This window comes from Citricoccus sp. NPDC055426 (genome assembly GCF_040677445.1).
Lineage (GTDB): Bacteria > Actinomycetota > Actinomycetes > Actinomycetales > Micrococcaceae > Citricoccus.
This window is the reverse complement of record NZ_JBFARZ010000012.1, coordinates 1-84997: the sequence shown is the minus strand read 5'-3', so window position 1 is coordinate 84997 and position 84997 is coordinate 1. Positions and strand designations below refer to the sequence as shown.

Here is an 84997-nt window from a genome sequence, read left to right as displayed (position 1 = left end):
CCGCCAGGTGCACCGCTGATTAGCTACGTTCGGGAAGGATAACCGCTGAAAGCATCTAAGCGGGAAGCCAGCTTCGAGATGAGATTTCCACGACCTTCGGGTCGGGAGGCCCCCAGCAGACCACTGGGTTGATAGGCCGGACGTGGAAGCAAGGACTAACGACTTGTGAAGCCGACCGGTACTAATAGGCCGATAACTTACACACACAAACCACCCACACCAACGTCAAAAGGGGTGTGGGGATGGCCAGATGCGTAGCGTCCACTATGCGGTTGCGAAACAACAACCCGAGATCCCTTCAGACACCAGGGGGTGTCTGAAGACAACTGAACAGTGCAACATGTAGTGTTGTAACCACAAGACTACCCACCACGACCACCCTGGGCCCGCCCCTCACCTCGTGAGGCGTGGCAGGACAGGAGTCGAACGGTTGGGTGACAGGGTTACGGCGGTCATAGCGTGGGGGAAACGCCCGGTCCCATTCCGAACCCGGAAGCTAAGGCCCACTGCGCCGATGGTACTGCATCCGGGAGGATGTGGGAGAGTAGGACGCCGCCGGACAACCATTACCAGAAGCCCTGGACCTCACGGTCCAGGGCTTCTGTGCTTTAAGAACTGTGATGTGATGGACGGTATGTCCAGCAGCCTGTTCCTCGATCCCTTCCAGGACCCCCACGCGGCACCGGGCCCCGGCGCCGTCAGCGCCGGGGGCGAGCCCCCCGGGGTGCCGCCGACCGCGGCGGAGACCGTGCCCGGGACGGTGGTGGACAGCGGAGCCGCAGCCGACCGCGCGGATCGGGCCGTGGCCGTGCTCACCCCGCTGGATATCGTTGACGCCGCCGGCGCCTTCCTGGATGACGCCCACCTGTGGTGGCCCCGGGCCGTCAAGGCCACCGACCCAGAGGGCCACGTCTACTTCGGGCAGGGGCAGCTCCTCGAGGAGGGCACCGAGGGAGAGATCCATCGCTGGGCTACCGTGGTCGGCGCCTCAGAGACAACCCTGGAACTGGACTGGCTGGGCCGCGCCCCGGCCGTCGCCGGTGCCTCGTCGGTGCCTGCGGAGGGAGGCCGGGTCTTCCTGAGCTGGACCGCCGGTGAGTCGGCAGGGACGGAGCTGCGCGTGCGGGGGAGTGAGGCGGCCCGGTGGCTGGGGGAGTGGACGGCCATCCTGACGGCCTACGGCCGGTTCACCGGGGGCCGGATGCTGGATGAGGCAGGCGGGTCCCCCGACGGCACCGGCCGCGAGGGCAACGGTGGGCGGTCCTAGAGTCCGTTCTCCCGGAACATCTTCAGGTCCCCGTCCTCGAACCGCTGCTCGAGTAGTCGCCCGTTGCTGCGCATCGCCTCGAGATCGTGCTTCAGGACGGCGTCGCGGCTGCGCGCGACCTCAGAGCTGAGGACCTGTAGTTGCCGGGTCCACTCGGGAGCCGCCGCCGGCTTCGCGGAATCGGGGATCCGCAGGAACACCTCGAGGGTGTTGGGCAGGTACTGGTAGACCACCGACTCCAGCACCATGCGCTGCTCGGGAGCCCGGGTCACATCCTCCCAGCGGGCGATCACCTCGCGCAGGTAGGCGCCCAGGGCAGCCAGCTCCCGGTTACCGCTGGGCGGCAGCTGGGAGCGATGCCTGCGGACGGTCTGCTGGAACTCGTCCAGTCGCTCGGTCATGTCCTGGCGCGTGGCCCCGTGGACGGGGATCCCCGAGGCATAGGTCTTCGTCGAGGCCGGGGTCAGGAAGTATCCGGCACCGTAGCCGAGCAGCCCGGCCAGTACGGCGGCCGCGGGGGACTGGGACGCGAGGACCGTGGCCAGGAAGACCACCAGGAACACGAGGAGGCCCGCCAGGTTCGGCCGCGAGCTGATGAAGGCCATGACGCCGTGGGGACCTGGGGGGCCGTCATCGCTGGTAGCCACAGAACTCCTTGATTACTCCGGACGGTGCTGCATCCCGGGCATCGGCGGATGCTCTCCCCAGTGTAGTGACGTGACGTTCCGGGCGCGTGACATCGTTTTGCTCATCGGGCTTCCGCGGTCTAGGATGGATCACTGTGGTTCCCGGCCGGTGACGGCGTGGAACCACGCTCAACGGGGTGTGGCGCAGCTTGGTAGCGCGCGTCGTTCGGGACGACGAGGCCGCAGGTTCAAATCCTGTCACCCCGACCAGAGTGAGTACAGACCGCAGGCCGCTTCCGGTGTTCCGGAGGCGGCCTGCGGTGTCTCCGGCTGTCAGCGGCTCTGCAGCGCCTGCAGGTGCTCCGGCGTGGTGGGGTCCACGTGCTCCTGGTACTCGGGGTGCTTCTCCACCCAGCCCTTCACATACGGGCACACCGTCACGATCCGGTAGCCCTCGTCCACGGAGGCGTCCAGGGCGGCCCGCACGAGCTTCGAGGCCAGCCCGTGGCCCCCGAACTCCTCGCCCACCTCCGTGTGCGGGAAGATCCGCTGGCGTACCCCGGCCACGGACTCGCGGTCCGTGAAGTAGGTCTTCCCGGCGGGCTCGCCGGAGTCGTCCACGAAGATCTCATAGCGTGGCTTGGTGCCCCGGACGACTTTCGGGTGGTCCAGGCTCGGGGTCTGCTCGGTCATGGTGTCTGCCTCTCGGTCGGGTCGGGTCGGGGTGGGGGGTGGGGCGAGTCAGCGGGCCGGCGGATTCACGCGCGGCTTCATCCGGATGGTCGGCAGGGCCGGCGCCGGGATCGGCGCAGGGGTCCCGGTCGGGAAGTCGCCGTACTGCGGGAAGGCGAGCCCGTCCCGGTAGGTGGACCCGATGGAGCCGTCCAGCAGCGCTCCGGAGACCGGCGCGCCCAGGGGCTCACCGGAGGGCACGGCGCCGGCCAGCGGGGATCGCTCGTCCGGCACCTCGAAGCCCATCTCGGCCTGATAGGCGGCGCGCCAGGCCACGATCTCCTCGTGCGTACGGCCCACGAAGTTCCACCACATGATGATCTGCTCGTTCAGCGGCTCCCCGCCGATCAGCAGGGCGGTCACGGGCTCGTCACCGGCGGTGACGGTGATCTGGGTCCGGCCGGGACCCACGAATCCGAGGTGGTCCTCGGGGACCTGGACGCCGTCCAGCCAGATCGCTCCGCTGACCTGGAGTAGGCCGTGCTCATGGTCCGACGGCACGTCGACCTCCAGCGAGGCACCCGGCTCCAGCAAGAGTTCCACCCCGGTCAGCGGGAGGTGGGTCTTCACGGGGGAGGTGGAGCCCAGCAACGAGCCGAGGAAGACGCGAGCCGTGTAGCCCGGCCCGGTCACGGGTTCCGGACGGTGTGCCTCGAGGGAGGGCGGGCCGAACCGCGCATGGTCCGGGAAGGCGTACCAGAGCTGGGCCCCGTGCAGCACGGTGGTGTCCGCGGTGGAGAACTCGGAGTGGGTGATCCCGGACCCGGCGTTCATGAGGTTGACCTCGCCCGGGCGCACGGTGGCCCAGTTGCCGGCGGAGTCGATGTGGTCCACGCGGCCGGTGAACAACCAGGAGACGGTGGCCAGGCCCGTGTGCGGGTGGCGGGGCACGGCCATGCCACCCGTGGAGGAGACGTCGTCCGGGCCGTAGAAGTCCAGGAAGCACCAGGCGCCGATCAGCGAGCGGGCCCGCTGCGGCAGGGTGCGCTTGACCGTCATGGCGCGCGGGCCGCCGAGGGGGACCGCACGGGGTTCGAGCAGCTCCACCGTCCCGGCGGTGCCCGCGCGGGGGTCCACCCCGTCGGAGAGGCCCTCGGTGAACCGCGGGCCGGAGAGGGGGCCTGGCCCGGGCTCATTCGTGCAGATCGTCTCCTGCGGGTCCCTCTCGGTGTTGCTCATGGTGACTACCTCAGCCTTTCGACTCCCGGCGCCTGACCGGGTGGTGGGACAGGATCGAGATGCGGTTGGTGACGTTCATGGTGATGGCCAGCCACTGGACCGCGGAGTACTGCTCATCCGTCAGGACGTGGTGGCTCGTCAGCTGGCTGACGTGCTGGTCCTCCTGACCCGGCAACAGGGTCACGGTCTCGGCGAGGTCCAGGGCGGCCCGTTCGGTCTCGCTGTACAGCGCCTCGGCCTCCCGCCACGCGGCCAGCAGGCCCATGCGCTGGGCGTCCAGGCCGGCGTCGATCCCCTTGCGGGTGTGCACCTCGAGGCAGTACGCGCAGCCGTTGATCTGGGAGATCCGCAGGTTCACCAGTTCCACCAGCTGGTCGTCCAGTCCGGCGGCTGCTGCGGCGTTCTTCGACGCGACGGACAACCCGCCCACGGCCTTCCAGGCGGCCGGATCGGACTTGTCCAGGAAGAAGGACAGCGGATCCTGCCGTGCGGTCCGGTCAGCGCCTGAGGCGGCGGTGCGTTCTGCGGTGCTCATGTCCGTGCCAACCCCCGGGCCCGTGCGGTCATTCCCGGCTCAGAAGCTCGAGGAGGAACCGGCGCCGGAGAAGCTGCCCCCGGAGCTGCCGTAGCCGGTGGTGGATCCGGAGGAGGCGGAGGCCGCCTGCTCACGCGCATGGGTGACGGAGGACATCCCGGAGCTGTACCCGATGTTGTACGCGGTGGCCGTCCAGAACCAGCCGGGCTGGTGGACGGTGTCCAGGATGGAACCGGGCCGGCGGGAGGCCCGGGTCCGTTCCCGGCGCATCTGCTGCTCCAGCGTGGAGCGCTCCGCGTCGGACTCGGCGAAGGCCTCGATCTGGGCGGTGGAGAACTGCTCCAGCAGTTCGGTCAGCCGGGCGCGCAGCGCCGCGAGGCCGTCCAGGGCGTCGTCGGGGGAGAGGTCCCCGGTCTGCAGTCCGGCGCCCAGTCGCTCCAGCTCCCGTTCGGCCTCCGGCTTGAAGGAGCGCAACGGCGTCAGCTGGGCCGCCGTGAGCTTGCTCTGCCCGGAGACGAGGCCGTCGATCTGGCCGAGGTCCTCCCGCATCGGCGCGGTCTGCAGGTCCCAGGCCTCGGGCCATCCCGGATACCTGTTCAGCAGGGTGTTGGTGCTGGCCACCGTGTCATCGAGCTGGTCGAGCTCCTCGGTGGTCTCGCGGTACGCCGTGATGGCCTGGCGGTGTTCCTTGCGGTGCAACTTCCTCTCGGCGATGCCGGAGAGCCGGTCGTTCTCCCGCGCCGCCACCAGGTAGCGCTCGTGGAAGGTCCGGTACCGCTCCAGCACCTGGGCCCCGTAACGGGAGTCCTCCGGCACGGTGTGGGCGTTGAGCTCGGTGGCCTCGAGGTCCGTGCTGACATTGGCGAAGGCCCGGTCGCCGCGGTCCAGGTCCGCCCGGGCCTTCTGCCGCTGCTTCTTCCGGCTGGCCACCATGGCGCCGCCGAAGATGCCGCCCATGATCACCACGATGATCCCGCCGACCCAGATCCCGGGATGCTGATACCAGGGACGGTTCATCACGGTGGCGGCGGACCGCGTGGCGTCGAGGGCGGCCTGGGTCCAGTTCGCCTCCTGCAGCGAGTCGACCGCGTCCTCCTGGATGTCCTCCTGGGTGCTGAGGCCGACCTTGCGGTCCTCGCCGAAGTAGACCCCCTGCTGCCGGCCCTGCGGGTCGATCGCGTAGATGAACAGCCCGTCCGCCCACTTCTGCCCGTCGTCGCTGATCCACTCGGGGTGGTTCTCGCGGGCATCGGCGAGCAGCCGCTCGTTGAGGTTCGACTCGGCCTCGCCGCGCTGGGTCCAGACGACCACGGTGGTGGGTTCATGGAAGTCGACGTCCGCCAGCCCCTCCCGGAGGGTGGGCTCGTGGATCACCCCGGCCTCGTCCGCGAGCTCGATGCCCTCCGGCGCCGCCTGGGCCGGGCCCGCCCCGGCCAGCAGGGCGGCGGGGGCCGCGGCGAGCAGGCCGAGGAACAGGCCCAGCGCCAACAACCAGCCGGTGACCGGTCGGGAGGGTCGGTGGACGGTGTCGGTGGTCATCAAGGGCCCCCTGCGGTGGTGGTCGGGTCAGTCCCGACCTACAGTACCGCCGGTCAGCCGGGCCAGCTCGGGACCGGACACGGGCCGGTTGAAGACCGGCCCCTCCGGTTCCAGGACCCGTCCGGCGGCGAGGTCGGGAAGGAACACCGGGGCGAAGCCGAGCCCCAGGACCAGCTGCCCGACGGCGGCCGCGGCCTGGGCGCTGTCAGCGGCCACTCCCAGCCCGCGCCGGTCGGGGTCTGCCGGGTCGAGGCGCCGGCCGGCGGTGTCCAGGTCCCAGTGGCTGACGTGGTTCAGGGCCTTCACCACCGTGGAGCCGGCGAAGCGGGTGGCCAGGACCGAGGAACTGGAGAGGCCGGCGTCGAGCCCGGACTCCAGCCAGGCGGGCACCGGCTCGCCGTCCCACCGGTTGGTCGCGTCCACCAGGACCGCGCCGCGCAACCAGGCAGGGTCCACGGAGTCGAGGTCCTCCTGCGGGACCATCAGGACCACCAGGGGCGCCGCCACGTCTGCCGCAGCTACGTCTGCCGCCGCCACGGCGGTCGCCCGGGGTGCGTATTGCGCCAGGTGCAGACGCAGGGCCGCCGGGGGCCGGCTGGCGGCGATCCGCACGTCCATCCCGGCGGAGGCAGCGGCGCGGGCCAGCGCGGTGCCGGCACGCCCTGCCCCGAGGATGGTCAGCACCGGTGCATCGCTCACGGGGTGACGAGGATCCCGTCCTCATCCGCCCACAGGGTGGCGCCCGGGGTGAACCTCACCCCGCCGAACTCCACGGCCACGTCCAGCTCACCGGCGCCGTCCTTGGCGGACTTGCGTGGGTTGGAACCCAAGGCCTTCACCCCCAGGTCCAGGGTGGCCACCAGGGCACGGTCCCGGATGGCGCCGTGGATGACCACCCCGGCCCAGCCGTTGCGCACGGCGGCCGCGGCGATCAGGTCACCCATGAGCGCGGACTCGAGTGAGCCGCCGCCGTCCACCACCAGCACCGCCCCGTGGCCGGGGGAGTTCAGGACCTGCTTGACCAGGCCGTTGTCCCGGTGGCAGCGGATGGTCCGCACCGGACCGGTGAACCGACTCCGCGCACCGAGGTCCTGGAACTGCACCGAGCAGGACTGCAGGGACTCGTCCGCGTCGTACAGGTCGCAGGTGGTGAAGTCCGTGGTCTCCGCGGCCGGCCGGGCGCTCACCGGATCTCGTTCCGCTGTGCACCGAGGCCTTCGATCTCGGTCTCCAGGACGTCGCCGGCCTTCAGCCAGGGCCGCCGGCCGTCGTCGTTCTTCCGGGCCAGGGCCACGCCCGCGGGCGTGCCGGTGAGGATGAGGTCCCCGGGCAGGAGGGTGACCAGGTCCGAGAGGTAGGAGACCAGCTTCTCCGCGCCGAACACCAGGTCCCCGGTGGAGTCCTCCTGCATCACCTCGCCGTTGACGCGGGTGGTGATCCTGGCACCGGGGGTGAACTCGTCGCCGGTGACCAGCCACGGGCCGATCGGCGTGGTCTCCTCCCAGACCTTGCCCTGGGTCCACTCGGTGGTGCGGCCCTGGTAGCCACGGACGGAGACGTCGTTGGACACCGCATAGCCGGCGATGTGGGCGGCGGCCTGGTCCTCGGGGATCCGCCGTCCGGGCTCGCCGATGACCACGCACAGCTCGCCCTCCCAGTCGAGCCGGTGGTCCTCGGCCGGGACCTCGATCGGGTCGGTGGCGCCGGTCAGGGTCTGCGCGAACTTCGTGAAGACCGCCGGGTGCTCCGGGAGCTCCAGCCCGGTCTCGAGGATGTGGTTGCGGTAGTTCAGGCCGATGCAGAACACCTTGGTGGGGAACGGGATGAGCGTGGCCGGCTCCAGCTGCGTGGCGTCCAGGACACGGCTCTCGTCCTCCGCGGCGGCGGCCAGCGCGGCGTCGACCATCTCGGTGCGCTGCGGCTCGGGCAGCGAGAGGAAGTCGCCGACGTCGATGACCCCCTCCAGCTCGACGGCGGCGGTGGCGCGGGAGCCGTCCGTCCGGGTGACGAGGGCGGCGAACGTGGCGCCCGGGGTCTGGGGGTCCGAGCCGGGCAGTCGATAGGTGCAGAGCTTCATGCGCCTATCCCACCACATCCGGCACCGGCCATGAACGGTTGTGGCCGCCGTCACCGTGTGGAAACCTAGTTCGGTTATCATGCAAACGGTCGCAGGAGGAGGGAATACTCCTGCACCCATCACTCCACCGACGAAGGGCGACCCCTGTGTCCCGTTCCATCCCCCGCCGCCGCACCGCGCGCTGGCGCCTTCTCGCCACCGCCCTCACCGCGGGCCTGTTGATCCCGGGGGCGGTGGTGGCGACTCCGGCGTACGCCGACTCCGAGACGCTCAACCCCCTGGACCAGTCCACCCAGTTCGATGAGGACCAGCCCGTCCTGCAGGACTCCGTGCTGGAGGGGCTCCGGCGCGACGCCGGCGGGACCGCCGGGACCGATGCCTCCGGCAGCCGATCGGCCGCGGCGGCGCAGAAGCACCTCGGGCCGTGCAAGCAGGACTTCATCGATGTGGCCCCGGGGAGCACCTTCTACCCGCACGTCACGTGGATGGCCTGCGACGGCCTGACCAACGGCTACCAGGATCACAGCTTCGGGGTGAAGAAGGAGATCAACCGCGGCGAGGCCGCGCTGATGATCTACCGGATGTCCGGTGAGAAGCACGACGCGGGCACCACGCGGGACTTCGCGGACGTCGCTCCGGTCCGGGGCGATGAGGAGTTCACCGCCATCTCCTGGATGGCCGAGCAGGAGATCGTCCACGGCTATGAGGACGGCACATTCCGTCCGGACCGGTCGATCTCCCGCGGGGAACTGGCCTCGTACCTGTTCCGGTACGCCGGAGACGAGGACTACCAGCCCCCGGCCGAGCCCGACTTCTCCGACGTCCCGGCCAGCCTGGGCACCTACCCGGAGATCTCCTGGATGTACCAGCACAAGATGGTGAAGGGCTACGTGGACGGCACCTTCCGTCCGACCAGGGACGTCACCCGTGGCGAGACCTCCAAGTACCTCTACGGCCTGGAGACCCTCCTGCACGGCACGCCGGCCCCGCCGGCCACCGCCCCGAAGCCGGCGCCCAAGCCCGAGCCGAAGCCGGAGCCGCAGCCCGATCCGGAGCCCGAGATCCCCCTGGCCTACCGCTACGTGGTCATCGCCGATGACGGCCTCAACGTGCGCAGCGGCGCCGGGGTGAACTACCGCAAGGTCGCCTCCCTGGCCCGGAACACCAAGGTGGTCTGGACCGGCCGGAGCAAGTCCGTCAGCGGCGCCACCTGGCGGGAGATCACCGTGCGCTCGGTGAAGGGCTGGGTCCACGGCGGCTACCTGATGCGGGACTTCGAGGCGGGCAACGCCAAGTCCGCCCTGTCCAAGACGGGCACGGTCCGGGTGCCGAAGGAGAAGTGGCCGGGCATCACCGAGCTGAACGCCACGTGGGAGGCGCAGCCCAATGGCTACTGGTGTGGTCCGGCCTCCGTGGTGATCGCCCTGGACGCCTTCGGCATCAACACCAATCAGGCGGCCATGGCAAAGGAGGCCCAGACCGACCGGGACGGGACCTGGCTGCACCAGGTGGCGCGGCTGATGGACTACCACGCCCCCGCCTCAGTCCGCTACGAGGTGACCACCATCCCGGGCAGCTCCCAGAAGGCGAGCTACGACCAGCGGATCCGGTTCCGGGACGACATGGTGCGTTCCATCAAGGCCGGCGTCCCCGGACTGGTGAACATCGCCGCCACCCCGGGCGAGCAGGCGCCCCTGCACCGGGCGAAGACCGGCGGGCGCTTCACCCTGCGCCACCACATGCCGGTGACCGGCTATGACGCCAACACGAACCGCCTGCTGGTGCTGGATCCGTGGACCCGTCCCTTCTGGGTGGACGCCTACCAGCTGGCGGACATGACCGTCACGCGCGGCTACGCCTCGCTGAAGTAGGCGCGGTGCCCGGTGGCGCGCCCTATGGGGCCGTGGACTTCCAGTCGCCCGTGACCACCCTGTGGGTGGTCGGGGTGCTGGTGGTGATCGCGGCGGGCGTCATCGGCCACGCCGCGTGGCGGCGCCACCGGCACCTGCGCTTCACGGGCCGGACCGGGCGCAACCGGGACCCGCAGCTGCTGCGGGACATCCGGAGGGAACGGTGGACCGGTTACGCCTGCCTGGGTCTGGCGGTGGTGCTGGCCGGGTTCTCCGCCGTGGGCGCCTGGCAGACGCACCAGAACGTCCGAGCGAACCTGGCCGCCAAGTACGGTGTGACGGCGGTGGAGGACGCCCGGTGGAACGGGGCGTTCCTGGTGGCGGACCTGACCCTGGCGGACGGCAGCGTGCAGGAGGGCGCCGAGGTCTACTTCGAGCGCGATGGGGAACCCCTGATGGGCGATGACCTGTTCACCCCCGGCGGAGGCGTCTGAGGAACCGCCGCTTCCGGGGGAGAATGGAGGCATGTATGAGCCGATCGACCTCCAGACCTCACTCGTGGCCCAGGGGATGGGCGTCCTGCTGGCGATCATCGGACTGGCGGTGGTGGCCCACGGCATGTGGCGGCGCAAGCGCTACCGGGCCCACCTGGACGACCAGGATGCCCGGTACGCCGGCCCGGACCGCCTCAAGGACGCCACCCGGGAGATCGTGGCCGGCGCCGTGGTGCTGTTCCTCGGCGCCGCGGCGCTGGTGTTCGCCGTCTTCGAGACCCAGGCCTCGAACCAGGCGGTCCAGGACAACGTGGCCGCCAAGTACGGCGTCGAGTCGGTGGTGGGCAAGGAGTGGATCGGCAACGCGCTCAGGTCCGACGTCACCATGCCGGACGGCTCCGTCCACCATGACGTGCTGATCACGTTCGAGGAGTCGGGGGAACCGCAGATCAGCCGGGACCTGACGCAGACACCCGAGTAGCGCCGCCGGGGCAGGGGCTCAGGCCGCCCGGGTGTTTGCTACCGTGCACCACGTGACCAGTCCGCAGCCAGTCCCCGCGTCCACCTACCGCCTGCAGCTCACGGCCGACTTCACCCTGGACCGGGCGCGGCAGACGCTGCCCTACCTGCGGGACCTGGGCGTCGACTGGCTCTACCTGTCCCCGATGCTGGGTTCGGAGGAGGGCTCCACCCACGGCTACGACGTGGTGGACCCCACCCAGGTGGACGACGCCCGCGGCGGCGAGTCCGGGCTGCGCGAACTGGCCGAGGCGGTGCACTCCGCCGGCGGCGGGATCCTGGCGGACATCGTGCCCAACCACGTGGGCGTGGCCACCCCCAAGGACAACGCCTGGTGGTGGGACCTGCTCAAGCACGGCCGGGCCTCCAAGTACGCCACGGCCTTCGACATCGACTGGGAGGCCGGCGACTCGCGCATCTGGTTGCCCGTCCTGGGCGACGGCACCGAGGAGGACCCGGAGGCCGAGCTCTCCCGGCTGCGGATCGTGGAAGGCGAACTGCACTACTACGAGAACGTGTACCCCCTGGCCCCCGGCACCGAGGACGCGGCGCGGTCCGCCGCCGGCCCGGGGGCGGGCGAGGAGCAGCTGGCCCGGGCGGTCCACGAGCTGCAGAACTACCGGCTCATGCCGTGGCGGGAGGCGGACGAGAACCTGAACTACCGCCGCTTCTTCGCGGTCAACTCCCTGGCCGGGGTGCGCGTGGAGATCCCCCGGGTCTTCTCCGAGACCCACCGGGAGATCCTGTCCTGGATCCGGGACGGCCTGGTGGATGGGCTGCGGGTGGACCACCCGGACGGGCTGGCGGACCCCGGCGGCTACTTCGAGAACCTCCGCCAGGCCACCGGCGGGGTCTACCTGCTGGGGGAGAAGATCCTCGAGGGCGGCGAGCGGATGCCGGCCGCGTGGGCCGTGGACGGCACCACCGGCTATGACGCCCTGGGCGAGATCGAGCGGGTGCTCACCGATCCGGCCGGTGCCGCCGAGCTGGACGAGGTGGCCGGGCGGCTCGGCGGGTGGGCCGGGACGGACGCCGAGGCGGTGTGGGCCGAGATGATCCACGGCACCAAGCGCGCCGTGGCGGACGGCATGCTGCGCTCCGAGGTCGAGCGGCTGGCGCGGCTGGTCCCCGGGCTGCTGCCGGAGGACGCCGAGGGCGAACGCCTCCAGGACGCCCTGGCCGAGCTGCTCGCCTGCTTCCCCGTCTACCGTTCCTACCTGCCCACCGGGCGGCACCACCTGGACGACGCCGCCACGGACGCGGTACGCCGCCGCCCCGACCTGTCCGAGGCCGTCGAGGCCCTGCTGCCCCTGCTGGCGGACCCGGACCACCCGATCGGCGAGCGATTCCAGCAGACCTCGGGCATGGTCATGGCCAAGGGCGTGGAGGACACCGCGTTCTACCGGTACACCCGGCTGGCCTCCCTGAACGAGGTCGGCGGCGACCCGTCCTCCTTCGCCCTGGACCTGGCCCGCTTCCACGCCCTGCAGGGCGACCGGCAGGCCCGCATGCCGCGGACCATGACCACCCTGTCCACGCATGACACCAAGCGCAGCGAGGATGTGCGCGCCCGGATCGATGTGCTCTCCGAGATCCCGGGTCAGTGGGCCGCCACGCTGGACCGGCTCATGGAGCTCGCCCCGCTGGGGGACGGGCCCTTCGAGAAGCTGCTGTGGGAGACCATCATCGGCGCCTGGCCCGTGGACGGCACCGCGCTTCAGACCGGGCGGCTGGCCGAGTACGCGCTGAAGGCCGCGCGGGAGGCCGCCACGCGGACCACGTGGACCGAGCAGGACCCGGAGTTCGAGGCCGCGATCGCAGACCTCGCCGAGCGGGCCACCGGCACCGGCGAGCTGCGGGCCGAGATCCAGGCCCTGGCAGACCGCATCGCCGCGGCGGGGGTCGTGAACCAGGTGTCCATGAAGCTCATCCAGCTGACCCTGCCCGGAGTCCCGGACGTCTACCAGGGCACCGAGATCCCCTTCCCCACGCTCGTGGACCCGGACAACCGCCGCCCCGTGGACTTCGCGGAGCGCGCGGCGCTGCTGGGGAGGCTCGACGGCGGCTGGGCGCCGGAGTTCCCCGCGGCGGTGGAAACCGAGGACGGGGCGGACGCCGGGGCCCCCGAGTACGACGGCGGCGCGCTCGCCGAGTACGCCGCCGGCCTCAAGCTGCTGGTCACCTCACGGGCCCTGCGGGCCCGCCGCGAGCACCCCGAGTGGTTCAACCGCTACCAGGAGCTCGACGTCATCGGCGAGGCCGCAGACCACGCCATCGCCTTCACCCGCGGCGGTTCCATCACGGTGGCCACCCGGTGGCCGCTGGGACTGGACGATGAGGGCGGCTGGGGCGAGGCCGCCGTCGTGCTGCCCCGCCAGGCGATGGTGGACCTGCTGACCGGCCGCCGCTTCGGCGGGGCCCACACGGACGGCACCACGCGGCTGGCCGAGCTCTTCGAACACCACCCGGTGGCACTGCTGGTCCCCGAGGACGGGAACACCCTGCGATGAACCGGAACAGCTACGGCGACTACACGGTCTGGGCGCCGCACGCCACCAGCGTGGAGCTGGTGTTCACCTCCGGCGAGCCCGGCGGGGTCCACGGCGCGCAGGACCGCTGGGACGTGGTGGCCTCCACCGGGCTGTCGCCGGCCGGCGGCGGCTGGTGGGAGCCGGCGCGCCCCGTGGAGGACATCCTCCCCGCCGCGGACTCCCACGGGTACGGCTACCGCGTGGACGGTCAGGGGCCGTTCCCGGACCCGCGCTCGCGGTGGCAGCCGGACACCGTCCACGGGCCGTCGCGGCTGATCGACCCCACCGCCCACGACTGGCAGGACGCCGGGTGGGCCGGCCGGGAGCTGCGCGGCGCGGTGGTCTACGAGCTGCACGTGGGGACCTTCACGGACGAGGGCACCCTGGGGGCGGCCGCCGGGCGGCTGGACCATCTGCTCTCCCTCGGCATCACCCACGTCCAGCTGCTGCCCGTGAACTCCTTCGGCGGCGCGCACAACTGGGGCTATGACGGCGTGGGCTGGTACGCCGTGGACGCCTCCTACGGCGGCCCGCGGGACTACCGGCGCTTCGTGGACGACTGCCACGCGGCCGGGCTGGCCGTGATCCAGGACGTGGTCTACAACCACCTGGGGCCCTCCGGGAACTACCTGCCGAGGTTCGGGCCCTACCTGACGGAGCAGTCCACCGGCTGGGGCAGCGGGCTCAACCTGGACGGGCCGGACTCGGACGAGGTGCGCCGGTACATCCTGGACAACGCCCGGATGTGGTTCGAGGAGTACCACGTGGACGGGCTCCGGCTGGACGCCGTCCACGCCCTGCAGGACTCCCGGGCCGTCCACGTGTTGGAGGAGCTGGCCGCCGAGACGGACGCCTTCGCCTCCTCCTGCGGCCGGCCGCTCGTGCTGGTGGCCGAGTCCGATCTCAACGACCCGCGGCTCATCACGGCGCGGGCGGATCCGGGGCAGGACGGCGCCGGGGGCTACGGCCTGTCGGGGCAGTGGTCGGACGACTTCCACCACGCCGTGCACGTGGCGCTGACCGGGGAGACGGACGGCTACTACGCCGACTTCGAGCCGCTCTCCGCCCTGGCGAAGGTCCTGGACTCCGGGTTCTTCCACGACGGCAGCTACTCCTCGTTCCGGGGGCGCCACCACGGCCGGCCACTGGGGGACCGGATCCCGGCCGAGGCCCTCGTGGTCTTCACCCAGAACCATGACCAGGTCGGCAACCGGGCCACCGGGGACCGGCTCGCGGCCTCGCTGGACGAGGGGCTGCTGGCGATCGGGGCGGCCCTGCTGCTGGCCGGCCCCTACACCCCGATGCTGTTCATGGGCGAGGAGTGGGCGGCCTCCACGCCGTGGCAGTTCTTCACGGCGCACCGGGAAGCCGACCTGGCGCAGGCGGTGACCGAGGGGCGCCGCCGGGAGTTCGCGCGGATGGCCTGGGGGGAGCACGTGCCGGACCCGCAGGCGGCCGAGACCCTCGCCTCCTCCACCCTGCGTTGGGAGGAGGCCGGGACGGGCCGGCACGCCCGGCTGCTGCAGCTGCACCGCACCCTGATCGGGATCCGCGCCGAGCGGCCCGAACTGACGGACCCGGACCGCGCCACCACCCGGGCCGCCGTGGACGAGGGGCGCCGCTGGGTCCGGATGGACCGCGGAGTGCGGGCCGGGGGAGATGCCGGGGAGATGTCAGGGCGGGACGGCCGGGGAGGTGCCGGGGCCGACGTCGGGCCCGGGCCTGGTGCCGGTGCGGGCACCGTGGTGCTGCTGGCGGCCCTGGGGTCCGAGCCGATGCCGGTGCCGGAGGACCTGCGGGACTACCGGCTGCTGGCCGGCCACGGACTGGAGGGTCCGTTGACGGAGCCCACGCGGTCCCGGGAGGTCCCCGCCCACGGCTTCCTGCTCCTGGCCCGCGACTGACGACTCCGGACCCCACCGGGAGGTCATCCGATTCCGCGCAGCGGGGCCCGGATGCCGCGGCCGGAATGCGTGGAATCGGATGAGGTCCCGAACCCATCAGGTCCCGCCCACGGCTTCCGCCTGCTCAGTTTCCGCCTGCTCAGTGTCCGCCTGCTCGGTGTCCGCCTGCTCAGTCGTGCGTGACGGACTCGGGCTCGTGCCGCGCGATGTCCCAGGTCTCGATCTGGAAGGTCGAGTGGTGGACCTGGACCTCGAAGTGCTCGGCCACGCACCGCCGGACGTCCTGAAGGATCGCGGCGGCGTGGCCGGTGGTGAAGCACTGGTCCGCCACCACGATGTGCGCCGTGAGCGTGGGCAGCCCGCTGGCCACGGTGGTGGCGTGGAGGTCGTGGACGTCCTCCACATGCTCCAGTGCCATCAGGTGGCGCCGGACCGCGTCCAGGTCCAGGCCGGCGGGGGTGAACTCCATCAGCACGCTGGTGGTCTCCCGGAGCAGGATGAACGCACGGGGGACGATCAGGGCGGCGATGAACAGGCCGGCGAGGGCGTCGGCCTGTTGGAATCCCGTGGTGGCGATGACCACGGCCGCGGCGATGACGCCCACGGAGCCCAGGGCGTCGTTGAGCACCTCGAGGAACGCGGCCCGCATGTTGAAGTTCGCCCCGCGGCTGGAGGACAGCACGGCGATCGCCGTCAGGTTGGCCGCCAGGCCGATCAGCCCGAAGACCAACAGCTCCCCGGCGGGGACCTCGGGCGGCGCGAACAGGCGGCGGACGCCCTCGACCGCCGTGTAGACGCCCACCACGAGCAGCAGCGCCGCCTGGCCCAGCGCGGCGATCACCTCGATGCGGCGGAACCCCCAGGTGCGGGTGGAGGTGGCCGGGCGGAGCATCAGGGTGGCGGCGATCAGCGCGACGAGCAGTCCGGAGGCGTCCGTCAGGGCGTGCGCCGTGTCCGTCAGCAACGCGAGGCTGCCGGTGAGCACCGTGCCGACCGCCTGCGCCACCACGACCACGGCGGTGAGGCTGAAGGCGATCCACAGCCGGATCCGGTGGTCCCCGGGCCGCCCCTCCTGCCCCTCCTGCCCGGGCGACCCTGCCGACCCTGCCGGCCCTGCCGGCCCTGCCGGTCCGCCGGGGGCATGGACGTGTCCAGCGCCCATGACTACCTGTCCCCGGGCCCGTGCCGGTGGGGGCGGCGCAGGTGCGTGCACAGCACGGCGTCGGTCCCCGTGGCCCTCAACAGCTCCTCCGCGGCCGAGATCAGCAGGCGCAGCCGGGCCGGCTCGGCCAGCGAATACCAGGTCGACCGCCCCTCGGGGCGCAGGGTGACGAGCCCGCACTCCAGCAGGAAGCCGAGGTGCTTGCTGACCGTGGACTGGGCGAGCCCCAGGTGGTCCACGAGGTCCCGCACCCGGTGCTCCCCGGAGGCGAGGTGCTGCACGAGCGTCAGCCGGGTGGGCTCGGCCAGCGCCTGGAACAGGTGGGCGTACGCGGCCGTGGCCACCTCGTCGAGGGGTTCGGACTCCACCGTGCTCATCGCCATGAAGCGATCATATCGCTCCATGGCGATGCCATCAAGGGGCGCCTCAGTCGGGGTCCTCCGCAGGTCAGTCGGGATCCTCCGCGGGGGGCTCCACGGCCTTCAGCATGGTGGTGGTCGGATGCAGCACCACGGCGTCCTCGTCTCGGCGGTGGGGCAGCACGGTCTGCAGGTAGGACTGCAGCGCCTCCGGCAACGGGACGGAGCGTGACTGGTTCTCGGAGAGGTACCAGCGGTGCTCCAGCAGCTGGTGCATCACCTCGGCCGGCTCCAGCTTGCCGGAGAGCTCGGCCGGGATGGCGCGGGTCACGAGCTCGAAGACGTCGATCAGCCAGCGGTTGGCGGCCTCGTGCTCGTCCATGTCCGGGTGGTACACGGCCCGGTACTCGTCGATGTCCCGCAGCAGACGCCGGGCCTGGTTCTCCTGGACGTCCAGGCCGGTCAGGCCCAGCAGCCGGCGCTGGTGGTGTCCGGGGTCCACGACCTTGGGCTGCAGCACCAGCCGGGAACCGTCCTCGGTGGTGCGGATGGCGTACTCCTCCACATCGAAGCCCAGCGAGTTCAGGCGGCGGATCCGCTCCTCCACGCGCCAGCGCTCGCCGGGACGGAAGGACATGTCCCCGGTGAGCTCGTCCCAGAGCCGGCGGTAGGCGTCGATGATGAGCTGGGAGGTGGCCACCGGGTCCACGTCCTGGTCCACCAGGCCGCCGGACATCAGGTCCATCAGCTCCCCGGCGATGTTGACCCGGGCGAGCTCGAGGTCATGCTCGCGCTGCCCCCGGGAGAGGGAGGGGTGCAGCTCCCCGGTCTCGGCATCCACGAGGTAGGCGGCGAATGCCCCGGCGTCGCGGCGGAACAGGGTGTTGGACAGGGAGACGTCCCCCCAGTAGAAGCCCACCAGGTGCAGCTCCACGAGCAGCAGGGCCAGGGCGTCGATGAGCCGGGTGAGGGTGTCCCGGTGGAGCCGGCGGGAGAACACGGCGCGGTACGGCAGGGAGAAGCGCAGGTGCCGGGTGACGAGCACGGTCGGCAGGGGTTCGCCGTCCGGGTCGGAGCGCCCGGCCACCACCGCCACGGGTTCCACGCAGGGGATGTCCAGCCGCTCCAGCCGGCGCAGCAGCTGGTACTCCCGGCGCGCCGAGAACTCCGTGGTCTCCTTGACCGCCACCACGGACCCCTCGAGGTGGGCGAACCGGACCACGTGCCGGGACAGGCCCCGGGGCAGCGCGGCCAGCGCCGACTCGGGCCAGTCCACCAGCGGCACGTCCCAGGGCAGCCGCAGCAGCTCCGCGGCGGCCTTCGCGTCGCCCGCGCCCACGGACGTGGTGATGTCCAATCCGGATCGGGGTGTCATGTGACCGCAGTGTCCTCCCTGAGCCGGCCGGAGTCCAGCCGCAGCCGGCGGTCCGCCACCGAGGCCACCGGACCGGGCTCGGCCGTGGCGTACAGGGTGGTGACGGACAGCGTGCGCGCCAGGGAGCGGATCAGCCCGGCGGTGTGGTCCTTGAGGTTTGGGGGCAGGGCGGCCAGCGGGTCGTCCATGAGCAACACCGCGGGCCGGCGCACCACCGCGCGGGCCAGGGCCACCTGCTGGCGCTGCGGCCCCGTCAACTCCTCCGGGCCGTGGGAGAGCTGCGCCGTCAGGTCCAGCAGCCGCGCGGCCTCGTGGACCCGCTCGGCCCGCTCGGCCTCCGGCACGCCGGCCACGCGCAGTGCGAAGCTCATGTTCTCCTGGACGTCCATGTGCGGGTACAGGGCGTAGTTCTGGAACACCAGCACGGCGTCCCGGTCCTGCGGCGGCAGGCCCGTCACATCCACGCCGCCGATCAGCACGTGGCCGGCGGCCGGCGTCTCCTGGCCCGCCACCACCCTCAGCAGCGTGGACTTGCCGCTGCGCAAGGCCCCGGACACCACCACGAACTGGCCGTCCGCCGCCGTCAGGTCCAGGTCCGCCAGCGCCGGCCGGCGGGCGGCGGGGTACTGCACCGTGATGCCCTGCAGGTTCAGCCGCGCCACGCGGCCACCTCCCGCAGCACCGCGGCGAGCTGCTGTGGCCCCGCGATCCGGAACCGCGCCGCACTCTCACCGGCGCCGACCTTGACCGAGACGTCCCGCCCCGGGTCCATCCGGGCGAAACCGTGCTCGTCCGTCACGTCGTCCCCGGCGAACAGCACCGCCTCGGCCCCGGTGACCCGGCGCAGCAGGTCCAGCCCCTGGCCCTTGTCCGCACGCACCACGGACACCTCCAGCACGTCCTTGCCGTGGCCCACGTGGAAAGTGCTGAGTCCGTCCCGGTCCGCTGTCGCCGCCAGGCCGCGCAGCGCGGCCTCCGCCTCGGCCACCGCCCGGCGCTTGGCCTCCGGGCCGCGGGCCAGCCGCACCTGCAGTACCCGGCCGGCCGGCTTGTGCTCCACCCACGCGTCCGGGTACCGGTGCGCAATGGGCTCCAGCACCTGCCCGACGGCGGCCAGTGCCGCGAGCTGCCCCTCGTCCAGTTCCAGCGGGGGCGCGTCGGGGCCGAGGCGGCGCTCGGCGCCGTGCGAGCCGATCAGCAGCGTGGCCGGCGGGGGAGCGGCCACCTCGATCAGCGATTCCAGGGCGCGTCCGGACACCAGCGCCGTGTGCACGCCGGCCAAGCCCTCGAGGGCTGCCAGGGCGGCTGCGTTGCCGGGGACCGGGCGGGCGTCCTCGGCTCGGTCCACGAGTTCGGCCATGACCCCGTCGAAGTCCACGGCCACCAGGATCCGGGAATGTCCCGCGAACCGCCGCAGCGCGTCGGCCAGGTCCGTGGGGAGGCCATCGGACCGCTCCGCCGGCAGCGCCGGACCCGGCCCCGCGGAGTCCGGACCGGTCATCGCGAGGTTCCCGGGCCGGCGTCGTGCCACGGCTGGGCTGCTGCCTGTTCCCCGCCGGCCAGCCGGCCCAGGAAGTCCTGGGACCACTTGTTCACGTCATGCGTGATGATCTGCCGGTGCATGGCCTGCATGCGCTTGGTGGCCTCCTGCGGGTCCATGGACACGGCCTGGAGGATGGCGTCCTTCATCCCGTCGATGTCATGGGGGTTGATGAGCAGGGCCTTGCGCAGCTGGTCCGAGGCGCCCGCGAACTCCGAGAGCACCAGCACCCCGCCCCGGCCGCCACGGGCCGCCACGTACTCCTTGGCCACGAGGTTCATGCCGTCCCGCAGGGCGGTGACCAGCATGACGTCCGCCGCCAGGTACAGGGCCACCATCTCCTCCACCGGATAGGAGTGGTGCAGGTAGCGGATCGCGGTCTGGCCCATGGTGTCGTAGGTGCCGTTGACGCGGCCCACGGCCAGCTCGATGTCGTCCCGCAGCTCCTGGTAGGACCCCACGTTCTCCCGGGACGGGCTGGCCACCTGGACCAGGCAGGCGTCCTGGACGTCCAGGCTGCCGTCCTCGAGCAGCTCGGCGAAGGCCTTGATCCGGTGGCGGATGCCCTTGGTGTAGTCGAGCCGGTCCACGCCCAGCAGGATGGTGTGCGGATCGCCGAGTTCCTCCCGGATCTGCCGTGATCGGGCCTGCACCTCCGGGTCCCGGGACAGGGCCGTGATGGTGCCGACGTCGATGGAGATGGGGAAGGCCTCCGCCCGCACGGGGCGCTCGCCGCCGTGGCCGTCGTTCACGTTCAGGGCCCCGGACCGGAAGGAACCACCCAGCAGGCGGCGCACCGCCTCGGAGAAGTTCGTCACGTCCGAGCGGCGCTGGAAGCCGATGAGGTCCGCCCCCAGCAGGCCCTCGAGCAGGGAGCGCCGCCACGGCAGCTGGGAGTAGAGGTCCACCGCCGGGAAGGGGATGTGGTGGAAGTAGCCGATGCGCACATCCGGGCGCAGCCGCCGCAGCAGCCGGGGGACCAGCTGCAGCTGGTAGTCCTGCACCCACACCGTGGCGCCGGCGGCGGCCGTGGCGGCCGCGGCCCGGGCGAAGCGCACATTGACCGTCAGATAGGTGTCCCACCACTGACGGTGGAACTCGGGGCGGGCGATCACATCGTGGTACAGCGGCCACAGCGTGGAGTTGGAGAAGCCCTCGTAGTACTCGCTGAGCTCCTGCTCGGAGAGCAGCACCGGGACCAGGTGCATGCCGTCATGGGTGAAGGGCTCCAGCGCCTCCTCGGCCACGCCACCCCACCCGACCCAGGCACCCTCCCGGCTGGCCATGATGGGGGCCAGCGCCGTCACGAGCCCGCCGGGGGAGCGGCGCCAGGACGAGGTCCCGTCCGGGTCCACCACCCGGTCCACGGCCAGGCGGTTGGCCACCACCACCAGGTCATAGGCCCCGGGCTCGGGCGGCGCACCGACCCGGTGCTCGGCCCGTGCCAGGAAGGAGGGGGCTTCGATGGGGAGGTCAACGCGGTTCTTCACTTCTCGGAACTCCTTCTCTCGGCACCGGTCTCGGTCCGACTCCGACCTTATCGCCCCGTCCCCTCCCATGGGTGGCCGCGAGGTGCCCCGTTCGGGGACCGTGCCTGGGCTCCACGTTCAGCTTGGACCGGTACCCTAGCCCTTGGCCCGGGTCCGGCAGGGTGGGGGACCCCGGCACCCGAGACCGCTTACGACCCCGAGAGTCAGGACGACAGGCAGGCCCATGGCGACCAGCAACAAGCAGACGAAGGCCGAGAGGCAGCAGACCGCCCGCGAGAAGGCCCGGCAGATGCAGGAGGAGCAGCGCCGCCAGGAGAAGCGACGCTCCCTCATGGTCCGCTGGGGCGTGGTGGCCGCCGTGGTGGTGGTGATCGCCGTGGTGGTGGGCGTCATCTTCATGAACTCCTCCCGTTCGATCCCCGACGCCGGTCCCGCACCGAGCGCGGCCAACGACCAGGGCGGCATCACCCTGACCTCCACCACCGAGCTGGCCCCCGGGGACGAGGCCTTCACGGAGGTCGACAACGCGGACACCGCCCAGCCCGAGATGACCGGTGAGCCTCCGACGTCCGTCCCCGGCGGCGAGGCCCGTCCCGCCGGCGAGCCCGCCCAGATCATCGTCTACGCGGATGCGAACTGCGTGCACTGCGCCACCTTCGAGGAGCAGAACGCGGGCCAGCTGGCCGAATGGCTGGATGCCGGCGAGGCCACCGTGGAGTACCGGATGCTGGACTACCTCGACAACCCGGCCACCGGCAACTACTCGTCCCGGGCCGGCAACGCCCTGGCCTGCATGGCCGAGCAGTCCCCGGAGAACTACAACTCGTACCTGACCCAGATCTTCGCGAGCTACGCCACGAAGGAGGGCCAGGGCCTCAGCGATGACGAGCTGCAGGAGATGGCCTCCGGACTCGGCGCGGACCTCAACGGCTGCATCGACGGCAACGAGTACCGTCCCTTCGTCACGCACACCGGCTCGGCGGCCCGCGAAGCCCAGATCGCCGGCACCCCGTCCGTGTGGGTGCAGGGGGAGAACTGGGACCAGAGCGTCCCGTTCGCCGAGTACGTGGAGGGCAAGATCGCCGAACAGGGCTGATCGGCTGATCGGCTACCCTTGAAGGGCCGGATTCGGTTCCCGCCGCGTGCTCGCTGGTGTGGCCCGGAGCCGGCCCTTTCCGCCTCCTTAGCTCAGCTGGCCAGAGCACCTGTCTTGTAAACAGGGGGTCACCGGTTCGAATCCGGTAGGGGGCTCCATGGTGATCCTGCGGTGAACTCTCCGTCCGGTGGCCCCTCCCGCCGGCAGAACCTGCTGGCCGGCGGGTCCTGCGGCGCATACTAGAAGGTGGGGGCGCGGCCTTCGCCGAGGACGACGGACCCGGTGCCCCGATGACTTCCGGAGGACCCACGTGCCCGTCACCAGCACACCCCATCCCGCCCGCACGCCGGGCGCCGAACGCCACCCCGGCCTCAGGCACCGCGCACCCGTGCGCCGGCTGCTGGCCCTGATCCTGGCCGCGGCCCTGACCCTCGTGGCCGTGCCCGCCCAGGCCGACACCGCTGGGGTGGGGGACACCACCGCCGATATCACCAGCCAGACCGACACCGCCGCCCAGGCCGACGCCGCCGCCCCCGCGGAAGCGATGGCCCCGGCCGCGGCAGCCGGCACGGACGCCTTCCGTGACGTGCCGGTGGGTTCCGCCTACTACGTCCCCGTGACCTGGATGATCCAGAACGGCATCACCACGGGCCGCTCCGGCGGCTCGCTCTTCGGGGTACGGGACAACCTCAACCGGGCGGAGGCCGCCACCTTCCTCTACCGGCTCGTGGACCCGGCCTTTACGCCGCCGGCCGATAGCCCGTTCCCGGACCTCGAGGGCCCGGGCAACTGGGACTACGCACCGATCACCTGGCTGGCCCACGAAGGCGTCATCGCAGGCTACGCGGACGACACCTTCAAGCCGCTGCGGCACATCACCCGCGGGGAGCTGGCCAAGATCCTCTACGGGGTCGCCGATCCGGGCTACGCGGCACCGCCCTCCAAGCCCTTCGACGACGTCCCCGTCGGCTCCACCTACCACCGGCACATCTCGTGGCTGAAGTCGATCGGCGCCTCCCACGGCTATGAGAACGACACCTTCCAGCCGGGCCGGCACATCAACCGCGGTGAGACAGCCCAACTGATCCGGGCGGTGGCCGGGACGATGGGCTACGACACCACCGTGGTCCCCGAGAGCTTCTCGGTGGGCGGCTCCGGCTTCGGCCACGGGGTCGGGATGAGCCAGTACGGGGCCCGGGAGATGGCCGCGCAGGGGAACTCGGCCGGTCAGATCCTGCGCCACTACTACGCGGGCGTCACCGTCTCCGACTCCACGTCGATGGCCTCCCAGAACCTCCGCGTCCACGTGCTCTCCACCGCCTCGACCACGCTGAAGGCCACCAAGCTCAACGGTGCCGACGGCTACGTGCGGGTCCGCACCCAGGGCGCGGTCCTGCCGACCACCGGCGCCGTGCGGCTGGAGGCGAACGGCGGTGACGTGGTGACCACGATGCCGGACGGGTCCCGGAAGCGGGCCGCGTCCGCGATCCTCGAGTGGCCGGGGACCCGGTTCTGGAACCACGGTTCGCCGAACGCGGCGACCCTGCGGGTGCCGAACGCCGACGGCACCACCAGGCCCCTGGACCTGCGCCACGGCAAGCTCGTCGTCACCGTGATCGACGGCCAGCTGAACATCGTCACCGAGCTGCGGATGAACGACGAGTACCTCTACGGGCTGGACGAGATGCCCTCCTCCTGGCCGGCGGCCGCCCTGCAGGCCCAGGCCATCGCGGGACGGTCCTACGCCCTGCGGTACATGGGCACCCTGAACTCCGACTGCGGCTGCCACGTCTGGGACGAGGTGCGCTCCCAGAAGTTCAGGGGCTGGGCGAAGGAGTCCGAAGGCACCAACGCGGTCTACGGGAAGCGGTGGGTGGCGGCGGTGGACGCCACCGTCACCCGCAACTCCGCCGGCACCCCGTCGCGGGCGCTGAGCATCCGGTACGGGAATCGCGTGGCCGAGGCGACCTACTCCTCCTCCAGCGCCGGACGCACCAGGGCCGCCACGGAGATGGGCTGGTCCGCCGTGCCCTACCTGGTGAGCCGGCCGGATCCCTACAGCGTGACTTCGGCCAACCCGAACCGGGCCTGGACCGTCTCGGTCACGCAGGAGAGGATGGCCGCGGCATTCGGCCTGCCGAACGTGCGCACGGTGCGGGAGACCGCCCAGAACGGCACCTCCGGGTACACGGACTGGATGACGGCCACCTCCTCGGACGGCGCCACCAAGCGGCTCACCGGCAACCAGTTCCGCAACGCGCTCGGCCTCAAGAGCTCCTTCATCACCTCCGTCACGCCCCGCTGACCCGGGCCTGCCGGTGGGATGATGGACGCCATGATGCTGTGCGCCCTGGACATGATGGTCCCCACCCACCAGTCCACCGGGCTGTGGCGCCATCCGGAGGCGGACACCGAGCAGTACCGGGACCTCGGATTCTGGACCCGGCACGCTCAGCAGCTGGAGCGGGCCGGCTTCGACGCCCTCTTCCTCGCCGACGTGGCCGGGGTCTACGACGTGTACGACGGCTCGGGCCGCACCGCCATCCGTGCCGGGATGCAGTACCCGACACTGGACCCGCTGCTGGCCGTCAGCGCGCTGGCCGCCGCGACCACCACGCTCGGCTTCGGCGTGACCGCCTCCGTCAGCTACGCGCAGCCCTACCTGCTCGCCCGCACGTTCGCGACCCTCGACCACCTCACGGCCGGGCGGATCGCCTGGAACATCGTCACCGGCTACCAGGCCTCCGCCATGGCGAACCTCGGTGCCACCGGGCAGCTGGCGCATGACACCCGCTATGACCGGGCCGACGAGTTCATGGAGGTCGCCTACCGCCTCTGGGAGGGCACCTTCGAGGACGGCGCCCTCGTGGCGGACCCCGCCTCCAACACCTACCTGGACCCGGACCGGGTGCACGACGCCGGCCACACCGGTGAGTACTTCACGGTCCCGGGCCCGTCGCTCACCTTCCCGGGCCCCCAGCGCACCCCCTTCCTCTTCCAGGCCGGCTCCTCCCCGCGGGGCCTGGACTTCGCCGCCCAGCACGCCGAGGCGCTGTTCTTCTCCGGCACGAGCCCGGAGAACGTCCGCCCGCTCACGGACGGCGTCCGGTCCCGGCTCGGGGCCAGTGGCCGGCCCGCGAGCACCCTGAAGATGATCACTTCGGTGACCGTGATCGCCGGGGCCACCGATGACGAGGCCCGGGCCCGGCTGCGGGACTACACCCGCTACGTGGACGAGGACGCCGCCCTGTCCCTGCTGGCCGGGTGGACCGGGCTGGACCTGGCCCGTTACTCCCCGGACGACGTGCTGGAACACGTTCAGATCGAGGGCAACCGCTCGGCCCTGCAGTCCTTCACGACCCTGGACCCGGACCGGGACTGGACCATCCGGGACCTGGCCGCCTTCATGGCCATCGGGGCCCGCGGGCCGGTCATCGTGGGTTCCGGGGCCACGGTCGCCGATGAGCTAGAGCGCTGGCTGCTGCAGGCCGGTGTGGACGGCTTCAACGTGGACCACGCCCTGCGCGGACCGGACCTGGCGGCCTTCGCCGAACACGTCACCCCGGAGTTGCGCCGGCGGGGGCTGATCCCGGACGCGCCCCGCGGCGGGACCCTGCGGCAGCGGTTCCTGGGCACCGACACGCTGCCGGCCGGCCACCCCGGCGCCGTCTTCCGCCGGTGACTCCGATGAGCTCGTTCCTGGACCCGCTGGCGCCCTATATCCCGCTGTTCGGCAGGGACCACCTGCTGGCCCTGGGGACGGTGGTGGCGGCACTGACCCTGTTGCTGGTGTTCCGCCGGCAGGTCCGTCAGCGCGCCGCGGTGGTGCGGTGGGCCTTCCTGCTGCTGGCCCTGGCGCAGCAGGTGGCGCTCTACTGGTACCAGGCCGTGGTGGCCGGCTGGGACTGGGGCGACTCCGCACCCCTGCACATCTCCCGCGTCACCACGCTGCTGTTGATGGCCTACCTGATCACGGGGCGCCGGGCCGTGCTGGAGGTCGGGTTCTACTTCGGGCTCTACGCCTATGCCACGTTCGTCTACCCGCAGCGGATCCAGCCGATGGACCACCTGATGGGGTGGAGCTTTTTGGTCAGCCACGCCGTGATCATCCTGGTCCCCGTGTTCGCCGGCATCGCCTACGGCTGGCGGCCCACCGTCCGTGGACTGTGGCGGGCCTACGGCTGGTTCATCGCCTACTTCGGGGTGGTGCTGGCCGTCAACGCGGCCACGGACGGCAACTACTTCTACCTCAAGTACCGGCCGTTCCTGCGCGAGCTGCCCGAGCCGCTGTACTGGCTGGCGGCCTGCGCCGCCACCCTGGCGCTGATGTGGATCGGCTACGCCGTCTCGCGGCGGTTCCCGGTCAGCCGGGGTGCTGTCTACGCCACGGAGAGTCCGGCTACCGCGCCCCGGAACCTGTCAGCCAGACCTTGAGGTCCCCGTGCTCCTCGGGGTTGTACAGCGTGCCCTCTGCGGGGGAGTAGACCGAGGGGACCCCGCGCAGGCCGAAGTCGGTGAAGTCGGACATCGCGGACTCGATCCGGCCGGCGGTGCCGTCGGCGGTGATGCACTGGCCGATCTGATCGGCGGTGCCGGCGTCCGGCGCCATCTCACCGGCCTGGGCCACGAGGGCCTCGTCATCCGGCTGGGCCGGTGCCTGCTCGAACAGCCAGGTCTGGAATCCGTGGAGCGTTCCGGTGGCGGCGTCCGAGTCCCCGAGCGCCTCCTCCATGCAGTAGTAGGAGGTGGCGGCACGGGTGGACCAGGACTCGGGATCGCCCCGGCCCAGGAAGTCCACGATCCGGTAGTCGACCTCGGCCGCACCGCCGGAGACCAGGCCGTGCACCATCCCGCCGTAGTGGTCGTGGAACGCGGCGCAGTGGGGGCAGGCGAAGTCCTCGAAGATCTGGACCTCGCGGGCGGTCGTGGCCGCGGAGTCCGCGCCGGACCCGGACCCGGAGGAGCGGATGGCCTCCGCGCAGCCGGTCAGCGTCAGGGTGGCCACGGCGGCCAGGGTCAGGCAGGCTCCCAGGCGGGAGGGATCGGTGCGCATGGCCACCATCCTAGGGCGGGGCCGGGCCGGGCCCCGATTTTTCCGTTCGGCGACTGTTCTGCTAGGCTTTCATAGCTGTGGGGCCCTGCATCGGCAGGGATGCCCGGCACCGACGGATCTTTAGCTCAGTTGGTTAGAGCGTTCGCTTCACACGCGAGAGGTCGCTGGTTCGAGTCCAGTAAGATCCACACTTCCATGACCTGAGGGGCCCGCTCTGGGCCCTTCAGCGGTTAACGCACCAGTACAGTGATCGAGGGCACCTGACCGTGCCGTGACCTGCGTTGAAGGGAGCTGCGGTGGAGGAGAACCCCGACACCCGGCGGGCGCGTCGCCACGCCCAGGAGCCGCCGGTCGAGCTGACGGAGATCCCCATCATCAGATCCTCCCGGGCGGCCTCGGCACCGGTGGCCGGGGATCCTGAAGTCGGGGAGCCTGCAGCCGGGAAGCCGGAGATCCGTGAGTCGCCTGGGCCCGAGCCGGAGAGCGCCGTCCAGGCCTCGACCTCGGCCATCGACTTCCCGCTGGGTCCGGCCGCCGGACGGGCCGAGCCGGTCCGCACGGATTCCGGGACCACCGTGGTGGGTGGGCCGGACGCGCCCGGTGGGGACGCCGCCGTCGTGCCCCAGGGCACGGAGCCGGCGGCCGAGGTGCCGCTGACCGATACGCCGCTGACGGAGCCACCGGCCTCCGACCCCGTGCCGCAGTCCGTGCTGTCCCCTGCCGGGCCGGTCACGGGGGAGACCCCCGCCACGGCGCCGGTCGGCACGCTGGGTGTGCCGGCGGCCAAGAAGCCGCCCAAGGGTCGCCTGCGCTTCTCGGGCGGATCCGCGTTCAAGCGGATGATGTACTCCGAGCCGCTGCCCACCCAGACGCTCTCGATCGTCAACCGGATCGCGGACAGCCCGTACGCGAACCCGTATCTGCGCACCACCCGCAACGCGGATGCCGACGCCCGCACCACCCTGGACTTCGCGCTGAAGCTGGGGGAGACCATGTTCCGTTTCGGGGCCGGCGCCCTCGAGGTCGAGACCTCGATCATCGTGGTCACGCAGGCCTTCGGCGTGCACGAGACCGAGGTGGACATCACCAACCAGTCCATCGCCCTGAACTACGCCCCCAGCGGCAAGACCCCGTACTCGCTGCACCGGGTGGTGCGGTCCTGGTCCCAGAACTACGCCGGCCTGGCCCTGCTCCACCAGCTGGTCTCCGGCGTCTCCTCGGGGGAGATGGACCGTGACTCCGCCCAGCAGCGGCTGGCGGACATCCGGCACAAGCCCAAGCCGTTCGCCCCGTGGCTGACCATCCTCGCCTCCGGGATCTTCGCCGCGGCGTTCACGGCCTATATCGGCGCCGGGCTGATCGGGGCCGGGGTCGCCCTGCTGTCCACCATGCTGCTGATCGGGACCGTGAACCTGATGGGCAAGGCCCGGATCCCGGAGTTCTTCTCCATCATGGTCGGCGGATTCATCGCCACCGTGATCGCGCTGACGCTGTACACGCTGCACGTGCCCCTGGCACCCTCCCTCGTGGTGGCCGGCGGGATCATGCTGCTGCTGCCCTCCGGCCGCTTCGTCTCCGCCATGCAGGACGCCATCAACGGCTTCCCCGTCTCGGCGGCCGGCCGCTTCGTCTCCGCCGTGCTGGTCTTCGCCGGGCTGATGGCCGGCATCATCGCGGCCGTGGTGTTCTCCTCCATCCTCGGGGTGCCGGAGCTGGACCTGGCCGATGAGGCGGTGTCCAGCCACCCGATCTGGCTGCTGGGGATCCTGGTGGTCGTGGCCACCGCGGCGGACGGGATCTTCGACCAGTCCGCCTGGCGGCTGCTGATCCCCACCGCCCTGGTCTCCCTGGTCGGCTTCCTCGTCTTCGTGGGCGCCGAGGCCCTCGGCACCGGGCCCCGCCTGACCCCCGGGATCGCCGCCGTGGCGATCGGTGCCCTGGGCCGCTACGTGGCCCTGCGCATGGGCGCCCCGCAGCTCGTGGTCGCTGTGCCCGGCATCCTCTTCCTGCTGCCCGGGCTGAAGATCTTCCGGTCCATGTACAACATCGCCATGAACAGCGGCGCCATGCAGGAGGGACTGGTCGGGCTGTTCGACGCCTCGGCCGTCATCATGGCGATCGCCGCCGGCGTGGTCCTGGGCGACACCATCGCCAGGCCCCTGACCCGGGCGCTGCAGGCCAACGAGCGCCGGCGGATCGGACGCCGCTGACGCCCGTCTCAGTCCAGGCGCCAGTCCACCGGTGCCGCGCCGGCCTGCGCCAGCAGCTCGTTGGCGCGGCTGAACGGCCGCGAGCCGAAGAACCCCCGGTACGCGGACAGCGGCGAGGGGTGCGGTGACTCGATCAGGCCCACCCGGCCGGCGCCGTGGGCCCGGAGCACCGGGGCCATCTTCCGCGCCTCGGCGCCCCAGAGGATCGCCACCAGCGGGGGGCCCTGCGCGGCGCGCGCGGCCAGCGCCGCCACGGCGGCCTCGGTGATGGCCTCCCACCCCAGGTTCCGGTGGCTGCCCGCCTGACCCGCGCCCACGGTCAGCACCCGGTTGAGCAGCAGCACGCCCTGCTCCGTCCACGCCGAGAGGTCCCCGTGGGACGCCGGCGCCTGGCCGAGGTCCGTGGACAGCTCGCGGTAGATGTTCGCCAGGGAACGCGGCAGCGGGGCCACGTGACGGTCCACGGCGAAGCTCAGGCCGATCGGGTGGCCCGGCGTGGGATACGGGTCCTGCCCCAGGATCAGCACCCGCACCGCCTCGAAGGGCTGCCGGAAGGCCCGCAGGATGTCCTCCGGCGCCGGCAGCACCTGCTCGCCGCCCGCGCGCCGTGCCGTGATGGACTGCCCGACGGCGGCCAGGGCCTCGCGCTGCGGGGCCAGGGCGCGCTCCCAGCCGGGATCCAGGGGTGCGATCAGGTCGGTGTCCACGGCGGCAGACTACCCGGCCGGATCGGGGCGGGCGAACGCCGGGCGAACGCCGGGCGAATGCCGAGCGAGCGCCGGGCGAATGACACCGTTGTAGTTCCGGCCGGTAGACTGTGCAGGAGCAATCGCGTTGGAAGGACCACCCCATGTCAGCACAGCACGCCGCCGAGGCGGACGGACCGCAGAGCCCGTCCGAGGAGGCCGCACAGGCCGCCCAGCCCGCAGCGGCCGGACTGTCCGAGCGGGACCGGGACATCCTGGACTTCGAGAACCAGTGGTGGAAGTACGGTGGCGCCAAGGACCAGGCCATCCGGGACCGGTTCTCCCTCTCCGCGACCACGTACTACCAGGTGCTCAACGGGCTGCTGGACCGCGAGGAGGCCCTCGCGCACCAGCCCATGCTGGTCAAGCGGCTGCGTAGACTACGGACCACCCGCCACCGTGCGCGCAGCGCCCGCCGGCAGGAAGCCTGAGCACCGCGACCGCGACCGCGACCGAGACGAGTCCATGCCCATGACCCAGTATCCGCATGATCGCTTCGACGACGTGCCCGCCTACACCGACCGCAAGGGTGCCCACCGTGCGGCCCCGCCCGTGGCCTCCGGACCCTCGGGGCTCGTGGGGGTCTCCGTGGCGGCGGCCCTGGCCCTGGTGGTCGGCGCCTTCTGCTTCCTGATCCTGCCCTCCCTGCTGCCCTCCGGCGCCACCGTGGGGTCCTCCGCCAGCGCCTCGGCCTCGCCCGAAACCGCTGAGCCGACGGAACCCGCAGCGTCCGAGCCGGCTCCGTCCGCCTCGGAGACGCGCAGCCCGTCCGCGACGCCCAGCCCCTCGGAGACGCCCAGCGCCTCCGAGTCGGACGCCGCCTCCGAGTCCCCGGAGCCGAGCCCCTCGGAGTCGGAGACGGCGGCGGCGGACACGGGCGACGCCTCCGCGCCGGTGGAGGTCTACAACGCCTCCTCGATCGGCGGGCTGGCCGGTCGGGTCTCCGGCGCGCTGTCCTCGTCCGGATTCTCCGTGGCGGGCACCGGCAACTGGCAGGGCTTCCCCGTGCAGTCCTCCGCCGTGTACTACTCCCAGAACGAGACCACCGCGCAGGCCGTGGCCGCAGAACTGGGGCTGCCGCTGGTCCAGGACGCCCGCATCCCGGGCATCGCGGTGGTGCTGAACGCGGACTACTCCGGCTGAACCGACGATTCGGCCACACGCTGAACGGATGTCTGCAGGTGGAGACCGTTTGCACTCGGAGGGTGCGAGTGCTAAATATGGACTTAGCACTCCGAGGTTGTGACTGCCAAGCCCGCAGGCATGCGGGTGGTCGTGGCCGTCGGGGTAGACCTGAACGTGGTGAGGCCCTTCGCCGGGCCGTCCGTCGCGGGCACTGCACAGGTCAGTTGATCACTGCCAAGCAACGCCAAGGTCCAGAAAGGACAGTGCACACATGGCCAAGACCATTGCATTCGACGAAGAGGCCCGCCGCGGCCTGGAGCGGGGCCTGAACACCCTCGCCGACGCCGTGAAGGTCACCCTCGGCCCCCGCGGCCGCAACGTGGTGCTGGAGAAGAAGTGGGGCGCCCCCACCATCACCAACGACGGTGTCTCCATCGCCAAGGAGATCGAGCTCGAGGATCCGTACGAGAAGATCGGCGCCGAGCTCGTCAAGGAGGTCGCCAAGAAGACCGACGACGTCGCCGGTGACGGCACCACCACCGCCACCGTGCTGGCCCAGGCCCTCGTCAAGGAAGGCCTGCGCAACGTGGCCGCCGGTGCGGACCCGCTGTCCCTGAAGCGCGGCATCGAGAAGGCCGTCGCCGCCGTCATCGAGGAGCTCGTGGCCTCGGCCAAGCCGATCGAGACCAAGGAGCAGATCGCGGCCACCGCGTCCATCTCCGCCGCCGACAACCAGATCGGTTCCCTCATCGCCGAGGCCCTGGACAAGGTCGGCAAGGAGGGCGTCGTCACCGTCGAGGAGTCCCAGACCTTCGGCCTGGAGCTCGAGCTGACCGAGGGCATGCGCTTCGACAAGGGCTACCTCTCCGGTTACTTCGTGACCGACGCCGAGCGTCAGGAGACGGTGCTGGAGGATCCCTACATCCTCATCGTCAACTCCAAGATCTCCTCCGTGAAGGACATGGTCTCCCTCCTGGAGAAGATCATGCAGTCCGGCAAGTCCCTGCTGATCATCGCCGAGGACGTCGAGGGCGAGGCCCTGGCCACCCTCGTGGTCAACAAGCTCAAGGGCACCTTCAAGTCCGTGGCCGTCAAGGCCCCGGGCTTCGGTGACCGCCGCAAGGCCATGCTCGCTGACATCGCCATCCTCACCGGTGGCCAGGTCATCTCCGAGGAGGTCGGCCTCTCCCTGGAGAACGCCGGTCTGGAGACCTTGGGCACCGCCCGCAAGGTCGTCATCACCAAGGACGAGACCACCATCGTCGAGGGTGCCGGCGATGCCGAGCAGATCGCCGGCCGCGTGGCCCAGATCCGCGCCGAGATGGAGAACACCGACTCGGACTACGACCGCGAGAAGCTGCAGGAGCGCCTGGCCAAGCTGGCCGGCGGCGTGGCCGTCATCAAGGCCGGTGCCGCCACCGAGGTGGAGCTCAAGGAGCGCAAGCACCGCATCGAGGACGCCGTGCGCAACGCCAAGGCGGCCGTGGAGGAGGGCATCGTCGCCGGCGGCGGCGTGGCCCTGACCCAGGCCGGTGCCAAGGCCTTCGGCAAGCTCTCCCTGGAGGGTGACGAGGCCACCGGTGCCAACATCGTCAAGGTGGCCATCGAGGCGCCGATGAAGCAGATCGCGTTCAACGCCGGCATGGAGCCGGGCGTCGTGGCCGCCAAGGTCCGCTCCCTGCCCGACGGCCAGGGCCTCAACGCCGCCACCGGCGAGTACGAGGACCTGCTGGCCGCCGGCGTCAACGACCCGGTCAAGGTGACCCGCTCTGCACTGCAGAACGCCGCCTCGATCGCCGGGTTGTTCCTCACCACCGAGGCCGTCGTGGCCGACAAGCCCGAGCCGGCTGCGGCCATGCCGGGTGGCGACGACATGGGCGGCATGGGTGGCATGGGCGGCATGATGTGATCCTCTGGATCCACTGAGCGCCCCGCTCACACGGAAGGCCCGGTCCCCTGAAGGGGGCCGGGCCTTCCGGCATTAACCCGTCCGGCGATGGCGTTTTGAGGGCGATCCCACCGGTGGGATCGCCCTCACAGTGGGTTATCGGTTCCAGTGCGGGGAGGTCGGGTGGAGCTCGGCGGTCAGGTTCCGCCGGGCGGGGCGCTCCCACAGCCGGGCCCCGGTGGCGGTCCGGTACAGCGGGCGCAGATCCAGCAGGGACTGCACGACGGCGGCCCGGCCAGCCGCGAAGTCGGCGTCCGGCAGGTGCGCGAAGTCCGCCCGGACGGCGGCGAGGTAGCGGGCGTAGTCGCCGCGGGCGCGGCCCAGGACCTCGAGGTCGGCGTCCGAGAGGACGGCGGCGGCGCGGTCGGCCGGGTCCGGATCGTGGGTGGCGGTCATCCGCACCAGCCGGGCCGTCTGCTCGATCTCCGCGTCCGGCACCCCGAGCCCGTCCAGGGTGGACTCGGCCAGGACGGCGGAGTCCTCCTCGTCCTGGCCCGCCGGCCGTTGCGGATCCCCGCGGTAGACGGCGTCATGGAACCATGCGGCCAGCTTCACGCTGCGGGTCCACCGGCCGCAGTCCTCACCCTGGCGCACGAGCACGTCCACGGACTTGAGCACGGCCAGCAGGTGGGACCGGTCGTGGTAGTGGCGGTGCGGCTCGGACCACCGGGCCAGCAGGTCTGCGACCACGGGCTCCCGCTCCAGCGGGGAGGTGCCGGGGAAGAGCCGGTTGAAACGCTGGATCAGGATCTTGTCCAGCTTGCCGGGGCGCTGGGCGGCAGGGATCCTCAGCCCCGAGGCCGCCAATCGGCGGACCAACTCGGCCCCGCTGACCTCCTCGGCGCCGAGCGCCACGAGCTCGCGGTAGCGCTCCACCGGGACGTCGTAGTGGTCTCCGTCGAAGGCCCGCCGGGAGATCCCGGCGGCCGCGGCGAAAGCGTGCAACTCCTCGAGGGAGGTCTCCGAGACCAGGTGCGAGAACACGGTGCCGTGGGCCGGCCACCGCGCCGGATCGATCAGGACCGTCATGGCCCCAGACTAGCGACCCGATCACATCTGCAGGTCGATGGATGACCTGGCATGGCGGTTCCGGCCCGATCCGCGTCATCCATCGACCTCGAGTTGCAGGGGTCAGCCGCGGAACATCGAGGCGTTGGCCGTCTCGGCCTCCAGGTACTGCTGTGCCGCGTGGGTCATGGCGCCGCGGATGGACACGAGCGACTCCTCCACGCGGGCCTGGGTGGCCCGCCACTCCGTGAGGACGGTCTGGAAGTTGTTGGCGGCCTGGCCGCGCCAGGTGTCCTGCAGCTGGCGGAGGTTGGCCTCCATGGCGTTCACCTCGGTCTGCAGGCGGCCGATGGAGGACTCCACGGCCTGGCTCTTGGCCATGAGGTCTTCGGTGTCGATCTGGACGAGTGCCATGTTCTCTCCTGAGGGGCGTGGGGGTGCCGGTGGTCCCCGGCTGATCCCACGCTAGGCCGCTGACCGGAGCCCCACCGGGTCGGGGTTACCCCTCTGGGGAGGACGCGCCCGTGCCGGGCGGCTGTGGAGGACGTGGCGGAATGACCAGGGGCCCGGTCGAGGTGTCCTCCGCCTCGGCGCCGGCACCGGCGTCAGTGTCTGTGTCTGTGTCTGTGTCAGTATCCGTCTCGTTCTCGTCCTCCTCGGCCGCCTGCTCCACCCACGGCAGCCGCACGGACATGGTGGCCCCGCCCCCGGGCGTCTGGTCCAGACGCACGGTGCCGTCGTGCTGGGCCACGATCGCGGCCACGATAGCCAGCCCCAGCCCCGTCCCGCCGGTCTCGCGCTGGCGGGAGGAATCGGCCCGGTAGAAGCGCTCGAAGACGCGGTTGGCGTCCTCCTCGTCGATGCCCGGCCCGTGGTCCCGGATCTCGATGACCGAGTCCCGGGAGCCGTGGACCTGCCGGCCGTCTGCATGGACGGATCCGGGCAGCACATCCACCGTGCCCACGGCGACCTCCAGCGGTGCGCCCTCCGGGGTGTACCGCAGGGCGTTGGTGACCAGGTTGGCGATCACCTGCCGGATCTTGCCCTCGTCCCCGACCGTGGGCGCGGACCCGGCCCGGCCGCCGTCGAGCCCCTCGAGCCGGACCTCGCGGTCCGGGGCGTTCACGCGTGCGTCCAGCACCGCGTCGTGGGCCAGCATCATGAGGTCCACGGGCCGGTGCTCCAGCGGGCGCTGCTCGTCCAGCCGGGCGAGGGTCAGCAGGTCCTCCACGAGCTGGCCCATGCGCTTGGCCTCGCCCTCGATCCGGCCCATGGCGGCGCCGACGTCCTCCGGGTCGGAGATCCCGCCGTGGCGGTAGAGCTCGGAGAACCCGCGGATGGTGACCAGGGGGGTGCGCAGCTCGTGGGAGGCGTCCTGGATGAACCGGCGCATCTTCTCCTCGGACTGCTCCTTGGAACGGAACGCGATCTCGATGTGCGCCAGCATGGCGTTCAGCGACCGGGAGAGCCGCCCGACCTCGGTGTCCGGGGGACCGATCTCCACGCGCCGGGACAGGTCCCCGGCCGCGATCTGCGCCGCGGTGCGCTCCACCCGCAGCAGCGGCTTGAAGGCCCGCGTGGTCACGCCGTAGGCGATGACGGAGGCGCCGGCCGTGGCCAGCAGCCCGATGGTGGCCACGAGCGAGGTCACCCGGTCCACGGAGTCGTGGACGGGGTCCAGGGGCAGGGCGATCGCCAGGGAACCCTCGCCGGACTCGAGCCGGTACATCTGGACCCGCCAACCGCGCGATGACTCCAGTGTGCCGGGGACCTCGAAGGCGCGGTTGTTGCGCGCCACGACCTCCGCGGCATCCAGGGAGGGCACCCTCGGCTGGTCCACGTTGGCCCCCGTGAAGGAGGAGTTCGCCGTGGTCTCGCCCTCGTTGTCCTGCAACTCCCCGTAGAACCGCAGGATGGACTGCGGCGAGGAGAAGAAGTCGACGTTCGTGCCCAGGCTCGTCAGGTACCGGGAGACGTTGTTGCGGTTGGCGAGCAGGTCCTCATCCATCTGCCGCACCAGCTCCTGGCGGAACAGGGAGGCGGTGAGGGCGGCGGTGATGATCACGGCCAACAGCATCAGGCCGGTGGTCATCACCACCAGCTGAGTCCGCAGGGAGGAGGTCTTCCACAGGCGCTCGAGCTCACGGAAGGGCTGGAAGCGCCCGTGGTGGTTCGCGGAGGCAGTCATACGCAGACCAACATACGGTCTTCGGCCCCGGGTGCGTCAGCGCTTGTCCGCTGACCGCAACAGGTAACCGACTCCTCGCTTGGTCTGGATCATGTCCGGCAGGTCCGGCCGGTCGATCTTCCGGCGCAGGTAGGAGATGTAGGACTCCACGATCGAGGCGTCACCGTTGAAGTCGTACTCCCAGACGTGGTCCAGGATCTGCGACTTGGACAGCACCCGGTTGGGGTTCATCATGAGGTAGCGCAGCAGCTTGAACTCGGTGGGGGAGAGCTCCACCACCTCGCCGGCGCGGCGGACCTCGTGGGCGTCGTCATCCAGCTCGAGGTCGTCCACCCGCAGGATGGCCTCGTCCCCCTCGGCCGGGGCGGTGCGGCGCAGCACGGCGCGGATGCGGGCCACCACCTCGTCCAGGGAGAAGGGCTTCGTGACGTAGTCGTCCCCACCGACGGTCAGGCCCGTGACCTTGTCATCCGTGTCATCCCGGGCGGTGAGGAACAGCACGGGGAAGTGGCGGCCGGCGGCCCGCAGCTTGCGGGTCACGGTGAAGCCGTCCATGTCCGGGAGCATGACGTCCAGCACGGCGAGGTCAGGCTGGTCCTTCTCGACGGCGGCCAGCGCATCGCGGCCGTTGGCGGCGGCCACCACCTCGAAACCCGCGAACCGCAGGGAGGTGGACAGCAACTCGCGGATGTTCGGCTCATCGTCGACGACCAGCAGCTTGGCTTCGGGTTCCTTGGACTTCATGGTCTCCATCGTCCCCCCGCCCGCTGGACGTTTCCTGAACGTCAACTGGAAGGGGTCGTCAGGTCCCCGGCATCCATGATCGTGTAGGCGTACCCCTGCTCGGCGAGGAACCGCTGGCGGCGCTGGGCGTACTCCTGGTCCAGCGTGTCCCGGGCCACCACGGTGTAGAAGTGCGCCGACTTGCCGTCCTCCTTGGGCCGCAGCAGGCGGCCGAGCCGCTGGGCCTCCTCCTGCCGGGAGCCGTAGGAGCCGGAGACCTGGACCGCCACCGAGGCCTCCGGCAGGTCGATCGAGAAGTTCGCCACCTTGGACACCACCAGCACCTCGACCTGCCCCGCCCGGAACGCGTCGAAGAGCCGCTGCCGTTCGGTCACCGAGGTGGCCCCGGTCAGCACGGGGGCCCCGAGCAGCTCGCCGAGCTCGGCCAGCTGGTCCAGGTACTGCCCGATCACCAGCACCTGCTCACCCGGATGCCGGGCCACGAGCGAGCGCACCACGTCCAGCTTCACCTCGGAGGAGGAGCACAGCCGGTACTTGTCCGCGTCCTCGGCCATCGCGTAGGCCACCCGCTCGTCCCGCGGCAGCTGGACCCTGACCTCCACGCACTCGGCGGGGGCGATGTAGCCCTGGGCCTCGATGTCCTTCCAGGGGGCGTCGTAGCGCTTGGGCCCGATCAGGGAGAACACCTCGGACTCCCGCCCGTCCTCGCGCACCAGCGTGGCGGTCAACCCGAGCCGGCGCCGGGCCTGCAGGTCCGCCGTCAGCCGGAAGATGGGAGCCGGCAGCAGGTGCACCTCGTCGTAGATGATCAACCCCCAGTCGTGCCCGTTGACCAGCTCCAGGTGCGGGTAGATCCCGCCGCGCTTGAGGGTCAGCACCTGGTAGGTGGCGATCGTCACCGGGCGCACCTCCTTGACGGATCCGGAGTACTCGCCGATCTCCGCCTCCGTCAGCGTGGTGCGCTTCAGCAGCTCCGCCTTCCACTGCCGCGCCGAGACCGTGTTGGTCACCAGGATCAGCGTGGTCGCGTTCGCCGTGGACATGGCACCGGCACCCACCAGCGTCTTGCCCGCGCCGCACGGCAGCACCACCACCCCGGAGCCGCCGGCCCAGAAGTTCTCCACCGCCATGCGCTGGTAGGGGCGCAGCTGCCACGGTTCCGCCGGCTCGGAACCCGCCGGGCCGCCGTCGGGCACCTCACCGGTCTGGGGCACCTCGGTGAGCCCGATGGGGTAGGGGGTGCCATCCACATAGCCGGCGGCGTCCTCGGCCGGCCAGCCGAGCTTGAGCAGGGCCTGCTTGAGCTGGCCGCGGCTGGCGGCGTGGACCACCACCGTCTCGCCGTCGATGCGGGGGCCGAACATCTCCGCGGTCTTCTTCGCGTGCAGGACCTCCTCCAGGGCCGGGTAGTCGTCCGTGCGCAGCACCAGCCCGTGCACTTGGTCGTTCTCCAGGCGCAGCCGACCGTACCGGGACATGGTGTCGTCGATGTCCAGCAGCAGCGCGTGCGGCACCGGATAGCGGGAGTAGCTCAGCAGGACGTCCAGCACCTGCTCGGCGTCCACCCCGGCGGCCCGCGCGTTCCACAGCCCGAGGTGGGTGATCCGGTAGGTGTGCACGTGCTCCGGGGCGCGCTCCAGCTCGACGAAGGCGGCCAGTGCGTGGCGGGCCTCGGTGGCCTGCGGGTGATCCACCTCCAGCAGCACGGTCTTGTCCGACTGGACGATCAGGGGGCCATCGGCCACTTCAGGACTCCTCGGGAGTAGACGGGGTGCGCGGGTCCCCTCCATTCTCGTCCATTCTCGCCCCGAACCGCCGATCGATGAAAGACTGACGCTGACCGCCCTCGCAGGCCGACTCGCCAACCCAGGAGAGCCATGTCCTACATCCCCCCGGACCAGGTCGCCGCCTCGATGCTGGACTCCGGCCTCGCCAAGGCCCGTCACGGGACCGGGCAACTGGTCCTGAGGTCCGCCGTCGCGACCTTCCTCCTGGGAGCCGCCGTGCTGCTGGCCACCACCGCCACGGGCCAGACCGGAGTGGGCGTCTTCGGCGCGCTGCTCTTCCCGATGGGCCTGGTCATGGTCATCCTCCTGGGCCTGGAGCTGCTCACCGGCAACATGGCGCTGGTCCCGCTGGCCGTGATCGAACGGCGGGCCACCTCCGGCCAGATGCTGCGCAACTTCGGCTGGGTGCTGTTCGGTCACGTGCTCGGGGGGCTGCTCGCGGCCTTCCTGATCGCCGCCCTGCTGACGCAGTGGTGGACCGCCGAGGCCGAGCCCTTCGGGCTGGCCATCGCGGAGATGGCCGTGGAGAAGACCCTCGGCTACCAGCACCTGGGCTACGCGGGCGGGGCGGGGCTGGCACTGCTCAGCGGCATCCTGTGCAACGGGCTGGTCTCCCTGGGCGTCGTGATGGGCATGACCAGCAGTGACACCACCGGCAAGATCCTGGCCATCTGGTTCCCGATCGCCACGTTCTTCGCCCTGGGCCTGGAACACAGCGTGGTGAACCTCTTCGTCATCCCCGCCGGCATGATGATGGGCGCCCCGGTGGGCCTCGACGACTGGTGGCTGTGGAACCAGATCCCCGTGCTGATCGGCAACCTCATCGGCGCCCTGGCCCTGACCGCGCTGCCGCTCTACTTCGCCTTCGCCACGCGCGGCAGGGACTCCGAGGAATCGGCGGAGGCGGAGACCGGCAACTAGCCGGTCCCGGACGGCGTGGCCGGCGCGGCCGAGACCACGCGGTGCAGCGGCACCACCGTCTCGGCCTCTTGTGCGGGGACCAGACAGCGGACCCGCCCGCCGGCCACCGCCAGCGGCACCACGCGCCGCGACTGGCGCCGGCCCCGCTGGTCCACCGTGACGAGGTCCACCTCGGCGCGCACCCAGGTGGCCTGCCGCAGCACGGCCATGGCCTCCTCGGGGCCCGGCCCGGACGGTGCCGGCCGTGGCGCCGAGCGCAGCCGGGCGATCTGCGCGGCCAGCTCCTCCTCCGAGGGGCTCCAGCGCACGGAGCGGACGGGTTCGGGGAACGCGCTGGCCTCGGGGCTCTGGCGCCGGGTGCGCTGACGCGCCTCGTCGGGGCCATCCGGACCGTCGGCGGCCCGGAGCAGGGCGGCCCGGTGCCCGGCCGCGGCGAGGGCCCGGTGCAACTCTGATGGCCCGACGCCGGCCACCACCACGGTCGGCGCGAGCCGTTCCAGCCGGGCGCCGGACATCGCCGGGTCCGCGACGACCACGTCCAGCAGGTCCGTGTCCTCGCTCTGCAGCCACGCGCCCGCCGGCCCGACCGTGAGCAGGCCGTGCCGCCGGGCCACGTCCCGGATCAGGTACTGCAGCGACTGCGGGATCGCGTCCTCGGAATGCCCCGCCAGGAACGCCTCGATCTCCGCGGCGGTGGCCCCGCCGTCCAGGGCGCCGTGCAGGGAGGCATCGGTGAAGCGATAGATGCGGGCGGCGCCGTCACCCTCCACCTCGGCCAGGCCTGCCAGCCGCCGGGCCACCTGGGGGTCCAGATAGCCCGGGGCCACGGCGGTCAGGTCTCCCTGCAGGCGCACCGTGGTGAGCGGGGCCGGCAGGGCGGTCCCGACGGCGGCCGCGGCCTGATCGAGGTCGTCCGCGGCCACCAGAGCCCCGGTCTCGGTCAGGGCTCCCGCTCCGCTGAGGCCCAGCCGCTCGGCCTCGGCGAGCAGGGCGGGCGTGAAGGCCGCGGTGCGGGCGGAGGCTCGCGGGGACCGCCACCGTTGCCGCTCGGCGACGGCCGGGTCCAGGACGGTGCCCGGGCGCTCGCGGTCGACCTCGAGGGCCGCCTCGAGCAGGGACGCGCGCAACCGGGGTGCATCCGGACGGTTGCGGTCCGCGGCCAGGGCCCGGCCCGTGGACTCGGTGGGCGGGGTGCCGAGCATCGGGGCGCGACCGCTGCCGAGCCAGCCCGCCACGAGCACCTCCCATTGGGTGTGGCGATCGCTGCGACGCCAGGTGCGGGCCGCGGCGGCGGGTCGCCAGAGTGAGGTGTCCGGGTCCAGCACGCTCAGCCGCGCGGCCGCCAGCAACTCGAGCAGCCAGGCGGTGTCCTCGGGGGTGGATCCGGTGGCATCGGCCAGTCTCCTCAGCTCCCGCACCCCGACCCCGCCGGAGCGCAGCGTGCCCAGCCCGGCGGCGAGGGCCTCCAGCAGGTCGTCGGCACCGCGCAGCAGGTCGCCGATGGCGGCCAGTGCCGCGTTGCGACAGAGCGCGGCGGACACCGTGCGCCCGGCCGGCGGTGGGGCCACGGCGTCCAGCGGCCGGCCGGCGGGCCGGGGGTCGGGGTCCAGGGCGGCGGCCACGGGGGTGGGGAGCCGCCAGTCGCCGCGGTACCCGACCACCAGGGCGGCGCCGGCGAGGTCCTCGAGCAGGCCCTCCACCACGGCGGGGTCGGCGTCTTCGAAGAACGCGGCGAGGCGGGCTGCGGAACCGGTGGGGCCGGCGCCGTCCGCTCCGGGGGGAAGGTCCGTCACGGACACGGCCGCCAGGCCCTCCAGGACGTCCAGATGGGCGCGGTCCAGGCCGTCGAGGGCGCGCAGCACGGACATCTGCGTGCTGGCCCGGGCCGCCAGGGCCGCGAAATCGGGGACGGGCGGGTGGCAGAGGTCAGGACGGAGCACGAGCAACCGCTCCAGCCGGTCATCCGGCCATCCGGCCAGGTGGTCCGTCAGGGTGGCAGCCCTCACCGCGCGGGCCGGATCAGGCGCGGCGCCTCAGCACGGCCTTGGCCACCACATAGGCGAGCATCAGGGCGAAGCCGAGGGGCAGTCCGTAGAGGCCGAACCAGAAGAAGACCGGCCAGGCCGAGACGGACAGGAAGTAGGAGACGAGCAGGAGCACCGTGGCCGCGAAGGAGACCACGGTCAGCGCGACGCCGGCCACCAGGAGACCCCGCAACCAGGGGGAGGTCTCGAGGCTGTGCGGGGCGGGTGCGGCGAAAGGACGTGCGGACATGGCCTCCAGTCTACGCCGGGAACCGAGGGGGTATCCTTGGGGGGTTACAGACTTTCCCCGCCCCTCGAGGACGCCACGAGGCAGGGCCGCCCGGACCATGGGAGTCCGCGGACAGCGCCCGCCGTCCCGTCCAGCGGGGATGCCCCAGAAACAGAGAAGGACACAGGAATGCCGACCGGCAAAGTAAAGTTCTACGACTCGAGCAAGGGCTTCGGCTTCATCCACACAGATGAGGGCCAGGAGGTCCACCTGCCCTCCTCGGCCGTGCCCGCGGGCGTCACCGAGGTCCGCGCCGGCACCCGCATGGAGTTCGGGGTGGCCGAGGGTCGCCGCGGCCCCCAGGCGTTGAGCGCCCGCATCCTCGAGGACGGTCCCTCGGTGGTCCGCGCGACCCGCCGCAAGCCCCAGGACATGGCTGTGGTGGTGGAAGACCTCATCAAGTGGATGGACATGGCCTCCAACAGCCTGCGCAAGGGCAAGTACCCGCAGAAGGCCCAGGCCGAGAAGATCGCCATGGCCCTACGCAAGGTGGCCGACGAACTTGAGGCCTGAGACCGAGACTGCCGAGGCTGAGCAGCCGCAGCCCGCGACGGAGACGGCCCAGGCCGAGGGCCGGACGGTGCGGATCCCGCCGAAGCCGACGCGCGCGCCCCGCAAGCGGACGCCGAAACTGGACGAGCTGCTCGCCGCCGCCGTGGACCAGGCCCGGGCCGCCCTGCACGGTCTGGCCGGTCAGGACGAGATCGGCGACCACGTGGGCGTCGTGGCCGATGACGACCGGCTGGTCACCCACCGCTTCGCCGCCACCCTGGCCGGGTACGGTGGCTGGGAGTGGTTCGTCACGGTGGCCCGCGCCCCCCGCAGCAAGGTCGTCACCGTCTGCGAGACCGGGCTGCTGCCCGGCGCGGACGCGATCCTGGCCCCCGACTGGCTGCCGTGGTCCGAGCGCGTGAGCCAGGAGGAGAAGATCCGTCTGGACGCCATCGCTGCCGGTGAGGATCCGGAGGCGGCGGTCGCCCGCGCTCGCGGCGCGGCCGAGGAGGATGACCAGGACCGGGACCAGGGCCAGGACCAGGACGAGAGCGAGACTGAGGGCGGGGCGGCGGCCGAGCCGCAGGCCTGAGGGCCGGTCCCCTGCTGCCCAGCGCCTTCCCAACCGCGTTCCCAACCCCGTTCACGACGTCGGCCGCGCACCCTTCAGGTGCGCGGCCGACGTCGTTCTTCTGGCCCTTTCAGGCGAGGTGCTCAGGCGAGGTGCTCGACCACGTGGTCGATGCAGGCCAGCAGCGCCGTGATGTCATCCGGCTCGATCGCGGCGAAGGTGGCGATGCGCAGCTGGTTGCGGCCGAGCTTGCGGTAGGGCTCCACATCCACCACGCCGTGGGCGCGCAGGACCTTCGCCACGGCGGCGGCATCCACGGACTCGTCGAAGTCGACGGTCGTGATGACGGCGGAGCGGTCCTGGGGGCGGGTGACATAGGGAGTGGCGAAGGACGAGCCCTCGGCCCAGGAGTACACGCGGTTCGAGGAATCGGCGGTGCGGGCGGTGGCGAAGTCCAGGCCGCCGTTGGAGTTCATCCACCGGACCTGGTTGTCCAGCATCACCAGGGTGGCCAGGGCCGGGGTGTTGTAGGTCTGGTCCTTCAGCGAATTGTCCACCGCGGTCTTCAGGTCGAGGAAGTCCGGGATCCAGCGGCCGGAGGCCTTGACCTCCTCCACGCGGGCCAGTGCCGCGGGGGAGAACAGCGCCAGCCACAGGCCGCCGTCCGAGGCGAAGTTCTTCTGCGGGGCGAAGTAGTAGGCATCGGTCTGGGACACGTCCACCGGCAGGCCGCCGGCCGCCGAGGTCGCGTCCACCAGTACAAGGGCGTCGCCGGCGGCACCGGAGACGCGCTGCACGGGCGCGGCCACCCCGGTGGAGGTCTCGTTCTGCGGCCAGGCGTAGACGTCCACGCCGTCCTCGGCGACCGGCTCGGGGCGGGTGCCCGGCTCGGCGGAGAGGATGGAGGAGGCCTCGAGGAACGGCGCGTTGTCCGTGGCCTTGGCGAACTTCGAGCCGAACTCACCGAAGGACAGGTGCTGGGCCTTGGAGCGGACCAGGCCGAAACTGGCCGCGTCCCAGAAGGCGGTGGACCCGCCGACCCCGAGGATGACCTCATAGCCCTCCGGGGCGGAGAACAGCTGGCTCAGGCCCTCGCGGACGCTGCCGACCAGGTTCTTGACCGGCGCCTGGCGGTGAGAGGTCCCCAGCAGTCTCGGTCCGGCCTCCACGAGGGCCTGCACCTGTTCCGCGCGCACCTTGGACGGGCCGGCGCCGAACCGCCCGTCACGGGGCAGCAGGTTCTGGGGGATGGTCACCTCGGGTGAGCTCATGGGGTCTCCTGGTGTTGTGGGGTTCTCGGCCGGGCCGCAAAGGGCCATTCTCCCGCACCGCGGGCAGTGCCGGGGCAACATGTCGTTCCCCCTCAGGCCGCACCACTAGGATGGACGGTGGACTTCCCGTGTCTACACCACCCCTTGAGGGGCGGCGCTGGCGGAGACGGCGAACTGTTGGGGACCTGGAGAGGAACATCAGCCGTGACGGACCTGATCGACACCACCGAGATGTACTTGCGCACCATCCTCGAACTGGAGGAGGAGGGCATCGTCCCCTTGCGCGCCCGCATCGCCGAGCGCCTCGACCACTCCGGCCCCACCGTCTCCCAGACCGTGGCCCGCATGGAACGGGACGGCTTGGTGCACGTGCGCAACGACCGTCACCTGGAACTGACCATGGACGGGCGCGAGAAGGCCGTGAGCGTGATGCGCAAGCACCGCCTCGCCGAGCGGCTGCTGGCCGATGTGATCGGCCTGGACTGGGCCTACGTCCATGAGGAGGCCTGCCGCTGGGAACACGTGATGAGCGAGCAGGTCGAGCTGCGCCTGCTGGACCTGCTCCACAACCCCTCCGAATCGCCCTACGGCAACCCGATCCCCGGCCTCGGTGACCTGCGTCCCCCCGTGCCGGGCACGGGCTCCGCGTTCGACCGGGGTGAACGGCTCTCCGAGGTGTCCGGACAGCCGGGCCGCTACACGGTGGTCCGCCTGACGGAGGCCATCCAGACCGATCCAGAGCTGCTGGGCGAGCTGGCCCTGGCCGGGGTCCGCCCCGGCCAGGCCATCGAGATCGCGGACGGTGACGGATACGTCACGGTCCGTGCCGCCGAGCCGTCCGCCTCCGCCGACGGCGGCGTGGCGCTGGAGGTCAACGAGGAGACGGCGTCCCACATCATCGTGGAGCGCTAGACGCCCCGGCGAAATCGGTCCTGCATAACGGTGGATGCCCCGGTTCGTCATCTGGATGTGACCCTGAAAACCGCGGGAATCCGGTGATCTCGGGACCTCATCCCAGGTTATCCACCGGGTCCGTGACCTCAGCGTGACATTTATAAACTTTTGATATACCTTGGTTCACGGCGCTTCGGCAGACCAGCTCGAAGCCGCCGGCCGATGGTTTGCCACACCCCCCGTGACCACGGCGTTTCAAGCAGTCGTCCATCATGGCGGGGGCGGGCTTTGCCCGGCGGCACGTGAGAGAGGTTATTACGTGTCGAAGCGCAGCTCCGCAGCACGCCACCGCGCCGTTCCGGCGAACACCAACCCGCTGGAGGCCATCTCCAAGGCCGTCTCCTCGAACGCAGGCACCGTGGGCCGTCAGGCCGCCGTGGTGGCCGCCGCGTCCGGCCTCGTGCTGACGATCGGCATGCCGGCACAGGGTGCCGCCCCGGCCGTCCGTGAGACCACCAGCATCCCGGCCCCCGGCCTGGACATCGAGCGCGCCGCGCTCACCACCGTCAACGTGGCCGCCGCCAAGGACGTGAAGGTCGAGCTCGACCGCGCACCGGTCTCCTCGAAGCCGGCCCCCGAGCCGGAGCCCGAGCCCGCCCCGGCCCCGCGCGCCGAGCGCGCCGCCACCACGCAGGCGGAGTCCTCGCAGGACCAGCAGAGCCGGTCCCAGACCACGCGTCAGTCCAGCTCTTCCTCTTCTTCTTCTTCCTCTTCCTCGTCTTCTTCGGCCTCCACGCAGAGCGCCCCCGTGCAGGCGGCCGCCGCGGCCCCGGCCCCGCAGAGCTCTTCTGTGGGCGGCGTGGTGGGTGCGGCCTACGCCGGCGTGGGCGTGCCCTACGTCTACGGCGGCAAGACCACCTCCGGCTGGGACTGCTCCGGCTTCGTGTCCTGGGCCTACCGCCAGGCCGGGATCAGCATCCCGTCCTCCACCTCCGCGATCCGCGGCTCCGGTCTCTTCGTGCAGACCTCCAACCCGAAGCCGGGTGACCTGGTGTTCCAGAACGGCGGCGGCCACGTGGGCATCTACGTGGGCAACGGCCAGATGATCGGCGCCCAGAACCCCTCCGTGGGCACCTTCCAGCACTCCGTGACCCGGAACCCTCTGATGGGTTACTACACCTACGTCGGCTGACCACCGGCTTCACGGTCCGGCTTTGAGCCGGACCAGCGACGACTGCTACGAGGGCCCCTCCGCCACGGAGGGGCCCTCGGTCGTTCCCGGCGTGAACCGGGCGTGACGACTCCGTGAACACTCCCGCCGACACGCCCGGAACCGGGGGTGCATGGAAGCGGGTGCTGCCGGGCGGCGCGTATCCTGAACCTGATCGTCACCCGATTCATCCCCGCTGACGCCGGATGGCCGGGCCAACATCCCGTCCGGACGATCCGGCGCCCGCGGCACAGACAACGCCGCGAGGTATGTCCCATGCGCACCCTGGTCCTGAACGCCGGCTACGAGCCACTCTCCGTCGTCAGCTACCGGCGCGCCATCCTCCTGGTGGGTACCGGCAAGGCCAGCGTGCTCGCCGACGGCGGCGATCCGGTGGTCGGGCCCTCCACCACGGTGCGCCGCCCGGCGGTCATCCTGCTCACGCGGTACGTGCGCATCCCCCACGGCGATGCGGCGCCCGTGTCCCGGCGGGGCGTGCTGCGCCGGGACGCCCACCTGTGCGGATACTGCGGACGCCCGGCCAGTACGGTGGACCACATCCACCCCCGCTCCAGGGGCGGGGAGGACTCCTGGGAGAACCTGGTGGCCTGCTGCCTGACGTGCAACAACACCAAGGGGGACCGTTCGCTGGCGCAGATGGGCTGGCACCTGCGCGTCACGCCCCGCCGGCCGCGCGGGGTCGCCTGGCGGATCCGCGAACTGGAGCGGCCGGCCGAGCAGTGGACGGACTTCCTGGCGGCGGTGGCCTGAGCCGGGGGATCCGGCGGACCGGAGCACACCTAAACTGGGATGATGCCCGAGACCCTGACCGCTGAGCTGATGGCCGCCCTCGAACTCGGGGACGCCGCCGTGGACATCCCCCGCCTGGCCCGGATCGCGAGGATCGCGGCCGCCGCCTCGGGGCACGACGACGACGCCGCGGCCACCGCGTTCATCGCCGGCTACGCGGCGGGGCTGGCTGAGGGGACGGGGCAGGCCGGCTTCGAGCGGGCCCACCGCGCCTCGCTGCGGGGGATCGAGGCCTTCCTGGGCCGCGCCGTCACCGCGGATCGGAGCACGCCGTGAGCATGGAGCGCGCGGCGATGATGGCCATGCGCCGGGCCAGCCACGGTGACCCGGCGTCCCCGGGGGCCCTGCGTCCGGGCACCATCCGGCGCTCCCTGGACTTCGTGCGCCGCTACAAGGGCAAGCTCGTGTTCTACCTGGTGCTGTCCGTGGTGGGGGCCGTGCTGGGCGTGGCCTCACCCATCCTCGCGGGGGACGTGGTGGACGCGATCGTGGGGGACGGGGACGCCGACCGCATCATCCGGCTGGCCCTGCTCATCGCGGCCGTGGCCCTGGCGGACGCCCTGCTGGCCGTGGTGACCCGGTGGCTCTCCTCGGACCTCGGGGAACGGATCATCTACGACCTGCGCACGCTCGTGTTCGACCACGTGCAGAGAATGCCGATCGCCTTCTTCATGCGGACCCGCACCGGGGCGCTCGTCTCGCGCCTCAACAACGACGTGATCGGCGCCCAGACCGCGATCTCCCGGACCCTGTCCGGGGTGGTCATGAACCTGGTCTCCGTGGTCCTCACCCTGGCCGTCATGCTCTCCACCTCGTGGCAGATCACCCTCGTCTCCCTGGTGCTGCTGCCGCTGTTCTTCATCCCGGCCCGCCTGCTGGGCGGCACGATCGCCGGGCTCAGCCGCCGCCAGGCCCAGAACAACGCCGCCATGGGCGACCAGATGACCGAACGCTTCTCCGCCCCCGGGGCCACCCTCGTCAAGCTCTTCGGCAACCCGCGCCGGGAATCGGTGGAGTTCGCCGACCGCGCGGACCGGGTGCGTCAGACCGGCGTCGGGATCTCCGTGCGCCAGTCCGTGTTCATGACCGCGCTGACGCTGGTCTCCGCCCTGGCCCTGGCGGCCGTCTACGGGATCGGCGGGCTGCAGGCGCTGGCGGGGACCCTCAACGCCGGGGACGTGGTCACCCTGGCCCTGTTGCTGACCCGCCTCTACGCCCCGTTGACCTCCCTGGCCAGCGCGCGCGTGGAGATCATGGGGGCCCTGGTCTCCTTCGACCGGATCTTCGAGGTGCTGGACCTGGAGCCGCTGATCCGCCAGCGGCCGGACGCCGCGCCCATCCCGGCCGGCCCCGTGACCCTGGAGGTCTCCGACGTCCGCTTCGCCTACCCGAGCGCCGAACAGGTCTCCCTGGCCTCCCTCGAGGAGGTCGCGGTGCTGGACCGCCGGGGCGGCTCCGAGGTGCTGCACGGGATCTCCTTCACCGTGCGCCCCGGCCAGACCTATGCCCTGGTCGGCACCTCCGGCGCCGGCAAGTCCACCATCGCCTCCCTGCTGGCCCGCCTGTACGACGTCGGCTCCGGCACCATCCGCTACAACGGCACCGATGTGCGGGACACCACCTTCGCCTCCCTGCAGTCCACGGTCGGCATGGTGACCCAGGACGGTCACCTGTTCCATGACACGATCCGGGGCAACCTCACCCTGTCCCGGCCCGACGCCGGGGAGGACGAGGTCTGGGACGCGATCGACCGGGCCCGCCTGCGGGAGGTCGTGGAGTCCCTGCCGGACGGGCTGGACACCGTGGTGGGGGAGCGGGGCTACCGGCTCTCCGGCGGGGAGCGCCAGCGCATGACCATCGCCCGGCTGCTGCTGGCCGCCCCGCGCGTGGTGCTGCTGGACGAGGCCACCGCGGCGCTGGACTCCACCTCGGAGAAGGCCGTCCAGGCCGCCCTGGCCGAGGCGTTGACCGGCCGCACCGCCGTGGTGATCGCCCATCGACTCTCCACCGTCCGCTCCGCGGACCGGATCCTGGTGGTGGAGGGAGGCAGCATCGTGGAGGAGGGCCCGCACGAGGCCCTGCTGGCCGCGGGCGGGCGCTACGCGGAGCTGTACCGGACGCAGTTCGACGACCCCGACGCCGCCGGGGGGAAACCGTGACGACCACCGCCGTGGGCCGCCGTCCTGCCCGGGTGGCCCGCGCGCTTGCTGGTGCGCTGTGCGCGGGGGTCCTCCTGCTGTCCGGATGCGGCTCCCCGGATCCGGGCGAACCGCAGGACACCGGCCAGCAGGGCCCAGATCCTGCTGGGGGTGGCGTACAGCCCGCCAGCACGGCTCCGGCGGGGGAACTCATGGACACCGCCGTGGAGAACACCGACGCACTGATGGCCGAGCTCGGCGGTGACTGGAGTTTCCTGAGCGGGGACGGGCCATATGAGACCGAGCGGGTCCGTGCCGAGTCGAGCCCTCAGCCATGCGCCATCCGTTCCGGAGACAGCGGGACGACCGGCGGCGGAATGTACTCCGTGGTGGCCGTGACCGGAGCTCCGGACGAGAACGCCGGGCAGTCGCTGGAACGTTTCGAGGATGCCTTGGAATCGGCCGGATACCAACTCGTCGAGGGCAATGGCGTCGGTGCGGCCGGCAACGTCGTGGCCAATGGTGAATCGGCGCAGGGCCGTGTCACGCTGACCCGGAACCCCGAGGACCTGAGGATCCAGCTCAGGACCGCCTGCAGCACCGACCCCTCGATGCAGTAGCGTCCGTTGACCAGGGCGAACGGGGCCCTTCGGTCTTGGTGCCCCCGGCCGGAATCGAACCGACGACCTACCCTTTAGGAGAGGGTCGCTCTATCCTACTGAGCTACGGGGGCGGGGACCGAGTAGCCCGGTCCACCCGAACATCTTACGCAAAGATCGCGGCGACGTTGCGTCGTGGGCACGCGGCGGGCTTCGGGCAACAACTGGGGAGCAGCTGGGGATCGGACCGCGCGCGTTCATCATCCAGACGTTCGGCGTGTCCCGTCCAGAGCATCCCGACACACCGGATATCCGCATGATGAGACCAGGCGGGACCTGGAGGGACCCTTCTCAGCGCCTCCTCGGCAGCCCTGTGGCGATCGGTGCCCTCCGCTCAGGCCCTCCGCTCGGCGAGCAGCCGCCGGACCTTCCCGGCGATCATCAGCACCGCCCAGAGGGCAAGGGCCACCAGGAGTATCCACCGCGCCGAGGTGAACGCGGAGGCCAGCTCCGCACCCTCCCCGCCGGCATCCAGGGCGGCCTCGATGAGCAGGTTCTCCGTGATGTCCACCACCGCGAAGAGGGCGCCCGCCGCGTAGGACGCCCACCGCCCGGCACCCCGGGGCAGGGACCAGGCGGCCACCCCACTGACGCAGGCGAACACGAAGAGCGGGAAGATCACCCCGGCGGTCTTGTGCACCCAGTTCAGCTGCCCGTGGGCGGCGGCGTCCATGGCGGAGTCCAGTTCGGCGAGGTCGGCGGCGCCGTAGGAGAACCGGTGGTCCGGCATGGGCAGCCCGCCGGACAAGGCGGACATCTGCGGCAGGGCGATGACGTGCAGGTAGAAGAACATGAACAGCGTCACGCCGAGCAGCGCGATGATGAGCATGCCCGGGCTGCCCTGCTGCTGGCCGGAGGCCTGCAGATCCTGCCGCGCCTGGCCCACGGACAACCTGGGGCGCTTCGCGGGCGCGACGCCGGCCCCCGGCTCGGTCTCGCCGGTCACCTGGGGTGACCGGCCGGCGTCGGGCCGGGGCTTGTTCTTGGAATTCTTCGGGGAACGCCTGCGGTTCTTCTGGGACACGGAAACCTCCAGCGTCCATTGTCCCAGTTCTTCCCCCGCTGCAGCGCCGCGGGAGGACAACAGGATTATGAGGAATTTCACCGGGCGACCCATCCGCGCCGGCTGTGACTCCGAACACCCTGCATCGGAACAACCACGAGGAGATCATCATGCGCAAGAATATGCTCTTGGCCCCGGTCATCGCCCTGGGCGCCCTGACCCTCACCGCGTCCCCCGCCCTGGCCCACAGCGGTCACGGCGAAGGGAGCGGCACCGCCACCACCACTAGGACCCACGAGGGCGCGTGGTCGGGGCAGGCCACCCTGGACCCGCTGAACAACAGCGGCACCTCCGGCCAGGCCATGATCGAGCTGGACGGCAACGAGGCCACCGTCTCGGTGAACGTCACCGGCGCCGCGGAGACCTTCATGGACGGTCCCTTCCCGCACGCCCAGCACATCCACATCGCCGGCCAGGGGGTCTGCCCCGGGCCGGAGGCAGACACCGACGGTGACGGTGTCATCAGTGTTCCCGAGGGACATCCCTCCTACGGGGCGATCGGCACCTCGCTGACGACCGAGGGTGACACGAGTGCCGACTCGGCGCTCGCGGTCGAGCGGTTCCCGGGTGGCTCCGCCTACAACTATGAGCGGACCTTCGAGCTCAACGACGAGACCGCCGCCTCCCTGGCCGATGGCACCGCCGTGGTGGTGGTCCACGGCGTGGATCCGACCCTGCTGAGCGCGGAGGCGCAGGAGAAGCCGAGCGAGCTGGATCCGTCCCTGCCCCTGGCGGCCACCCTCCCGGCGGCCTGTGGCACCGTGACCGTCTCGCAGATGGACCAGATGCCGGAGGGTGGCGCTGACACCGGTTCGCCGGTCCAGCGCCAGGACACCTCCGGGATCTTCCTCGGTGTGGGTGCCCTCGCCGTGGCCGCCCTGGGCGGCGGGGCCTGGGCTGTCAGCCGTCGCTCGAGCCGGGCCTGAGAGTTCGGAGACCGACCACATCATGACGTCCCCCTCCGCTCTCCGCCGCGCAGGCCTGACGGTCTGCGCGGCGGGCGCGCTCCTGCTGGTTTCGGGTTGCTCCGCTGCCGTGGAGTCACCGCCGGGCCCATCCTCCTCCGCGACGTCCTCCGCGACGTCCTCCGCGACGTCCTCCGCGCCGGCGGAGCCCTCGAGGTCCACCCCCGAGGCCGCCCCCGACGCCACCACTGACGCCGCCGAGGCCACCACTGAGGAATCGCCGGCCGCCCTGCCGGCCTCCGAACCGGTGGGGATCTCGGTCCCCGGCATCGGGGTGGAGTCGGACCTCATGGACCTCGGTCTGCAGGACAACGGCATGATCGAGGTCCCGCCCTACAACCTCGGCTCGCCGGCGGGCTGGTACGTCCACTCGCCGACGCCGGGGGAGACCGGCCCCTCCGTGATCCTCGGCCACCGCAACGGGATCGAGGGTGGTCCCGGGATCTTCGCCGATCTCCCCCAGGTCGAGGTGGGCGATTCCATCGAGGTGTCCCGGCAGGACGGCTCCGAGGCATCCTTCACCGTCTACCGCACGGAGCTGTTCGGCAAGGACCGGGAGGGCTTTCCCACACTGGAGGTGTACGGCAACACCGCCGGTCCCGAGCTCCGGTTGATCACCTGCGACGGGTTGAACGAGGACACGGGCCTGCTCGAGGAGAACTTCATCGTCTACGCCACCCTCGATCCCTGACCGCACGCGAGTCCGCGGCGCACACCGGCGGGGACGGCCCCTGTGGACGGGGCCCTACGGCGTCCGCGTCAGTCGATAGACTTCTGGGCACCATGTCCCAGAATTTCCAGACCTCCCTGCCCGGCCTCTTCACCTCCCGCTCCATCGAACCGGTCGCCGCGGACCCGGAGGCCTTCCCCAGCTCCGTGACCATGCACCGCACCCCGGACGCGACCGAGCTGCTGGAGGGCCTGAACGAGCAGCAGCGGCTCGCCGTGGTGCACACGGGCGGGCCGCTGCTGATCGTGGCCGGCGCCGGCTCGGGCAAGACCCGCGTGCTGACCCACCGCATCGCCTACGCGCTGGGCACCGGGCGGGCCCGCCCGCACGAGATCCTGGCCATCACCTTCACCAACAAGGCTGCCGCCGAGATGCGCGAGCGGATCTCGGCGCTGATCGGCCCGGCCGCGGGGAAGATGTGGATCTCCACCTTCCACTCCTCCTGCGTGCGCATCCTGCGCCGCGAGGCCACCACGGTCGGGCTGAAGTCGAACTTCTCCATCTACGACTCCGCAGACTCACTGCGCCTGGTCACCTCGATCGCCAAGACCCATGACCTGGACCCCAAGAAGTTCGCCCCCAAGGCCCTGCTGAACAAGATCAGCGGCCTGAAGAACGAGCTCGTGGACGCCGAGGACCACTCCGCCACCGTCTCGGAGTCCGATCCCTTTGCACAGGCCGTGGCCGCCGTGTACCGGGACTACACGCAGCGCCTGCGCCAGGCCAACGCCATGGACTTCGACGACCTGATCGGCATGACCGTCAACATGTTCGAGGCCTTCCCCGCGGTCCTGGACAACTACCGCCGCCGCTTCCGGCACGTGCTGGTGGACGAGTACCAGGACACCAACCACGCCCAGTACCGGCTCGTGCGGCTCCTGACGGGCCCGGCCGGAGACCCCGAGGGTGTGGAGACCCCCGGGGGCGAGCTGACGGTGGTCGGCGACTCGGACCAGTCCATCTACGCCTTCCGCGGCGCGGACATCCGCAACATCGTGGAGTTCGAGCAGGACTACACGGACGCCACCACCATCAAGCTGGAGCAGAACTACCGCTCCACCCAGACCATCCTGGACGCCGCCAACGCGGTGATCTCCAGGAACCCGAAGCGCCGACCCAAGAATCTGTGGACGGCCGAGGGCGCCGGGCAGAAGATCACCGGCTACGCCGCTGAGAACGAGTCAGCCGAGGCCGAGTGGATCGCCACCACCATCGACCGCCTCCAGGACGAGGAGGACATCCGGCCGGCGGACGTGGCCGTCTTCTACCGCACCAACGCCCAGTCCCGCTCCCTCGAGGAACGCCTCGTGACCAAGGGCATCCCGTACCGGGTCATCGGCGGCACCCGGTTCTACGACCGCAAGGAGATCAAGGACGCGCTGGCCTACCTGCGGGTGCTGGCCAACCCGGATGACGACGTCAACCTGCGCCGCATCCTCAACGAGCCCAAGCGGGGGATCGGGGACCGCGCCGAGGGCGCCGTGGCGGCGCTGCAGAACCGCAACCGGTCCACCTTCTTCGAGGCGCTGCGCCAGGCCGAGCAGGCCCCGGCCATGGCCACGCGCTCCCTCAAGGCCGTGGCCGGCTTCGTCCAGATGATGGACGACCTGACCCAGGTCGCGGCCACCTCGAAGGCCGCCACCGTGCTGGAGGCCGTCCTGGAGCAGACCGGCATGCTGGCGACCCTGCGCTCCTCCGAGGACCTGCAGGACGAGTCCCGGGCGGACAACCTCGGCGAGCTCGTGGCCGTGGTCCGAGAGTTCGAGAAGAACAACCCGGAGGGCACCCTCGGGGACTTCCTGGAACAGGTGGCCCTTGTGGCGGACGCCGACCAGTTGCCGGACGCCGCGGACACCGAGGGGGCGGAGCTGGCCGAACGGCTCGGCCAGGTCACCCTCATGACCCTGCACACCGCCAAGGGCCTCGAGTTCCCCGTGGTGTTCCTGACCGGCATGGAGCACGGGGTCTTCCCCCATTCGCGGTCCATGACGGATGAGAAGGAACTCGCGGAGGAGCGCCGCCTGGCCTACGTGGGGCTGACCCGAGCCCGCCAGCGCCTCTTCGTCTCCCGCGCCGAGGCCCGCTCCCTGTGGGGACAGCACCAGTTCAACCCTCCCAGCCAGTTCCTCGGCGAGATCCCGGAGGCCCTCCTGGAGTGGGAACGCGAGGGATCGGCCCGACCGGCCGGATTCTCCGGCGGCTGGGGCGGTGGCAGCATCGGCGGACACGGGGCGCAGAACGGCTCCGGCTCCCGCTACCCGCAGCGGTTCTCCGGCTCCCACTGGGGAGCCGGCGCGTCCACGGGCAACCGGCCGGCCCGTGCCTCGGGCACCTACGCCGAGGATGCCGAGCTGAAGGTCCCGCAACGCGGTGCCGCGCGCACCCGGGTCCAGCCGCAGAAGGAGATCGTCTCCCTGAACCAGGGGGACCACGTGGAGCACGGCACCTTCGGACGGGGCACCGTCCTCAGCCTCGAGGGCCAGGGGGACAAGACGGTGGCCAAGGTCGATTTCGGCGGGACGGAGAAGCGGCTGCTGCTGCGGTACGCCCCGCTGCACAAGGTGGACTAAGGTATGGGATGGAACGCCCGGGGAACCTCCGGGCTTCCGGCCGGCTTCCGCCGTGCCGGACACGCAGAGGTCGATGTCTTCAGGCGCCTGGCGCCGAAGAGCATGGGGCTGTGTTGTGCCTGATGCCGCTCGCGGAACCCGACCGTCCCCGTTTTCGACGTAGAAGGACTGCAACCCGTGGACCTGTATGAATACCAGGCGCGCGATCTGTTCGAGGCACACGGCGTTCCCGTGCTGGCCGGCATCGTGGCGCAGACCCCGGAAGAGGCCAAGGCGGCCGCTGTGAAGCTCGGCGGCGTGACCGTCGTCAAGGCGCAGGTGAAGGTCGGCGGCCGTGGCAAGGCCGGCGGCGTCAAGGTGGCCAAGAACGCCGATGAGGCCTTCCAGTACGCCAAGGACATCCTGGGCATGGATATCAAGGGACACACCGTCCACCAGGTCATGATCGCGGCCGGTGCGGACATCGCCGAGGAGTACTACTTCTCGGTGCTGCTGGACCGTGCCAACCGCACCTACCTGGCCATGTGCTCCGTCGAGGGCGGCATGGAGATCGAGCAGCTCGCCGTGGAGCGCCCCGAGGCCCTGGCCAAGGTGCCCGTCTCCGCGCTGACCGGCATCGACGCCGCCACCGCGCAGAAGATCGTGGCCGAGGCCAACTTCCCCGAGGAGCTGCGCGGCCAGGTGGCCGACGTCCTGGTGAAGCTGTGGGACGTCTTCGAGAAGGAGGACGCCACCCTGGTCGAGGTCAACCCGCTGGTCAAGACCGGCGCCGGTGACATCATCGCCCTGGACGGCAAGGTCACCCTGGATGAGAACGCGGACTTCCGCCAGGAGGCCCACGCCGACCTCGTGGACAAGCGCACCGAGGACCCGCTGGAGGCCAAGGCCAAGGCGAACGACCTCAACTACGTCAAGCTGGACGGCCAGGTCGGCATCATCGGCAACGGCGCCGGGCTCGTCATGTCCACCCTGGACGTGGTGGCTTATGCCGGCGAGAAGCACGGCAACGTCAAGCCCGCCAACTTCCTGGACATCGGCGGCGGCGCCTCTGCCGCTGTCATGGCCAACGGCCTGGACGTCATCCTGAACGACGAGCAGGTCGCCTCCGTGTTCGTCAACGTCTTCGGCGGCATCACCTCCTGTGACGCGGTGGCCCACGGCATCGTGAAGGCCCTGGAGATCCTGGGCGATTCGGCCTCCAAGCCGCTCGTGGTCCGTCTGGACGGGAACAACGTCGAGGAGGGCCGGCGCATCCTGGCCGAGGCGGCCCACCCGCTGGTCACCCTCGCCACCACCATGGATGAAGGCGCCGACAAGGCCGCAGAACTCGCCAACTCCGCGCTGGCTGACAAGTAAGGACCGCTCAACTCATGTCGATCTACCTGAATAAGGATTCCAAGGTCATCGTCCAGGGCATCACCGGCGGCGAAGGCACCAAGCACACCGCCCTGATGCTCAAGGCCGGCACCAACGTCGTCGGTGGCGTCAACGCCCGCAAGGCAGGCACCACCGTGACGCATACGCACGCTGAGGGGCACGAGGTCGAGCTGCCCGTCTTCGGCACCGTGGCCGAGGCCATGGAGGCCACCGGCGCCGACGTCTCGGTGGCCTTCGTGCCGCCGAAGTTCGCCAAGGACGCGGCCATCGAGGCCGTCGATGCCAAGATGCCGCTGCTCGTGGTCATCACCGAGGGCATCCCGGTGCAGGACACCGCCGAGTTCTACGCCCTGGCCGAGTCCCGGACGGACGCCGACGGCAAGCCGACCACCACGATCATCGGCCCGAACTGCCCCGGCGTCATCACCCCGGGCGAGGCCCTGGCCGGCATCACCCCCGCGAACATCACCGGCAAGGGCCCGATCGGCTTGGTCTCCAAGTCCGGCACCCTGACCTACCAGATGATGTACGAGCTGCGTGACCTCGGCTTCTCCACCGCCATCGGCATCGGCGGCGACCCGGTCATCGGCACCACCCACATCGACGCCCTGGCCGCGTTCGAGGCGGACCCGGAGACCGAGGCCATCGTGATGATCGGCGAGATCGGCGGCGACGCCGAGGAGCGTGCCGCCGACTTCATCAAGGCCAACGTCACCAAGCCGGTCGTCGGCTACGTGGCCGGCTTCACCGCCCCGGAGGGCAAGACCATGGGCCACGCCGGCGCCATCGTCTCCGGCTCCTCCGGCACCGCCCAGGCCAAGAAGGAGGCCCTCGAGGCCGCCGGTGTGAAGGTCGGCAAGACCCCCTCGGAGACCGCCGAGCTGATGCGCCAGATCCTGAAGGGCTGAGTCAGCACCCAGCCGACAACGACGCCGGCCCCCACCTTCCGCAGAAGGTGGGGGCCGGCGTCGTTGTCAGTCGATTCCTAGAGCGCCGAGACGATCCAGATGATCAGAGCGATGGCCACCAGGATACCGACGATGGTCCACACAAGGTTGCTTCCGCGCATCGTATTTCCTCCGTTCTCTAGGGGGTACTTCTCGTTCACTCTTGCACGAACCGGGCCCGTTGAAAAGCCGCCACCGCAAGAAAAAAGTGGTCTTCGTCCAGGCCCGACCGCGGACGGAGGCGGTGCCGGACCCCGTTTCGGCCCGGCACCGGCACCCTCCTCTGCCGGGCACCCTTCCCCCCGAAAGGATGCCGTCACCTCACCGTAGGTGCCCGGCCCCGTCGGCACGATGGGGAGAACTCCCCATCAGCGGCGTCCGCCCCGGCGGGGTCAGGCCACGGAGGTGCCGAAGAGCAGTCCCAGCACGTAGGTGATGGCCGCGGCGCCGTAGCCGATGAGCAACTGGCGGAGCCCGCGCTTGAGCGGGGAGGCCCCGGAGAGCAGCCCGACCACGCCGCCGGTGCCCAGCAGGGCGAGACCGACGAGCCCGGCGGAGAGCACCACGGCACCGATCCCGCCCATCCCGAACAGGTAGGGGATGACCGGGATGATGGCGCCGGAGGCGAAGAAGCAGAAGCTGGAGAACGCCGCACTCCACGGGCTGCCGATGGCCTCATGGTCGTCCGAGTAGTCCACCGGCCCCTGCGAACCGTCAGGATGCGCGGAGAAGGAGGGGTTGCAGTCGCAGCTGAAGTACCCCAGACGCTCCAGCGCGCGGTGGGTGGCGTCCTCCTCGCTCATGCCGCGGGCCCGGTAGACGAGGACCAGCTCGTTCTCGTCCAGGTCAAGGTGTTCGGCGGCCTCGAGGGTGACCTGGGTGGGGGAGGAGGCCTCCAGCAGCTCGCGCTGGGAGCGCACGGAGACGAACTCGCCCGCGGCCATGGACAGGGCGCCGGCCAGCAGCCCGGCGATCCCCGTGAAGAGCACCACGTGGTTGGCGACCCCGGTGGCGCCGATGCCCATCACGAGGGCCAGGTTGGACACGAGGCCGTCATTGGCGCCGAACACGGCGGCCCGGAAATTGCCTGCCAACTGCTCGCGACCGCGGGAGGCCAGGCCGCGCACGACCTCCTCGTGGATGGCCTCGTCCGCCACCATGGCGGGGGTGGCGTGCTGGTCCTGGGCGTAGGGGGAGTCGGACTCGGCCCGCTGGGCCAGGGCCAGCACGAAGACGGACCCGAAGAGCCGGGCCAGCCACCGCAGCAGCACCCGGTGCGGGGAGGGGCGCGGCGGGTTCTGCGCATGCTCGCCCAGCAGGGCCCGCCAGTGGTCCTCGTGCCGCTTCTCCGCTGTGGCCAGTCCCAGCAGGATGTCCCGTTCCGGACCCGCCTTGCGCTCGGCGATCACCCGGTAGATCTCCGCCTCGGCGATCTCATCGGCCAGGTACCGGCGCCACCGCCGGATCTGGTCCCGGGTGGGCATCGGGTTCTCGGGCATGGGATCAGACTCCAGTGACAGCGGACGGAGGCCGGGATGCCGGCCCGGACCAGTTTACGCTGGGGTGATGACATCCTCACCGCCCACCGGCCCGCCGGCCCGGGGCCGGTTCTCATCCACCGTGCTCGACGGCGGCCGGGAACCCGACCCTCGATTCACCCTCGCGAACGAGCGGACCTTCCTCGCCTGGATCCGTACCTCCCTGGCGCTGACTGCCGGCGGCATCGCCGTGGAGGCCTTCACCGGTTCCGTGTTCGACTCGCTGACGCGCACGGTGCTCGGCTCCGTGCTCCTGGGACTGGCCGCCCTGCTGGCGGTCGCGGCCGGGTTCCGGTGGATCCAGGTGGAGCGGGCCATGCGGCATGGCCGGCCGCTGCCGTTGCCGGTGCTGGTTCCCGTACTCGCCACGGGGGGCGCGGTGGCCGCGGTGGTGCTGCTCGTGTTCCTGCTGATCCGGCAGGCCTGAACGGTGGTCTCCAGCGCTCGGCCGTCGCTGCACCAGGACCCCGGGTTGCAGCCCGAGCGGACGGTGATGAGCTGGGACCGGACCCTGCTCGCCCTGTTCGTGGTGGCCGCCATGCTCCTGCGCTGGTACTCCGCCGTGGGGCTGGCGGCCCTGTTCCCCGCCGGGCTGTGCGGGGTGACGGCGCTGGCGATCCATGTGACCCAGCGGCGCCGGTATGCGGTGCAGTCCAGCGGCATCGCCGCGGAGCGCGTGGAGGCGGACGTGTTCAGCGTGCTGTGGATGGTGGTGCTCGTGGTGGCGGTGGCGGTGCTGGCGCTCCTGGCGATCTGGGTGCTCTGACGCTTCGGGGCCCCGTTCCACCCCGTGCCGCCCGGTGCCGACTGGTGCCGTCCGCTGTTGCCAGGGTCTCCAGGACCGGCCTACGGTGAACGGGTGCCGACCTCGAGCAGTCACCCGTGGACGGACCTGACGCGTCCGATCAGCACGGGGATGCCCGTGGTCGCCGGAGATCCCCACGTGGAGATCAGCACGGCCCTGACGCTCGAACGCGACGGCGCGTGGGTCAGTCACCTCCGCCTCGGGTCCCACACCGGCACCCACGTGGACGCGCCCGCGCACCTGGTGGCCGGCGGGCGGACCGTGGACCGGTTGGACCTGGCCGAGCTCTGCGGGCCTGCCGTCATCCTGGGCCTCGAGAGCCTCGCGGGCTCCGGCCGTCACGCGCCCCTCACGGCGGATCGGCTGCGCCCCCTGATCGAGCGGTTCGCACCGTCCGGGCCGGAAACCCTTCCCCCGCGGGTGCTCGTACACACCGGCTACGCCCACAACGACCCTGCCCACACCGGCCACCCTCGCACCGGCCACCCTCACACCGGCGCCCACACCGGGCCCGACTCGGCGGTGGGCGAGCACCCCTATCTGACGCAGGACGCCGCCCGGTTGCTCTGGGACGCCGGGGTCCGACTGCTCGGCATCGACACCCCGAGCCCCGACCCCTCCGCGCCGTCCGAACCGCCGTCCGAACCGCCGGCCGGACCGCCGGCCGGACCGCCGGCCGGACCGCAGCCGGCGGTCAACGGCCTGCCGGTGCACCGGGTCTTCCTCGGCGGGGACGGCATCCTGGTGGAGAACCTCACGGGCTTGGGCTCCTTCCGGCCCGTGAGGACCCCCATCGAGACGGACTGGACGGCCCGGATCACGCTGGGCGTCTACCCCCTGCCCCTGGCCGGCCGCGACGGTGCCCCGGCCCGGGTGGTCGCCCGCCCTCGAGGAACCGACGAAAGGACCCCGCCATGCTGAACCGCCCCCGCGTCACCGAGAACGGGAACCTCGGCCCGGTGGACTCCACCGCGGTCCCGCGCTACAGCGGCGCGGCGACCTTCGCCATGCTGCCGCGGCTGGACGAGATCGAGGCCGCCGGACGGACCGCCGACGTCAAGGTGGTCGGCGTGCCCTTCGACGCCGGGGTCTCCTACCGGCCGGGCGCCCGGTTCGGACCGGGCCACGTGCGCCAGTCCTCCCGGCTGCTGCGCCCGTACAACCCGGCCACGGACTCCTCCCCCTTCGCCCAGGTGCAGGTGGCGGACGCCGGGGACATGGCCGTCAACCCCTTCGACATCGACGAGGCCATCGCCACCATCCAGGCCGACGCCCTGGACCTGACCGCGGACGGGGCCGGCCTGCTGTCGATCGGCGGCGACCACACCATCGCCCTGCCCCTGTTGCGGGCGGCCGCCGAACGGGCCGGCTCCCCGGTGGCCCTGCTGCACTTCGACGCCCACCTGGACACGTGGGACACCTACTTCGGCGCCGCCTACACGCACGGCACCCCGTTCCGGCGGGCCGCCGAGGAGGGCCTGCTGGCCACGGAGGCCGCCTGCCACGTGGGCACGCGCGGCCCGCTCTACGGCCGCAAGGACCTCGACGACGACACCCGGCTCGGCTTCGGGATCGTCACCTCCGCGGACGTCTACCGGCAGGGTGCGGACGCCGTGGCCGCGCGGCTCGTCGAGCGCATCGGCGACCGCCCGCTCTACGTCTCCGTGGACATCGACGTCCTGGACCCCGCCCATGCGCCCGGCACCGGCACGCCGGAGGCCGGCGGGATGACCAGCCGGGAGCTGCTGGAGATCCTGCGGGGGCTGCGCGGGACACGCCTGGTGGGGGCCGACGTCGTGGAGGTGGCCCCGGCCTATGACCACGCCGAGATCACCGGGATCGCGGCCGCCCACGTGGCCTACGACCTGATCGGGCTGCTGGGCGGACGGCGGGGGAGCGGAGCATGAAGCACCGCAACGGCGGTGACCTCGTCATCGAGACCCTGACGGCCCTCGGGGCACGCACCGTGTTCGGCATCCCGGGCCAGCACGCCCTCGGCCTCTTCGACGCGCTGTCCCGCGCGGAGCTGACCTACGTCTCCTCCCGCGTGGAGAACAACGCCGCCTTCGCCGCGGACGGCTACGCGCGGGCCGTCGGCCAGGTCGGGGTGCTCTTCCTCTCCACCGGGCCCGGCGCGCTGACCTCCCTGGCGGGGCTGCAGGAGGCCTACGCCACGGGCGTCCCGATGGTGGTGGTCGCCTCCCAGATCCCGCTGTCCGGGCTCGGGGCCAGGCGCAAGGGCATGCTGCACCAGCTCGACGACCAGAAGGCCTCCGCCCAGAACGTCACCAAGGCGCAGTTCAGCGTGCACCACGCCTCCGGGATCCCCTCGGCCATCCAGGACGCCTGGGCCGCGGCCGTCACCGTGCCACAGGGCCCCGTGTGGGTGGAGGTCCCGCAGGACGTGCTGCTGGGTGCGGTGATGGTCCCGCCCGTGGTGGACGCCCTGGCCGTGCCCTACGACCACCCGCCGCGGGCCGAACTGGTGCAGGAGTCCGTGCGCTGGCTCGCCGCCTCCCGCCGGACCGCGATCGTGGCCGGGGGCGGGGTGCGCCGCTCCACCCACCACGCGCAGCAGCACCTGCTGGCGGTGGCCGAGCTGCTGGACGCCCCCGTGGTCTGCACCCCCGGCGGGAACTCGGCCTTCCCCTGGGACCATCCGCTCTCCCTCGGCTCCTGGGTGGAGGACCGCCACGTCACGGACCTGCTCGAGGACGCCGAGGTGCTGCTCGTGGTGGGGTCCTCGCTCGGCGAGGTCACCTCCAACTACTTCACCCTGGTCCCGCGCGGCCGGCTCATCCAGGTGGACGCCGAGCCCCGCGTCCTCGAGTCCAATTTCCCCACCCTGGGGGTCCGGGCCGACGCCGGCCAGGCCCTGTCCGCGCTCGCCGACGCCTTGGCAGGCGTCAAAGCGTCGGACTGGCACGGCCGCACCGCCGCCGAGGCGGTGGCGGAGGTCAACGCCCGGGTGGCGGCCCGGCTGGACGCCCAGGACCTGGGCCGCGAGCGGCGATTCATGGCGGACCTCCGCGCCGCCGTGCCGGGCCGGATGCAGACCTACTGGGACATGACCATCGCCGCCTACTGGGGCTGGAACTGCTGGGACGCGCAATCCGGTCAGTTCCACTCCGCCCAGGGCGCCGGCGGGCTGGGCTACGCGTTCCCGGCCGCGATCGGCGGTGCCCTCGGCCTCGGGGAGCGGACACTGGCCGTGGCCGGGGACGGCTCGGCCATGTACTCGATCGCCGAGCTGGCCTCGGCCGTCCAGCACTCCGCGGACGTGACGTGGCTGATCGTGGACGACGGCGGCTACGGGATCCTGCGCGAGTACATGGAGGGAGCCTTCGGCCGGGCCACCGCCACCGAGCTGCACCGGCCCGACTTCGTGTCGCTGGCCCGTTCCTTCGGGGTACCCGCCGAGGAGGTCTCGGTGGATCAGGTGGGCCCCGCCCTGAGCCGCACCCTGGCGCAGAAGGGGCCGGCCGTCGTCGTGGTCAAGACCCTGCTGCGGATGTGGGAGCCCAGTCATCTGGGGTGAGGGCCCCGGACGCACTTGACCCCCGGTGAAGCGTCAGCTCCCGGGGGTCAAATGGTTTGGTGTGCGTCCGGCTGCTAGTCGAAGCGCTCTGGATGCTCACCGAAGATGAAGTGCCTGCCGGTCACCCGGCTGACGTCGACCTCTATGTAGAAATCCTTATACGTGGGGACCCAGGGGTCAATACCCAGTGACTCGGCGAATTCGATCTCCTCCTCGGTCTCCAGGACGCGGGCGGTGCCGCGGGCCAGCACGGACCAGGCCTGGTCCGAGAGGATGCCGTCCGCCTCCACGAGGATCTTGGGGTTGATGGTGAGCTCGGCCAGCTTGTTGCCCGGGGCGGACCGGAAGTAGATCTTCTGGTCCCGGGCCACGATGTTCACCGGGACCAGGTCCAGCTCGTCACTCACCCGCAACCCCAGCCGGCCGTGCCGGGTGTTCTCCAGCAGCTGCCAGCACTGTCCCTCGTCCAGCACGAGGATGGCCTCGCCATCGGGGTGGTCGAACATCATGGCCCGGTCTCCTGTGATCCTCGGTGGTGGTCTGGCGTCCTGCCCGGTCAATCGGTGATTCCATTCTCCCGTGCTCGGCGCGATCCTGCTAGTGCTGGCAGAATCGTTAGGATGTGGCCCATGACACAGCCGCCTGGGCGCCACGCCGAGCACCACACCGACCACCACGCCGACGCCGTGGTGGTGGGCCACGGGCTCGCCGGGCTCGTGGCCGCCACCGAGTTGCTGGCAGCCGGCCGCCGCGTGGTGCTCGTGGACCAGGAACGTCCGGAGGACCTGGGCGGGCAGGCCTGGTGGAGCTTCGGCGGGTTGTTCCTGGTGGACTCGCCGGAACAGCGGCGGCTGCGCGTGCGGGACTCGGTGGAGCAGGCCTGGGCGGACTGGCAGGCCACCGCGGGGTTCGACCGCCCTGAAGACGAGCTGCCCCGGCAGTGGGCCCGCGCCTACGTGGAGTTCGCCGCGGGGGAGAAGCGGTCCTGGCTGCGCCAGCGCGGGCACCGGATCTTCCCCGTGGTCGGATGGGCGGAGCGCCGCCCCGATCCGGGCGCCCACCCCGGCGCCCCCGGCAACTCCGTGCCCCGCTTCCACATCACCTGGGGCACCGGGCCCGGGATCGTGGAATCCTTCGCCGGCGAGGTGGCGCAGGCCGCGTTCTACGGCCGGCTCACCATGCTGCACCGGCACCGGGTGGAGTCCGTGGACACCTCCGGCGGGGCGGTCGCCGGAGTCTCCGGGACCGTCCTGGCGCCCGACGCCGGCCCCCGCGGCTCCTCCTCGAACCGCACCCCGGCCGGGACGTTCCGGATCCAGGCACCCACGGTGCTCATCGCCACCGGCGGCATCGGCGCCGACCACGGGGCGGTCCGCGCGAGCTGGCCGGCACGGCTCGGCACCACGCCGGGGCGGATGCTCTCCGGAGTGCCGGCCTACGTGGACGGCTCCGGGCTGCGTGCCGCCCAGGCGGCCGGCGGGGCCGTCATCAACCCTGACCGGATGTGGCACTACACCGAGGGCATCGCCAACCACTCCCCGGTCTGGCCGGACCACGGCATCCGGATCCTGCCCGGGCCCAGCTCGCTGTGGTTGGACGCCACCGGCCGGCGCCTGCCGGATCCGCTGTGGCCGGGATTCAACACCCTGGACACGCTGACCGGACTGCGCCGAGGGCCGGGCGGCGGCCGCGATCATCGCGCCCCTGCTGACCACTCGTGGTTCATCCTCAACCGCCGCATCATCGGCAAGGAGTTCGCCCTGTCCGGCTCCGAGCAGAACCCCGACCTGACGGGGCGCTCGATCCGCGAGGTGGTCGGCCGGGCCCGGCAGGACGTGCCGGGCCCGGTGCAGGTGTTCCTGGACCACGGCGAGGACTTCCTGCAGGCGCCGACCCTGCGGCAGCTGGTGGCAGCCATGAACGCCCTGGTCGGCGAGGACCTCCTGGATGCCGAGGCCGTGGCCGCCGTGGTCCGGGCGCGGGACCGGGGCGTGGCGGCACCGGCGGGGGATGCCCAGCTGGACGCCGTGCGGACCGCACGGGGATACCTCGGCGACCGGCTCGTCCGGGCCACGGCCCCGCACCGGCTCGAGGACCCGGCGGCCGGCCCGCTGATCGCCGTCCGCCTGCGGGTGCTGACCCGCAAGACCCTCGGCGGGCTGCACACCGACCTCGGCTCACGGGTGCTGGACACTTCCGGGACGCCGGTGCCCGGGCTCTACGCCGCGGGGGAGGCCGCCGGCTTCGGCGGCGGCGGGATGCACGGCTACCGGGCCCTGGAGGGCACCTTCCTGGGCGGCTGCCTGTTCAGCGGCCGCGCCGCGGGCCGGCAGATGGCAGCGGACCTGGCGGACTGACGGACGCCCGGCCGGTACGGCTAGCGGGTGTACCCGGCCGCCCGGCGGGCGGTGACGGTCTCCTCCAGCACCCGTACCGCCGTCGGGGCGGTGCGGCCCGGGGCCACGGCCACATAGCACGGGGCCAGGTGCGCGGGGCGGCGCTCCGGACCGTGGGTGTCGTAGAACAGTCCGAGGTAGTGGCCGCCGGCCCGGTCCACGAGCAGCTGTCCGACCCCCACGTCCCACGGGTTGGTGTCCACCCCCAGGGTCACGTCCGCCCAGCCGATCGCCGTGTACGCCAGCTCCAGGGCACCGGACACCGTGCGGCGGACGGTGGCGTAGGTGTCCACGAGCCGGCCGAAGCGCTCCAGGGCCGCGGGGCCGTCCACCGCGAGGGCCTCCGCCGAGGGGTAGGAGGTCACGAGGTTCAGGGCGGACTCGTCTCGGGCGATCCCGGCATCCCCGTTGCCCTCGGCCGGAGCACGGTCGGCACGCCCCGCGCCGAACCGCTCGCCGTTGAGATACGCCCCGGAGTCGTCGGCGGAGAATTCGAGGCCGTTCACGGGGTCCAGCACCACGCCGGCCACCACCTCGCCGTCCACGGCGGCGGCGATCGAGATCGAGAACATCGCGAAGCCGTGCGCGAAGTTCGCCGTCCCGTCGATCGGGTCGACGATCCACTCGAGCCGCCCCGGACCGGAGGAGGGGAGGGGACCCGGGAGGGTGCGCGGACCGGGGGAGGCGAGGGGGCCGGCGTCGTGCCCGGTGTCCGTACCGCGGGCACCGCCCTCCTCGCCGACGAAGCGGCTGCCGGGGACCGCCGCGCCGAGCAGGCGGACCAGCTCGTCCTCCGTGGCGCGGTCGTGCACGGTGACGAGGTCATGGGTGTTGCGCTTGGTGCTCAGTTGTAGCCCGTCCGGCGCTGTCCGGAAGGCCTCGACCAGGCGAGGGGTGCAGGCGGTGGCGGCGGAGCAGGCGAGTCGACGCAATTCGCCGGGAGAGGGGAGCGACATGCGGCCAGCCTAGTAGTCACCGATGTGATCGGGACCGGGCCGGTGGTGAATACTGGAGGCATGGCCGATCGGACACCCCCACCGCACAGTGCTGCCGAGGGCGCCCCACCGTCCCCCCTGCTCGAGGACCGCGAGGTCCTCATCACCGAACACGTGGCCACCATGCTCCAGGACCGGTGGCACGCCTTCCGGCGCAAGTCCGCCGTCCGCCGCGGCCACATGCCCACGGTGATGTCCTTCACCGGCTACGGCACCACCGGCTGGGTCCGGGTGCTCTCCCGCGTGGTGATGGCGCCGGACGAGGCCTTCGAGAACGGCCTCCGGCTAGCCAAGATGGTCGAGGACGGCGTGCGCGGCTGGCACAACTTCACCTCCCCGCCGGTGCCCTACGCGCTGGTGGAGGTGACCGCCGGCGGCCAGACGTTCTCGGTCCGGGCGGACCGCGGCGGCGTGGTGGATGCCGTGGTGGCGGCGGACATGGAACCCGGGTGGCAGACCGTGACCTTGCAGGCCAGCGGCAGCGAGCCCTCCTTCACGGATGTGTACATCGTGGACGACCACGTGGTGACCGGCGTGGTCTCGGACATCGACGACACGGTGGTGGTGACCTACCTGCCGCGTCCCTTCCTGGCCGCCTGGAACTCCTTCGTCCTGGACGAGCACGCCCGCACCCCGACCCCGGGCATGGCGGTGATGCTGCACCGGCTGCTGGAGACGCAGCCCGCCTCCCCGGTCATCTACCTCTCCACGGGGGCGTGGAACGTGGCCCAGACCCTGTCCCGTTTCCTCTCCCGCAACCTCTATCCCTTCGGCCCACTGCTGCTGACCAGCTGGGGGCCCACGGAGGACCGCTGGTTCCGCTCCGGCCTGGAGCACAAGGTCTCGCAGTTGGACCGTCTGGCACGGGACTTCCCCGGGGTGCGGTGGCTGCTGATCGGGGACGACGGCCAGCACGACCCCGAGATCTACGCGGACTTCGCGCGCCGACACCCGGACAAGGTGCGCGCCATCGTCATCCGCCAGCTCACCCCCTCCCAGGCGGTGCTGGCCGGTGGCCGTGCCGAGGATCCCCGGGACAGCACCCCGGGGGTGCCCTGGTGCTACGGCCCGGACGGCGCCAACCTGTCCCGCCAGCTCGAGGGGCTCGGGATCCTGGAGAACAGCCGCACCGAGGCCCGGCCGCAGACCTGGCCCGTGACCTCTCAGATCTCGGTGGTGGCGCCGGAGTGAACGGGACGGCAGCGGAGGTGGGGCTCCGGCCCGACGGCGGCGGGCCCGGTGTCCGCGTGGACGTCCCCCTGCGCTGGGGGGACATGGACGCCTACGGCCACGTGAACAACGTGCGGGTCGCCGCGATCCTGGAGGAGGCCCGCGTCCACGCCTTCGGCGTCCCCGCGGGGACCGGCGCCGCCGGGCCGCCGGCACCGGTGTCGTTGCTGGACGGGGTGCCGGGCACCGTGCACACGCTGATCGCAGAGCACCGGATCCGGTACCGGCGGCCCCTGGAGTACCGCACGGTCCCGGCCCGGGTGTGGGTGTGGGTGGCCGCCGTGAAGGCGGCCTCGATCGAGGTGGCCTACTCCATCCGGGACGGGGTGGACGGGACGGAATGCGTCACCGCCACCACCACCATGGTCTTCGTGGACTCGGCCACCGGCCGACCCGTGCGGCTGGGCGCGTCCCAGCGGGAGGCCCTGCAGAGGCTCAGCTGACGCCCTGGCCTCAGATGACGCCCTGGGCCAGCATGGCGTCGGCGACCTTGACGAAGCCGGCGATGTTGGCGCCCACCACGTAGTTGTTGGGCGTGCCGTACTCCTCGGCGGTCTCGAGGCAGCGGGCGTGCAGGTCGATCATGATCTGCTCGAGCTTCTCGTGGGTGTGCTCGAAGCTCCAGGTGTCCCGGGAGGCGTTCTGCTGCATCTCCAGGGCGGAAGTGGCCACGCCGCCGGCGTTGGCGGCCTTGCCCGGGCCGAACAGCACGCCGGCCTCGATGAGCAGCTCGGTGGCCTTCTGGGTGGAGGGCATGTTGGCACCCTCGGCCAGGGCGACCAGGCCGTTCTTGATAAGGGTCCCGGCGGCCTTGTCATCGAGCTCGTTCTGGGTGGCCGAGGGCAGGGCCACGGTGCCCGGGACGTCCCAGACGGAGCCGTCGGCCACGAATCGGGACTTGCCGCCGCGCTGCTCGACGTACTCGGCGATGCGGCCGCGCCTGACCTCCTTGATCTCGCGGAGCAGGTCCAGGTCGATGCCGGCCTCGTCCACCACGTAGCCGGAGGAGTCAGAGGCGGTGATGGCCGTGGCCCCGAGCTGCTGGGACTTGGCGATCGCGTTCAGGGCCACGTTGCCGGAGCCGGAGACCAGGACGGTCTGGCCGTCCATGGTCTGGCCCTTGGTGCGCAGCATCTGGTCCGCGAACATCACGGCGCCGTAGCCGGTGGCCTCCGGACGGACGAGCGAGCCGCCCCAGGACATGCCCTTGCCGGTGAGAACCCCGGACTCGAAGCGGTTGGTGATGCGCTTGTACTGGCCGAACAGGTAGCCGATCTCGCGGGAGCCCACGCCGATGTCCCCGGCGGGCACGTCCGTGTACTCGCCGATGTGGCGGTAGAGCTCGGTCATGAAGGACTGGCAGAAGCGCATGATCTCGGCGTCCGAGCGGCCGGCCGGGTTGAAGTCCGAACCGCCCTTGCCGCCGCCGATCGGCATGCCGGTCAGCGCGTTCTTGAAGATCTGCTCGAAGCCGAGGAACTTGACGATGCCCAGGTACACGGAGGGGTGGAACCGCAGGCCGCCCTTGTACGGGCCGAGGGCGGAGTTGAACTCCACGCGGAAGCCCCGGTTGATCTGCACGGAGCCGTTGTCGTCCACCCAGGGGACTCGGAAGATGATCTGGCGCTCGGGTTCGCACATGCGGCGCAGGATGCCGGATTCCACGTATTCGGGATGGCGGTTGACCACGGGGCCGAGGGCCTCGAACACCTCGGTCACGGCCTGGTGGAATTCGCTCTCGCCGGGGTTGCGGCGGAACACTTCGTTCCGCAGGTTCTCCAGACCCTGTTCCATGTCCGTCCTCGCTTTCCTCGGTGGCTTCCCCTCGCAGGGCGGGCATCCCCTGACAGGGTGCGGCCGGGACCACTGTACCGGCCCGTCCGTGAACAGCAGAAAGCGTGACGGTGTCCCAGCGGTGGTTCAGCGCCGCTCCGGGGCGTCCTCCGTATCGATGGTGGCCCGCTGGGATTCCGCATACCGGTGCCCGTGCACCGTGGCGTGGTTGATGATCGAGCCGACCCGCGCCACGTCCTGGACCGTCAGGACCACCTGCTCGGCCGCGCGGTCCTCGGCCAGGTGCGCGGCCGACGTCGTGCCCGGGATGGCGAGGACCTCCGGCCCCTGGGCGAGCAGCCAGGCGATGGACAACGACGCCGGCGTGGCGCCCAGGCGGTCGGCCTCGGCCCGCAGGGGGTCCAGGAGGGCGCGGTTGGCCGGGTAGTGCTCGGCGGAGAAGCGGGGCATGCGGTGGCGCATGTCACCGGACGGCAGCGCGGCCGGGTCCTGGAGGGCGCCGGTGAGGAACGCGCGCCCCACGGGGGAGAAGGCCACGAGGGCGGTGCCGGTGCGGCGGCAGGCGTCCAGCAGTCCCCATTCGGGGTTGCGCGTCCATAGGGAGTACTCGTTTTGGACGGCGGCCACGGGGTGTACGGCGTGGGCCCGTTCGAGCGTGGCGGCGGAGACCTCGGAGAGGCCGTAGGCGCTGATCTTCCCGGACTGGACCAGTTCGGCCAGGGCGCCGGCGCTGTCCTCCACGGGCACCTGCGGATCGAGCCGGTGCAGGTAGTAGAGGTCGATGTGGTCCGTGCCGAGGCGGCGCAGGGAGTCCTCGACCTGGCGCTTCAGGGTCGCCGGCCGGCCGTCGATCCCACCGGGCTGCTCCGGGGTGGCGCCGGTCAGCCCGCCCTTGGAGGCCAGGAAGACCTCCTGCCGGCGTGCGCCCAGGGCCCGGCCCACGAGCTCCTCGTTGCGCCCGGTGCCGTACAGGGTGGCGGTGTCGAAGTGGTCCACGCCGGCGTCCAGGGCGGCGTGGATGAGGGCTGTCGCATCCTCTTCCGTGGGGAAGTCGGAGTAGCCGTGGTTGAGGTTCATGCAGCCGAGGCCCACGGGGCGCACCGTGCGCCCGGCGAGGGGGCGCGGCGTGGAGAGGTCGGGGGTGAAGTCGCGGGAGAGGTCGGGGTGGCGGGCGGAACTCATGGTTCGAGGGTAGGGCAGGTTCGTGGGCAGGGCGGGCGGCAGTGAGGCGCCCCGCTGCACAGGCGACGCGGAACGCCGTGTCGTCCACAGCAGGGGCTGTGACGCGGGGGCCGGGCCTTATCGTGTCCAAGGTCACATCTAGAGTCGAAGGCATGTTCGAAGATCATCCGCCGGGGGCACCCGAGCCGCCGGAGCCACCAGAGCCACCAGAGCCGCCAGAGCCGCCGGAGCCACCAGGGCCGCCAGAGCCGCCCAGTCCGTCCGCCACGCCCGTCCCGCAGGACGCCCGTGACCTCATCTGGATCCGCCAGGTGCTGGCCGCCATGGAGCCGTCCTCCAGTCCGGCCGAGGCCGTGGACCGGATCCGCGTGCTGGAGGAGCTGAAGGCCGCCTGCGCCGCCGCCCAGGCGCGGGAGACGGTGGTGCTTGACGACCATCGCCAGGCGGAGGACGCGGCCCATGGTCGGACGAAGGGCGACTTCGGGCGGGGCGTGGGCGGCGAGGTCGGCCTGGCCCGTCGCGAATCCCCGCATCGAGGGCTCCGGCGGCTGCGGCTGGCACGCCACCTCGTGCAGGACATGCCGCACACCCTGGCGGCCCTGACCACCGGGGAGATCAGCGAGGGCCGGGCCGCCGCCCTGGAGCGCGAGACCCATTGGCTCCCACCGGAGGCGCGACGCGGGGTAGACGAGGCACTGTCCGAGCGGATGCCGTTCCTGGGTGACCGTGATCTCATCAACGAGGTACGGCAGGAGGCGATCCGCCAGGATCCCGTGGCCGCCACCGAATACTTCGACCGGGCGGCCGAATCCCGGCACGTCACCGTCCGGCCGGCCCGGAACGGGATGGCGTACCTGACGGCGTTGCTGCCCCTGGAGCAGGCGGCGGCCTGCCGGCGCGCCCTCATGGAGCGCGCGGCCTCCGTGACGGCCACCGGGGAGGCGGCGGGCCGCACCCCGCACCAGATCATGGCTGACGCCATGGCCGAGCGCCTCACCGGCCAGGCGCGGGCAACGGACACCACGGTGGAGATCCAACTGGGCATGACGGACGCCGCCCTGCTGGACGGGGAGGACACTCCCGCCTGGCTGCCCGGGCACGGGCCGGTCCCGGCCGAGCACGCCCGCCAGATCCTGGGCCGCACGGAGGCCGAGGTCTACCTGCGGCGGCTCTACACGGCACCGGACACCGGGAACCTGGTGGCCATGGACTCGAAGCAACGGACCTTTCCGGCCCTGCTGCGAAGGATGGTGCTGCTGCGGGACGACCTCTGCCGGACGCCCTACTGCGATGCGCCGATCCGGCACGTGGACCACGCCGTGCCCCACCGGGAGGGCGGGGCCACGAGCTGGGAGAACGGTTCGGGGCTCTGCGCCCGCTGCAACTTCATGAAGGAGCAGCCGGGGTGGAACCACCGGCCCGGTCCGGACGGACTTCAGGTCCGCACGCCCACCGGCCACATCTACGCCATGCCGGTGCGGCCGTTCGCGCCACCCGGACGGCGGTGGGGTCCGGACCCGGAGCAGGCCGCCTGAGAGGAGGCGGCACCCGCACCGGCTAGCGAGGCAGCAGCCAGCCGTCCCACCCGGAACTCTGTTCCAGGTAGGTGCGCACGTACACGTCGTTCTGGCGGTTCCGGACGCGGATGGCCCGCTCGTAGTAGCCGACCAGCTGTTCGCACAACACCGGCCACGTCCGCCCCTGCACCGTCTGGAAGGCGGCCTCGGCGAAGGCACGGCGCTTGACGTCGTCGTACACCAGGTCCTTGACGCGCTCGCGGAGCTCGCCCAGGTCCCCGGGGCCGTAGAGCCAGCCGGTGCGGGAGGCGTCCACGAGGTCGAGGGGGCCGCCGCGGCCCACCGCGACCACGGGCACGCCCGAGGCCATGGCCTCCTGGATGGTCTGGCAGAACGTCTCGGACTCGCCGGGATGCACGAACAGGTCGAAGGCGGCCACATGGCGGGCCAGGTCCTCCCCGCCCTGGAAGCCGGCGAAGTGGGCACCGGGCAGCTTCCTCTTCAGCGCGTCCTTCAGCGGGCCGGAGCCGACGATCACCAGCCGGGTCCCCGGCAGGTCGTTCAGCACGGCGAGGTCGGCCACCTGCTTCTCGGCGGCCAGCCGGCCGACGAAGCCGATGAGCCGCTCGCCGTTCGGGGCCAGCCGCGCGCGCAGGGCCGGGTCCCGCCGGGAGGGGTGGAACCGGGCGGTGTCCACCCCGCGGCGCCACAGGTGCACGCGCTGGACGCCACGCTCGTGCAGTTGGTCCATGCAGAAGCTGGAGGGCGCCACGGTGAGGGTGGCCTGGTCGTGGATGCGCTCCACGTGCTGCCAGAGCACGTCCTCCAGCCACGGGAACCCGTAACGGGCCGCGTAGTTCGGGACCTCGGTCTGGTAGATGCACACGCTGGGCAGCCCCAGGGCGTTCGCCGCCTGCACCGCGCGCCAGCCGAGCACGAACGGGGAGGCGATGTGGACCAAATCGGGCGCGAAGTGCGCGAGGATCCGGCGGACGCGGCTGACGGTCCCGGCGGCCACCCGGACGTTGGTGTAGCCCTGCAGGGGGATGGAGGGGAGCCGGTGCACGGGGTAGCCCTCCACCTCGGCGGGGGCCTCGTCGTCCATCCAGGAGGACGAGGGGGCGATCACCAGGACGTCGTCCCCCCGGCTCCTCAGGTGGCGCAGCACCTGCAGGATGGAGTGGGTGACGCCGTTCATGTGCGGCAGGAAGGATTCAGCGACCACGGCGACTCTCACAGACCCAGGACTACCGGCCCCGTTCGACATCCGGTACGCGGCGCGGTGGCAGCCACATGGCGGCCGGGTGAACTCTCGGTACGCCGCGCCGTTCCCGGGAGGATTCCGGTACCGGTCGCCGGCCGGGTGGCACCATGGACGGTGACATGAACGCCCGAAACAGCCGTGCCCTGAAGCCCCTGCCCTTGCCCCTGTGGGTGCAGGGGGCGATCGAGGTACTCATCGCCGCGGTGATCTCCGCGATGCTCGTGCTGATCCCGCTGATGGTCATCTGGTCCGGGGGCGGGTTCGCCGCCACCGGGATCGACTTCATCGCCCGGATGGGCGGGCAGATCTGGCTGGCGATCCACGGGGTGCCGCTGCACCTGACCATCGAGTCGGCCACCACCTCGGCCGACACCCAGACCGGCACCTTCTGGTTCCTGCCCTGGGGGCTGGTGCTGATGCCGCTGTTCCTCGGGTGGCGTGCCGGCCGGCGGCTGGCCCGGGCCTCCTACCGGGACCAGATCTGGCAGCCCCTGGCCGGCGGGGCGGGGGCCTACGCCCTGGTGGGGCTGATGACCTCGCTGCTGGTGCCGAACGGGATGGTCGCCATCAACCCGCTGTGGGGCACGCTCATCCCGACCGCCGTCATGGTCCTCGCCCTGCTGGCCGGAGCCCGTCGCGAGGCCGGATCCTGGGGCCGGCTGATCGGCGTCAACCTGGCCGACCGGATCGAACGGCTCTCCCAGCACTCACGCTGGGCCGGGTCCTACGTGTGGTCCGTGCTGCGGGCCGGATTCGTGGGGCTGGTGGCCGCCTTCGGCCTCGCCGCGGCGCTGATGGCCGTGCAGATCGGGCTCCACTGGGCGGACGTGGCGCAGGTCTACCAGGAGCTCGGGGCCGGGCCCTGGGGCGGTGCCGTCGTCACCGTGGCCCAGCTCGGTGTCCTGCCGAACCTGGCCGTGTGGGCCCTGGCCTGGACCTCCGGCGCCGGGTTCACCCTCGGCAGCGGCTCCGTGGTGGCCCCGCTGCAGACCGCCGTGGGTCCCCAGCCTGCGATCCCCATGCTCACCGCCCTGCCGGTGGGCCTGGAGCCGTCGTGGTCCTGGGTGTTCCTGCTGCTGCCCGTGCTCGCCGGTTTCCTCGCCGGCTGGTGGCTGCTGCGCGAGGGCGAGAACCACTTCGACGAGTGGCTGTCCCTGAAGATCCGCGCCCGCTGGGCCTCCCTGACGCTGTCCACCCTCGCCCTGGGCGTGTGCGTGGCGGTGGCGACGGCGGCGCTCGCCGTGGTGCCCCTCTGGCTCTCGACCGGTTCGCTCGGGGTGGGTCGGCTCGTCGAGCTGGGGCCGGAGGCCTGGCTGGCCGCGGTGATGCTCGGCGGCCTCGTGGGCCTCGGCTCCATGTTCGGCCATCTCGTCTCCCCGCTCTGGGAGGGCTATGAACTCGTCTTGCCGGAGGCCTGGAACCAGGAGCCCGACCACGAGGTCGGCGAAGACGGCGAAGACGGTGAGGACGGCGAGGACGAGGAGCACGACGGCGGCCGCGCCGGCCGGCGCGGCTGACTAGCCGAGGCGGTCGGCCAGCGCCGCGGTCTGAGCCGGGTCCAGCACGGCGGCCGGGTGCGGTCCGGCGGTCAGCAGGGCCGATCGCAGCGCCTCGGGCTCGTGGGCGGCCAGCGCCCCACCGGCGGCCAGGACCACGTTGCCGGCCTGCGCCTGCTCCAGCAGGGTCGAGTCCGCCAGCGCCCAGGCGCCGGACAGGCCCGCCTCGGCGCAGGCCAGCTCCAGCGCGAGGGCCTGCCGGCCGAGGAAGTGGAGGCCGGCGTCGTCCCCGATGTTCACCAGCAGCACGCCGTCCTCGGTGAGGGCGTCCAGCAGCTCGCCGTAGAAGTCCTGACCCGTGAGGTGCCCGGCCGCGTCCACCCCTGTGTAGATGTCCAGTACGACGGCGTCGAAGCGCCCTCCGGCCAGGTGCCGCAGTTCCTCGCGGGCGTCCCCGATCAGTACGGTCAGGTCCGTGCCCTCCGGCAGGGGCAGCGCGGAGAGGACGAAGGAGGGCAGCTCCCGGTCCAGGTCCACCACCGTCTGGGCGGATCCGGGGCGCCGGGCCTGCACGTACCGGGGGAGGGTGAGCGCGCCCGCCCCCAGATGGAGGATGCGGACCGGCTGGCCGGCCGGCCAGCAGGTGTCCAGCACGTTGGCCATCCGGCGCAGGTACTCGTAGCGGATCCTGCCGGGGTCCGCCAGGTCGACGTGGGACTGGACGGCGCCGCCGATCTGAAGCACCCAGCCGTCGTCGTGCTCATCCGGGACGATCCGGGCCTGCTCACCGGACTCGCCCAGGTGGATGCTGGAGGCCGGGGGAGTCACCGGAAGCCGCCGAGCTGCTCGGTGTAGGTGCCGGTGCAGTTCTCCAGGGAACGGTCCGTCAGGGCGGAGGAGGTGCAGTCCTCGAACTGCTCGGTCGCGTCCCAGAACAGGATCTGCGCCGAGGCCACGAAGCCGAACACGGCGCATCCGGCCATCGCCGCCGCGGCGGCGAGACGCAGGGGCCAGGGCGACTTCACGTGGGCGGTGCGCACGAGGGCCACCACGCCCCAGACGAGGCCCGCCACCGCGAAGAGCAGGGCGACGGACTTCCACGGCAGGGTCAGCACCGAGGAGAGGTAGGTGAGCAGCAGCATCCCGGCCAGCCAGAGCAGCGCATCCCGCAGGGAGCGGTACCTCTTCAGTGCGGTGTCGGGTCCGGGATCGGTGCGGGGGGACTCGGTCTGGCTCACTTCGTTCAGACTAGTCCCTGCTCCGAGAGCCAGGCGCTCGCGAGGTCCGCGCTCGAGGCCTGGTCCTGCACCGACTGGCGGTTCAGCCCGATCAGCTCGTCGGCGGAGAGCTTCGCGTTGACCTCGCCGATCACGGCGGCGGCCTCCTCGTCCACGTCCTCCGAGGCGATCGGGGTGACGTGCTGCGGCAGGATCAGGTTCTCCGGGTCCTCGAGGGTGACCAGGTCCTCCGTCTCGATGGACGGGTCCGCGGAGTAGATGTCGGCCAGCTGCACGTCCCCGTCCACGAGGGCCTTGACGGTCAGGGGGCCGCCCGAGTCCTCCACGGGCACCACGGTGACGTCCACGCCGTAGGTCTCGCTCAGCCCCTCCGGGCCGTAGGGGCGGGTCTGGAACTCGGAGTTGGCGGCCACCTTCAGGTCCTGGTCCACGGTCTGCAGATCCGCCAGGGAGGTCAGGGAGTGCTCCTCGGCGAAGGCGCGGGTGACGTTGTAGGAGTCCTGGTCTGTGGCCTCGGCCTGGGGCAGGGCCCGCAGCCCGTCCGGCAGGACCTCGCCCAGCGCGTCCTGGATCTCGTCCGGCGTGGTGGCCGTGGACTCCGCGTCGTAGTACTGCAGCAGGTTGCCGCCGTACTCGGGCAGCAGGTCGATCGCCCCGGACTCGAGTTCGGGCAGGTACACCTCGCGCTGGCCGATCTGGTACTCGCGCTCCACGGTGTACCCCTCGGCCTCGAGGGCCTGCGCGTAGAGCTCGGCGATGATCTCGTTGGAGTAGTACTGCTGGGAGCCGATCACGATCGCCTCGGCCGGGCCGCCGCCGTCGTTGCCGGTGCTCTCCCCGCCCCCGAGCGGGTCTGAACTCCCGCAGCCCGTCAGGGCGAGCGCGGAGACGGCTGCCGCGGCCAGCAGGGACCGGCGGACGGTGCGGGGAGGGCGGGGGCGTGAGGTCATGGGTTGAACCTACGTGGCGTGGACCCGGCGCGCCACCCGGACACCCCGGGGGACCGTGGCACGACCGGCGGCGGCGAAGGCCAGGTCCAGGACGATGGCGAGCGCCACCACGATCAGGGAGCCGCCGAGCATCATGGCGTAGTCCTGCGTCTTCAGCCCGAGGAAGAGGAACCGGCCCAGCCCGCCGGCGCCCACGTAGGCGGCGAGCGTGGCGGTGGCGATGACCTGCAGGGCCGCCGACCGCAGCCCGCCGATCAGCAGGGGCAGCCCGAGCGGCACCTCGATGCGCCACAGCACCTGGCGTCCGGTCATGCCCTGGGCCGCGGCGGCGTCGAGGACCCTGCGGTCCACGGCCTCGAAGCCCGCGTAGGCCGCGGCCAGGATGGAGGGCACGGCGAGCACCACGAAGGCGGTCATCGGCCCGGCGAGCCCGATGCCCAGCAGCAGGCCCATGAGGGTCACCACGCCCAGGGTCGGCAGGGCACGGGCCGCACCGGACACGGCGACGGCCACCCCGCGGCCCCGGCCGGTGTGCCCGACCCACCAGCCCACCGGCACGGCGATCGCCGCGGCGATGAGCAGGGCCAGCGCGGTGTAGCCGAGGTGCTCGAGCGAGCGGGCGCCCAGGCCGGAGGGACCGGTCCAGTTCGAGGGATCGAGGCACCAGCGGATGGCCTCCCAGATCTGGTTCATGCGCGCGCCCCCTCGGCTCGCCGGGACCGACTGCGCGTCCAGGGCATCAGCAGCCGGCCGGCCAGCACGAGCAGCCGGTCCAGGGTCAGGGCCAGGGCCACGGTCAGCACGATCCCGGTGAGGACCTGGGCCAGGATGCCGCGCTGGAAGCCGTCCGTGAAGAGCAGGCCCAGGGACGGGATGCCCAGCACGGCCCCCACGGTGCACAGGGAGACCGTGGAGACGGCCACCACGCGCAGCCCCGAGAGGATGACCGGGCCGGCCAGCGGCAGGTCCACGGCCAGGAACCGCCGCAGCGGCCGGTAGCCCAGGGCCAGGGCGGCGTTGCGGGCCTCCGGGGGGATGGAGTCGAGGCCGTCCGCCACGCTGCGCACCAGCAGGGCGACGCCGTAGAGGGTCAGGGCCACCACCACGTTCACCACGTCCCGCACACCCGTGCCGATCAGCACGGGCAGCACGATGAACAGCGGCAGCGAGGGAATCGCGTACATCAGCCCGGCCCCGGTGAGCACCGTGCCGTTCAGGGCCCGGACCCGGTGCGCGAGCCAGCCCAGGGGCAGGGAGATCAGCAGGGCCAGCAGGATGGCCGGCAGGGACGTGGCGAGGTGGGCCCAGAGGCGCTCGCCGATCAGCGGGAGGTTGCCGAGGATCCAGTTCACGGTCTTCCCGTCACTCCGCGAGGACTCCGGCCGGACGGCCGTGGGGGTCCACCACGAGCACGGAGCCGTCCGCCGCCGTCTCGCGGTGCAGGGTGCGCTGTCCGCGCTCCAGGCCGAGGAAGGTCCGCACGAAGTCGCTGGCCGGGGCGGAGACGAAGTCCCGCGGGGTGCCCTGCTGGGCCACCTGCGCGCCAGCCTGGAGCAGCACGATGTGGTCGCCGAGGCTCAGCGCCTCGTCCATGTCATGCGTGACGAACAGGATGGTGGTGCCGAGCTGGTGGTGCAGCTCCAGCAGCTGGCGCTGCAGCTCGCCGCGCACCAGTGGGTCCACGGCGCCGAAGGGTTCGTCCATCAACAGGATCTCCGGATCGGCGGCCAGCCCGCGGGCCACGCCCACGCGCTGCTGCTGTCCGCCGGAGAGCTGGGCGGGGTAGCGGTCGGCCAGCTCCGGGGCCAGGCCCACGAGGTCCATCATGTCCGCGGTCTTGCGCCGTGCCGCGGCCCGGTCCATGCCGGTCAGTCGGGGGACGGTGGCGATGTTCTGGCCCACGGTGCGGTGGGGGAGCAGCCCCGCGTTCTGCATGACGTAGCCGATCCGCCGGCGCAGGGCCACCGGGTCCTGGTCGGCCACGTCCTTCCCGTCGACCTCGACCCGGCCGGAGGTGGCGTCCACCATCCGGTTGACCATCCGCAGCAGCGTGGTCTTGCCGCAGCCGGAGGAGCCGGCCAGGACGGTCAGGGACCCCTGCGGCACCTCGAGGGTGAAGTCGTCCACGGCCGTGGTGCCGTCGCGGAAGCGCTTGCTGACGGATCCGTACGAGATCATGCGCCCACACTACGCGGACCTACTATTGAACCCATGCGTATTGTGGCCCTCGCCTCCGGTTCCGGATCCAATCTGCAGGCGGTGCTGGACGCTGCGGCCTCCGGCACCCTGGACGTGACGATCGCGGCGGTGGGCTCGGATACGCCCGACGCCGGCGCGCTGGCTCGCGCTGCGGCCGCCGGGATCGAGACGTTCGTGGTGGACTTCGCGCAGTTCGAGGACCGCGCCGCCTGGAACCACGCGCTGACCGTGAAGACGGCGTCCTACGCCCCGGACTACGTGCTCTCCAGCGGATTCATGCGGATCGCCGGTGCGGAGTTCATCGAGGCGTTCCAGGGGCGGTACCTGAACACGCATCCGGCGCTGCTGCCCGCGTTCCCCGGTGCGCACGGGGTCCGGGACGCCCTGCGGTACGGGGTCAAGGTCACCGGCTGCACCGTGCACGTGGCGGACGCCGGGGTGGACACCGGGCCGATCCTGGCCCAGGCCGCGGTGCCCGTGCTGGACACGGACACCGAGGCGACGCTGCACGAGCGGATCAAGGTGCAGGAGCGGAACCTGCTGCTCGTGGTGCTCGGCGAGCTGGCCGCCGGCAAGGAGCCGGGGGACTACGCAGCGCGTCGCTGAGTCTGCGGCTCCGTTGCCTGTGAGCAGGCTCACCGATAGTATGTGTCCAAACTAACTCACTATCGAGATAGGTATTCGCATGGCTTCGGTCCAGGACCACGACACCGGCGATCTGCGCCACCGCATCGAGCACGCGCCGATGGGCGCCTACCAGTGGCTCATCATCGGCATCTGCACCTTCCTCAACGCCCTCGACGGCTACGACGTGCTCGCGATGGCGTTCACGGCCACCCCCGTCACGGAGGAGTTCGGCCTGAGCGGCTCCGAGCTGGGCTTCCTGCTCAGCGCCGGCCTGCTGGGCATGGCCGTCGGCTCCCTGACCCTCGGGCCGGTGGCCGACCGGATCGGCCGGCGGAACATGACGATCCTGGCGATCGTGGTCAACGCGGCCGGGCTCTTCCTCTCGGCCACCTCCGCCAACGCCGCGGAGCTGGGCGTCTGGCGCATCGTCACGGGCCTCGGGATCGGCGGCATCCTGGTGGGCACGAACGTCCTCTCCTCCGAGTACGCCAGCCGGGCCCGCCGTGGACTGGCCGTGAGCATCTACGCCGCCGGCTACGGGGTGGGCGCCTCCCTCGGCGGCACCGCCGCGGTGTGGATGATGTCCGAGTACGGCTGGCGTTCGGTGTACACCCTGGGCGGCGCCCTGACCGTGGTGGCCCTGATCCTGGTGGTCTTCCTGCTTCCGGAGTCTGCGGCCTACCTCTACAACCGCCGGCCGGCGGGGGCCCTGGAGAAGATCAACCGCATCGCCCGCAAGGTGGGCCAGGCACCGGTGTCGGCACTGCCGGCGCCGTTGGGACCGGACGGGGGCACCCGGGCCGCCGGGCCGGCGTCGGGCACCGCATCCGGCACCGCCGGGGAGGACGACCGGGGCATCGGTGCGCTCTTCAACCGGAACCACCGGAAGGTCACGGTGCTGGTCTGGGTGTCCTTCTTCGCCGTGATGTTCGGCTTCTACTTCGTCAACTCCTGGACGCCGCGCCTGCTCAACGAGTCCGGGCTGACCCAGAACCAGGGCGTGGTCGCCGGCATCATGCTGACCCTGGGCGGGACCATCGGCTCGCTGCTGTTCGGGTTCCTGACGGCACGTTGGTCCACCCGGTCCACGCTGTTCTGGTTCACCATCGGCTCCGCCGTGGCCATCGTGCTGTTCATCTCCTCCACGGCCATCGTCTGGGCGGTCTTCGCCCTCGGGATCGTGGTGGGCATGCTGATCAACGGCTGTATCGCCGGGCTCTACGTGCTGACCCCGCAGGCCTACCCGGCCTCCATGCGCAGCACCGGTGCGGGCTGGGCCATCGGTGTCGGCCGGGCCGGCGCCATCCTGGCCCCGCTGGCCACCGGCGGCCTGCTGGACGTCGGCTGGACCCCGCAGTCGGTCTACACCGGGGTGGCGGGGGTGGTGCTGATCGCCTCCGTGGCGCTCTGGATGCTGCGCCGCTCCGACATCGAGGCCAACCGGGCCCCGCGGCGCTGACGACCGCCAGTTGACTACTGCCCGCTGACTACGCCCCGTCCAGCATCCGCTCCAGGTCGGGGCGGTTGAGGATCGGCTGGCGGAAGTCCGCGCCGAGGTTCTCCAGGTCGCGCCATCCGCGGTCGGCGTCCGAGGAGGCGATCGCCAGCCGCGCGTAGACGACCTCGACGTCGTGGGCGAAGGCGTCCCGCCCCGTGGCGGACACGCAGGACTCGGCGCTCACCCCGGCCAGGACCAGCCGCCGGATGCCGAGGGCCGCCAGCCGTTCGGCCAGTCCCGTGCCGAAGAAGGCGCTGTCCCGGGTCTTCGCCAGGACCTCGGCGGGGCGCAGGTCCAGGCCCGTCAGCGGCTCGGCCTGGTCGCTGCCCTCGAAGTTGAAGCCCTGGCCGTCCTCGAGCATCTTCAGCGTCCAGGTGGACCGGTCCCGCTGGTGCACCGTGTTCACCACCAGGACCGGGTGACCGCCGGCCCGGGCCGCCCTGGCCAGCCAGTTGCTCTCGCGGACCATCAGCTCGCGGTTGTCGGCGAGGTCGGGGAACTCGAAGAATCCCTCCTGGAGGTCGATGAAGAGCACGGCGGTTCCGGTGGCGGTCATGGGGCCAGCCTACGGATAGTGGTCGCGGTCCTCCCCTTCAGGAGATGGTGCGCGCCCGGTGCACCGCGACCTCGCTGTCGAGCTCGCCCCGGTCCTTCGGGTGCTCGAGATAGTGCCCGACGACGGCCCGGCCCGGTTCTGGGAGTCCGTCCAGCACGGTCGGGGTCACCGCGCGCCACGGGTGGAACCCGTAGAGAGGTCCCTCCTGGATGAACACGCCGTCCGGCGTCAGCGACAGCACCGATTCCCACCGCTCATGGATCTGGTGGGCGTCAGTTCCCCGCCGGTGGGTGCCGCGTTCCTGCCGGATGATGGCGATCGGGGCCAGGGCGAGCCCGAGTCCGAGGAGGAAGGCGATGGGAGGGGTGATCCAGCGGCTCCGGCCGGTGCCGGAGGCAGAGAAGTCTCCCTGGAGCATGCTGCTGCCGGCGAGGACCAGGACCACCAGGCCCAGGACTCCGACCAGGACGCAGACCACGATGATGAAACCCGGGATCCGCCCGCCGGACGGCGGCAGAGCTCCGGCCCCGGCCGTCGTCGTCTCCTGAGGCACCCGCTCCAAGCTCTTCACCGGGGTCTGCTGCATCAGGACGAGTGCTCCGTGGCTGTGCTGCCACCTCACGCCTGGCTCACCTCCAGGTCCCGCCCCTTGGTCTCCGGGGCCAGGCGCATCATCACGACGACGGCCACCACCACGAGCGCGCCGGTCACCGCGAAGGACCAGGCCAGCCCGATGGCCGGCACCAGGTAGGCCACGAACACCAGGGGGCCCACGCCGGCGGCGATGCGGGAGACCGCCGAGGCCCAGCCGAACCCGGAGCCCCGCAGCTCGGTGGGGTACAGCTCGGAGACGTAGGCGTACAGCACGGGGATGGCGATCTGCACCACGAAGCCGAACGCCAGGACCAGCGGGAGCACCGCCGCCGGGACCTGGAGCAGCACGGCCAGCACCGTCAGCAGCCCGGATGCCACCACGGCGGTGACCGCCAGCAGCCACTTGCGGCCGGTCTTCTCCACGAGCCAGGCGGCCACGACCACGCCCAGCAGTCCCACGGCGGCCATGGCACCGGTCATGATGAAGGCCCGCGACTGCTCGTAGCCGGCCTCGATGAGGAACGTGGGCAGCCACTGCAGGGCGATGTAGTAGACGAGCATGAGGGTGAAGAACAGGGCCCAGGCCACGGTGGTGATGCGCCAGGAGTGCCGCCACAGCTCCGCCAGCTGCTCGCCGAGGGCCCGCACGGTCAGCCGCCTCGGCGCCGGCACCTCCGGCATCACGTACTCGCGCGGTGCCGCCCCCGTGCGGCGCACCATCGCATCGATCACGCCCCGTGCCTCGGCCTCGCGGCCCTGCTGGATGAGGAACAGCGGGGACTCGGGCACGTGCAGCCGGACGAAGAACACCAGCAGGGCGGGCAGGATCATGGCCAGCATCGGCAGCCGCCAGTCACCGAACTCGGCCACCAGCCAGGCGGAGAGGAAGCCGCAGGCGGCGGCGCCGACCGGCCACCAGCCGTCCATCGCCGTGAGCACGGTGCCGCGGTGCCTCCGGGGGGTGAACTCGCCCACGAGTGCGTAGTCCACGGGGATGCACCCGCCCAGGCCGAAGCCCGCGAGGAAGCGGAAGAGCACGAACCAGACGAGGTCCCCGGTCAGGGCCCCGGCCAGGGTGAACAGGGAGAACATCAGCAGCGTGGCGGTGAAGGCCTTCTTGCGCCCGATCCGGTCCGCGACGGTGCCCCAGACGAAGGCGCCCACGGCCATGCCGATCAGGTTGGCCGTGCCGATCCAGGCGGCCTGACCCACGCTGAGGGACCATTCCTCGCGCAGCAGGGGGATGAGCACGCCGTTCAGGGAGACGTCCCAGGCGTCGAACATGAAGCCCAGGCCGCCGATGATGAACACCCGGCCCTGGGTGTTCCACCGCCAGGGCAGGCTCTGGACGATCTCCTCGCCCGTGGGCAAGCTGGGCGTGCTGGTGGACTGGCTCACCCCGCCATTGTTCCACCGCCTCTGGGACCATGGAGGCATGCCAGCGACGGTCCAGGTGGACATCGAACGGACGTATTGGGTATCTGCTTAGCTGAAGTATGCTGGAGTATGGCTGATTTGGTGCCGCAGATGCCGGTGGCGGGTGTGGACTATCCTCGCGACTTCGG

At 71.6% G+C, this 84997-nt stretch carries 80 protein-coding genes, 4 tRNA genes and 2 rRNA genes; 45 read left to right on the top strand and 41 right to left on the bottom strand.

What is annotated here, in order from left to right:
- From AB0K08_RS14840 to AB0K08_RS14830, 3 genes are all read left to right on the top strand, one after another.
- Positions 1-206 (top strand): 23S ribosomal RNA (locus tag AB0K08_RS14840); the annotation flags it as partial.
- A 238-nt stretch (positions 207-444) separates the two neighbouring features.
- Positions 445-561, top strand: a 5S ribosomal RNA gene (rrf, locus tag AB0K08_RS14835).
- A 73-nt stretch (positions 562-634) separates the two neighbouring features.
- Positions 635-1267 carry a hypothetical protein gene (locus AB0K08_RS14830; protein WP_363355778.1) on the top strand — a complete coding sequence of 211 codons (633 nt, stop codon included), beginning with the start codon at positions 635-637 and terminating at the stop codon, positions 1265-1267.
- On the opposite strand, the gene AB0K08_RS14825 is transcribed toward AB0K08_RS14830, so the two are convergent.
- Positions 1264-1914 carry a hypothetical protein gene (locus AB0K08_RS14825; RefSeq protein WP_363355777.1) on the bottom strand — a complete coding sequence of 217 codons (651 nt, stop codon included), beginning with the start codon at positions 1912-1914 and terminating at the stop codon, positions 1264-1266. The two genes, AB0K08_RS14830 and AB0K08_RS14825, sit on opposite strands and share 4 nt — an antisense overlap.
- Positions 1915-2086: 172 nt before the next feature.
- Between AB0K08_RS14825 and AB0K08_RS14820 the strand changes: the two genes are divergently transcribed.
- Positions 2087-2163: transfer RNA gene (locus AB0K08_RS14820), tRNA-Pro, on the top strand.
- 63 nt (positions 2164-2226) lie between these two features.
- Here the strand turns inward: AB0K08_RS14820 and AB0K08_RS14815 are convergent.
- From AB0K08_RS14815 to AB0K08_RS14785, 7 genes are read right to left on the bottom strand one after another with little or no spacing between them, the layout of a single operon-like run.
- Complete coding sequence (locus AB0K08_RS14815; RefSeq protein ID WP_363355776.1) at positions 2227-2586, bottom strand: GNAT family N-acetyltransferase; 360 nt, start codon at positions 2584-2586, stop codon at positions 2227-2229.
- A 48-nt stretch (positions 2587-2634) separates the two neighbouring features.
- On the bottom strand, positions 2635-3804 hold the full coding sequence (locus AB0K08_RS14810) for a pirin family protein (RefSeq protein WP_363355775.1): 1170 nt from the start codon (positions 3802-3804) through the stop codon (positions 2635-2637).
- 10 nt (positions 3805-3814) lie between these two features.
- Entirely contained in the window at positions 3815-4339 is a 525-nt protein-coding gene (locus tag AB0K08_RS14805; protein ID WP_363355774.1) for a carboxymuconolactone decarboxylase family protein, read from the bottom strand.
- A 39-nt stretch (positions 4340-4378) separates the two neighbouring features.
- Positions 4379-5878 (bottom strand): DUF5129 domain-containing protein, encoded by a 1500-nt coding sequence (locus tag AB0K08_RS14800; RefSeq protein WP_363355773.1) that lies wholly within the window; start codon positions 5876-5878, stop codon positions 4379-4381.
- 27 nt (positions 5879-5905) lie between these two features.
- Positions 5906-6577: an NAD(P)-binding domain-containing protein gene (locus AB0K08_RS14795; protein ID WP_363355772.1), complete on the bottom strand. Its 672-nt coding sequence runs from the start codon at positions 6575-6577 to the stop codon at positions 5906-5908.
- Entirely contained in the window at positions 6574-7065 is a 492-nt protein-coding gene (gene rraA, locus AB0K08_RS14790) for a ribonuclease E activity regulator RraA (protein ID WP_363355770.1), read from the bottom strand. The genes AB0K08_RS14795 and rraA overlap by 4 nt, the downstream gene beginning before the upstream one ends.
- Positions 7062-7955: a fumarylacetoacetate hydrolase family protein gene (locus AB0K08_RS14785; RefSeq protein ID WP_363355768.1), complete on the bottom strand. Its 894-nt coding sequence runs from the start codon at positions 7953-7955 to the stop codon at positions 7062-7064. Before AB0K08_RS14785 ends, rraA begins: the two co-directional genes overlap by 4 nt.
- A 146-nt stretch (positions 7956-8101) precedes the next feature.
- On the opposite strand from AB0K08_RS14785, the gene AB0K08_RS14780 reads away from it, so the two are divergent.
- The 5 genes from AB0K08_RS14780 to treZ are packed head-to-tail and all read left to right on the top strand — an operon-like array spanning position 8102 to position 15253.
- Positions 8102-9826, top strand: coding sequence for an S-layer homology domain-containing protein (locus tag AB0K08_RS14780; RefSeq protein WP_363355766.1), 1725 nt, complete (start codon positions 8102-8104; stop codon positions 9824-9826).
- A gap of 5 nt (positions 9827-9831) precedes the next feature.
- Entirely contained in the window at positions 9832-10299 is a 468-nt protein-coding gene (locus AB0K08_RS14775) for a hypothetical protein (RefSeq protein WP_363355764.1), read from the top strand.
- A gap of 31 nt (positions 10300-10330) precedes the next feature.
- On the top strand, positions 10331-10780 hold the full coding sequence (locus tag AB0K08_RS14770; protein ID WP_363355762.1) for a hypothetical protein: 450 nt from the start codon (positions 10331-10333) through the stop codon (positions 10778-10780).
- A 52-nt stretch (positions 10781-10832) separates the two neighbouring features.
- A complete protein-coding gene (gene treY / locus AB0K08_RS14765; protein WP_363355759.1) occupies positions 10833-13328 on the top strand; it encodes a malto-oligosyltrehalose synthase in 2496 nt (831 codons plus the stop codon).
- Positions 13325-15253 carry a malto-oligosyltrehalose trehalohydrolase gene (gene treZ, locus AB0K08_RS14760; RefSeq protein ID WP_363355757.1) on the top strand — a complete coding sequence of 643 codons (1929 nt, stop codon included), beginning with the start codon at positions 13325-13327 and terminating at the stop codon, positions 15251-15253. Before treY ends, treZ begins: the two co-directional genes overlap by 4 nt.
- 169 nt (positions 15254-15422) lie before the next feature.
- Here the strand turns inward: treZ and AB0K08_RS14755 are convergent, their stop codons facing one another.
- The 6 genes from AB0K08_RS14755 to AB0K08_RS14730 form a co-directional block, all read right to left on the bottom strand.
- On the bottom strand, positions 15423-16415 hold the full coding sequence (locus AB0K08_RS14755) for a cation diffusion facilitator family transporter (protein WP_363355755.1): 993 nt from the start codon (positions 16413-16415) through the stop codon (positions 15423-15425).
- Between the two features lie 2 nt (positions 16416-16417).
- The gene (locus AB0K08_RS14750) at positions 16418-16798 is read right to left on the bottom strand and encodes a metalloregulator ArsR/SmtB family transcription factor (protein WP_363355753.1); all 381 of its coding nucleotides are present in this window, start codon (positions 16796-16798) and stop codon (positions 16418-16420) included.
- 64 nt (positions 16799-16862) lie between these two features.
- Positions 16863-18149, bottom strand: coding sequence for a DUF4032 domain-containing protein (locus AB0K08_RS14745; RefSeq protein ID WP_363355751.1), 1287 nt, complete (start codon positions 18147-18149; stop codon positions 16863-16865).
- Complete coding sequence (locus AB0K08_RS14740) at positions 18146-18811, bottom strand: ABC transporter ATP-binding protein (RefSeq protein ID WP_363355749.1); 666 nt, start codon at positions 18809-18811, stop codon at positions 18146-18148. Before AB0K08_RS14740 ends, AB0K08_RS14745 begins: the two co-directional genes overlap by 4 nt.
- Positions 18799-19650, bottom strand: coding sequence for a trehalose-phosphatase (gene otsB, locus AB0K08_RS14735; protein WP_363355747.1), 852 nt, complete (start codon positions 19648-19650; stop codon positions 18799-18801). Before otsB ends, AB0K08_RS14740 begins: the two co-directional genes overlap by 13 nt.
- Complete coding sequence (locus AB0K08_RS14730) at positions 19647-21137, bottom strand: trehalose-6-phosphate synthase (protein WP_363355784.1); 1491 nt, start codon at positions 21135-21137, stop codon at positions 19647-19649. The genes otsB and AB0K08_RS14730 overlap by 4 nt, the downstream gene beginning before the upstream one ends.
- Positions 21138-21402: 265 nt before the next feature.
- On the opposite strand from AB0K08_RS14730, the gene AB0K08_RS14725 reads away from it, so the two are divergent.
- The 5 genes from AB0K08_RS14725 (at position 21403) to AB0K08_RS14705 (ending at position 26709) form a co-directional block, all read left to right on the top strand.
- On the top strand, positions 21403-22275 hold the full coding sequence (locus AB0K08_RS14725) for a thioredoxin domain-containing protein (protein ID WP_363355745.1): 873 nt from the start codon (positions 21403-21405) through the stop codon (positions 22273-22275).
- 81 nt (positions 22276-22356) lie between these two features.
- A tRNA-Thr gene (locus AB0K08_RS14720) sits at positions 22357-22433 on the top strand.
- A gap of 152 nt (positions 22434-22585) precedes the next feature.
- Positions 22586-24580, top strand: coding sequence for a SpoIID/LytB domain-containing protein (locus AB0K08_RS14715; protein WP_363355743.1), 1995 nt, complete (start codon positions 22586-22588; stop codon positions 24578-24580).
- Positions 24581-24610: 30 nt separating this feature from the next.
- Entirely contained in the window at positions 24611-25957 is a 1347-nt protein-coding gene (locus AB0K08_RS14710; protein WP_363355741.1) for an NtaA/DmoA family FMN-dependent monooxygenase, read from the top strand.
- 5 nt (positions 25958-25962) lie between these two features.
- Positions 25963-26709: a TIGR02206 family membrane protein gene (locus tag AB0K08_RS14705; RefSeq protein WP_363355739.1), complete on the top strand. Its 747-nt coding sequence runs from the start codon at positions 25963-25965 to the stop codon at positions 26707-26709.
- On the opposite strand, the gene AB0K08_RS14700 is transcribed toward AB0K08_RS14705, so the two are convergent.
- Entirely contained in the window at positions 26675-27328 is a 654-nt protein-coding gene (locus AB0K08_RS14700; protein ID WP_363355737.1) for a thioredoxin domain-containing protein, read from the bottom strand. The genes AB0K08_RS14705 and AB0K08_RS14700 overlap by 35 nt on opposite strands.
- Before the next feature lie 114 nt (positions 27329-27442).
- Here AB0K08_RS14700 and AB0K08_RS14695 point away from each other — a divergent pair.
- Both AB0K08_RS14695 and AB0K08_RS14690 read left to right on the top strand, forming a co-directional pair.
- Positions 27443-27516, top strand: a tRNA-Val gene (locus AB0K08_RS14695).
- A gap of 108 nt (positions 27517-27624) precedes the next feature.
- Entirely contained in the window at positions 27625-29538 is a 1914-nt protein-coding gene (locus AB0K08_RS14690; protein WP_363355735.1) for a threonine/serine exporter family protein, read from the top strand.
- An 8-nt stretch (positions 29539-29546) separates the two neighbouring features.
- Here the strand turns inward: AB0K08_RS14690 and AB0K08_RS14685 are convergent, their stop codons facing one another.
- A complete protein-coding gene (locus AB0K08_RS14685) occupies positions 29547-30245 on the bottom strand; it encodes a uracil-DNA glycosylase (RefSeq protein WP_363355733.1) in 699 nt (232 codons plus the stop codon).
- Between the two features lie 143 nt (positions 30246-30388).
- On the opposite strand from AB0K08_RS14685, the gene AB0K08_RS14680 reads away from it, so the two are divergent.
- From AB0K08_RS14680 to groL, 3 genes are all read left to right on the top strand, one after another.
- Positions 30389-30715 (top strand): DUF3263 domain-containing protein, encoded by a 327-nt coding sequence (locus AB0K08_RS14680; protein WP_363355732.1) that lies wholly within the window; start codon positions 30389-30391, stop codon positions 30713-30715.
- A gap of 34 nt (positions 30716-30749) precedes the next feature.
- Positions 30750-31427, top strand: a complete 678-nt coding sequence (locus AB0K08_RS14675; protein WP_363355730.1) for a LytR C-terminal domain-containing protein — start codon at positions 30750-30752, stop codon at positions 31425-31427.
- Between the two features lie 253 nt (positions 31428-31680).
- Positions 31681-33318, top strand: a complete 1638-nt coding sequence (gene groL, locus AB0K08_RS14670; RefSeq protein ID WP_363355728.1) for a chaperonin GroEL — start codon at positions 31681-31683, stop codon at positions 33316-33318.
- A gap of 135 nt (positions 33319-33453) precedes the next feature.
- Here groL and AB0K08_RS14665 read toward each other — a convergent pair whose 3' ends face one another.
- The 5 genes from AB0K08_RS14665 to AB0K08_RS14645 all read right to left on the bottom strand — a co-directional run bounded on the left by AB0K08_RS14665 (position 33454) and on the right by AB0K08_RS14645 (position 39042).
- Positions 33454-34386: a DUF4031 domain-containing protein gene (locus AB0K08_RS14665; protein ID WP_363355726.1), complete on the bottom strand. Its 933-nt coding sequence runs from the start codon at positions 34384-34386 to the stop codon at positions 33454-33456.
- A gap of 102 nt (positions 34387-34488) precedes the next feature.
- A complete protein-coding gene (locus AB0K08_RS14660; protein WP_363355724.1) occupies positions 34489-34779 on the bottom strand; it encodes a WXG100 family type VII secretion target in 291 nt (96 codons plus the stop codon).
- A gap of 85 nt (positions 34780-34864) precedes the next feature.
- On the bottom strand, positions 34865-36553 hold the full coding sequence (locus AB0K08_RS14655; RefSeq protein ID WP_363355722.1) for a HAMP domain-containing sensor histidine kinase: 1689 nt from the start codon (positions 36551-36553) through the stop codon (positions 34865-34867).
- A gap of 36 nt (positions 36554-36589) precedes the next feature.
- Positions 36590-37297, bottom strand: a complete 708-nt coding sequence (locus AB0K08_RS14650) for a response regulator transcription factor (RefSeq protein WP_363355720.1) — start codon at positions 37295-37297, stop codon at positions 36590-36592.
- A 41-nt stretch (positions 37298-37338) separates the two neighbouring features.
- Positions 37339-39042 carry a DNA repair helicase XPB gene (locus tag AB0K08_RS14645; RefSeq protein WP_363355718.1) on the bottom strand — a complete coding sequence of 568 codons (1704 nt, stop codon included), beginning with the start codon at positions 39040-39042 and terminating at the stop codon, positions 37339-37341.
- Positions 39043-39174: 132 nt separating this feature from the next.
- Here AB0K08_RS14645 and AB0K08_RS14640 point away from each other — a divergent pair, with 132 nt between their 5' ends.
- Positions 39175-40005, top strand: a complete 831-nt coding sequence (locus tag AB0K08_RS14640) for a formate/nitrite transporter family protein (RefSeq protein ID WP_363355716.1) — start codon at positions 39175-39177, stop codon at positions 40003-40005.
- On the opposite strand, the gene AB0K08_RS14635 is transcribed toward AB0K08_RS14640, so the two are convergent.
- Together AB0K08_RS14635 and AB0K08_RS14630 are read right to left on the bottom strand one after the other, a co-directional pair.
- Positions 40002-42011, bottom strand: coding sequence for a helicase-associated domain-containing protein (locus tag AB0K08_RS14635; protein WP_363355714.1), 2010 nt, complete (start codon positions 42009-42011; stop codon positions 40002-40004). The two genes, AB0K08_RS14640 and AB0K08_RS14635, sit on opposite strands and share 4 nt — an antisense overlap.
- A gap of 13 nt (positions 42012-42024) precedes the next feature.
- Positions 42025-42279 carry a hypothetical protein gene (locus AB0K08_RS14630; RefSeq protein ID WP_363355712.1) on the bottom strand — a complete coding sequence of 85 codons (255 nt, stop codon included), beginning with the start codon at positions 42277-42279 and terminating at the stop codon, positions 42025-42027.
- A 168-nt stretch (positions 42280-42447) separates the two neighbouring features.
- On the opposite strand from AB0K08_RS14630, the gene AB0K08_RS14625 reads away from it, so the two are divergent.
- Together AB0K08_RS14625 and AB0K08_RS14620 are read left to right on the top strand one after the other, a co-directional pair.
- Positions 42448-42831, top strand: coding sequence for a cold shock domain-containing protein (locus AB0K08_RS14625; RefSeq protein ID WP_363355710.1), 384 nt, complete (start codon positions 42448-42450; stop codon positions 42829-42831).
- Positions 42821-43402 (top strand): DUF3027 domain-containing protein, encoded by a 582-nt coding sequence (locus tag AB0K08_RS14620; RefSeq protein WP_363355708.1) that lies wholly within the window; start codon positions 42821-42823, stop codon positions 43400-43402. Before AB0K08_RS14625 ends, AB0K08_RS14620 begins: the two co-directional genes overlap by 11 nt.
- Positions 43403-43524: 122 nt before the next feature.
- Here AB0K08_RS14620 and serC read toward each other — a convergent pair whose 3' ends face one another.
- Entirely contained in the window at positions 43525-44652 is a 1128-nt protein-coding gene (gene serC, locus AB0K08_RS14615) for a phosphoserine transaminase (protein WP_363355706.1), read from the bottom strand.
- Between the two features lie 204 nt (positions 44653-44856).
- On the opposite strand from serC, the gene AB0K08_RS14610 reads away from it, so the two are divergent.
- The 6 genes from AB0K08_RS14610 (at position 44857) to AB0K08_RS14585 (ending at position 50324) form a co-directional block, all read left to right on the top strand.
- Positions 44857-45564: an iron dependent repressor, metal binding and dimerization domain protein gene (locus tag AB0K08_RS14610; RefSeq protein ID WP_363355704.1), complete on the top strand. Its 708-nt coding sequence runs from the start codon at positions 44857-44859 to the stop codon at positions 45562-45564.
- 301 nt (positions 45565-45865) lie between these two features.
- Positions 45866-46738, top strand: a complete 873-nt coding sequence (locus tag AB0K08_RS14605; RefSeq protein WP_363355702.1) for an NlpC/P60 family protein — start codon at positions 45866-45868, stop codon at positions 46736-46738.
- 294 nt (positions 46739-47032) lie between these two features.
- Positions 47033-47527 (top strand): HNH endonuclease, encoded by a 495-nt coding sequence (locus AB0K08_RS14600; RefSeq protein WP_363355700.1) that lies wholly within the window; start codon positions 47033-47035, stop codon positions 47525-47527.
- 42 nt (positions 47528-47569) lie between these two features.
- Positions 47570-47842 carry a hypothetical protein gene (locus AB0K08_RS14595; protein WP_363355698.1) on the top strand — a complete coding sequence of 91 codons (273 nt, stop codon included), beginning with the start codon at positions 47570-47572 and terminating at the stop codon, positions 47840-47842.
- Positions 47843-47862: 20 nt separating this feature from the next.
- Positions 47863-49725 carry an ABC transporter ATP-binding protein gene (locus AB0K08_RS14590; RefSeq protein ID WP_363355782.1) on the top strand — a complete coding sequence of 621 codons (1863 nt, stop codon included), beginning with the start codon at positions 47863-47865 and terminating at the stop codon, positions 49723-49725.
- Positions 49722-50324 (top strand): hypothetical protein, encoded by a 603-nt coding sequence (locus AB0K08_RS14585; RefSeq protein ID WP_363355696.1) that lies wholly within the window; start codon positions 49722-49724, stop codon positions 50322-50324. The genes AB0K08_RS14590 and AB0K08_RS14585 overlap by 4 nt, the downstream gene beginning before the upstream one ends.
- Before the next feature lie 36 nt (positions 50325-50360).
- Here the strand turns inward: AB0K08_RS14585 and AB0K08_RS14580 are convergent.
- Both AB0K08_RS14580 and AB0K08_RS14575 read right to left on the bottom strand, forming a co-directional pair.
- Positions 50361-50437: transfer RNA gene (locus AB0K08_RS14580), tRNA-Arg, on the bottom strand.
- Positions 50438-50697: 260 nt separating this feature from the next.
- Positions 50698-51387 carry a hypothetical protein gene (locus AB0K08_RS14575; RefSeq protein ID WP_363355694.1) on the bottom strand — a complete coding sequence of 230 codons (690 nt, stop codon included), beginning with the start codon at positions 51385-51387 and terminating at the stop codon, positions 50698-50700.
- A gap of 149 nt (positions 51388-51536) precedes the next feature.
- Between AB0K08_RS14575 and AB0K08_RS14570 the strand changes: the two genes are divergently transcribed.
- From AB0K08_RS14570 to sucD, 5 genes are all read left to right on the top strand, one after another.
- Complete coding sequence (locus tag AB0K08_RS14570) at positions 51537-52352, top strand: hypothetical protein (protein ID WP_363355692.1); 816 nt, start codon at positions 51537-51539, stop codon at positions 52350-52352.
- Positions 52353-52374: 22 nt separating this feature from the next.
- On the top strand, positions 52375-53082 hold the full coding sequence (locus tag AB0K08_RS14565; RefSeq protein WP_363355690.1) for a class F sortase: 708 nt from the start codon (positions 52375-52377) through the stop codon (positions 53080-53082).
- 191 nt (positions 53083-53273) lie between these two features.
- A complete protein-coding gene (pcrA, locus tag AB0K08_RS14560) occupies positions 53274-55691 on the top strand; it encodes a DNA helicase PcrA (protein WP_363355781.1) in 2418 nt (805 codons plus the stop codon).
- A gap of 177 nt (positions 55692-55868) precedes the next feature.
- Positions 55869-57047: an ADP-forming succinate--CoA ligase subunit beta gene (gene sucC / locus AB0K08_RS14555; RefSeq protein ID WP_363355688.1), complete on the top strand. Its 1179-nt coding sequence runs from the start codon at positions 55869-55871 to the stop codon at positions 57045-57047.
- 14 nt (positions 57048-57061) lie between these two features.
- Entirely contained in the window at positions 57062-57976 is a 915-nt protein-coding gene (gene sucD / locus AB0K08_RS14550; RefSeq protein ID WP_363355686.1) for a succinate--CoA ligase subunit alpha, read from the top strand.
- 431 nt (positions 57977-58407) lie between these two features.
- Here the strand turns inward: sucD and AB0K08_RS14545 are convergent, their stop codons facing one another.
- The gene (locus tag AB0K08_RS14545) at positions 58408-59514 is read right to left on the bottom strand and encodes a VIT1/CCC1 transporter family protein (protein WP_363355685.1); all 1107 of its coding nucleotides are present in this window, start codon (positions 59512-59514) and stop codon (positions 58408-58410) included.
- 67 nt (positions 59515-59581) lie between these two features.
- Here AB0K08_RS14545 and AB0K08_RS14540 point away from each other — a divergent pair, with 67 nt between their 5' ends.
- From AB0K08_RS14540 to AB0K08_RS14520, 5 genes are all read left to right on the top strand, one after another.
- The gene (locus AB0K08_RS14540) at positions 59582-59980 is read left to right on the top strand and encodes a DUF202 domain-containing protein (protein ID WP_363355683.1); all 399 of its coding nucleotides are present in this window, start codon (positions 59582-59584) and stop codon (positions 59978-59980) included.
- A gap of 3 nt (positions 59981-59983) precedes the next feature.
- Positions 59984-60319 carry a DUF202 domain-containing protein gene (locus AB0K08_RS14535; RefSeq protein ID WP_363355681.1) on the top strand — a complete coding sequence of 112 codons (336 nt, stop codon included), beginning with the start codon at positions 59984-59986 and terminating at the stop codon, positions 60317-60319.
- Positions 60320-60412: 93 nt separating this feature from the next.
- Positions 60413-61279 (top strand): cyclase family protein, encoded by an 867-nt coding sequence (locus AB0K08_RS14530; RefSeq protein WP_363355679.1) that lies wholly within the window; start codon positions 60413-60415, stop codon positions 61277-61279.
- Complete coding sequence (speB, locus tag AB0K08_RS14525; RefSeq protein WP_363355677.1) at positions 61273-62265, top strand: agmatinase; 993 nt, start codon at positions 61273-61275, stop codon at positions 62263-62265. The genes AB0K08_RS14530 and speB overlap by 7 nt, the downstream gene beginning before the upstream one ends.
- The gene (locus tag AB0K08_RS14520) at positions 62262-63896 is read left to right on the top strand and encodes a thiamine pyrophosphate-binding protein (RefSeq protein WP_363355675.1); all 1635 of its coding nucleotides are present in this window, start codon (positions 62262-62264) and stop codon (positions 63894-63896) included. Before speB ends, AB0K08_RS14520 begins: the two co-directional genes overlap by 4 nt.
- Before the next feature lie 74 nt (positions 63897-63970).
- Here the strand turns inward: AB0K08_RS14520 and AB0K08_RS14515 are convergent, their stop codons facing one another.
- Entirely contained in the window at positions 63971-64405 is a 435-nt protein-coding gene (locus AB0K08_RS14515) for a pyridoxamine 5'-phosphate oxidase family protein (RefSeq protein WP_363355673.1), read from the bottom strand.
- A 120-nt stretch (positions 64406-64525) separates the two neighbouring features.
- On the opposite strand from AB0K08_RS14515, the gene AB0K08_RS14510 reads away from it, so the two are divergent.
- Positions 64526-66253, top strand: coding sequence for an FAD-binding dehydrogenase (locus AB0K08_RS14510; protein WP_363355671.1), 1728 nt, complete (start codon positions 64526-64528; stop codon positions 66251-66253).
- A gap of 20 nt (positions 66254-66273) precedes the next feature.
- Here AB0K08_RS14510 and AB0K08_RS14505 read toward each other — a convergent pair whose 3' ends face one another.
- Positions 66274-67248, bottom strand: coding sequence for an inositol monophosphatase family protein (locus AB0K08_RS14505; protein WP_363355669.1), 975 nt, complete (start codon positions 67246-67248; stop codon positions 66274-66276).
- A gap of 162 nt (positions 67249-67410) precedes the next feature.
- On the opposite strand from AB0K08_RS14505, the gene AB0K08_RS14500 reads away from it, so the two are divergent.
- Together AB0K08_RS14500 and AB0K08_RS14495 are read left to right on the top strand one after the other, a co-directional pair.
- On the top strand, positions 67411-68478 hold the full coding sequence (locus tag AB0K08_RS14500) for a phosphatase domain-containing protein (RefSeq protein ID WP_363355780.1): 1068 nt from the start codon (positions 67411-67413) through the stop codon (positions 68476-68478).
- An 83-nt stretch (positions 68479-68561) separates the two neighbouring features.
- Positions 68562-68960, top strand: a complete 399-nt coding sequence (locus tag AB0K08_RS14495; RefSeq protein WP_363355779.1) for a thioesterase family protein — start codon at positions 68562-68564, stop codon at positions 68958-68960.
- A gap of 10 nt (positions 68961-68970) precedes the next feature.
- Here AB0K08_RS14495 and gdhA read toward each other — a convergent pair whose 3' ends face one another.
- Positions 68971-70311, bottom strand: a complete 1341-nt coding sequence (gene gdhA / locus AB0K08_RS14490; RefSeq protein ID WP_363355667.1) for an NADP-specific glutamate dehydrogenase — start codon at positions 70309-70311, stop codon at positions 68971-68973.
- Positions 70312-70437: 126 nt separating this feature from the next.
- Positions 70438-71493: an aldo/keto reductase gene (locus AB0K08_RS14485; protein ID WP_363355665.1), complete on the bottom strand. Its 1056-nt coding sequence runs from the start codon at positions 71491-71493 to the stop codon at positions 70438-70440.
- 152 nt (positions 71494-71645) lie between these two features.
- On the opposite strand from AB0K08_RS14485, the gene AB0K08_RS14480 reads away from it, so the two are divergent.
- Positions 71646-73028 carry a DUF222 domain-containing protein gene (locus AB0K08_RS14480; RefSeq protein WP_363355663.1) on the top strand — a complete coding sequence of 461 codons (1383 nt, stop codon included), beginning with the start codon at positions 71646-71648 and terminating at the stop codon, positions 73026-73028.
- 22 nt (positions 73029-73050) lie between these two features.
- On the opposite strand, the gene AB0K08_RS14475 is transcribed toward AB0K08_RS14480, so the two are convergent.
- The gene (locus AB0K08_RS14475) at positions 73051-74247 is read right to left on the bottom strand and encodes a glycosyltransferase family 1 protein (RefSeq protein ID WP_363355661.1); all 1197 of its coding nucleotides are present in this window, start codon (positions 74245-74247) and stop codon (positions 73051-73053) included.
- Between the two features lie 146 nt (positions 74248-74393).
- On the opposite strand from AB0K08_RS14475, the gene AB0K08_RS14470 reads away from it, so the two are divergent.
- Positions 74394-75791 (top strand): DUF6350 family protein, encoded by a 1398-nt coding sequence (locus AB0K08_RS14470; RefSeq protein ID WP_363355659.1) that lies wholly within the window; start codon positions 74394-74396, stop codon positions 75789-75791.
- Here the strand turns inward: AB0K08_RS14470 and AB0K08_RS14465 are convergent, their stop codons facing one another.
- The 6 genes from AB0K08_RS14465 to AB0K08_RS14440 are packed head-to-tail and all read right to left on the bottom strand — an operon-like array spanning position 75792 to position 80136.
- Positions 75792-76598 (bottom strand): fused MFS/spermidine synthase, encoded by an 807-nt coding sequence (locus tag AB0K08_RS14465; RefSeq protein ID WP_363355657.1) that lies wholly within the window; start codon positions 76596-76598, stop codon positions 75792-75794.
- A complete protein-coding gene (locus tag AB0K08_RS14460) occupies positions 76595-77008 on the bottom strand; it encodes a hypothetical protein (protein WP_363355655.1) in 414 nt (137 codons plus the stop codon). Before AB0K08_RS14460 ends, AB0K08_RS14465 begins: the two co-directional genes overlap by 4 nt.
- A gap of 5 nt (positions 77009-77013) precedes the next feature.
- The gene (locus AB0K08_RS14455; protein ID WP_363355653.1) at positions 77014-77958 is read right to left on the bottom strand and encodes an ABC transporter substrate-binding protein; all 945 of its coding nucleotides are present in this window, start codon (positions 77956-77958) and stop codon (positions 77014-77016) included.
- Positions 77959-77967: 9 nt separating this feature from the next.
- Positions 77968-78651, bottom strand: coding sequence for an ABC transporter permease subunit (locus AB0K08_RS14450; protein ID WP_363355651.1), 684 nt, complete (start codon positions 78649-78651; stop codon positions 77968-77970).
- Positions 78648-79310 carry an ABC transporter permease subunit gene (locus AB0K08_RS14445; RefSeq protein ID WP_363355649.1) on the bottom strand — a complete coding sequence of 221 codons (663 nt, stop codon included), beginning with the start codon at positions 79308-79310 and terminating at the stop codon, positions 78648-78650. Before AB0K08_RS14445 ends, AB0K08_RS14450 begins: the two co-directional genes overlap by 4 nt.
- A 10-nt stretch (positions 79311-79320) precedes the next feature.
- Positions 79321-80136: an ATP-binding cassette domain-containing protein gene (locus tag AB0K08_RS14440; RefSeq protein WP_363355647.1), complete on the bottom strand. Its 816-nt coding sequence runs from the start codon at positions 80134-80136 to the stop codon at positions 79321-79323.
- Positions 80137-80169: 33 nt separating this feature from the next.
- On the opposite strand from AB0K08_RS14440, the gene purN reads away from it, so the two are divergent.
- Both purN and AB0K08_RS14430 read left to right on the top strand, forming a co-directional pair.
- Positions 80170-80763 carry a phosphoribosylglycinamide formyltransferase gene (purN, locus tag AB0K08_RS14435; protein ID WP_363355645.1) on the top strand — a complete coding sequence of 198 codons (594 nt, stop codon included), beginning with the start codon at positions 80170-80172 and terminating at the stop codon, positions 80761-80763.
- Between the two features lie 79 nt (positions 80764-80842).
- Positions 80843-82243, top strand: a complete 1401-nt coding sequence (locus AB0K08_RS14430) for an MFS transporter (protein ID WP_363355643.1) — start codon at positions 80843-80845, stop codon at positions 82241-82243.
- A gap of 28 nt (positions 82244-82271) precedes the next feature.
- Here the strand turns inward: AB0K08_RS14430 and AB0K08_RS14425 are convergent, their stop codons facing one another.
- The 3 genes from AB0K08_RS14425 to AB0K08_RS14415 are packed head-to-tail and all read right to left on the bottom strand — an operon-like array spanning position 82272 to position 84830.
- Positions 82272-82838, bottom strand: coding sequence for an isochorismatase family cysteine hydrolase (locus AB0K08_RS14425; protein ID WP_363355641.1), 567 nt, complete (start codon positions 82836-82838; stop codon positions 82272-82274).
- 37 nt (positions 82839-82875) lie between these two features.
- The gene (locus AB0K08_RS14420) at positions 82876-83424 is read right to left on the bottom strand and encodes a hypothetical protein (protein ID WP_363355639.1); all 549 of its coding nucleotides are present in this window, start codon (positions 83422-83424) and stop codon (positions 82876-82878) included.
- A gap of 32 nt (positions 83425-83456) precedes the next feature.
- Positions 83457-84830, bottom strand: coding sequence for an MFS transporter (locus AB0K08_RS14415; protein WP_363355637.1), 1374 nt, complete (start codon positions 84828-84830; stop codon positions 83457-83459).
- Between the last annotated feature and the right edge of the window lie 167 nt (positions 84831-84997).

What these genes read in the sequence shown, in the direction of transcription:
- AB0K08_RS14830 (WP_363355778.1), top strand. Translation starts at nt 635, where the DNA reads ATGTCCAGCAGCCTGTTCCTCGATCCCTTCCAGGACCCCCACGCGGCA.
- AB0K08_RS14815 (WP_363355776.1), bottom strand. Translation starts at nt 2,586, where the DNA reads ATGACCGAGCAGACCCCGAGCCTGGACCACCCGAAAGTCGTCCGGGGC.
- AB0K08_RS14810 (WP_363355775.1), bottom strand. Translation starts at nt 3,804, where the DNA reads ATGAGCAACACCGAGAGGGACCCGCAGGAGACGATCTGCACGAATGAG.
- AB0K08_RS14805 (WP_363355774.1), bottom strand. Translation starts at nt 4,339, where the DNA reads ATGAGCACCGCAGAACGCACCGCCGCCTCAGGCGCTGACCGGACCGCA.
- AB0K08_RS14800 (WP_363355773.1), bottom strand. Translation starts at nt 5,878, where the DNA reads ATGACCACCGACACCGTCCACCGACCCTCCCGACCGGTCACCGGCTGG.
- AB0K08_RS14785 (WP_363355768.1), bottom strand. Translation starts at nt 7,955, where the DNA reads ATGAAGCTCTGCACCTATCGACTGCCCGGCTCGGACCCCCAGACCCCG.
- AB0K08_RS14770 (WP_363355762.1), top strand. Translation starts at nt 10,331, where the DNA reads ATGTATGAGCCGATCGACCTCCAGACCTCACTCGTGGCCCAGGGGATG.
- treZ (WP_363355757.1), top strand. Translation starts at nt 13,325, where the DNA reads ATGAACCGGAACAGCTACGGCGACTACACGGTCTGGGCGCCGCACGCC.
- AB0K08_RS14755 (WP_363355755.1), bottom strand. Translation starts at nt 16,415, where the DNA reads ATGGGCGCTGGACACGTCCATGCCCCCGGCGGACCGGCAGGGCCGGCA.
- AB0K08_RS14750 (WP_363355753.1), bottom strand. Translation starts at nt 16,798, where the DNA reads ATGGCGATGAGCACGGTGGAGTCCGAACCCCTCGACGAGGTGGCCACG.
- AB0K08_RS14745 (WP_363355751.1), bottom strand. Translation starts at nt 18,149, where the DNA reads ATGACACCCCGATCCGGATTGGACATCACCACGTCCGTGGGCGCGGGC.
- otsB (WP_363355747.1), bottom strand. Translation starts at nt 19,650, where the DNA reads ATGACCGGTCCGGACTCCGCGGGGCCGGGTCCGGCGCTGCCGGCGGAG.
- AB0K08_RS14725 (WP_363355745.1), top strand. Translation starts at nt 21,403, where the DNA reads ATGGCGACCAGCAACAAGCAGACGAAGGCCGAGAGGCAGCAGACCGCC.
- AB0K08_RS14710 (WP_363355741.1), top strand. Translation starts at nt 24,611, where the DNA reads ATGATGCTGTGCGCCCTGGACATGATGGTCCCCACCCACCAGTCCACC.
- AB0K08_RS14705 (WP_363355739.1), top strand. Translation starts at nt 25,963, where the DNA reads ATGAGCTCGTTCCTGGACCCGCTGGCGCCCTATATCCCGCTGTTCGGC.
- AB0K08_RS14700 (WP_363355737.1), bottom strand. Translation starts at nt 27,328, where the DNA reads ATGCGCACCGATCCCTCCCGCCTGGGAGCCTGCCTGACCCTGGCCGCC.
- AB0K08_RS14680 (WP_363355732.1), top strand. Translation starts at nt 30,389, where the DNA reads ATGTCAGCACAGCACGCCGCCGAGGCGGACGGACCGCAGAGCCCGTCC.
- AB0K08_RS14675 (WP_363355730.1), top strand. Translation starts at nt 30,750, where the DNA reads ATGCCCATGACCCAGTATCCGCATGATCGCTTCGACGACGTGCCCGCC.
- groL (WP_363355728.1), top strand. Translation starts at nt 31,681, where the DNA reads ATGGCCAAGACCATTGCATTCGACGAAGAGGCCCGCCGCGGCCTGGAG.
- AB0K08_RS14665 (WP_363355726.1), bottom strand. Translation starts at nt 34,386, where the DNA reads ATGACGGTCCTGATCGATCCGGCGCGGTGGCCGGCCCACGGCACCGTG.
- AB0K08_RS14660 (WP_363355724.1), bottom strand. Translation starts at nt 34,779, where the DNA reads ATGGCACTCGTCCAGATCGACACCGAAGACCTCATGGCCAAGAGCCAG.
- AB0K08_RS14655 (WP_363355722.1), bottom strand. Translation starts at nt 36,553, where the DNA reads ATGACTGCCTCCGCGAACCACCACGGGCGCTTCCAGCCCTTCCGTGAG.
- AB0K08_RS14650 (WP_363355720.1), bottom strand. Translation starts at nt 37,297, where the DNA reads ATGAAGTCCAAGGAACCCGAAGCCAAGCTGCTGGTCGTCGACGATGAG.
- AB0K08_RS14640 (WP_363355716.1), top strand. Translation starts at nt 39,175, where the DNA reads ATGTCCTACATCCCCCCGGACCAGGTCGCCGCCTCGATGCTGGACTCC.
- AB0K08_RS14630 (WP_363355712.1), bottom strand. Translation starts at nt 42,279, where the DNA reads ATGTCCGCACGTCCTTTCGCCGCACCCGCCCCGCACAGCCTCGAGACC.
- AB0K08_RS14625 (WP_363355710.1), top strand. Translation starts at nt 42,448, where the DNA reads ATGCCGACCGGCAAAGTAAAGTTCTACGACTCGAGCAAGGGCTTCGGC.
- serC (WP_363355706.1), bottom strand. Translation starts at nt 44,652, where the DNA reads ATGAGCTCACCCGAGGTGACCATCCCCCAGAACCTGCTGCCCCGTGAC.
- AB0K08_RS14600 (WP_363355700.1), top strand. Translation starts at nt 47,033, where the DNA reads ATGCGCACCCTGGTCCTGAACGCCGGCTACGAGCCACTCTCCGTCGTC.
- AB0K08_RS14595 (WP_363355698.1), top strand. Translation starts at nt 47,570, where the DNA reads ATGCCCGAGACCCTGACCGCTGAGCTGATGGCCGCCCTCGAACTCGGG.
- AB0K08_RS14590 (WP_363355782.1), top strand. Translation starts at nt 47,863, where the DNA reads ATGGCCATGCGCCGGGCCAGCCACGGTGACCCGGCGTCCCCGGGGGCC.
- AB0K08_RS14570 (WP_363355692.1), top strand. Translation starts at nt 51,537, where the DNA reads ATGCGCAAGAATATGCTCTTGGCCCCGGTCATCGCCCTGGGCGCCCTG.
- AB0K08_RS14565 (WP_363355690.1), top strand. Translation starts at nt 52,375, where the DNA reads ATGACGTCCCCCTCCGCTCTCCGCCGCGCAGGCCTGACGGTCTGCGCG.
- pcrA (WP_363355781.1), top strand. Translation starts at nt 53,274, where the DNA reads ATGCACCGCACCCCGGACGCGACCGAGCTGCTGGAGGGCCTGAACGAG.
- sucD (WP_363355686.1), top strand. Translation starts at nt 57,062, where the DNA reads ATGTCGATCTACCTGAATAAGGATTCCAAGGTCATCGTCCAGGGCATC.
- AB0K08_RS14545 (WP_363355685.1), bottom strand. Translation starts at nt 59,514, where the DNA reads ATGCCCGAGAACCCGATGCCCACCCGGGACCAGATCCGGCGGTGGCGC.
- AB0K08_RS14540 (WP_363355683.1), top strand. Translation starts at nt 59,582, where the DNA reads ATGACATCCTCACCGCCCACCGGCCCGCCGGCCCGGGGCCGGTTCTCA.
- speB (WP_363355677.1), top strand. Translation starts at nt 61,273, where the DNA reads ATGCTGAACCGCCCCCGCGTCACCGAGAACGGGAACCTCGGCCCGGTG.
- AB0K08_RS14520 (WP_363355675.1), top strand. Translation starts at nt 62,262, where the DNA reads ATGAAGCACCGCAACGGCGGTGACCTCGTCATCGAGACCCTGACGGCC.
- AB0K08_RS14515 (WP_363355673.1), bottom strand. Translation starts at nt 64,405, where the DNA reads ATGATGTTCGACCACCCCGATGGCGAGGCCATCCTCGTGCTGGACGAG.
- AB0K08_RS14510 (WP_363355671.1), top strand. Translation starts at nt 64,526, where the DNA reads ATGACACAGCCGCCTGGGCGCCACGCCGAGCACCACACCGACCACCAC.
- AB0K08_RS14505 (WP_363355669.1), bottom strand. Translation starts at nt 67,248, where the DNA reads ATGTCGCTCCCCTCTCCCGGCGAATTGCGTCGACTCGCCTGCTCCGCC.
- AB0K08_RS14500 (WP_363355780.1), top strand. Translation starts at nt 67,411, where the DNA reads ATGCTCCAGGACCGGTGGCACGCCTTCCGGCGCAAGTCCGCCGTCCGC.
- AB0K08_RS14495 (WP_363355779.1), top strand. Translation starts at nt 68,562, where the DNA reads ATGGACGCCTACGGCCACGTGAACAACGTGCGGGTCGCCGCGATCCTG.
- gdhA (WP_363355667.1), bottom strand. Translation starts at nt 70,311, where the DNA reads ATGGAACAGGGTCTGGAGAACCTGCGGAACGAAGTGTTCCGCCGCAAC.
- AB0K08_RS14485 (WP_363355665.1), bottom strand. Translation starts at nt 71,493, where the DNA reads ATGAGTTCCGCCCGCCACCCCGACCTCTCCCGCGACTTCACCCCCGAC.
- AB0K08_RS14480 (WP_363355663.1), top strand. Translation starts at nt 71,646, where the DNA reads ATGTTCGAAGATCATCCGCCGGGGGCACCCGAGCCGCCGGAGCCACCA.
- AB0K08_RS14470 (WP_363355659.1), top strand. Translation starts at nt 74,394, where the DNA reads ATGAACGCCCGAAACAGCCGTGCCCTGAAGCCCCTGCCCTTGCCCCTG.
- AB0K08_RS14455 (WP_363355653.1), bottom strand. Translation starts at nt 77,958, where the DNA reads ATGACCTCACGCCCCCGCCCTCCCCGCACCGTCCGCCGGTCCCTGCTG.
- AB0K08_RS14450 (WP_363355651.1), bottom strand. Translation starts at nt 78,651, where the DNA reads ATGAACCAGATCTGGGAGGCCATCCGCTGGTGCCTCGATCCCTCGAAC.
- AB0K08_RS14440 (WP_363355647.1), bottom strand. Translation starts at nt 80,136, where the DNA reads ATGATCTCGTACGGATCCGTCAGCAAGCGCTTCCGCGACGGCACCACG.
- purN (WP_363355645.1), top strand. Translation starts at nt 80,170, where the DNA reads ATGCGTATTGTGGCCCTCGCCTCCGGTTCCGGATCCAATCTGCAGGCG.
- AB0K08_RS14430 (WP_363355643.1), top strand. Translation starts at nt 80,843, where the DNA reads ATGGCTTCGGTCCAGGACCACGACACCGGCGATCTGCGCCACCGCATC.
- AB0K08_RS14425 (WP_363355641.1), bottom strand. Translation starts at nt 82,838, where the DNA reads ATGACCGCCACCGGAACCGCCGTGCTCTTCATCGACCTCCAGGAGGGA.
- AB0K08_RS14420 (WP_363355639.1), bottom strand. Translation starts at nt 83,424, where the DNA reads ATGCAGCAGACCCCGGTGAAGAGCTTGGAGCGGGTGCCTCAGGAGACG.